The organism is Trinickia caryophylli (assembly GCF_034424545.1).
GTDB lineage: Bacteria > Pseudomonadota > Gammaproteobacteria > Burkholderiales > Burkholderiaceae > Trinickia > Trinickia caryophylli.
Window position 1 is genome coordinate 2,291,888 of record NZ_CP139970.1, and the last position, 113,573, is coordinate 2,405,460.

At 64.2% G+C, this 113,573-nt stretch carries 106 protein-coding genes, 2 tRNA genes and 2 pseudogenes (2 of these 110 running past the window's edge); 58 read left to right on the forward strand and 52 right to left on the reverse strand.

What is annotated here, in order from left to right; translation table 11 throughout:
* Positions 1-69, reverse strand: partial view of an ATP synthase F1 subunit gamma gene (atpG, locus tag U0034_RS10265; protein ID WP_085228551.1) — the 5' end (the start) only. 801 nt of this gene lie to the left of the window's left edge; 69 of the gene's 870 nt are visible here — the first part of the coding sequence; the start codon lies at positions 67-69; its stop codon lies off the left edge, out of view.
* A 344-nt stretch (positions 70-413) separates the two neighbouring features.
* On the opposite strand from atpG, the gene U0034_RS10270 reads away from it, so the two are divergent.
* From U0034_RS10270 to U0034_RS10290, 5 genes are all read left to right on the forward strand, one after another.
* Complete coding sequence (locus U0034_RS10270) at positions 414-1,907, forward strand: basic amino acid/polyamine antiporter (protein WP_085228363.1); 1,494 nt, start codon at positions 414-416, stop codon at positions 1,905-1,907.
* A gap of 65 nt (positions 1,908-1,972) precedes the next feature.
* Positions 1,973-4,309, forward strand: a complete 2,337-nt coding sequence (locus U0034_RS10275; protein ID WP_085228364.1) for an Orn/Lys/Arg family decarboxylase — start codon at positions 1,973-1,975, stop codon at positions 4,307-4,309.
* A gap of 22 nt (positions 4,310-4,331) precedes the next feature.
* Positions 4,332-5,555 carry an arginine deiminase gene (locus U0034_RS10280; protein ID WP_085228365.1) on the forward strand — a complete coding sequence of 408 codons (1,224 nt, stop codon included), beginning with the start codon at positions 4,332-4,334 and terminating at the stop codon, positions 5,553-5,555.
* Positions 5,556-5,616: 61 nt separating this feature from the next.
* Entirely contained in the window at positions 5,617-6,621 is a 1,005-nt protein-coding gene (locus tag U0034_RS10285) for an ornithine carbamoyltransferase (RefSeq protein WP_085228366.1), read from the forward strand.
* Between the two features lie 76 nt (positions 6,622-6,697).
* On the forward strand, positions 6,698-7,600 hold the full coding sequence (locus U0034_RS10290; RefSeq protein WP_085228367.1) for a carbamate kinase: 903 nt from the start codon (positions 6,698-6,700) through the stop codon (positions 7,598-7,600).
* 86 nt (positions 7,601-7,686) lie between these two features.
* Here the strand turns inward: U0034_RS10290 and U0034_RS10295 are convergent, their stop codons facing one another.
* Positions 7,687-8,412 (reverse strand): helix-turn-helix domain-containing protein, encoded by a 726-nt coding sequence (locus U0034_RS10295; protein ID WP_102623143.1) that lies wholly within the window; start codon positions 8,410-8,412, stop codon positions 7,687-7,689.
* A gap of 818 nt (positions 8,413-9,230) precedes the next feature.
* Between U0034_RS10295 and U0034_RS10300 the strand changes: the two genes are divergently transcribed.
* Genes U0034_RS10300 through U0034_RS10325 form a run of 6 tightly spaced genes read left to right on the forward strand, consistent with a single transcriptional unit; the run spans position 9,231 to position 14,356 of the window.
* The gene (locus U0034_RS10300) at positions 9,231-9,893 is read left to right on the forward strand and encodes a c-type cytochrome (protein WP_233212120.1); all 663 of its coding nucleotides are present in this window, start codon (positions 9,231-9,233) and stop codon (positions 9,891-9,893) included.
* Positions 9,890-11,179, forward strand: a complete 1,290-nt coding sequence (locus U0034_RS10305) for a c-type cytochrome (protein ID WP_085228370.1) — start codon at positions 9,890-9,892, stop codon at positions 11,177-11,179. Before U0034_RS10300 ends, U0034_RS10305 begins: the two co-directional genes overlap by 4 nt.
* A gap of 12 nt (positions 11,180-11,191) precedes the next feature.
* Positions 11,192-11,374, forward strand: a complete 183-nt coding sequence (locus U0034_RS10310; protein ID WP_085228371.1) for a cytochrome c oxidase subunit 2A — start codon at positions 11,192-11,194, stop codon at positions 11,372-11,374.
* Positions 11,375-11,383: 9 nt separating this feature from the next.
* The gene (locus U0034_RS10315; RefSeq protein WP_085228372.1) at positions 11,384-11,953 is read left to right on the forward strand and encodes a cupredoxin domain-containing protein; all 570 of its coding nucleotides are present in this window, start codon (positions 11,384-11,386) and stop codon (positions 11,951-11,953) included.
* Positions 11,943-13,568, forward strand: a complete 1,626-nt coding sequence (locus U0034_RS10320) for a b(o/a)3-type cytochrome-c oxidase subunit 1 (protein ID WP_085228373.1) — start codon at positions 11,943-11,945, stop codon at positions 13,566-13,568. The genes U0034_RS10315 and U0034_RS10320 overlap by 11 nt, the downstream gene beginning before the upstream one ends.
* Positions 13,565-14,356 (forward strand): c-type cytochrome, encoded by a 792-nt coding sequence (locus tag U0034_RS10325; protein ID WP_085228374.1) that lies wholly within the window; start codon positions 13,565-13,567, stop codon positions 14,354-14,356. The genes U0034_RS10320 and U0034_RS10325 overlap by 4 nt, the downstream gene beginning before the upstream one ends.
* Positions 14,357-14,564: 208 nt before the next feature.
* Here U0034_RS10325 and U0034_RS10330 read toward each other — a convergent pair whose 3' ends face one another.
* The 3 genes from U0034_RS10330 to U0034_RS10340 all read right to left on the reverse strand — a co-directional run bounded on the left by U0034_RS10330 (position 14,565) and on the right by U0034_RS10340 (position 15,910).
* The gene (locus U0034_RS10330; protein WP_085228375.1) at positions 14,565-15,050 is read right to left on the reverse strand and encodes an Lrp/AsnC family transcriptional regulator; all 486 of its coding nucleotides are present in this window, start codon (positions 15,048-15,050) and stop codon (positions 14,565-14,567) included.
* A 146-nt stretch (positions 15,051-15,196) separates the two neighbouring features.
* Positions 15,197-15,394 (reverse strand): DUF3562 domain-containing protein, encoded by a 198-nt coding sequence (locus U0034_RS10335; RefSeq protein ID WP_085228376.1) that lies wholly within the window; start codon positions 15,392-15,394, stop codon positions 15,197-15,199.
* An 87-nt stretch (positions 15,395-15,481) separates the two neighbouring features.
* Complete coding sequence (locus U0034_RS10340) at positions 15,482-15,910, reverse strand: hypothetical protein (protein ID WP_327196997.1); 429 nt, start codon at positions 15,908-15,910, stop codon at positions 15,482-15,484.
* Position 15,911: 1 nt separating this feature from the next.
* Here U0034_RS10340 and U0034_RS10345 point away from each other — a divergent pair, with 1 nt between their 5' ends.
* Positions 15,912-16,100 (forward strand): hypothetical protein, encoded by a 189-nt coding sequence (locus U0034_RS10345; protein WP_327196998.1) that lies wholly within the window; start codon positions 15,912-15,914, stop codon positions 16,098-16,100.
* Positions 16,101-16,109: 9 nt separating this feature from the next.
* Here the strand turns inward: U0034_RS10345 and U0034_RS10350 are convergent, their stop codons facing one another.
* Positions 16,110-16,655 (reverse strand): sigma-70 family RNA polymerase sigma factor, encoded by a 546-nt coding sequence (locus U0034_RS10350; protein WP_233212117.1) that lies wholly within the window; start codon positions 16,653-16,655, stop codon positions 16,110-16,112.
* 177 nt (positions 16,656-16,832) lie between these two features.
* Positions 16,833-17,474, reverse strand: coding sequence for a DUF1109 domain-containing protein (locus U0034_RS10355; RefSeq protein ID WP_085228378.1), 642 nt, complete (start codon positions 17,472-17,474; stop codon positions 16,833-16,835).
* A gap of 528 nt (positions 17,475-18,002) precedes the next feature.
* On the opposite strand from U0034_RS10355, the gene U0034_RS10360 reads away from it, so the two are divergent.
* A complete protein-coding gene (locus tag U0034_RS10360) occupies positions 18,003-18,329 on the forward strand; it encodes a hypothetical protein (protein WP_085228379.1) in 327 nt (108 codons plus the stop codon).
* A 225-nt stretch (positions 18,330-18,554) separates the two neighbouring features.
* Here U0034_RS10360 and U0034_RS10365 read toward each other — a convergent pair whose 3' ends face one another.
* Together U0034_RS10365 and U0034_RS10370 are read right to left on the reverse strand one after the other, a co-directional pair.
* Entirely contained in the window at positions 18,555-19,346 is a 792-nt protein-coding gene (locus U0034_RS10365) for a bestrophin-like domain (RefSeq protein WP_085228380.1), read from the reverse strand.
* 159 nt (positions 19,347-19,505) lie between these two features.
* Positions 19,506-20,993, reverse strand: coding sequence for a hypothetical protein (locus U0034_RS10370; RefSeq protein WP_085228381.1), 1,488 nt, complete (start codon positions 20,991-20,993; stop codon positions 19,506-19,508).
* A 437-nt stretch (positions 20,994-21,430) separates the two neighbouring features.
* On the opposite strand from U0034_RS10370, the gene U0034_RS10375 reads away from it, so the two are divergent.
* The 6 genes from U0034_RS10375 (at position 21,431) to U0034_RS10400 (ending at position 28,115) form a co-directional block, all read left to right on the forward strand.
* A complete protein-coding gene (locus U0034_RS10375; protein WP_085228553.1) occupies positions 21,431-24,430 on the forward strand; it encodes a type VI secretion system Vgr family protein in 3,000 nt (999 codons plus the stop codon).
* Positions 24,430-25,221 carry an ankyrin repeat domain-containing protein gene (locus U0034_RS10380; protein ID WP_102623142.1) on the forward strand — a complete coding sequence of 264 codons (792 nt, stop codon included), beginning with the start codon at positions 24,430-24,432 and terminating at the stop codon, positions 25,219-25,221. The genes U0034_RS10375 and U0034_RS10380 overlap by 1 nt, the downstream gene beginning before the upstream one ends.
* Positions 25,222-25,312: 91 nt before the next feature.
* Complete coding sequence (locus U0034_RS10385) at positions 25,313-26,131, forward strand: DcrB-related protein (protein WP_085228382.1); 819 nt, start codon at positions 25,313-25,315, stop codon at positions 26,129-26,131.
* An 85-nt stretch (positions 26,132-26,216) separates the two neighbouring features.
* The gene (locus U0034_RS10390; protein WP_244142500.1) at positions 26,217-27,377 is read left to right on the forward strand and encodes a PAAR domain-containing protein; all 1,161 of its coding nucleotides are present in this window, start codon (positions 26,217-26,219) and stop codon (positions 27,375-27,377) included.
* A complete protein-coding gene (locus U0034_RS10395; RefSeq protein WP_085228384.1) occupies positions 27,374-27,808 on the forward strand; it encodes a hypothetical protein in 435 nt (144 codons plus the stop codon). Before U0034_RS10390 ends, U0034_RS10395 begins: the two co-directional genes overlap by 4 nt.
* A 61-nt stretch (positions 27,809-27,869) precedes the next feature.
* The gene (locus tag U0034_RS10400; protein ID WP_085228385.1) at positions 27,870-28,115 is read left to right on the forward strand and encodes a hypothetical protein; all 246 of its coding nucleotides are present in this window, start codon (positions 27,870-27,872) and stop codon (positions 28,113-28,115) included.
* A gap of 27 nt (positions 28,116-28,142) precedes the next feature.
* Here the strand turns inward: U0034_RS10400 and U0034_RS10405 are convergent, their stop codons facing one another.
* Positions 28,143-28,706, reverse strand: a complete 564-nt coding sequence (locus tag U0034_RS10405) for an HD domain-containing protein (protein WP_085228386.1) — start codon at positions 28,704-28,706, stop codon at positions 28,143-28,145.
* 87 nt (positions 28,707-28,793) lie between these two features.
* On the opposite strand from U0034_RS10405, the gene U0034_RS10410 reads away from it, so the two are divergent.
* Entirely contained in the window at positions 28,794-29,231 is a 438-nt protein-coding gene (locus U0034_RS10410) for a hypothetical protein (protein ID WP_085228387.1), read from the forward strand.
* A 149-nt stretch (positions 29,232-29,380) separates the two neighbouring features.
* Complete coding sequence (locus tag U0034_RS10415; RefSeq protein WP_233212133.1) at positions 29,381-29,722, forward strand: VOC family protein; 342 nt, start codon at positions 29,381-29,383, stop codon at positions 29,720-29,722.
* Positions 29,723-29,853: 131 nt separating this feature from the next.
* On the opposite strand, the gene U0034_RS10420 is transcribed toward U0034_RS10415, so the two are convergent.
* Positions 29,854-30,864 carry a substrate-binding domain-containing protein gene (locus U0034_RS10420; RefSeq protein WP_176072621.1) on the reverse strand — a complete coding sequence of 337 codons (1,011 nt, stop codon included), beginning with the start codon at positions 30,862-30,864 and terminating at the stop codon, positions 29,854-29,856.
* 261 nt (positions 30,865-31,125) lie between these two features.
* Between U0034_RS10420 and U0034_RS10425 the strand changes: the two genes are divergently transcribed.
* From U0034_RS10425 to U0034_RS10435, 3 genes are all read left to right on the forward strand, one after another.
* Positions 31,126-32,700: a glycoside hydrolase family 68 protein gene (locus U0034_RS10425; protein ID WP_386092283.1), complete on the forward strand. Its 1,575-nt coding sequence runs from the start codon at positions 31,126-31,128 to the stop codon at positions 32,698-32,700.
* A gap of 96 nt (positions 32,701-32,796) precedes the next feature.
* Positions 32,797-33,051 carry a GntR family transcriptional regulator gene (locus U0034_RS10430; RefSeq protein ID WP_233212132.1) on the forward strand — a complete coding sequence of 85 codons (255 nt, stop codon included), beginning with the start codon at positions 32,797-32,799 and terminating at the stop codon, positions 33,049-33,051.
* A gap of 138 nt (positions 33,052-33,189) precedes the next feature.
* Positions 33,190-34,866, forward strand: coding sequence for a glycoside hydrolase family 32 protein (locus U0034_RS10435; protein WP_085228391.1), 1,677 nt, complete (start codon positions 33,190-33,192; stop codon positions 34,864-34,866).
* Here U0034_RS10435 and U0034_RS10440 read toward each other — a convergent pair.
* Positions 34,853-35,737, reverse strand: coding sequence for a LysR family transcriptional regulator (locus U0034_RS10440; RefSeq protein ID WP_085228392.1), 885 nt, complete (start codon positions 35,735-35,737; stop codon positions 34,853-34,855). The genes U0034_RS10435 and U0034_RS10440 overlap by 14 nt on opposite strands.
* Positions 35,738-35,863: 126 nt before the next feature.
* On the opposite strand from U0034_RS10440, the gene argC reads away from it, so the two are divergent.
* Positions 35,864-36,796, forward strand: a complete 933-nt coding sequence (argC, locus tag U0034_RS10445) for an N-acetyl-gamma-glutamyl-phosphate reductase (RefSeq protein WP_085228393.1) — start codon at positions 35,864-35,866, stop codon at positions 36,794-36,796.
* A gap of 26 nt (positions 36,797-36,822) precedes the next feature.
* Here the strand turns inward: argC and U0034_RS10450 are convergent, their stop codons facing one another.
* Positions 36,823-38,010, reverse strand: coding sequence for a hypothetical protein (locus U0034_RS10450; RefSeq protein WP_139831169.1), 1,188 nt, complete (start codon positions 38,008-38,010; stop codon positions 36,823-36,825).
* 341 nt (positions 38,011-38,351) lie between these two features.
* Positions 38,352-39,221 (reverse strand): SDR family oxidoreductase, encoded by an 870-nt coding sequence (locus U0034_RS10455; RefSeq protein ID WP_085228395.1) that lies wholly within the window; start codon positions 39,219-39,221, stop codon positions 38,352-38,354.
* Between the two features lie 110 nt (positions 39,222-39,331).
* Here U0034_RS10455 and U0034_RS10460 point away from each other — a divergent pair, with 110 nt between their 5' ends.
* Positions 39,332-40,228: a LysR family transcriptional regulator gene (locus tag U0034_RS10460; protein ID WP_085228396.1), complete on the forward strand. Its 897-nt coding sequence runs from the start codon at positions 39,332-39,334 to the stop codon at positions 40,226-40,228.
* 178 nt (positions 40,229-40,406) lie between these two features.
* Here the strand turns inward: U0034_RS10460 and U0034_RS10465 are convergent, their stop codons facing one another.
* The gene (locus U0034_RS10465; protein ID WP_085228397.1) at positions 40,407-40,835 is read right to left on the reverse strand and encodes a YidB family protein; all 429 of its coding nucleotides are present in this window, start codon (positions 40,833-40,835) and stop codon (positions 40,407-40,409) included.
* A gap of 315 nt (positions 40,836-41,150) precedes the next feature.
* Between U0034_RS10465 and U0034_RS10470 the strand changes: the two genes are divergently transcribed.
* The 3 genes and pseudogenes from U0034_RS10470 to U0034_RS10480 form a co-directional block, all read left to right on the forward strand.
* A complete protein-coding gene (locus tag U0034_RS10470) occupies positions 41,151-41,531 on the forward strand; it encodes a DUF3597 domain-containing protein (protein ID WP_085228398.1) in 381 nt (126 codons plus the stop codon).
* Positions 41,532-41,617: 86 nt separating this feature from the next.
* Positions 41,618-42,070 carry an outer membrane protein assembly factor BamE domain-containing protein gene (bamE, locus tag U0034_RS10475; RefSeq protein WP_327196999.1) on the forward strand — a complete coding sequence of 151 codons (453 nt, stop codon included), beginning with the start codon at positions 41,618-41,620 and terminating at the stop codon, positions 42,068-42,070.
* Between the two features lie 420 nt (positions 42,071-42,490).
* Positions 42,491-42,640, forward strand: a pseudogene (locus U0034_RS10480) (IS256 family transposase); the annotation flags it as partial.
* Between the two features lie 129 nt (positions 42,641-42,769).
* On the opposite strand, the gene U0034_RS10485 reads toward U0034_RS10480, so the two are convergent.
* Positions 42,770-43,087, reverse strand: coding sequence for a hypothetical protein (locus U0034_RS10485; RefSeq protein WP_158243593.1), 318 nt, complete (start codon positions 43,085-43,087; stop codon positions 42,770-42,772).
* Between the two features lie 89 nt (positions 43,088-43,176).
* Between U0034_RS10485 and U0034_RS10490 the strand changes: the two are divergent.
* The 3 genes and pseudogenes from U0034_RS10490 (at position 43,177) to U0034_RS10500 (ending at position 45,110) form a co-directional block, all read left to right on the forward strand.
* Positions 43,177-44,476, forward strand: a pseudogene (locus tag U0034_RS10490) (tyrosine-type recombinase/integrase).
* Positions 44,477-44,507: 31 nt separating this feature from the next.
* A complete protein-coding gene (locus tag U0034_RS10495) occupies positions 44,508-44,825 on the forward strand; it encodes a type II toxin-antitoxin system RelE/ParE family toxin (protein WP_085228402.1) in 318 nt (105 codons plus the stop codon).
* Positions 44,826-44,828: 3 nt separating this feature from the next.
* Positions 44,829-45,110, forward strand: coding sequence for a helix-turn-helix domain-containing protein (locus U0034_RS10500; RefSeq protein WP_085228403.1), 282 nt, complete (start codon positions 44,829-44,831; stop codon positions 45,108-45,110).
* 87 nt (positions 45,111-45,197) lie between these two features.
* Here the strand turns inward: U0034_RS10500 and U0034_RS10505 are convergent, their stop codons facing one another.
* From U0034_RS10505 to U0034_RS10535, 7 genes are all read right to left on the reverse strand, one after another.
* Entirely contained in the window at positions 45,198-45,962 is a 765-nt protein-coding gene (locus tag U0034_RS10505; RefSeq protein ID WP_158243592.1) for a LabA-like NYN domain-containing protein, read from the reverse strand.
* Positions 45,963-46,283: 321 nt separating this feature from the next.
* Positions 46,284-47,210, reverse strand: coding sequence for a hypothetical protein (locus U0034_RS10510; protein ID WP_085228405.1), 927 nt, complete (start codon positions 47,208-47,210; stop codon positions 46,284-46,286).
* A 99-nt stretch (positions 47,211-47,309) separates the two neighbouring features.
* The gene (locus U0034_RS10515; protein WP_085228406.1) at positions 47,310-47,609 is read right to left on the reverse strand and encodes a hypothetical protein; all 300 of its coding nucleotides are present in this window, start codon (positions 47,607-47,609) and stop codon (positions 47,310-47,312) included.
* 32 nt (positions 47,610-47,641) lie between these two features.
* Positions 47,642-48,859: a DUF3396 domain-containing protein gene (locus U0034_RS10520; RefSeq protein ID WP_085228407.1), complete on the reverse strand. Its 1,218-nt coding sequence runs from the start codon at positions 48,857-48,859 to the stop codon at positions 47,642-47,644.
* A gap of 10 nt (positions 48,860-48,869) precedes the next feature.
* On the reverse strand, positions 48,870-49,619 hold the full coding sequence (locus U0034_RS10525) for a VRR-NUC domain-containing protein (protein ID WP_085228408.1): 750 nt from the start codon (positions 49,617-49,619) through the stop codon (positions 48,870-48,872).
* The gene (locus tag U0034_RS10530) at positions 49,616-50,143 is read right to left on the reverse strand and encodes a PAAR domain-containing protein (RefSeq protein ID WP_085228409.1); all 528 of its coding nucleotides are present in this window, start codon (positions 50,141-50,143) and stop codon (positions 49,616-49,618) included. The genes U0034_RS10525 and U0034_RS10530 overlap by 4 nt, the downstream gene beginning before the upstream one ends.
* Before the next feature lie 357 nt (positions 50,144-50,500).
* Positions 50,501-50,576, reverse strand: a tRNA-Lys gene (locus tag U0034_RS10535).
* Positions 50,577-50,861: 285 nt separating this feature from the next.
* Here U0034_RS10535 and U0034_RS10540 point away from each other — a divergent pair.
* Positions 50,862-51,734 (forward strand): patatin-like phospholipase family protein, encoded by an 873-nt coding sequence (locus U0034_RS10540; RefSeq protein ID WP_085228410.1) that lies wholly within the window; start codon positions 50,862-50,864, stop codon positions 51,732-51,734.
* A gap of 119 nt (positions 51,735-51,853) precedes the next feature.
* Here U0034_RS10540 and U0034_RS10545 read toward each other — a convergent pair whose 3' ends face one another.
* Positions 51,854-52,870 (reverse strand): D-2-hydroxyacid dehydrogenase family protein, encoded by a 1,017-nt coding sequence (locus U0034_RS10545; protein ID WP_085228555.1) that lies wholly within the window; start codon positions 52,868-52,870, stop codon positions 51,854-51,856.
* 309 nt (positions 52,871-53,179) lie between these two features.
* Here U0034_RS10545 and U0034_RS10550 point away from each other — a divergent pair, with 309 nt between their 5' ends.
* Together U0034_RS10550 and U0034_RS10555 are read left to right on the forward strand one after the other, a co-directional pair.
* A complete protein-coding gene (locus U0034_RS10550) occupies positions 53,180-55,042 on the forward strand; it encodes a phosphoenolpyruvate carboxykinase (GTP) (protein ID WP_085228411.1) in 1,863 nt (620 codons plus the stop codon).
* 253 nt (positions 55,043-55,295) lie between these two features.
* On the forward strand, positions 55,296-56,384 hold the full coding sequence (locus tag U0034_RS10555; RefSeq protein WP_085228412.1) for a LysR family transcriptional regulator: 1,089 nt from the start codon (positions 55,296-55,298) through the stop codon (positions 56,382-56,384).
* Between the two features lie 206 nt (positions 56,385-56,590).
* On the opposite strand, the gene U0034_RS10560 is transcribed toward U0034_RS10555, so the two are convergent.
* From U0034_RS10560 to dprA, 3 genes are all read right to left on the reverse strand, one after another.
* The gene (locus U0034_RS10560; RefSeq protein WP_085228413.1) at positions 56,591-59,218 is read right to left on the reverse strand and encodes a DNA topoisomerase III; all 2,628 of its coding nucleotides are present in this window, start codon (positions 59,216-59,218) and stop codon (positions 56,591-56,593) included.
* Positions 59,219-59,409: 191 nt separating this feature from the next.
* Positions 59,410-59,787, reverse strand: a complete 378-nt coding sequence (locus tag U0034_RS10565; RefSeq protein ID WP_085228414.1) for a thioredoxin family protein — start codon at positions 59,785-59,787, stop codon at positions 59,410-59,412.
* A gap of 49 nt (positions 59,788-59,836) precedes the next feature.
* Positions 59,837-61,030: a DNA-processing protein DprA gene (gene dprA, locus U0034_RS10570; protein ID WP_085228556.1), complete on the reverse strand. Its 1,194-nt coding sequence runs from the start codon at positions 61,028-61,030 to the stop codon at positions 59,837-59,839.
* 255 nt (positions 61,031-61,285) lie between these two features.
* Here dprA and def point away from each other — a divergent pair, with 255 nt between their 5' ends.
* From def to U0034_RS10640, 14 genes are all read left to right on the forward strand, one after another.
* On the forward strand, positions 61,286-61,789 hold the full coding sequence (def, locus tag U0034_RS10575) for a peptide deformylase (RefSeq protein ID WP_085228416.1): 504 nt from the start codon (positions 61,286-61,288) through the stop codon (positions 61,787-61,789).
* Between the two features lie 31 nt (positions 61,790-61,820).
* Positions 61,821-62,810, forward strand: a complete 990-nt coding sequence (fmt, locus tag U0034_RS10580; RefSeq protein WP_085228417.1) for a methionyl-tRNA formyltransferase — start codon at positions 61,821-61,823, stop codon at positions 62,808-62,810.
* A 76-nt stretch (positions 62,811-62,886) separates the two neighbouring features.
* Positions 62,887-63,531 (forward strand): LysE family translocator, encoded by a 645-nt coding sequence (locus U0034_RS10585; RefSeq protein ID WP_085228418.1) that lies wholly within the window; start codon positions 62,887-62,889, stop codon positions 63,529-63,531.
* 118 nt (positions 63,532-63,649) lie between these two features.
* A complete protein-coding gene (htpX, locus tag U0034_RS10590; protein ID WP_085228557.1) occupies positions 63,650-64,507 on the forward strand; it encodes a zinc metalloprotease HtpX in 858 nt (285 codons plus the stop codon).
* A 171-nt stretch (positions 64,508-64,678) separates the two neighbouring features.
* Positions 64,679-66,139 (forward strand): 16S rRNA (cytosine(967)-C(5))-methyltransferase RsmB, encoded by a 1,461-nt coding sequence (gene rsmB / locus U0034_RS10595; RefSeq protein ID WP_085228419.1) that lies wholly within the window; start codon positions 64,679-64,681, stop codon positions 66,137-66,139.
* Positions 66,136-66,729, forward strand: coding sequence for a DUF4390 domain-containing protein (locus U0034_RS10600; RefSeq protein WP_085228420.1), 594 nt, complete (start codon positions 66,136-66,138; stop codon positions 66,727-66,729). The genes rsmB and U0034_RS10600 overlap by 4 nt, the downstream gene beginning before the upstream one ends.
* Entirely contained in the window at positions 66,719-69,130 is a 2,412-nt protein-coding gene (locus tag U0034_RS10605) for a sensor histidine kinase (RefSeq protein WP_085228421.1), read from the forward strand. The genes U0034_RS10600 and U0034_RS10605 overlap by 11 nt, the downstream gene beginning before the upstream one ends.
* Positions 69,131-69,820: a response regulator transcription factor EsaR gene (gene esaR, locus U0034_RS10610; protein WP_085228422.1), complete on the forward strand. Its 690-nt coding sequence runs from the start codon at positions 69,131-69,133 to the stop codon at positions 69,818-69,820.
* A 122-nt stretch (positions 69,821-69,942) separates the two neighbouring features.
* Positions 69,943-70,018, forward strand: a tRNA-Phe gene (locus tag U0034_RS10615).
* Between the two features lie 254 nt (positions 70,019-70,272).
* A complete protein-coding gene (queC, locus tag U0034_RS10620) occupies positions 70,273-70,998 on the forward strand; it encodes a 7-cyano-7-deazaguanine synthase QueC (RefSeq protein ID WP_085228423.1) in 726 nt (241 codons plus the stop codon).
* 51 nt (positions 70,999-71,049) lie between these two features.
* A complete protein-coding gene (queE, locus tag U0034_RS10625) occupies positions 71,050-71,682 on the forward strand; it encodes a 7-carboxy-7-deazaguanine synthase (protein WP_085228424.1) in 633 nt (210 codons plus the stop codon).
* 11 nt (positions 71,683-71,693) lie between these two features.
* On the forward strand, positions 71,694-72,140 hold the full coding sequence (gene queD / locus U0034_RS10630; protein ID WP_102623049.1) for a 6-carboxytetrahydropterin synthase QueD: 447 nt from the start codon (positions 71,694-71,696) through the stop codon (positions 72,138-72,140).
* Positions 72,141-72,336: 196 nt separating this feature from the next.
* Positions 72,337-73,119 carry an HpcH/HpaI aldolase family protein gene (locus U0034_RS10635; RefSeq protein ID WP_085228425.1) on the forward strand — a complete coding sequence of 261 codons (783 nt, stop codon included), beginning with the start codon at positions 72,337-72,339 and terminating at the stop codon, positions 73,117-73,119.
* Positions 73,116-73,850 carry a tetratricopeptide repeat protein gene (locus tag U0034_RS10640; RefSeq protein WP_085228559.1) on the forward strand — a complete coding sequence of 245 codons (735 nt, stop codon included), beginning with the start codon at positions 73,116-73,118 and terminating at the stop codon, positions 73,848-73,850. Before U0034_RS10635 ends, U0034_RS10640 begins: the two co-directional genes overlap by 4 nt.
* Before the next feature lie 32 nt (positions 73,851-73,882).
* Here U0034_RS10640 and rodA read toward each other — a convergent pair whose 3' ends face one another.
* From rodA to U0034_RS10665, 5 genes are all read right to left on the reverse strand, one after another.
* On the reverse strand, positions 73,883-75,031 hold the full coding sequence (gene rodA, locus U0034_RS10645) for a rod shape-determining protein RodA (RefSeq protein WP_085228426.1): 1,149 nt from the start codon (positions 75,029-75,031) through the stop codon (positions 73,883-73,885).
* Positions 75,032-75,042: 11 nt separating this feature from the next.
* Positions 75,043-77,421, reverse strand: coding sequence for a penicillin-binding protein 2 (gene mrdA / locus U0034_RS10650; protein ID WP_085228427.1), 2,379 nt, complete (start codon positions 77,419-77,421; stop codon positions 75,043-75,045).
* A gap of 17 nt (positions 77,422-77,438) precedes the next feature.
* On the reverse strand, positions 77,439-77,951 hold the full coding sequence (gene mreD, locus U0034_RS10655; protein WP_085228428.1) for a rod shape-determining protein MreD: 513 nt from the start codon (positions 77,949-77,951) through the stop codon (positions 77,439-77,441).
* On the reverse strand, positions 77,948-79,087 hold the full coding sequence (gene mreC / locus U0034_RS10660) for a rod shape-determining protein MreC (RefSeq protein WP_085228429.1): 1,140 nt from the start codon (positions 79,085-79,087) through the stop codon (positions 77,948-77,950). The genes mreD and mreC overlap by 4 nt, the downstream gene beginning before the upstream one ends.
* A 99-nt stretch (positions 79,088-79,186) precedes the next feature.
* Positions 79,187-80,230 carry a rod shape-determining protein gene (locus U0034_RS10665; RefSeq protein ID WP_017772379.1) on the reverse strand — a complete coding sequence of 348 codons (1,044 nt, stop codon included), beginning with the start codon at positions 80,228-80,230 and terminating at the stop codon, positions 79,187-79,189.
* Positions 80,231-80,616: 386 nt separating this feature from the next.
* Between U0034_RS10665 and gatC the strand changes: the two genes are divergently transcribed.
* From gatC to U0034_RS10690, 5 genes are all read left to right on the forward strand, one after another.
* On the forward strand, positions 80,617-80,916 hold the full coding sequence (gene gatC, locus U0034_RS10670; protein WP_085228430.1) for an Asp-tRNA(Asn)/Glu-tRNA(Gln) amidotransferase subunit GatC: 300 nt from the start codon (positions 80,617-80,619) through the stop codon (positions 80,914-80,916).
* Between the two features lie 27 nt (positions 80,917-80,943).
* Positions 80,944-82,434, forward strand: a complete 1,491-nt coding sequence (gene gatA, locus U0034_RS10675) for an Asp-tRNA(Asn)/Glu-tRNA(Gln) amidotransferase subunit GatA (protein WP_085228431.1) — start codon at positions 80,944-80,946, stop codon at positions 82,432-82,434.
* A complete protein-coding gene (gene gatB / locus U0034_RS10680; protein ID WP_085228432.1) occupies positions 82,431-83,903 on the forward strand; it encodes an Asp-tRNA(Asn)/Glu-tRNA(Gln) amidotransferase subunit GatB in 1,473 nt (490 codons plus the stop codon). Before gatA ends, gatB begins: the two co-directional genes overlap by 4 nt.
* Positions 83,904-83,978: 75 nt before the next feature.
* Positions 83,979-84,818, forward strand: coding sequence for a PPK2 family polyphosphate kinase (locus U0034_RS10685; RefSeq protein ID WP_085228433.1), 840 nt, complete (start codon positions 83,979-83,981; stop codon positions 84,816-84,818).
* Between the two features lie 87 nt (positions 84,819-84,905).
* A complete protein-coding gene (locus U0034_RS10690; RefSeq protein ID WP_085228434.1) occupies positions 84,906-85,682 on the forward strand; it encodes an exodeoxyribonuclease III in 777 nt (258 codons plus the stop codon).
* A 45-nt stretch (positions 85,683-85,727) separates the two neighbouring features.
* Here the strand turns inward: U0034_RS10690 and U0034_RS10695 are convergent, their stop codons facing one another.
* The 12 genes from U0034_RS10695 to argB all read right to left on the reverse strand — a co-directional run bounded on the left by U0034_RS10695 (position 85,728) and on the right by argB (position 102,115).
* The gene (locus U0034_RS10695; RefSeq protein ID WP_085228435.1) at positions 85,728-87,449 is read right to left on the reverse strand and encodes a carboxylesterase/lipase family protein; all 1,722 of its coding nucleotides are present in this window, start codon (positions 87,447-87,449) and stop codon (positions 85,728-85,730) included.
* 241 nt (positions 87,450-87,690) lie between these two features.
* Positions 87,691-89,379, reverse strand: a complete 1,689-nt coding sequence (locus U0034_RS10700; RefSeq protein WP_085228436.1) for a carboxylesterase/lipase family protein — start codon at positions 89,377-89,379, stop codon at positions 87,691-87,693.
* Between the two features lie 289 nt (positions 89,380-89,668).
* The gene (locus tag U0034_RS10705) at positions 89,669-91,429 is read right to left on the reverse strand and encodes a carboxylesterase/lipase family protein (RefSeq protein WP_085228437.1); all 1,761 of its coding nucleotides are present in this window, start codon (positions 91,427-91,429) and stop codon (positions 89,669-89,671) included.
* Between the two features lie 253 nt (positions 91,430-91,682).
* Entirely contained in the window at positions 91,683-93,377 is a 1,695-nt protein-coding gene (locus tag U0034_RS10710) for a carboxylesterase/lipase family protein (RefSeq protein ID WP_085228438.1), read from the reverse strand.
* Between the two features lie 21 nt (positions 93,378-93,398).
* Complete coding sequence (locus tag U0034_RS10715; protein WP_085228439.1) at positions 93,399-95,111, reverse strand: carboxylesterase/lipase family protein; 1,713 nt, start codon at positions 95,109-95,111, stop codon at positions 93,399-93,401.
* A 250-nt stretch (positions 95,112-95,361) separates the two neighbouring features.
* Entirely contained in the window at positions 95,362-96,351 is a 990-nt protein-coding gene (locus U0034_RS10720) for a M48 family metallopeptidase (RefSeq protein ID WP_244142501.1), read from the reverse strand.
* Positions 96,348-97,634 (reverse strand): AmpG family muropeptide MFS transporter, encoded by a 1,287-nt coding sequence (locus U0034_RS10725; protein ID WP_085228441.1) that lies wholly within the window; start codon positions 97,632-97,634, stop codon positions 96,348-96,350. The genes U0034_RS10720 and U0034_RS10725 overlap by 4 nt, the downstream gene beginning before the upstream one ends.
* Before the next feature lie 39 nt (positions 97,635-97,673).
* On the reverse strand, positions 97,674-98,303 hold the full coding sequence (metW, locus tag U0034_RS10730; RefSeq protein WP_085228442.1) for a methionine biosynthesis protein MetW: 630 nt from the start codon (positions 98,301-98,303) through the stop codon (positions 97,674-97,676).
* Positions 98,300-99,451 carry a homoserine O-succinyltransferase MetX gene (gene metX, locus U0034_RS10735; protein WP_085228443.1) on the reverse strand — a complete coding sequence of 384 codons (1,152 nt, stop codon included), beginning with the start codon at positions 99,449-99,451 and terminating at the stop codon, positions 98,300-98,302. Before metX ends, metW begins: the two co-directional genes overlap by 4 nt.
* A gap of 273 nt (positions 99,452-99,724) precedes the next feature.
* On the reverse strand, positions 99,725-100,315 hold the full coding sequence (slmA, locus tag U0034_RS10740; RefSeq protein WP_386092281.1) for a nucleoid occlusion factor SlmA: 591 nt from the start codon (positions 100,313-100,315) through the stop codon (positions 99,725-99,727).
* A 70-nt stretch (positions 100,316-100,385) separates the two neighbouring features.
* Positions 100,386-101,165, reverse strand: coding sequence for a pyrimidine 5'-nucleotidase (locus tag U0034_RS10745; protein ID WP_085228445.1), 780 nt, complete (start codon positions 101,163-101,165; stop codon positions 100,386-100,388).
* A gap of 50 nt (positions 101,166-101,215) precedes the next feature.
* The gene (argB, locus tag U0034_RS10750) at positions 101,216-102,115 is read right to left on the reverse strand and encodes an acetylglutamate kinase (protein WP_085228446.1); all 900 of its coding nucleotides are present in this window, start codon (positions 102,113-102,115) and stop codon (positions 101,216-101,218) included.
* A 209-nt stretch (positions 102,116-102,324) separates the two neighbouring features.
* Between argB and U0034_RS10755 the strand changes: the two genes are divergently transcribed.
* From U0034_RS10755 to U0034_RS10765, 3 genes are read left to right on the forward strand one after another with little or no spacing between them, the layout of a single operon-like run.
* On the forward strand, positions 102,325-102,543 hold the full coding sequence (locus U0034_RS10755; protein ID WP_085228561.1) for a cysteine-rich CWC family protein: 219 nt from the start codon (positions 102,325-102,327) through the stop codon (positions 102,541-102,543).
* Positions 102,544-102,551: 8 nt separating this feature from the next.
* Entirely contained in the window at positions 102,552-103,811 is a 1,260-nt protein-coding gene (locus U0034_RS10760) for an ATP-binding protein (RefSeq protein ID WP_085228560.1), read from the forward strand.
* A 2-nt stretch (positions 103,812-103,813) separates the two neighbouring features.
* On the forward strand, positions 103,814-104,356 hold the full coding sequence (locus U0034_RS10765) for a response regulator transcription factor (RefSeq protein ID WP_085228447.1): 543 nt from the start codon (positions 103,814-103,816) through the stop codon (positions 104,354-104,356).
* Between the two features lie 77 nt (positions 104,357-104,433).
* Here the strand turns inward: U0034_RS10765 and U0034_RS10770 are convergent, their stop codons facing one another.
* The 7 genes from U0034_RS10770 to dksA all read right to left on the reverse strand — a co-directional run bounded on the left by U0034_RS10770 (position 104,434) and on the right by dksA (position 112,976).
* The gene (locus U0034_RS10770) at positions 104,434-105,207 is read right to left on the reverse strand and encodes a protein-tyrosine phosphatase family protein (RefSeq protein ID WP_139831170.1); all 774 of its coding nucleotides are present in this window, start codon (positions 105,205-105,207) and stop codon (positions 104,434-104,436) included.
* A 328-nt stretch (positions 105,208-105,535) separates the two neighbouring features.
* Positions 105,536-106,594 (reverse strand): hypothetical protein, encoded by a 1,059-nt coding sequence (locus U0034_RS10775; RefSeq protein WP_085228449.1) that lies wholly within the window; start codon positions 106,592-106,594, stop codon positions 105,536-105,538.
* 365 nt (positions 106,595-106,959) lie between these two features.
* Positions 106,960-108,753 carry a carboxylesterase/lipase family protein gene (locus tag U0034_RS10780; RefSeq protein WP_233212002.1) on the reverse strand — a complete coding sequence of 598 codons (1,794 nt, stop codon included), beginning with the start codon at positions 108,751-108,753 and terminating at the stop codon, positions 106,960-106,962.
* A 275-nt stretch (positions 108,754-109,028) separates the two neighbouring features.
* Positions 109,029-110,075, reverse strand: a complete 1,047-nt coding sequence (locus U0034_RS10785) for a YopT-type cysteine protease domain-containing protein (RefSeq protein ID WP_085228451.1) — start codon at positions 110,073-110,075, stop codon at positions 109,029-109,031.
* 177 nt (positions 110,076-110,252) lie between these two features.
* The gene (hslU, locus tag U0034_RS10790) at positions 110,253-111,590 is read right to left on the reverse strand and encodes an ATP-dependent protease ATPase subunit HslU (RefSeq protein ID WP_085228452.1); all 1,338 of its coding nucleotides are present in this window, start codon (positions 111,588-111,590) and stop codon (positions 110,253-110,255) included.
* 7 nt (positions 111,591-111,597) lie between these two features.
* On the reverse strand, positions 111,598-112,134 hold the full coding sequence (hslV, locus tag U0034_RS10795) for an ATP-dependent protease subunit HslV (protein ID WP_085228453.1): 537 nt from the start codon (positions 112,132-112,134) through the stop codon (positions 111,598-111,600).
* A gap of 422 nt (positions 112,135-112,556) precedes the next feature.
* Complete coding sequence (gene dksA, locus U0034_RS10800) at positions 112,557-112,976, reverse strand: RNA polymerase-binding protein DksA (RefSeq protein WP_085228454.1); 420 nt, start codon at positions 112,974-112,976, stop codon at positions 112,557-112,559.
* A gap of 152 nt (positions 112,977-113,128) precedes the next feature.
* Between dksA and U0034_RS10805 the strand changes: the two genes are divergently transcribed.
* Positions 113,129-113,404, forward strand: a complete 276-nt coding sequence (locus U0034_RS10805; RefSeq protein WP_139831171.1) for a hypothetical protein — start codon at positions 113,129-113,131, stop codon at positions 113,402-113,404.
* 60 nt (positions 113,405-113,464) lie between these two features.
* On the opposite strand, the gene U0034_RS10810 is transcribed toward U0034_RS10805, so the two are convergent.
* Positions 113,465-113,573 carry the 3' portion of a CobW family GTP-binding protein gene (locus U0034_RS10810; protein WP_085228455.1) on the reverse strand. It continues 956 nt past the right edge of the window, so the window shows 109 of its 1,065 coding nt (coding positions 957-1,065); its start codon lies beyond the right edge, outside the window — the gene reads right to left on this strand; the stop codon is at positions 113,465-113,467.

A 113,573-nucleotide genomic window follows, 5' to 3' on the forward strand; every position in this document is an offset into this window, starting at 1 on the left:
CATCGCGCGCGTGATCTTGCGCGTCGACTCGACACTTTCCATCTTCGCGCGTATTTCTCGAATATGCATATGCAATGCCTTTTTCAAACACCTTGCATCGAATTGACGATTGCGATTGGCGGCACGTCGCATTCGGCCCATGAGGCGTTTCTCATCGGCTGTATTGAGACGTCGCTTTTGCAACGCCGCTTTTGCAACGCAATAAACCTTAGTTCACCGAGCCATCCGTTCTTTGACGAGCGTCAATGTCTTAAGCGAACGCCCCACTAGACTGCCTAACGAGCATCGACATTCGCTCATGCACGACGAAGCGCGCCGCACACGATGCGTCGCATGCATGCGGTCCGCGCAGCGGGACGTCGCACAGGTCTGCCGCGTCGATCGTCGTATCGCAGTCTCGAGGAGAGGCACTCATGGACAAACCGAAAGACATCCGCACCGACGTCGCCGCTGGCGCGACGCCGGAGGGTACGGGGCAGCCGAGCACGCGCAAGCTCGGTCTTCCGCTTCTGAGCGGCGTCGTCGTCGCATCGATGATCGGCGGCGGCGCATTCAATCTGCCGCAAAACATGGCGCAAGGCGCCGCGCTCGGCGCCGTGGTGATCGCGTGGGTCATCACGCTCGTCGGCATGTTCTTTCTGTCGAATACGTTTCGCACGCTCGCGGACAAGCGCCCCGACCTGAAAGCCGGCATCTATTCGTATGCGAGAGAAGGCTTCGGCCCCTTCGCCGGATTCGAAATGGCCTGGGGCTACTGGCTTTCGGCCGCATTCGGCAATGTGGCCTTCGCGATCCTGTTCATGCAGACGCTCGGCTATTTCTTTCCCGTCTTCAAGGGCGGCAGCAGCTGGCCTGCCATTACCGGCGCTTCGGCGCTGATATGGGTGATGAATTTCATCGTGCTGTCCGGCGTCAAGCGTGCAGCGATCCTCAACGTGATTGCGAGCGTGCTGAACATCAGTTCGATTCTCGTCGCCCTCGCCTCGATGTTCGTCGCCTTCAAGGCCGACATGTTTTCGTTCGACTTCTGGGGCCACGGGCAGCATCTCGGCAGCATCGTCGGGCAGGTCAAGAGCACCATGCTCGTCACGCTGTGGGTGTTCATCGGGATCGAGGGCGCCGTGGTGGTGTCCGATCGCGCGAGCAAGACCTCGCAGGTCGGCACGGCCACGTTCCTTGGACTCTCCGTATGCACCGTGCTCTATTTCCTGCTTTCGGCCCTGCCCTTCGGCGTCATGCATCAGAGCGAGCTGGCCGGCTTGTCGTCGCCCTCGGCGGCATACGTGCTGAAGGCCGCCGTGGGCGACTGGGGCGCGGTCTTCATCTCCGCCGCGCTGTTGATGTCGCTGCTGAGCTGCTGGCTCGCATGGACGATTCTGGTGGCCGAGCTGCCGTACGAAGGCGCGAAAGACGGCGTCTTCCCGAAGTTCCTCGCGCGCGAGAACCGCTTTCACGCGGCGGCCCCATCGCTCTGGGTGTCGAGTTCGATGATGCAGGCCGCTGTGTTCGTCGTGCTTTTCGCCCATGACGCATGGAACTGGCTCATCTCGATCACCGGGGTGATGATCCTGCCGCCTTATCTCTCGAGCGCCGCCTTTCTCTGGCTTTACGCGACGCAGTCGACCTATCGGTCATCGAAGGGCGAGACGGCGCGCGAATCGCTGCTGACCGGTGTGCTCGCGACGGTGTACTCGCTGTGGCTGCTCTACGCCGCCGGCCCGCAGTTCCTGCTCATGTCGACGGTCCTCTTCGCCCTCGGCATCCCCGTTTTCTGGTGGGCGCGCCGCGAGCACGCACCGGGTGAGCCGATCTTCGGCGGGCGCGAGACGACGGCGGCGGTCGCGCTCGTGGGCATTGCCATCGTCGCCGTCGCGCTCTTCGCGCTCGGCATCGTGAAGATCGGCTGAGCGACAACGCTGGCCGCCTTCCGTCCCCGGCGGGCGGCCGCTTTTTCCGGAAAGAGGACACGCGGATGCCTTACGAGCAGATGTTCGGCTTTCTCGTCTGCGCGGCGATGCCGACGCCCGCGACGCTGAGCTCCGCGCGGCTCGATCGGATCGTCGGCGAACTTGCGCGGCTGGGTTACGCGACGACGCGCACCGCCACGCCCGAATACGCGATGAGCGCCGTGCGCAGCGATGCGTCGATCGGCTGCGTGCTGATCGAATGGTCGAGCGCGGAGACCGAAGCCGACGTCGAGTCCTTCGTTCGCTTCGTACGCGAGCGCGGGCTGGAGATGCCCGTCTTCGTCATCGTCGAGCGGCACCTGCTCCAGGAGGTGCCGGTCTCGGTACTCGGCCTCGTGACGGGGTATGTATTCATCGAGGAAGACACGCCCGAGTTCGTCGCGCGCAATCTGGCCTCGCACCTGCGCGACTACGCCGAATCGCTGAAGACGCCGTTTTTCGGCGCGATGGTCGACTACGCCGACGAGGCCAACCAGATGTGGACCTGCCCCGGACACAACGGTGGCGTGTTCTATCAGAAGAGCCCGGTCGGCCGTGCGTTCGTCAAGCATCTCGGCGAAGCCGTCTTTCGCAACGATCTCGATAATTCGGTGACGGAGCTCGGCGATCTGCTCGTGCACGAGGGCCCCGCGCTTGCGGCTCAAAAGGCGGCGGCGCGCATCTTCGGCGCGGAGCGCACCTACTTCGTACTGAACGGCACCTCGACGTCGAACAAGATCGTGCTCTCGGCGTTGATCGCACCGGGCGATCTCGTGCTTTTCGATCGCAATAATCACAAGGCCGCCCACCATGGCGCGCTGCTGCTCGGCGGCGGCATTCCGGTCTACCTGCCCGCCTCGCGCAACGCCCAGGGCCTCATCGGGCCCATCGATGCCGACGCCCTCGACGAGACGCGCATTCGCGAAAGTATCCGGCGCCATCCGCTCGTGGCGGACCCGGAGGCGTGGCGCCGCGCGCGGCCGTTTCGGGCCGCCGTGATCGAGCAGTGCACCTACGACGGCACGATCTATAGCGCGGAGCAGATTGTCGAAAAGCTCGGCCCGCTTTGCGAATACATCGTGTTCGACGAGGCCTGGGCCGGCTTCATGAAGTTTCATCCGCTCTTCAAGGGCCGCTACGCGATGGGCGTGACGAACCTCGGGCCCGACGCGCCGGGGATCATCGCGACGCAATCGACACACAAGCAGCTCGCCGGCTTCTCGCAGGCCTCGCAGATCCACGTCAAGGATTCGCATCTCGAAGGGCAGAAGCGTCGCGTCGGACATCGGCGCTTCAACGAGATGTTCATGCAGCATTCGTCGACCTCGCCGTTCTATCCGCTCTTCGCATCGCTCGACGTGGGCGCTCAGATGATGAAGGGCCGCTCGGGCGAAGTCCTCTGGGACGACACGATCAAGCTCGGTATCGAGCTGCGCAAGAAGCTGCGCGCGCTGCGCCACGAGTTCGAGGCGTCGGCCCGCGATGCCCGCGAACGATGGTTCTTCGAGCCGTTCGTGCCCGATCTCGTCGAGGTGCGCGGGCGCAGCGAGCGCTGGGAGGACGTGCCGACCGAGCTGCTCGCATCCGACGCGCACTATTGGGCGCTCGAGCCGAACGGCGCCTGGCACGGCTTCGCTCATCTCGCGCCCGGCTATGCGATGACGGACCCGAACAAGCTCACGCTGCTCACGCCGGGCTTCGACCGGGCCACCGGCGAGTACGCGGACCACGGCATTCCAGCCTCGGTGCTTGCGCAGTATCTTCACGAGCGCCGCATCGTGCCCGAGAAGAACGACCTCAACAGCATCCTCTTTTTGCTGACGCCGGGGCTCGAATCGAGCAAGGCGGGCACGCTGCTGTCGGCGCTGGTGGGCTTCAAGCGGCTGCACGATGCGAATGCGCCGCTGGACGAGGCGATGCCCGAGTTCGTCGCAGCCCATCGGGCGCGCTATGCGGGCATCGGCCTGCGCGACCTGTGCGCGCAGATGCATCGTTTCTATCGCGAGCACGACGTGAGCCGCCTGCAGCGCGACCAATTCCGCGCGTCACATTTTCCACAGCCGGCCATGACGCCGCAGGCGGCGATGCACGCGCTCGTGCGCAACGAGGTGGAATTGCTGCCGGTCGAGGAGATCCGCGGGCGCATTGCCGCGACGCTCGCGCTCGTCTATCCGCCCGGCATCGGCGTGGTCGTGCCCGGCGAGCGCTACGACGAGCGCGCGCAGCCGATGCTCGACTACTTCCGCATGTTCGAGGAGGCCGGCAATCTGTTTCCCGGCTTCGAGAACGAGATTCAAGGGATTTACCGCAAGACGGGCGATGACGGGCGCGTGCGCCTTCACACCTACGTCGTCATTGAATGACCATCATTCCGAGGAAGCGACCATGACATTGGGAGTTCATTCCGAAGCCGGCAAGCTGCGCACCGTGATGGTGTGCCGGCCCGGTTTAGCGCACCGGCGCCTGACGCCGGCCAACTGCGACAGCCTGTTGTTCGACGACGTGATCTGGGTCGATCGTGCGATCGAAGACCACGAGACGTTCGTCCGCCTGATGCGCGAGCGCGGCGTCGAAGTACTCGAGTTCCATCATCTGCTCGCGCAGACACTGCTCGATCGAAGCGCGCGCGACTGGCTGCTGGACCGGCGCATCGTCGAGGAGGAAGTCGGCACGGGCATGCTGCGCGAACTGCGCGTGTGGCTCGAGGAGCTGCCGGCGCAGCAACTGGCGGACATGCTGATCGGCGGCATCGCCAAGGCGGAGGTGCCGTTCGATGCCAAGGGGCTTTTCGGCGGCTACCTCGAACGCTCGGAGTTCGTCATTCCCCCGCTCGCCAATCTGATTTTCCAGCGCGATCCGAGCGCATGGGTCTATGGCGGCGTGACGCTCAATCCGATGTACTGGCCCGCGCGACGCAAGGAGACGCTGCTGCTTACGGCCGTCTATCGCTTTCACCCGCGTTTTGCCGGCCAAGTGCGCGTTTGGTGGGGCGACCCCGACATCGATCATGGCGCCCAGACGCTCGAAGGCGGCGACGTGATGGCGATCGGCAATGGGGTCGTGCTGATCGGCATGGGCGAGCGGTCGAGCCCGCAAGCCGTGACGCAAGTGGCACGGCGTCTCTTCGCCGCTAACGCGGCCAGGCGCGTGATTGCCTGCCAGTTGCCGAAGGCGCGTGCCTCGATGCACCTCGATACGGTGTTCTCGTTCATCGATGTGGACTTCGTCAGCATTTATCCCGACGTGGCCGACGGCATTTTATGCACGAGCCTCTATCCGGGCGACGAACAGGGCCGCATCCGCTACGAACGCCATACGCAGGCGTTTCTCGACGTGATCGCGCAGGCGCTCGGCGTAGGCTCGCTGCGCGTGCTGACGACGGGCGGGGACGCCTACGAAATCGAACGGGAACAATGGGACGACGGCAACAACGTGTTGGCGCTCGATCGCCGCGTGGTGCTCGCGTACGACCGCAACGTCTATACGAACCGCAAGATGCGCCAGGCGGGCGTGGAGGTGATCGAGGTCCCGGGCGGCGAGCTCGGCCGCGGACGTGGAGGCAGCCATTGCCTCACCTGCCCGGTCGCACGCGACCCCATCGAGTTATGAGCCGCATGGCGTCATCCATCGCGGACACCGAAATTGACGGCATGGAAATGCCAAAGGCCAAATGATGTTTAACGTACACAATCGCAGCTATCTTTCGCTGATCGAATACACGCCGCGCCAGATTCATTACCTGCTCGATCTTTCGCGCGATCTGAAGCGCGCGAAGTACGCGGGCACCGAAACGGCGCGCCTGAAGGGCAAGAACATCGCGCTTATTTTCGAAAAAACTTCGACGCGCACGCGTTGCGCCTTCGAGGTGGCGGCGCACGATCAGGGCGCACACGTCACTTATATCGACCCTACCGGCTCGCAGATCGGCCACAAGGAATCGATGAAGGATACGGCGCGTGTGCTTGGCCGCATGTACGACGCGATCGAGTACCGCGGCTTCGGCCAGGAGATCGTCGAGGAATTGGCCAAATACGCGGGCGTCCCCGTCTACAACGGGCTGACCGACGAATTCCATCCGACGCAAATGCTCGCCGACGTCATGACGATGCGCGAGTTCAGCGACAAGCCCGTGCACGAGATCGCCTATTGCTATATCGGCGATGCGCGCAACAACACCGGCAATTCGCTGATGATCATCGGCGCGAAACTCGGCATGGACGTGCGGCTGTGCGCGCCGCGCCATCTGTGGCCGCACGACGAACTCGTCGAGCAGTGCCGCTCGATCGCCGCGACGACGGGCGCACGGCTCACGCTGACCGACGATCCGTCCGCGGCCGTGCGCGGAGCCGACTTCGTATATACGGACGTGTGGGTATCGATGGGCGAGCCGTTCGAGAAATGGGGCGAGCGGATCAAGGAGCTTTTGCCGTATCAGGTGAATGCGGCGCTGATGGCGCAAAGCGGCAACCCGCGCGTGAAGTTCATGCATTGCCTGCCCGCGTTTCACGACGCCCAGACGCATGTCGGCCAGCAGATCGCCGATCAGTACGGCCTCGCCGATGGCGTGGAAGTGACCGACGAGGTGTTCGAATCGGACGCGTCGATCGTCTTCGAGCAGGCCGAAAACCGGCTGCACACGATCAAGGCGATCCTCGTGGCCACGCTTGCGCTCTGAGGCGCGGCGCGGGGTGCCCTGGCCGTTCGAAGCGAAACCGATGGATCGACTCAACAACTCAACAGGAGCCGGAACGATGCGTATCGTCGTCGCGTTGGGAGGTAATGCGCTCTTGCGGCGCGGTGAGCCCGTGAGCGCGCAAGCGCAGTATCGCAACATCCGCATGGCCGCGGCGCAATTGGCCGCGGTGGCGGCCGAGCACGATCTCGTGATCGTACACGGCAATGGGCCGCAGGTCGGCTTGCTGGCGGTGCAGTCCGGCAGCGCGGGCGCCGCCGCGTTTCCGCTCGACGTGCTCGATGCCGAGACGGAAGGCATGATCGGCTATCAGCTCGAGCTCGAGCTGCGCAATCTCCTGCCGCCCGAGCGTGCCTGCGCGACGGTGGTGACGATGGTCGAGGTGGAGCGCGACGATCCGGCCTTCGCGCATCCCGACAAGCCGATCGGCGCGATGCTCGACGATGCGCGCGCGATCGACGCGGCACGCGCGAAAGGTTGGTCCGTCGCGCGCGACGGCAAAGGCTTTCGCCGCGTGGTGGCGAGCCCGCAGCCCAGACGCTTCGTGGAGCTGCAGCCGGTGCGATGGTTGATCGACAAGCACGCGATCGTCATTTGCGCCGGAGGAGGCGGCATTCCGGTGGTGGCCGATGCCGAAGGGCGGCGGCACGGCGTGGAGGCTGTCATCGACAAGGACCGCAGCGCGGCCGTACTGGCCGAGGCGCTGGAGGCCGACCTGTTCGTCATCGCGACCGACGTGGACGGTGTCTATCTCGACTGGGGGACCGAGCGTGCGCGGCGCGTCGGGCGCGTGACGCCGGGCGAAATCGCGGCCACGGCATTCGCCGCGGGGTCGATGGGCCCGAAGGTCGAGGCGGCTTGCGCCTTCGCTGCACATACACGGCGGCGCGCGACGATCGGGGCATTGGCGCAGATCGATGCGCTCGTGGCCGGCGCCGCCGGCACGCATATTGTGCCCTGAGCGTGCCCTGAGCGCGCCCTGAGCGCGCCCTGAGCGCGCCCTGAGCGCGCCCTGAGCGCGCCCGTGCTCATGCGAGTGCGCGGGGCTCAGCAGCGGGCGTGGCCCGCTTCGTGCAGCCGGCGCAGATCGAGAATGCGCACTTCCTTGCCGTTGACCTCGATGAGGCCGTCCTTCTGGAAGCGCGATAGCGTGCGGCTGACCGTTTCGAGCTTGATGCCGAGGAAGCTGCCCGTCTCCTCGCGCGTCATGCGCAGCACGAACTGCGTGGGCGAGTAGGCGCGCTGCTGCCAGCGCCGCGAAAGATCGAGCAGGAAGCTCGCGACGCGCTCGTCGGCGGTCATGGTGCCGAGCAGCATCATGAGGCTGCTTTCGCGCACGACTTCCGCCGACAAGAGGCGGTAGACATGATGAAGCACGGCTTTCACTTCGCGGCTCAGCAGCTCGAGCAGCTCGAACGGCATGACGCACACGCTGCTGTCTTCCAGCGCGATGGCGTCGCTCGCATAGTGGCCGTTGGAGATGCCGTCGAGGCCGAGCGGCTCGCCGGCCAGATAGAAGCCCGTCACCTGTTCGCGGCCGTCGGAGAGCAGCGTGAGCTTCTTGAACGAACCCGTCCGTACCGCATAGATGTTCTTGAACGTATCGCCGACCCGGTAAAGCGCTTCGCCTTTCTTGACATGCCGGTGGCCGAGCACGAGCTCGTCCATTTCCTTGGTGCAGGCGAGCTCGCCAGGGTTCATGGCACAGAACTGGCGCATCGCGCAGCTCTTGCACGATTCGCTGTTCGTCATCGCCGGCAATGCCCGTGCCATGACGCGCGAGGCCGGTACATGATGCCCGTAAGTCCCTGCAAGGCGCTCGCTCGCAACTAGCATGTCATTCTCCTTATCAAACTTCGATGTGGTATCCGTCCGCGCCGCCTGTCGCACGGTGAACCCGTCACGAACCCGTAGCGAATCCGGACCGGGCGCGGGCGCTTCGTTCGCTCGTTCCCCGAATCCATCGCCGACGAGTGTCCCTAAAACGGCCGGTCAAGAAAATCGGCGGCAGACGAGACGCGTGTCGGCGCTTGTACCAGCCTGTCAGTCGATTCCTACACGGCCTGCCACCGGGCAGGCGCCGGGTGCGACAACGGCTGGTGCGACAAGCTTCTCTCGTGCGCACGCCGTTGTCATCAAAAGAGCCGCGGCGAACCGTCGCACAGCAGGGGCCTGTGCGCACCCGATGCGGCGCATGGGTGCGGCGCTTTCCAGGCCTGGTGCGGCTTTCGTTCTCGCATGCGGCAAATCGGCACTGTCCATGACCTGGATCAAGGAACGGTATCTCACGCCTTGATCTAATAGCGCCGTTTTGGCGACCGCAACGATGGGGCCGAAGCGCCTGATACGTCGAAGAATGGGCACAGGCCTTGCGCACGGGGGCGAGGCAAGTGTGGGGCGAACGGTTCGGCGCGCGGATTTTTGGCCTCTTTGCGTGTCATTGACTAGAATCGTCGGCACAGCCACAAAAAGTAGCATTGCCGTTCCGGTTCCAGCGCGCTTTCGCGGTGCGCTGCGTATCGACTCGTCACCGGAGACGATGACTGATGCTGAGAAGAACTGCTGCAATTGCCTTGTCGTGCCTCGTCTGGATGGGCGCGGCCAAGGCTCAGGACGCCACCGCCGAACGCGCTCCAGACACGATGGAGGCTCGCGTTCAAGGTTGCGCCGCCTGCCATGGCGCGCATGGCGAAGGCACGAATAACGATTATTTCCCACGCCTGTCCGGTAAGCCGGCGGGTTACCTGTACAACCAGCTCGTGGCTTTTCGCGACGGTCAGCGGCAATACCCGCCGATGAACTACCTGCTCGCGTACCTGCCCGACGCCTATTTGCACAAGATCGCCGAATACTTCGCTGCTCAGCGGCCGCCCTACCCGCCTCCGGCCACGCCCACCGTCTCGCAGGCCCTGCTGAGCCGCGGCGAGCAGATCGCGAAGTCGGGCGATCCGGCGAACAAGGTGCCGGCCTGCGCGGCCTGCCATGGCGCCGCGCTGACAGGCATGGAGCCGGCGATCCCGGGCCTCCTGGGCCTGCACGCCGAGTACGTCAGCGCTCAGCTCGGTGCGTGGCGCTACGGCACGCGCAAGTCGATCGCACCCGATTGCATGCATGAGGTCGCATCGCGCCTGTCGAACGACGACATCACGGCGGTGGCCGCATGGCTTGCGGCTTCGCGGGGCGCGGCGAGTGCCGCGCCCGTCGCCAAGGGAAGTCTGAAGATGCCGCTCGCCTGCGGCAGCGAACCGCAATGACGGAGTATCCGGTGTCAGCATTGTCTCTCCTTCCCCGCAGGCTCGGCCGCGCGTGCGCGGGCCTCGCGCTTGCCGTATCGAGCACGCTCGCGCTCGCGCAGGGCCCGAGCCCGTCGGCTGCCGACGTCGTCAAGCGCGGCGAGTACCTCGCGCGCGCCGGCGATTGCGTGGCGTGCCATACCAAGCCGGGCGAGAAGCTTTTCGCCGGCGGGCGCGCGATGCCCACGCCGTTCGGCACGCTTTACTCGCCCAATATCACGCCCGACAAGGAAACGGGCATCGGCCAATGGAGCGCCGACGAGTTCTACGCGATGATGCACACGGGCCGTTCGCGCGATGGCTCGCTGCTCTACCCGGCCATGCCGTTCGGCGCGTACACGAAGGTGACGCGTGCGGATTCGGACGCGATCTTCGCGTATCTGAAGTCCGTGCCGGCCGTGCGCGAACCGAATCGCCCGCATGAACTGCGCTTCCCATACAACAATCGGCAACTGCTGATTGGCTGGCGCACGCTCTATTTCCGCGAGGGCGAATATCAGCCCGATCCGACGCGCTCGGTGGAATGGAATCGCGGCGCCTATCTCGTCGAAGGGCTGGGCCACTGCTCGATGTGCCATACGGCGATCAACGCGCTCGGCGGCAGCTCGGAATCGAAGGCGTTCGAGGGCGGACTCATTCCGATGCAGGACTGGTACGCACCCTCGCTCACGTCGAACAAGGAGGCCGGGCTCGGCGACTGGAGCATCACCGATATCGCGGACCTGCTGCAAAAGGGGGTGTCGCGGCGCGGCGCCGTGTACGGGCCCATGGCCGAAGTGGTCTACAACAGCCTGCAGTACCTGTCGGACGACGACGTGCGGGCGATGGCCGTCTATCTGAAGGCACTGCCGCAGCACGGTGGCGAGAACGGCGGCGGGAAGTCGTCGCTCTCGCGCGAAGAGCGCGGGCTGCTTTTCTCGCTCGGCGACAAGATCTATCAATCGCAATGCGCAAGCTGTCACGGCAAATCGGGCGAAGGCAAGCTGCCCGACTTCCCGCCGCTCGCGAACAATCAGTCGATCCAGATGACTTCGGCGGTCAACCCGATCCGGATGGTGCTCAACGGAGGCTATGCGCCGGGCACGTTCCGCAATCCGATGCCGTATGGCATGCCGCCGTTCGCGCAATCGCTGAGCGACGAGGAAGTCGCCGCCGTCGTGACCTATATCCGCACCGCCTGGGGCAATCGCGGCACGGCCGTATCGGCGAAAGAGGCCAATGCCCTGCGCTCGGCCCCGTTGTACTGATTCGAGGATGCCATGAACACAAGCAACGACGCCCGCCGCCCGGCCGATCCCGGCGACGAACATCGGGTCGGCGAGATTGTCCGCTCGGGACCGAAAGGCGCGCTGGCCGTGGCCGGCATCGCCACGGCGATCGTGGTCGCCCTGTGGTTCGCCTTCTATTTCCTGGTCTTTTTGCCTCGCGGCGTCATCTACTGATCGAACGTCATGTCGAACATTCCACACACCGGCGAGCCTGACGGCGAGGACGTCGCGGCGCGCGTCGAGCGCAAATGGGCCATCGTCTCGGTCGGCATCATCCTCGTGCTCGTCGCGATGGTCGTCTATACGGGCCTGCATTGGGCCATGATGCCGCCCTCGCGCGTCGAGCTCGTCGATCCGACCACGCTGCACGTGTCGGGCGAATTCATCGAGAGCAATCTCGGCAGCGCACGCGAAGCCGACGGCTCGGTGACGGTGCGCGTCGTCGCGCAGCAATATTCGTTCACGCCGCAGTGCATTCTCGTGCCGGCCAACACGCCGGTCACGTTTCGCGCGACCAGCGCCGATGTCGTGCACGGCTTCCTGATCGCCGACACCAACATCAACTCGATGGTCGAGCCCGGCTACGTATCGACCTTCAAGACGCGCTTCAACAAACCCGCGGAACATCTGATGCCGTGTCACGAGTACTGCGGCACGGGCCATGAAGGCATGTGGGCCAACGTGAAAGTCATCGATCCTGCCGAATTCGACAAGCTCGCGGCAACTGCCCGGAGGCTCAGCTGTGTTAAATAACCGACGACTCGTGCTCGCGCATTTCTGGTTCGCGTTCGCGACCTTCGGCGTTGCCCTTTTGCTCGGCGCATGGCAGATGTATGTGCGCAGCCCGTTGCACGCGTGGCTTCGTCAGCCCGAGCTCTACTATCGCTCCGTCACGGCGCACGGCTCCGTGATGGGTTACGTCCTGCCCACGCTCGTGGCGATGGGCTTCGGCTACGCCATCACCGAGCTTTCGCTCGAGCAGCGGCTCGTGGGCAAGCGCTGGGCGTGGGCCGGCTGGTGGCTGGTGGTGGTCGGCTCGCTGATGGCGATGGTGCCCGTCTCGCTCGGCCAGGCTTCGGTGCTCTACACGTTCTATCCGCCGATGATCGGCAGCCCGTTCTACTACCTTGGGGTCGTGCTCGTCGTCGTCGGTTCGTGGATCTGGGTCGCGCTGATGTCGATCAATCTGCGCGTCTGGAAGCGTGCGAATCCGGGCAAGCCGGTGCCGCTGCCGATGTTCGCGAACGTTGCGGGCTCGTACCTGTGGGGATGGACCGCGGTGGGCGCGGCGCTCGAAATTCTCTTCCAGATTCTGCCCGTGGCGCTCGGGCTGAAGACGACGATCGATTCGGGTCTTGCGCGCGTGTTTTTTTCGTGGACGTTGCACGCGATCGTCTACTTCTGGCTGATGCCGGCCTATATCGCCTACTACACGCTCGTGCCGCGCGCGGTCGGCGGGCGGCTCTACAGCGACGGCATGGCGCGCATCTCGTTCATTCTGTTCCTCGTCGTGGCCATGCCGATCGGCATTCACCACTTGTTCGCCGATCCGCAGGTGGGCTCCGGCTTCAAGTTCCTGCAGTCGGTGTTTACGGCGCTCGTTTCGGTGCCTACGCTCCTGACCATCTTTACGATCTGCGCGTCGGTCGAGATCGCGGGCCGCCTGCGCGGGGGGCGCGGTGCGTTCGGCTGGCTGCGTGCGCTGCCGTGGCACGAGCCGATGATGCTGGCCGTGGCGTTCTCGTTCGTGATGCTCGGCTTCGGCGGTGCGGGCGGGCTCATCAACATGAGCTATCAACTCGACTCCACGGTGCACAACACGCAATGGATCACGGGGCACTTCCACCTCATCTTCGGCGGCGCGATCGTCATCATGTATTTCGCGATCGCGTATGAGCTGTGGCCGCAACTGACGGGCCGCGTGCTCGGGAGCCTCACGATGATCAAGTGGCAGCTCTGGCTGTGGTTCATCGGCATGATCGTGACGACGTTCCCCTGGCATTACGCCGGTATTCTCGGCATGCCGCGGCGGATGGCGTATTTCGATTACAGCAATCCGGCGATCGCGCCCGAAGCCTTGACGGTGACGATGTCGTTGATCGGCGCGCTGATTCTCGTGGCGTCGGGTGTGCTCTTCCTGCTCGTGCTGCTGCGAGGCCATCGCGGCGAGCGTGCGACGCCGGCCAAGTTCGAGTTCGCACAGGCGGTGCACCCGCCCACCTCGCTGCCGCTCGCGCTCAACAGCTTCGGCTTGTGGATCGCGCTCATGATCGGTCTGACGGTCGTCAACTACGGTTATCCGATTGCGCAGTTGCTCGTGCTGAAAGAAACGTCGGTGCCGGCCGTGTGGATGGGAGGTCAGCGATGAGCACGGAACGCCTCTTCTCGGTACGTAACCGCTGGTTCACCGTAAGCGTCGGGCTGACGCTCGGCGTTGCGGCGGCGGCCATTCTCATCGGCTTCGTCTGGTTGCCTTCGGCGCAGAAGGATCCGCAGTTCGCCGGTATCTGGAATGCGATCTGCAGCGCCGCCGGCGTGCCGCAGAAGTGGCTGATCTCGACGCCCGAGACGTCGCGGATCAAGACGAGCGACGTGGTTCTGACACCCACGACACTGGCGAATGCCGATTCGCTTTCGATCGGGCGCGGCGCGACGCTTTCGCTTCGCTGCACGATGTGCCACGGGCCGCAGGGGTTGAGCCAGGCGAACTCGCCGAATCTGGCCGGTCAATATGCGAGCGTGATCTACAAGCAGCTCAAGGATTTCCAGAGCGGCGCGCGCACGAATGCCGTCATGGGGCCGATGGTCTCGACGTTGAGCGATCAGGATATGCGCGATCTGGCCGCTTATTACGCGTACCTGCCGCGCTTGACCGGTTATCACCCGGGAGCCCAGGCGGCGCCGGACATCGTCGCCGTGGGCGCGCCGATGCGCAACATCGCGCCTTGCGCGTCGTGTCACGGCGCGGCCGATCACAAGCTCGGCGCCCCCTGGCTCGAAGGCGAGCCGGCTACCTATATTCGCGCGCAACTGCAGGCATTCGCGAAGGGCGAGCGCCACAACGATACGAGCGCGCAAATGCGCAATATCGCCCGGCAAATGACGCCGGACGAAATCGAAGCGGCCGCGCGCTATTACTCGATGCAACAGCCGTAGGCAGTATCGATACAGGTTTAGTCGTCCGGGAGTTCGGGCTGCAAGGAAGGTTCTTGCAGCCCTTTTTGTTTTTGTTTCGCGCTTCTCCCAATCGAAAGCGGCCTGCCGCGGCACCTCGTGCCCGGAAAAACGCGCGCCACCGCGAGACGGGTGGTCGATCGGGCCGCGCAAGTGGACCTGGTGCGTTCGGAATGTCCTGCCTGCGCGGTCAAGCGCCTTTTCCCTTGCCGCCGATCGTCACATGATCGAGCGGCAAGGCCGTGGTCTGCTTCACCACTTCCATGGCGAAGCTCGCACTGACATCGAGCAATTCGGCCACCTTGATGAGCCGCTTATAGACGCTGTCGTATCCGGCGATATCGGGCACGACGACCTTGAGCAGATAATCGACGTCGCCCGTCATGCGATAGATTTCGACGATTTCGGGCACCGACGTGACGCCTTTGATGAAGCGCGCTGTCCAGGCATCGTTGTGCTGGCTTGCGCGCACGGTGACGAACGCGGTCAGGCCGAGATTGAGCTTCGCCGGCTCGCAAAGCGCAACCTGCTTGCGAATGACGCCTTCTTCCCGGAGTTTTTGAATGCGTCGCCAGCAAGGTGTAGGCGAAAGATTGACCGCGCTCGCAATCTCGTTGAGTCCGAGCGAAGCGTCTTCTTGTAAAAGTGTAAGAATCTGCGCGTCGATTCTGTCCATGTGGGCCCCGTTTGGAATAGTTTTCCAAGTATAGGGCCTATGGCCATTTGACCCCCGGAAGGCGCCGCGACGGACGAATACCGGCTCGCCGTATCCGCAGAGCCAACTGCTTCGGCGAATAGAAGGCCGCTGTGCAGAAATGCGGCTTAATGCGCGTTTCCGGATTTGTCCTGCAGATTTTCGCGAACCCGTTTCGCAACGAGCACGGCGAGATAGTCTCTGATGCGGGCGCCGTCGCTGTATTCGGCCCACGTCTGCTCGTACATCTTTTCGACGACCTCGGTCGGCGTACGCGTCTCGCTGGCAATGGCCTTGACGATCTCGTGGACGTTGGGCTGACGCATGAAGCAACTCCTCGAATGACGGCTGGGCGGGCGTAACCCACTCATTACACGCCGCCGACAGGTTCCCCGCAAGTCCCGCCACTTTCGTTAAGGGTAAACGCGTACTTTTGTCGCGCCGGTGCGTGTCGATGAAAACGGTATATACTGTTTATATCGTTTAACACCGGGGAATATGATGAGCACAACGAACGCATCGAACACAATGAACGCAACGAGTACGACGACCGAGCAAGCCGCTCCGGCAAAGGCCGCAAAGGCCACAAAGTCCGCAAAGGCCGTAAAAACGGTAAAGGCCGCCAAGACGGGTAGGCGAGCCAGGAAAGAAACGAACGGTGCGACGGCGCCCGAGGTCCAGCCGGCGGAATCGAAATTGGCGGAATCGAAACCGGCGAAACGCCGCACGACGAAACCCGATGGCGCGGCGCAAGCCCTCTCTGAATCGGCACCGGTCCTGTCGTCGCCCGCCGAAAAGCCGAAGCGCGCCAAAAAAGAAAAGGTGGTGCGCGACAGCTTCACGATGCCCAAATCGGATTACGAACGCATTGCGAAGCTGAAGCAAAAGTGTCTCGATGCGGGTGTCGCCGTGAAAAAAGGCGAGTTGCTGAGAGCGGGCCTGCAGGCGCTCGATGCAATTCCGATCAAGCGGCTTCTGGCCGCCGTCTCGTCTGTCGAAACGGTCAAGACGGGCCGGCCGGCGAAGTCCTGAGGCGGGGGGTCACGCGGGCGCGCGCAGCTTCGCCGCGAGCGCCTTCAGCCCGCGATGAACGCCGACCTTGACGGCCGATTCGGACAAGCCCGTGAGCCTGGCGGTTTCCGCCACCGACAACCCCTCGAGTTTGACGTGCATGATCGGCAGGCGCTGCTTGTCGGGCAACTGGTCGAGCAGGCGGCCGACATCGCGACGCGCCTGCGCGGGCTCATCGTCGGATACGGCGAAGATATCGATGTGATCGTCGATCGGGTCGTTCAGTGACTCGCGGCGCGCGCGTGCCCGAAAGAAATCCATCAGCTTGTAGCGCGCAATCGCATGGATCCAAGCGGTCAGCGGCTCCGAGGGGCGATAGGTATGGCGTCCGTTGTGCACGGCGAGCAGGATTTCCTGCACGAGATCTTCCACGTCTTCGCTGAGCTGAGGAATCCGCTTGCGCAAAAAGCCGCGCAAATGCCGCGTGAGTTCGGTAAGGAACGTTTGGTAGGCAACGGCATCGCCGTCCATGGCGGCAATCAGCAATGCCCTCAACCGGTTTTCTACCGAATGCACAGGGCGTCCTCGATTGTTCTGATCTTGGCGAGCATGGCTGGAACACTTGTTCGAATTGTAGGTCGCGGGCAGGCGAGCGGCGATATCTTTCGCGCGGCTCGATAAAGATACGGCCCGGTTGGCGAGATGGATGCAGCGGATGTGCGGAGGGTGTGCGCGGCGCGCCAGGCCGGTGGCTTACCAGCGCAGCCACCGGGGTCCTGCGAGCGCGCCGAGAGCGGCCGGAATCAGCATGCCGAGTATGTACCAGACGGCCCAGAACGGCACGGCCATCTCCGGACAATGCAAGCAGTAGGCAACGGTTGCCGTGGCACCGGCGGTGAGGCCGGCGGCGGCGCCGGCCACGCGCAGCCGCGTCGGCGCAAGGCCGGCGACCGCGCGAAAGAGCGCGATGAAGCCGGGGATGGAAAGAAACGCGATGTTGAGCGGGCAGGAGCGCCATGTCTGACCCAGCACGAGCGCGCTTCGCTCGCCGGCCGGCGCAAGCGCCAGGACGAGGCCTGCGGCGATCCAAACCGCTGCGAGCGGCACGACGATGCCACCCAGGGCGCGTCCGACGGCCGCGCCGGGGCGCGCGAGACGCGCGGTGACGGCGAGCGCCCCTGCCGCGAGCAGCACGGGCAGCGCCACCTTGGCCCAGAAAAGCGGTGTCACGAGCATGTCGCGCAAATCGGGCCGCACGCCATAGAACAGCACGACGAGCAGCGTCGAGCCGATCGCACCAGCGATCAAGGCCCAGCTGAAGCGCCGCGCCGCCACGCGCGGATCGACGGCGGTGACGCCGGTCGCGAGCAGCGAGATCAGGCGATCGGTTTCCATATGGTTTACCTCGGTTCCTCAGTCTAGTTCGCTGCCTCGAGCCATCCGGTTACAGCTGCGCGTACACGCGGCCATGTTGCCGCGATTATCGTCCGAAATAGCGCGCACCGGCCGCCATGGTTGGCGCCGGCACCGATCGCCGCGTCACCGGCTGCAGGCTCGGCGCGCCCCGGGCGGCGGCAGGCACCGTTCATGCAACCGATTCGAACGCGTACGGCCGTCGGGCATCGGCAGTATGAATACCGGCGCCCGGCACCTCGTGCGCTCCCGGCGGCGCGGATGCCGCGTACTTTGCCGGGCAAGGGTTCGTCGTGATATCGCGAGCGGGGTCGGACGGCGGAATACGTTCCGTGCGTGCGTCGGGCGTCGCCTACACTAGGAATGCCATTCGTGGGCCGAGCGTGATCGGTGCCGACGAATCGGGCGCCGTTGCCGACCGATCGACGCCAAGCGAATGACGACGAGGGGCCGCGATGTGCCTGTCGCTGCCCGGGCTCATCTGGAACAACGTTAAGAAGGGGTTTCATCATGCTGCAAACCAGCGAGATCCAGAAGCGCTTCAGTCATCTTCAGCAAACCATCAGCGAGGCGACAAACACCTGTCACTCCGCGAACTCCGTACCGCAGGATCTGATGAAATGTGTCGACGAACTGGACCGCCAATGTCAGACGGCGCAGTCAGCCATATCGTCGCAAGATCAAAGCCGTATTCAGCAGTGTATCGATCAGATGGAAGCGACGGGCGACCGCGCAGAAAAAGCATGTAGAAGCGCGAGCGGAGTCGATTCGAAAGTAAAGCAATGCGTCGATTCGCTTCATTCGGAATTGTCGGAATTCAAACATAAGCTGCATTGACTTGACGACACTTGCGGCGCGGCGCTGGGCGTTTCGCCGCGCCGCGGCGTGGCGCGGCAGCCGGGCCTTCGCTGTGGTGGGGCGCGAAATTGCGTTGCGCGGAGCGCCCGGCCGTTCAGGGCGGCTCAGGAGCCGCTTAAAGGGCCGCTTGAGGGGCCGCTTAAAGGGGCGCTTGATGGGCCGCTCGTCGCCGGAGCCGAGGGCCGGATATTCGGGGAGCGCGAGTCAGCGGCTCAAGTGAGCGAGCGCATCGCGCATCGGCTCGCCGGAAATGCTGAACGAGCCGGATAGCGGCGTTTCGAGGTCGACGATGACGTAGATCGCCGATGCGATCGACAGTGCGCCGAGCGTAATCGTGACCAATGCCAATGCATTGCGTGGAGCGATTAGCCCGAAGCTCAAAAAAATGGCCATCAGCCAAAACGTGAGCATGGCGAAAAACGGCTTCGAGATCGAACTGCGCGCCTCCTCGATCAATTTCCAGCGTTCATGATCGAGCTGTATCAACGAGGCGAGTGCCTCGTCGGCCAGCTTGCGGTGATAGGTGTCGCGCGGTTCGAGCCGCCGTACTTCGCGCCCGGCGGCGCGCAGCGTTTGTCCGAGGCGCGCATCCTCGAGCTGTTGCCCCGGCAACTCGTTGTGGCCGTCATTTTCTGCCCGGCCGTTTTTTTCCTGCCAAGTCGAGGCCACGATTGCCGCTGTGTAGTCGCGCAATAGCCGGCGCGCAACGTCGGTATCCGGACCATAGTCGCGCAATTGCGCGTCGAGCTGAATCAATTGTGCGGCATGTTGCCGGAAGTCGGCGGCTACCGTATCGAAGCTGTCCTTCGCCGCAGCGGTCAGCAGCCCCAGCACGAGTGCCGCAAAGGTAACCAGCATGCCGATGACGAGCTGAATCAATTGCACCGTTTCGTCCGCCTTGTGCTCCTCGGGCAGCCGTGGGCGCAGCACCACACCGACCGTCGTGGCGGCCAGAACGAGCAAAAATACCAATAACGCAGATTCGATTTCGGACACTATCGCTCCGGAGTAAGAAGCCCACGGCCTTTGCGCCGGCAAACCACGAGGAGGCTAACAGAGTCGGGCCAGGTTCGCGCAGCGCAGCGCGAGTGCGCGTTTGCGTTGTCACGAAGGCGGGCCATGCGGGCTCGCACCCGCGGCAGACCAGCGATGTCGTCAGGTACGGGGTGGATGTGCCAGCGGAAGGCTTCTCAGATGCGCATTGAAGGCCTGCAACTGCTCGATCGGAGCGTTTGCCAGAACGTAGCGCATTTCGCCGGAATGATGTCCCGTCCAATGCGCGAGGGCGTCGATCAGCGTCGCTTCGAATGCCGCGCGTTGCGCCGCTGTCCAGTATTCCGCCTGCGGCGCCTGTGCCGCGTATTGCTTGATGCGAATGGTGACATCGTCGGGGATGACGACGCCCCGTGCGAGGCAGGCGACGGTGAGGGTAGCCAGGTCATGCAGGTGGCGTACCTCGATTTCCTTAAGGCGTCCGCCCTTGCTCGATCCGCTTAACGGGTGGTTTTCGCTCTGATAAGAATAGTCCTTCCTACCTTTCGGCGGCTTGTAACGAATCGTATGAGACTGCAGCTCGAAAACTTTCTCGAACCCGAACACAATCGGCACCACGCGTCCCTCGTTGATCATGGCAAGAAGCGGCGCCTTGCCGCTTTCCAGGTTCTGCTTGAGCTGCGCCGCTGCGCGCGCATAGAGGTCCCATAGCTGCGGTCCCTCCACAAAAGTCGTGTGCGCATGACCGACCGTGAATGTCAGTGAGGACGGCAGCCGTATCGCCTCGAACATTTCATGCAGCGATGCATGTTCGAACTCTGGCTTTTCGAACGAACCGGTTTTGTGAAGAGCTTGCGCCAGATAATCGACCACGCCCGGCTCTATTTCGCTCCAGTCGTCCACCTGGATCATTTCAGGCTCGCCGCTCATATTAAGGGGGGCTTGCCGGTGTATGCCGTCCAGCATGGCCTGGGCCATCCGATACTGAAATCCGCGGCTCGTCGCGGTGGTGGATTTCCATCCATAGCCGTTGGAATACAAGCGGGCATTCTTGCGTAAATCGGTGCGAATGGTTATCTCGAGCGGCGAACCGGGTGTTCGATCCGAGAAAAACACCTTGCCTTCCAGAGATTGCGTGCCGCCCTTTGCGTCGTTTGCCCCGCTTCGCAGTTCACCGGACATCAAGATTTCGAAGCCCCATGGGCTTCCGTGGAATGCTTCGGGCTTGACATATCGCTGCGGCGCCGACGGATTTTGCGATCCCAACAGCGCGCTACGGAGCGTGCGTCTCGACGCGGCATCAATCGGCATGGCATCGAGTACGTCGAGCGGTGTCCGCCGCTCTTCGTCCAGATAGACGGGCTTTAGCCCGGATGCGACGAGCATCCGTACGGCACGTGCGTCCGTATTGAGCACGGCCGTATGTAGCCGCAAATCGCGCGGCGTGCTCGAAGAGGCCTGCTCGACCGGTGCGTTCGACTGGCTACGACGCCGGCGCATCTGCAACAGGCGGCGCAGCGCGCCGGACGCCTGCGTGCCCGCAGGCGCACCGGACGACTCGGCGGCGGGGGCGGCAGCATGTTCCCTCTCCGAATACGACGAAGCGTCGGTAGTAGGCGAATGACTGCGTGAAGTTCCTCGGATGGTCATGGATCTAATGGCTCCGTCTGCCGGGCGGCAAAACGCGTGTCGCTGATCGGGCGTCGACGATTCGCAAAGTCGACAAGGAAGATAGATCCCGGCAGTTTCCTCGGGCCAACTGCCGAGATGCGGCATAGCCCGCGAATATTCGCCTCGCCTGGCGAAAGAGCCTTGAGCGCCGCAGTAATAGATGCCCCATCTCACGCAAGAAGGCCGGTCGATATTGCCGAATGCTGAAGCGGTCAGGTAATTATTTCTTGCTATTTGCGGTCGCCGCATTGGGGGCGTTGTAATACAAAGAGCGCAACATCTAATAGTTGTGTGACTGTTAGCGTTTACGCGAAATTTTGATACATTACCGAAACTTTCAAGAAGCCGACCGATAAGCGTCGATCAACAGCCGTCACCGCATGGGCCAAAGCCCGGCGTTCCCTACGGGGTTCAACATGAGCTTTACTTCCAACGAAGCCGCCAATGGCGGCAGTCCGGTTGCGCCGGGCGGTATCCATGCGCCATCAGGCCAGCTCGGAACGATGGTGGGGTTGGCGGGGCAGATCGGCGCAATGGCCGGCATGCCTGGCGCGGGACTCCTCGGGGAAACCGCGCGTGCCGTGCAATTGGCTCAGACCGGATTGTCGTTATTGGGCAAAACGCCGGCTTCGATTGCCGATGCGCTCAACAGCGTGTCGGGTGCGGCGCAGCCGCGCCTCACGCAAGCCAACCGGTTCGTGACGCTGGAGTCGCCGCTCGGCGCCGACGTGCTGCTCGTCAACACCGCTGTAATCGACGAGTACGTCAGCCGGCTGCCCGAGATCCATCTCGATCTCCTCTCGCATAAGCGCGATGTCGCGCCCGAGTCGATCGTCGGACAACGCGTCAAGCTGACGCTGCATCCCGAGCGCGCCAATGCGACGCTGGCGATGATCGTCGCCGCGCCCGAAGAGGGAAATCGCTATTTCGACGGCTACGTGGCCTCGTTCGCGCGCGTGGGGCATTCGGGCACCGTCACGCGCTACGAGATGACGGTCGTGCCATGGTTCTGGTTTCTCACGCGCTCCACCGATTGCCGCATCTTCCAGAACAAGACCGCACAGGCGATCCTGACCGAGATCTTCCAGGAGCTCGGTTTTTCGGATTTTGCCTTCGACATCCGGACGTCACGCAAGCCGCTCGAATACGTCGTCATGTACCAGGAGTCCTATTACAACTTCTGCGCCCGGCTGATGGAGCAGGAGGGGATGTGGTGGACGTTCCGGTACGAGAAGGACAAGCACGTGCTGCTGATCGGCGACACGAATGCGACCTTCGACAAGATCGCGCGCCTCGAAACGATTCCGTTTTATGCCGACAGTGCGGCGAGCGAAAAAAGCGGCATCGACCGTTGGGACGAAGCGTTTGAATTCCGGGTCGGCAAGATCGCCTTTCGCGATTTCAACTACAACCGGCCGACTTCGTCGTTGATGTATGTGGAAGCGCCGACGAGCCGGCTCGCGCATCCGAACATCGGCACGACGGAACGCTACGAGTACCGGTCGCTTTACGACTATCACGACGACGGCAAGCGTTACGCCCGCTACGCGATGGAGGCCGAGGAGGCCCAGGCGCGGCGTTTCAACGGCAGCGGATATGCCTGCGGGCTGACGACGGCCGGGCGGTTCACGCTCGTGAATCATCCGAACACGGCGTACAACCAAAAGGAATACGTTACGCTGCACGTCCGCCACGAGGCCGTGAACGACTACACGCGCCAAAACGCGGGCACGCCCTATCGCAACACCTTCACCTGCCTGCCGGAAACCGTGCCGTACCGCGCCGAGCGCCACACGCCGAAGCCCTATATGCAGGGCACGCAGGCCGCGATCGTCGTGGGGCCGAAGGGCGAGGAGATCTACACCGACGGCAGCCGCGTGAAGGTGCACTTCTTCTGGGATCGGCGCGGCAAGCTCGACGGCAACGATTCGATGTGGGTGCGCGTGTCGCAGCCGTGGGCCGGCAACGGCTGGGGCGGCTCGGCGATCCCGCGTATCGGGCAGGAGGTCATCGTCGCCTTCAACGAAGGGGACCCCGATAACCCGGTGATCGTCGGCCGCGTCTTCAACGGCGCGGCAGGCAACCCGTATCACGGCACGAATGGCCAGACGATGGGCATCCGAAGCCAGACGCACAAGGGCAAAGGGTTCAACGAGCTGCGGTTTTCCGATGTGGCGGGCGCCGAAGAGGTGTTCGTGCATGCGCAAAAGGATTTGAACGCCGTCATCAAGGACAACGAAGTCCGCTCGGTGGAAGCGGGCAATCGCTCGATCACCGTTCATAAGGGTGACGAAGCGAAAAACATCGGGCAGGGCAGCCTGACGGAAAAAATTGCGAAGGCGCGTTTCACGACGGCCAACTCCGTGGGCGTGCAAGCCGTCTCGGGCGATGCCGGCCCGGGTACGCAAAGCTACCAGGCGACCGACGAAATCGAGCACCGCGTGGGTGCGAGCGTCGTCACCTTGAAACCCGACAGCATCAAGCTGTCGCATGGCGCCTCGAGCATCATCATCAATCAGAGCGGGATCTTCATCGACGGGCCCGTGATTCATTTGAATCAGGGCCTTTTCGTCACGCCCGAGCAGGCGATGGCCATTCAATGGGCGAACCAGCAGGCCATCATCGCGGCGGGGCTCGCGAGCGCGGATCCCAAGATCCAGGCGGAGGCGCGGCATTTGCGCGAAACCGTGAAAGCGCAGCAGATGGCCGCGCTCGCGAATGCGGTTTATACGCCGGGTACGGCGCCGCCCGGTTGGAAGAACATTTCCGACGATCCGGCCGCCTTGAAGAAGTTCGGGCTCAAGCCGGGCGACTTCAAGATCCCCGGCAGCAACTTCGGCGCTCAGGCGTACGCGCCCGATCCCGCTGTATTCGGCGACAGCATGAAGCCGGCCGTCGCTTTCAAGGGCACGCAACAACTGCTCGGCGAGGACATGGAGAACAATCTCGCCCAGGGCATCGGCATGGACTCGCCGTATTACGGACAGGCCGTCAGCATCGGCAAGAAGATTCGCGATTCGGGCGGTGCCGAGGGGCTCGATATCACCGGACATTCGTTGGGCGGCGGGCTTGCCGCCGCTGCCGCTCAATCGAGTGGCGCCTCGGCCACGACCTTCAATGCCGCGGGGCTCGATTCGGGCACGCTCGGCATGTACGGCGCGACGCCGCAGGCCGCCGCGATCAAGAACTACCGTGTGGACGGCGACATTCTCACCGGCATGCAGGAAGGACAGTTCGGTGGAGCGACGCTCGTGACGGGAGCATTGATGCCGAATGCCGTAGGCCAGCAGATCGACATTCCCGGCAGCAGCCTCACCCCGGTCGGGCGGCATATGATGGGCGACGTCACGAACGGCATGAACGCGGCAGTCGCCGAACAGCAATCTTCGTTGCTTTCTCAACTATCCGGACAGTGATGCGATACAAAACCGTGGCGGTCGCGGGTGCGTTCGTCGCGGCGATAGGCGCCGCTTCGTCGATCTGGACGCCCGCCGAGGCCCAGGGAACCCATATGGCTCGATTCGAACGCTTTCCACCCGAGGCTTTTTTTACGGGTACTCAACTGGCGCTGGCGCAGGCGATTCGCGATGGCGATCTTGCGCGCGTCAAGGCGCTTGCGCCGAAGACCGACCTGGCGGCGCCTGGCGCCAGGCGCATGACGCTGCTCGCGTTTGCGCTGCAGGAGGCCGTGCCGGTGAAAGCGCAGGCGGACAGCCCCCGGTTGCAGATCCTCGGCGAACTCGTGAAGGACGGTGCCAAGCCGGAGCAGGTATTCGGCAACGACGGCAACGTGGCCTACATGGCCGTACGCGCGGATACGCCGAACTTCCTGCGCGCGCTGCTCGCTGGAGGTATGAATCCGAATTTGCGCTATGACGGCGATACGCCGCTCCTGTTCGCCGCATGCCAGGACAATCTGTTGCCGATGCTGCGCCTGCTCGTCGAGCACAAGGCCGACGTCAACATCAAGGATTCGCTGCACGAGACGGCGCTTTTCGGCGCTACGCGCCTTCGCCAGTGGGATGTCGTCGATTATCTGCTGGCGCACGGTGCCAATCCGGCCGTGGCCAACGAGAACGGATTGAAGTACGCCAAGACGCTCTACAACGAGCTCGCGAGCACGCCGAAGGATTCTCCCCAGGTGGAGCGGATCGAGGCGATACGAAAGCGCGTGATCGCAGCGGGCGTGCAATGGCCGCCGGCCTGAGGGCGTTTGCGGCAAGCAGACAAGAAGAACGAAGCATGCGCGTGCAGCTGGTTGCGGTGCCGGCCGCGCGCGCCGATAGCGAGTAAGAGCCATGCCTGAGTATCAGATGAACGACGCGTCGATCGAATTGCCCGCGCGTTTCCAAGACAAGACGCTGCATTTGTTCACCGTGGACGAGGCCGGAAAAAGCCCATTCACGTTTGTCGTTTCCCGGGCGCAGACAGAGCCTGACGATACGGTCGATACGTTCGTTACGCGCCTCGTTGCCGAAATGCGCAAGTCGTTTTTGCGTTTTCAGTTGAAGCAATTGAGCAACCGCGAAATCGATGGCGAGACGGCGCGCGAGATCGACTACCAGTGGGTATCGGACGGCACGCTTTTGCATCAACGTCAGACCGTCGTTTTCCAGCCGCTCGACGGCGGTGAGACGCGGCAGGCGGTGAGCTTCATCGGCACCTGCCAGAGGGGATTCACGCCCGAGTGGACGCAGGAATACGACGACCTCGTTCGCAGCGTGAAGCTGAAGAAAGCCGAGCGCGCCTTCACGCCGACTGCACTCGATCCATCCACGCCGGGCGTCGTGTTCGTTTTGCACGAAAACAGCAAGACGCTCTACTCGGTGGGCAGCATGGCCGAGCTTTTTCGGCACGACATCAAGGAGATGTTCGAGGGCGTGACGTTTTACGACGCGAAGGGGGCGGAATTGGCGCTGCGGCCCGCCCCGGAAGGGCGCGAAGGATGGGGCGCGGGCGAGGGGGCCAAGCAGTTTCTGCTATGGACCGTCGACCCGAAGGCGATGCAGCCATTGCAGGCGCGTCTTTCGGATCTCGCGCACGTGAAGGGGCCGGGCGCCTTGTCGACGGTGCAATCGGTGCGCGCCTATCTGGCCAGCGCGGCCGAATCGGCATGAGCGCTCTGCGGCGAAGCCTATGAGCGAGTTGCTGGCAGCGGCGCGATTCGGCGATCCGGTCGCGCATACCGCATCGAAGGGCTGGATGATTGCCGGCATGATCGCGGGCGCGGTGATCGGCGCCGCCGCGGTGGTGCTGACCGGTGGCGCGGCACTGACGGTGGTCGCCGCGGTTGCGGCCGGTGCGGCGGCGGGCGGCGGATTGGGCGAGCTGCTCGGCACGATGTCATGGGCACCGCGGCATGTGACGGGGAGTTTGACGGAAGGATCGCCAAACGTCTTCATCAACAGTCGATCCGCGATGCGTGCGCATTTGAGCAAGGGCACGTGCAAGGACCATTCGGGCCCGCAGGTCGTTGCGCAGGGATCGGCGTCGGTGTTCATCAACAGCCAGCCGGCCAGCCGCAAGACAGACAAGCTCACCTGTAGCGCGGAGATCAGCGACGGCTCGCCGAACGTGTTCATCGGCGGCACGACAGCGACGACGGACGATATCAGTCCCGAAGTGCCGGCGTGGGTCAACTGGACGATGCTCGCGGTGGGGTTCGCGGCGACGGCGGTGCTGGCGGGGCCACTGGTGGCGGCGCTTGGCACGGTGGGCGGCGTGGCCGGCGGCGAGCTGGGCGCGTGGGCTGGCGGCAAGGTCTTCGGCGAGGGCTCGGACGGGCAGAAGTGGTCGATGCTCGGGGGGAGCTTGCTGGGTGGTGCGGCGGGGGCGAAGGGGGCGGCGCGCCTTTCAACGGTCGGCAAAACCGGGACTACTTCGTTGCCGGCGACATCGCGCTTCGACTACTCAATCAAGCAAGTACCGGCTGACCTGGAGGCAAATCCCTCAGGCGTTTACGGCTATATGCCCAAAGAGGGCACGGAGTTCCACCAGGCGAAGTGGGGTGTCGATTGGACGGATGCTGATGCCACGGCGGCTGCGCGAGGCAAACGGTTGGAATACCATGAAGGGCTGGAGCACAAGCGTTCCTGGATCGAGGAGCAGCGGGCTGGCGGGGTGTCGGACGAAGACATTGCAAGGCAGATTGTCATCGACCGCAATCAATCGCGGCTCTCGTTCTACTCGGAAGACGAACTCCCGACGGTATATGAACGGAATCTGGCCAAGTACGGCGACAAAACCGGGCCGAGCTACGACTACCTGATTGAGCAAGGCAAGAGCCCGCAAGACATCATCGGTAGCGCTACGAGGTCGAATCCGAGCATGGACGTACTCACTGGTATTGCGAAGGTGCAATGAACGAGCCCAAAATTCTGCTGAACAATCTTCTGCCGTCGATGCCTCGGTTTGTCCTTGATAAGGCGACAGGCGTGTTGACGCCCGCTCGCGACGAAAGCCTGCCGCGGCGCGGGAACATCAATCCGGTAGAAGGCCGAGTCCTGTGCGTGTACGCCGAGGACGATAAGCTGTATCTCCAAATGGAGGCCCGTCGGTGGGAAATCGGCGGTGTCACGCCGGTTGTCTATCAACACAATTTCGATCGAAAGACGACCACGTTCGGGATCGACGATTTTGAAGTCGAATACGAGGCTTGGTGGGCGCACGACCCGACGTTCAATAAGTTCGCTCCAGAGCGTGACGAAGACGAGGACCGCTTCGCCTTCATATATAAGTTGAGTCGCGATCACGACGCGCGGATCCGCTACATAGAGCGATTAATGAAGGCATGAGGTACCAGGAGCAGGCCGTCGCTCGCATATCGGCGGCTTGTTCAACCTGGCGAGAAAGGTTATGGGCATCAACAAAGGGGAGCGCTTCGGCCGTGAAGACCTCTACGTCGACTATCCGTTCGAAGATGTGATGTTTCGATGGGATTACCTCGAACAAAAGGTTTATCGGAAGTTCTACGGCGAAAAGGAGACCGGCCCGATTCCGCACGACAATCGTCTTTATAACGATGCGTTGCTGTACGGCGACGAAATTACGAGGGAGGTCTATGCCGCCGGCAAGGAACGGGGAGGTATGCGCAGTCGGTGAGCGCGGGCAACCGGGTGTCTCGTGCGCTCAAGCGCTCGGCGGGTAGTGCTCGATTTTTTGCTCGAGCCGAGCCGCGAGGACGGGATGCGCATCGCGGAGCGCATCGAGGATCGTTCGAGCCTCGTTGCGGTATGCCGCGGTTTTTTCTGGTGACCAGTGTGCGGGTGGCGGTGCAAGGTTCGTGATTCGGTCGGCCATTTTTACGCACCATATTGCTTTCGGTTCTTTGCGAATCCGCTCCAGGCTGTCGGCCATCGCATGATGTTTCGCGAGCGATGGGTTCTTGCTCAGCGCTTGCACGCCGGCCGCCACGGCCGGGCCGAATTTGTCGCACAATGTCGCGGCGGAAACGCCTTGGTCCTCGATACAGTCGTGCAAGGCCGCACAGACGACGGCGAGGTGGATGTCATCGATCGGGGCTGCGGCATGAGCGGCCAGCAACTCGATCACGACGGCACCGATGTGGCAAAGATAGGGACGCTCGCAACCGGGGACCGTTTGCCCGTGGTGCGCGTCCGTTGCGAATTTCCATGCCTCGATCCAGGCGTCGGTGAGTATGACGGGCGTGGCGGCGACGTTGATCGGTTCCATTGAATGCGAGCGCAGTAGCGAGATCGATTTGAGCAGAGTGATTGTAGCGTCGGGGGAGTGGCGGAGCGCTGCGGATAGGTAACGCGTATGAAATTGCTGACGATCCGAGGCTTCGATCAGGCAGGGCACGTGCTCGAATACCATGCCGAGCGAGGCGTACAAAGGGTTTCGGAGAGGGCTCCTGGCGGCACCGTCGATCGGGGATTCTTTATCGAGCTTCGCGGCCATTACTACGGCCTGTTCGCCACACAAGTCGGGCCAGTGGCGTTTATGGATGATCGGCAATGGCTGCTCGTCGAGTCAGCGGTGTCGTCGGATCTTACTGCGCTGCCTGATGGACGGAAGCGATTCGTGCTGGTAGTGGAGGGCAACGTTGCATATGAGGTGACTTACTGGCCGCCAATGGTGGTGGTCGATAACTGGTCCGACGACGAGTGCATGATCGATTTCTTTTCGTGGCTGCACGAGGGCGTAACGATAGATCCGAAGGGCAAGCTTTTCTCGTATCACCGGTTGCCGGCCTGATTGGAACTGCGGACCTGCCGGCGAAACCAGGTCGCGCTGCAGTGGTGGAGAGACACGATGGCCGAACCCAAGATTCGTGCGACCGGCGTTGGCAGTCCAAGTCTTGGAAAACATACGAGGAACGAATGGGACCGTCGTTGAACAGAATCATGCTGTATGCGCGGGACGTGCAGAAAACATGTGCCTTTTACGAACGGCATTTCGGATTCATGAGCGAGTCGAAGCCTGATGACCGAATCACCGAGTTGACGCCTTCCAACGGCGGCGCGATTCTGATGGTTCATCAGGCGGCCAAAGGCGCCAAAACAGGGCAGGCGGCAGTCAAGCTTGTATTCGATGTCGAGGACGTGGAGGGCTTCAAGCAGCAGTGCTCGTTGCAGGGCCTGCAGTTCGGTCCCACTCATCAGGCGGACGGCTATTGCTTCGCCAATGCGAAGGATCCGGACGGAAACTCGGTTTCAGTGTCGAGTCGGGCTTTTGCCGGCAACTGAAGCCAGACGCGCCAAGCCGCCGAACCGGCAAAAAGTTGCAACGGGCCGCGCGGTGTACGGCGCTGCGCAAGAATGTCGATCGGGCCGCAAGACGCGATTCGCAACCTGCAGCCAGCCCGGCCAGTCGCCGCTTACACCGGCCCGTCACTATCCCCCGTTTCGATCCGAGGCGCCGCCAACTCATGCGCATCGCGCGTCCCGCCGTTTATCGTTTTGACGATCAGGTCGGCGAGCACGCGGCCCGATTCCTGCCCCGTCGGCTGCACGACGGCGGTGACGGTGAGCGGCGCGGCTACATCGGCCGGCACGCCGTCATAAACGATCAACGAAATATCTTTCCCCGGCCGCAGTCCGCTATCGACGATCGCCCGAAAGGCCCCCGACCCGGCGATATTGTTGTCGACGAGCAAAGCCGAAGGCCGCTCTTCGCGGCTCAACAGTGCCTGAGCCGCCCGATATCCGCCCTCGCGGTCGAACGTCGTCTCGACCATGAGCGCGCCATCGGGTGCCAGCCCCGCCTCCCGTAACGCCCCGACGAACCCCTCCCGACGCTGCGCGGCAAAGCTCAACCGAAGCGGCGCACTGATCATCGCGATACGCCGATGGCCGAAGCCGATCAGCCGCTCGGCAGCCGCGCGTGCGCCCGCCTCGTTATCGAAGTCGAACCAGCTATACGGCTGCGCGCTATCGGTGCGGCCGTATGCGACGAACGGAAACCCACGTTCCTGAAGCAGACGGATGCGCGGATCGTCCACGAGCGTGCGCGCCACGATCAGCCCGTCCACGAGGCGGCTATCGAGGAGCCGCCGATACGTGTCCAACTCGGCATTGGGCCGTGCCGACACGATGATGAAATCGAGGTTGGATTGCGCGAGGCGCTCGGTGATCCCCGCCACGACTTCGCCGAAACGCGGATCGCCCAGATCGTCGGCGCCGAACGGATAGACGATGCCTACCGCCTCCGCCCGGCCGGTGGCAAGCCGGCGCGCGGTGGGATCGGCCTGATAGCCGAGCTCGCGCGCGGCCTTCATCACGCGCTCGCGCGTGGCCTCGCTTACGTCGTCGTAACCGTTGAGCGCCCGGCTGACGGTGGTGCGCGACAGGCCAAGCGAACTGGATAACGCCTTGAGATTGATCTTCACATCGTTCCTCGAGAAGTCGTCATTGTTCCGGGCTCGTTCGCCCGCGGCAATCCCCCGACTGCCGCCGCTTCGCTTCGCACGCTCGTTCGCGGAATCGTCGTTGATATCCAAACCGGTTTGAATTAACATCCAAACCGGTTTGGATAGTTGCCTTCGACGTTTCTTTCAACCCCCTTCAACGCCAAGATGACCCCTCCCCCTTTCCCCCTCCTTGCGCTTCGCCCTTGCGTGAGCAAACGTTTGCTGACGGGCCTTGCCGTCATGTCCGCGGTCGCAGCCTCGTTGGCTCATGCGCAGACGTCCGGGTCCTGGTCCGGCTCCGGTGGAACCGGCTCCCATCCGAGCGTGCCTGCGTCGGGCTTCCCCGCGCCGACGCGGCACACGCAACAGGCCTATGACCCTGAGAGCAACTTCACGATGCGGTGGACGCGCGCCGACATTCGTCAGATCCTCGCTCAGTCCCACACCGCCACGGCGGTGGACAAGAACTCGTTGCCGCTTGCGCTGACGATGCCGGACATCCCGCAGAATTTCCCGCTGATGAATTCGAACGTGTGGGTGTGGGACACGTGGCCGCTCGCGGACATGCGCGCGAATCAGTTGAGCTTCAAGGGCTGGGAAGTCATTTTTTCGCTGACGGCCGATCCGCACGCGGGTTACACGTTCGACGATCGCCACGTGCACGCGCGCATCGGGTTTTTCTATCGGCGTGCGGGCATACCGGCTTGGCAGCGGCCCGCCAACGGCGGCTGGATCTGGGGTGGTCATCTCTTCCCGGCGGGGGCCAGCGCGAAAGTATTCGGCAGTGCGCCGACGACCGATAACGCCGAATGGTCGGGCTCCGCACGCCTCGTGAGCGGCAGCACCGTGAGCCTCTACTACACGGCATTGTCGTTCAACCGCTCTGCGCCGGGCGGCTCGGACATCACGCCGCCGATCGCCGTCATCACGCGGGCCGATGGCCACATTCACGCGGATGCGAAGCACGTCTGGTTCACCGGCTTTGACGACCACAAGCCGCTGCTGCAACCGGACGGCGAGATGTACCAGACAGGGCAGCAGAACACGTACTACTCGTTCCGCGACCCGTTCGTGTTCACCGATCCGGCGCACCCGGGCAAGACGTATATGGTGTTCGAGGGCAACACCGGCGGCCCGCGTGGCGCGCGCACCTGCACCGAGGCGGATCTCGGCTATGCGCCCAACGATCCGTACGGCGAGAACCTGAACGCGGTGATGGATTCGGGGGCGATCTACCAGAAGGCGAACGTGGGCCTCGCCGTTGCCACGAACGCGCGATTGACCGAGTGGAAGTTCCTGCCGCCGATTCTCTCGGCGAACTGCGTGAACGACCAGACCGAGCGTCCGCAGATCTACATGAAGGACGGCAAGTACTACCTCTTCACGATCAGCCACCGGCCGACGATGGCTGCAGGCGTCGACGGCCCGGACGGCGTCTATGGCTTCGTCGGCAACGGCATTCGCAGCGACTTCGAGCCGCTCAACAAGGGCGGCGGCCTCGTGCTCGGCAACCCGACCGACTTCGCTGCGCCGATCGGCGCGCCTTATGCCCAGGACCCGAATCAGAATCCGCGCGAATTCCAGTCGTATTCGCATTACATGATGCCGGGCGGTCTGGTCGAATCGTTCATCGATGCGATCGGGCCGCGCCGTGGCGGCACGCTTGCACCGACGGTGAAGATCAACATCAACGGCACGTCGACGGCTGTCGATCGCACGTATGGCAAAGGCGGGCTCGGCGGGTATGGCGATATTCCGGCCAACATGCCCGCGCTCGGTGCGAGCCATGCCGATAGCGCCAACGCGAGCGACTGAGTTGCTGCAAGGCGGTAATCCGGCAGCAACCGGGCGGCAAGCGGGCGGCGAGGCACGCCGCTGCCTGACCGCGCGGCTATCCGCATCGGCGAAGTCATGATGTACGAGTGGATCGCGGCGCTGCCCGCGCGGACGAGACCGGCGTATCTCGCGCTGGCGGACGGCATCGAAAACGCCGTGCACGCCGGCGTAATCAAGGCGGGGAGCCGCTTGCCGCCACAGCAGCTGCTCGCCGACTTTCTGGGGCTGCACGTGAACACGGTCAACCGTGCACTGCGCGAGACGGCGCGCCGCGGGTTGACCGCGGGCCGCACGCGCCGGGGCACGGTCGTTCTCGAGCAAGCGGGCTGAGCCGCTTTCGAGTGCTTCGAGACGCTTCGAGGTGCTCCCGGCTCGAGGCCTGCGCAGGCCCCACCCGCCCCACCCGCTTTGCCCGTGCGTCTTGTCGTGCAAAGCAATGTTCAGCGCAGGAGACCAGCAGGATCATCTATGACTACGAAGCACCCATCATCGGCATTCGCTCGAGAATTGAGCGCACTGTGCACGTCCTCGGTGGCGGCGTTGGCCGTGTCGGCCGTCGCGTGCCTTGCGCCGCCTGCCACGGCATCGGCTGCCGACGGCGTGGATACACCGCAGTGGCGCCCGGCACTGCATTATTCGCCGCAGCGCAATTGGATGAACGATCCCAACGGACTGGTGTACGAGAACGGGCGTTATCACCTCTTCTACCAGCACAATCCCAACGACAACTTCTGGGGCGACATGTCGTGGGGGCATGCGACGAGCTGCGACCTCGTGCATTGGGAAGAACAGCCAGTCGCGATTCGCGCGAACGAGAAAGAGGAGGTCTTTTCGGGCTCGGTCGTCGTGGATGCACACAATACGTCCGGACTCGGGCCGGCCGGCTCGTCGCCGCTCGTAGCGCTTTACACGAGCGTCTACAAGCCCGGCTCGGGGCATGAGCCGGGGGTACAGGCGCAGTCGCTGGCCTACAGCATGGACCACGGGCAGACGTGGCACCGCTACGCTCACAATCCGGTGCTGACGCTCGAGCCGGAATCGCGCCAGTTCCGCGACCCGAAGGTGACGTGGTATGCCCCCGGCGGGTACTGGCTGATGACGGCAGTGGTGGCGGACGCGCAGGTCGTCAAGCTCTATCGCTCGAGCGATTTGATCCATTGGTCGTTTCTCAGCGATTTCACGCTGCCCGACGTGCCGCATCGCGGAGCGCTCTGGGAGATGCCGGAGTTGCTGGCGCTGCCGCTCGACGGCAATCCCCACGACGTGCGCTGGGTGATGATCGTCAACGTCAATCCGTGGTCGATAGCGGGCGGCTCGGGGGCGATGTATTTCGTTGGCCGCTTCGACGGCAAGACATTTAAGCCGGACGACGTTCCGCCTGCGGGGGCCGACCCGGCGCGCTATCGATGGCTCGATCACGGGGCCGATTTCTATGCGGCGGGGACTTTCGCCAATACCCCGGGGCACGCACCTGTCGCAATCGCGTGGATGAGCAACTGGGACTACGCCGCACGCGTTCCCACCGCGCCGTGGAAGGGCGCCATGACCGTGCCGCGCACGTTGGCGCTGAGGACGATCGATGGCATGCCGCGACTCGTATCCACGATTGCCGAGCCGTTCGCGGCAAGTGCGCGCGATCGGCCGTCCATTCATCTGGCGCCGCTCGGCGTGTCGTCGGGCGTTCGCGAGCTTCCGGCCGCCACGCATGCGACGGTGCAGATGCTTTCGCTGTCGATCGAGCCGCGAGACGCGCGGCGCGCGGGCCTGATCGTTCGACGCTCGGCAGACGGCCGTGTCGGCACGCGGATTTTCTACGATACGGCGAATAAAACGCTGACCGTCGATCGTTCGGCTTCGGGGCTGACCGCTTTTGCCCCAACGTTCAGCCTCGAGCACATCGTCCACTTGCCGCTCGAGCAGGGCAAGCTGCGGCTCGATATCGTTGTCGACAAAGGCTCGATCGAGGTATTCGCCGGTCACGGGCGCGTGAGCGTCACCGACCTGATCTTCCCGACCGATCGCGATGACCGCGTGGCGATATTCACGGAAGGCGGCAGCGCGGTATTCGCCGACATCGCGGTGACGAACCTGGAACGCGATGCGCGCGGTCTTCGCAAGCTGGCGCGGGCACCTACCGCACCGTAAGCTCGTGCAGCGCGTCGAGCACGTGCTGGGTCGCGCGTTCGACGAGTCCCGCCCGGTGCGCGATGCCGAGCTTTCGCCACATGGCCGGGCGCAGCGGCCGCATCGCGACGCGCGCATCGGACGGCGGAGCGCCTGCTTCATGCGGCAGGAGCGTGGCGCCGTAGCCGGCGGCGACGAGACTCTTGATGGCGTCGTTGTAATTGAGTTCGATGCGCGGCGCCGGCCGATAACCGCCTGCCGCGAACCACTCCGACGTGAGGCGCGAGAGGCGGGTGGTGGCGTCGTTGAGAATGAGCGGCCGCGTCGCGAGCCAGGCTGGACTGACGCGTGCCGGCGGCTGCCAGTCGGCGGGCACGAAGGCCATGACGGGGTCGCGCCGCCACGGCCGGATGACGAGCCCTGCGACGGCGGACTGCGGCAACGCGACGAGCCCCACGTCGAGTGTTCCTTGCGCGAGGCGGGCGAGCGTGTCCTGCGACGTGAGCACGGCAATCTGCACGTCGATCTCCGGACGAAGCACGCGCAGCTGGGCAATCGCGCGCGGCAACAGATGAGCGATGGCACCCGTCGAGGCGCCGAGCCTTACCCGGCCCGCCAGCCCTTGCACTTGCCGGCTGACGTCATCGAGCGTCGATTCGATTTCGGCCAGCAACCTGCGCGCGCGTTCCACCAGCACTTCGCCGACCGCGGACGGCCGCACGTTTCCCCGCTTGCGGGAAAGCAAGGGCGCTCCCACGCGGTTTTCCAATTCGGCGATATGCAGGCTGACGGTGGGCGGCGCGAGATGCAGCAGCTGCGCGGCAGCCGCGAACGATCCATGATCCGCAATGGCGACGAGCGTGCGCAGGCGGTCGAGGCTGATCTCTCTCATCGGCAGATATCCAGTTCAGAAAAGTTGAATCAAGCGGTCAGTAAATTCAACTTTTCGTATTGTATGCATCCGGAGACGATAGGGGCTTTCCCGGCGCATCGCGCTGAATCGAGGAGCACGGCCATCATGACTCTCCCCACTGTATTTATCGACGGCGACCAAGGCACCACGGGCCTGCAGATCCATGAACGCCTGCGCGAGCGTACGGACCTTCAACTGCTCACGCTGCCGGAATCCGAGCGCAAGGATGCGAAGCGGCGCGCCGAGGCCGTCAACGCATGCGACGTTGCGATTTTGTGCCTGCCCGATGCGGCGGCGCGCGAGGCGGTGGGTTTCATCCGGAATCCCGAAGTCCGCGTGATCGATGCGAGTTCCGCGCATCGTACGCAGCCGGATTGGACGTATGGATTCCCCGAGATGGCGCCCGGTCATGAACAGCGCATTCGCGAAGCGCGGCGCGTCACCAATCCGGGCTGCTATCCGACGGGCGCCATCGCGTTGCTGCGGCCGCTCATCGAGGCGGGCCTCGTTCCGCACGATTATCCGTTCGCCATTCATGCGGTGTCGGGCTACTCGGGCGGCGGCCGGACGATGGTCGATGCCTTCGAGTCGGGCGGCGCCTCGCATCCCGCACCGTTTCAGGTCTACGGTTTGGCGCTCGAGCACAAGCACACGCCGGAGATTGCACTACACGCGGGACTCGCGCATCGGCCGTTTTTCGTGCCGGCGTACGGCGCATACCGGCAAGGCATCGTGCTGACCGTGCCGATCGAGCTGCGTCAGCTGCCCGCAGGCGTCGACGGCGAACGACTGCACGCGTGCCTCGTGCATCGCTACACCGCCGCGCGGCACGTCCACGTCATGCCGCTTGCCGCGGCGCGGGCGGCAAGCCATCTCGACCCACAGGCACTCAACGGGACCAACGACCTCGGCCTGGGCGTGTTCGACAATGCAAGACATGGACAGGTCCTGCTGTCCGCCGTTTTCGACAACCTGGGCAAAGGCGCATCGGGTGCGGCGGTGCAGAACCTGGATCTGATGCTGAGCGCGCGGGCATAGCGAGGCCGAGCGCCGAGACAGCCGCGTTATTTCAGGTGGATGGTGAAGTAAGACCTCGATGGCAGTTCGGGATCGACCTCCCAGCCCCATGTCGTCTTTGCTCCGTTATCGGGCGTTCCGTCGATGGTGATGAGGCCCCGGTGAATCATGGCGGAGAAGTCGAAGGCGCTGCCGATGTCGAGGAACTTGAATTTGCCCTTGTTGGCGCCGTCCGCGGTGACGAAATTGAACAGACCTTTGGGGTATTCCCTGGCCATATCGGTGAATTTGAACGGCGCGGGCCCGCCGCTCGCGCTTGTGAACGATATGACGGCCGATCCCTGGCCGACGGCAAAGATCGTTCCGGTCTCGAAAACGACGGGGCGGTCTGTTTTCACGGACTCGTCGAACGCGATCGAATTGCATCCGATGGTGAGGGAAGCGGTGTCCTCGGCTTTGATGTGAGTAGCCGTGAACGCCATGGATATGGCCTGGAGGCGGCTCGAGGAGGCCGACGTGCACGAAATGCGCAGGTTGTCGCTCAGGAGTGCGCCATCGGCATCGCTCACGGGTACGTCGCCCGGCGATGCCGTGGCGGGCTGCGCGATCAATTCGACGGAGCAGGGGCCTGCTGCGGCACGATCGCCTATCGTGTAGGTTCCGCTGGTCAAATCGAGGGTGTGGGCGGTAACACTCATCGTACCGCCGTCGTGCACGTTGATATCGAACCCTCCCGCGAAGCCCGTCACCCGCGTAGCGTTTTCCTTGCCGACGAGGAACCTTCCATTCGGGTAGATGTTGATCGTCGAGGCCGGCACCGGCCCGTCGTCGACGGGGCGGCCGGATCCTTCGACATTGACGTCTTGAACGGTGAAGGTGCCGGTGATATCGAGTTGCACGACGGCATCCTCGACGCCGAGCCCCAGTACCGCTACCGCGGTGCTGGTGGGCACTCCGGCTACCATTTTCAGCGTTCCGCTATTGATCGCTATCCGCGTAAGCGGGGGATTGTCAATCCAGGATTCGGCCGGTTCGCCCCATTCCATGAAGACGTCGATGTCCTCGGGCACGGGCGCAAGCGTCAACGAATGACTGCCGCCATTCATGGTGAAACTTTTGCCGGCAATCTTGCGAAACGCGCTACAGGGAACATCGCCCAGTAAGGTGTCCTTGAACACATTGCCGTCGTAGACATCGTCTCGGTCCGGATGCCAGCGAAAGGTTTCCTCGGTCACGGGTCGCTCCTTGGTTTCGGTGCAATGAGGCCGCGCGCGACGCTCCTTCATGCGTGCCGCACGCAGGTGTTTATCGATCGCTTTTATGGAAAATAGTATGAGCGAGATTTTCAGATTAAATACTGAATTTTTTTAAAGAAAATGGTGGCGTTATATATCGGATTGATGAGTGTCTTCGATTGTGAGATTTTAAGGCGTTTAGCTGGTTTGTATTTTAAGAAGTGCGCCATACTGTGCTGTCTGGAAATGCGAACTGCGCTGCCGATGTCGGGGTGACCGGACTCGGCCGTTTCGATCGTGCCTGCGCGGACGCGCAATGCCGCGCAGGCGATGATGGGGCATCAGGCTCCGCGTGCCAGTTCGATGGCGAAGTCGCGGTACGTGTGCAGCGGGCGGCCCAGAATCGCGGTCAGTCGCTCGACGTCCCCCGCTTGCGGCACCATGCCGTCGCTGACATAGCGCTCGGCCATCAGGCGCATCTCATAGGCCATCCATTTCGGCACCCGATCCGCGAGGTTCTTTTCGAACGCGGCGGGATCGTCGCCGCCGTAGGCAACAGGGCGGCCGAGGACCTGCGACCAGATGGAGGCGAGTGCCGAGCCGGTGAGCGTGTCGGGCCCGACGAGGTCGAGCGTGTCGATCGGCAACTTGCCTGGCGCTTCGTCTCGACGGACCAGTTCGATAGCCGCGACTTCCGCGATATCGCGGGTGTGAACCATGGCCACGCCCTTGCTGCCGATCGGCATCGGGTAGAGGCCATGATTGAGGATGACGTCCTTCACCATGAACTCGTTATCCATGAAGTAGGCCGGGCGCAGGATGGTGGCGCTGAACCCCATCCGTTCGATCATCCGTTCGGCGCCGGATTTCACCGCAAAATGCGGCACGTTTACAAAGCGATCGGCGTGCATGACCGACAGATAGACCAGTCGCTCGACGCCCGATTCGCGCGCGATATTGAGGGCGATGAGTGCCTGGGTGAATTCGTCGCCGGCCACGGCGTTGAGCAGGAACAACGTGCGGATTCCGGCGAAGGCGGTGCGAAGCGAGTCGATGTCGAGCATATCGCCCTTTGCGACAGTCACGCCGGCCGGAAAATCGGCTTTCGAGGAATCGCGAACGAGCGCGCGCACGTGAGCGCCGCGGCCGGCGAGTTGATTGACGACTTGGCGGCCGACGCGGCCGGTGGCGCCGGTAACGAGGATGGTCATGATGTTCGCTCCTTGATGAGGATGAGGGTTGACTTCCCCTTCAAGTTAAGTGATCCATTGTTGGTTCGGAAGATGCTATAAATAGACGCGGTGTCTCATTGGCGGAACACATGGACCTGCTTGCGCTCACGGATTTCAATCTCGTTGCTCGTCACGGAAGTTTTGGGGAGGCGGCTCGTGCGGCGGGGCGCCCGAAGGCGACGCTGTCCCGGCGGGTCGCGGAGCTCGAGAACAGTCTCGATCTCCGGTTGTTCGAGCGAGGGTCGCGCGGCGTGAAGCTCACGCAGGAGGGGCGTGCCCTTTACGAGCGGACAGGCGTTTTGCTGGCCGAGCTTGCCGAGAGCGCCGCTGCGATTGCATCGGGAAACGAGCGGCCGCGCGGCCGCTTGCGTATCAGTGCGCCGGTGCTGTTTTCGCAGGTTGCGATGGGCAAGCTGGTTGCCACGTTTGCGCTGAAATATCCCGACGTGCTGCTGGAGGTGACGACCGAAGATCGGCCTGTCGACATGGTCGAGGAGGGGTATGACGTCGTGATTCGAGTCAACCCCGATCGGGACGAAAGCCTGATCGGGCGCGTGTTCCTGCGCGATCGGCTGGTGGTGGTGGCGGCGCCGGATTTGCCGCGGCCGACCGAGGGGGCGGCTACTCCGGCGATATTGCGTGGGGCCGAGGATCGGAGAGTGTATTGGGACGTCACAGGTGCGGGCGGCAAATCGCGAATATCGATCAAGCCGGTTGCTCATCTGTCGTCGCTGATCATGGTCCGCGATACGGTTCGTCTTGGCGTGGGGGCGGCCTGCCTGCCGGTGTCGCTCGTGAGTCGTGATCTGGCTGCCGGGACGCTGGCGTATTGGGGCGACGTGGAGGGCCCCGAAATCGCGCTATGGGCGCTCTATCCTTCCAGGCGGTTGCTGAGCGTTCGCGTTTCGGCTTTTCTCGATCATCTCAAGGAGGCATTTCCTTTGGGAAGGGCGGAAGAATTGGCGGGCTATGTCGGGGCGGGTTAGGGGAGCATTGCCCAGGCGGACACGAAGTATGTGGCAATCGCCGCGTTCTATCGCAACCCGGGAGACGGCGATGGCTGGAAGTACATGGACGCAAAAAGACCCTCGACGCGAACAAGCCATTGACGCTTGAACTCGTCGATCAGATATCCGCGGGCACGCCACGGCGTGACCCGCGAGACTAGCTCCGGCTGCCGAACAGGCTCGCCAATTCGGCGATCGCGCCGCCGGCACCAGGCATGCTGAGCTGGCCGGAACTCGGCGCCTGGCCATCCGGCGTCGCGGCGTTGACAAGCGCGGGCAGAACCTTTGTGAGTGCGCTCAGCGCTTCGCCCGGTTGCATACCCACTTGCTGTGCGAGCGAGGAGACTGTGTCCGCTCCGAGCGCGCCGTGAAGTTGCTCCTCGGAAACGGGCAGGTTGTCGCCATTCGCTATCCACGATTGAACGAGCCCGCCTAGCCCGCTGCGCTCGAAGTTTTGCACCACGCCGCTCAGCCCGCCGGGTTGAGTGTTGATGTAATTGAGCGCTACAGCGATCAACTGAGCGGACGGCGTGTTGCCGGATGGGGCGCTTCCGGCAAGCGCTCCAAGGGTATCGAGTAAGCTCATGGCGGTCTCTCGGCGAAATGGGTGACGGGCAACTGGCGGCGTGGGTCATGTGCTGCGCCTGCTTCGGCAGCATATCAACGTCAACGACCGATATGGCTATTCGCTGACATTCTTTAACAATTGCCGCCAAGGTATCCCGATACCCCTCCACGTACGACGGTGAACCGCAAGCATCGGATGGCCAATACCTTATTGGGAAGGGGTCATCGACGGTTTCTTCAAGAGTTGACGATATTTGACAGTCATGAAGGCGCGATGCGGATATTGTTCGAACCATCGTTGTCGTTCGCTTACTCAAGTGAGAGGGAGAAAACCATGAGCATTTTCGGCGATATCGTGAATAAGCTGTTCGGCAAGGCGAAGCCTGAGGAGGCACCGCCTGCGGACGTGCAGCCGGCTCCGGAGGCGGCTGCCGCGGCGGCCCTACCGCTTGCCGATGTGGACGTGGCAGCGCTGATGGATCAATTGGTATCCGACAGCGGCCAGAACCTTAATTGGCGCATGTCGATCGTCGATACGATGAAGGCGCTCGGCATGGACAGCAGCCTCGATCACCGCAAGGCGCTTGCGCGTGAGCTTGCCTACACTGGCAGCATGGACGATTCGGCGGCTATGAATATTTGGCTGCACGGGCAAGTCATGCGCGCACTGGCGGCAAACGGCGGCAAATTGCCGCCGGAGCTGACCCAGGGATGAACTCGAAAACCGTTTTCGTATGGTTGCTCGCAGGTGCGCTCGGGGGCGCGCTTGCCGGGTGCGACGATCAAAAGGTTTCCGACGTCGTGAGCCTGATCAAGCCCGACGAGTTACTGTTCAAGGATTTGACGCCGGGCGTGTCCGGCTTGAGCGACGTGCGCCGGCAAGCGGGCAAGCCGGATTTCGTTTGGCAGAACGAGGACGGATCGCAACAACTCGAATATCCGCGGGGGCCGAACGGGACGGAGACGTATCGGGTCGATATCGATGCGCAAGGCAAATTCGTTGGCGTCACGCAGATTCTGACCGCCGGGAATTTCGCTCGTGTACACGTTGGCATGACGAAGGACGAGGTCCGCCGACTGCTCGGCCGGCCGGGCATCGTGGCAGCGTATGCGCTTAAGCACGAGGAGGTGTGGAGTTGGCGGTGGGCGTCCGGTGGCTACCCGGACGAAGAGATGTTCGACGTTCACTTCTCTCGGGACGGAACGGTCGTGGGCACATCGCGCTCCGATGTGCCGAATAGAGAGCACCGATAGGGAGAAAACGAAATCGGGCGCTCTGATGGCGAGCGGCAAAAGTGCCTTTTTATGGTGATTCGGAAAAGCGGAATGAGTTGAAGATGGTAAGGACTGTCAGCCGTTCGATGTTGGTATTGAGTTTGTTGATGTTCGAGACATTGCGGCCCGCGCATGCCGCGTACAAGGAGGAATGGATCGTTACGCCGCCGTCGGCGCATCGGTCTCCGCACGCGTCCGCTGGAGCCGCCCCCGCCCCTATCGACAATGGGAAGTCGAAAGTCAGGAAGCGGATCAACCGCCCGTCCGACCGGATGCGAACACCGGCCACGCGCGGGAAAGTGCGGACCACGCAAAAGAATGCGGCACCTCGGGATCAAGTGAAATCGCCGGGTGTCGCTCGAAACCGACACGCCTGATTTTTTCGATCTGTTCGAAACGTTCCCGAATGACGAGGCAGCCACCAAGCTGCTCTGGCTGGCGCTACGCAATGTCCTGGCAAAATCCGTGCGCGCCGCCTTCGACTGGAAGTCGGCCATGAACCAGTTTGCTATGCTGTTTGGCGACCGCTTCACTCAGGCGCGTGGGTAACGATTCCTTTAACCGCCTCGCACACAAAAATGCGGACAGGTTCAGTCGAGTCATTCTTTCTCTTGCTTGTCGTCGCTCATGACGTCCCCGAAACGCACATACCCCTGCATTGCTGACCACCGTCTTGAATCACCGAGCCTTCGCTTCTGAAATGCGCTGCAGGCCCCAGGCTATCGCGCAAGCGATAAGGGCGGGGATAAGCCATATTTCCCACCACAGCTCATAGCCCGCAGCGTCGTACGCATATTCACCGTCGAGCCCGAAAAGGGGCGCTATGACTCCAGGAATCATCCTGTCGAGGATCGCCGACGGCAGCACGCGTGTAACCACTTGCGTGAGGACATTGATGATTGCGCCAGCCACGACCGCAGTCAAAAGCGTGCGCCTCCGCTCGGGGGCAAACTTGACGGCGAGCCACGCCGCATGCGAAGACCTTCGCGAATTCATCGATCGCCGCCATGTAGCGGTTGTAGCAGTCAACGAGAGCGGCGCGTAGGGCTTCGTGTAGCTGCCCCGCTGGCAAGTCTCAATCGTTCATTTGGGATAGTGGCGCATCCGGCCTGGGACTGTGTGGCACGGCGGCGGGTGGACTGTCTTACATTTTCCAGGGCAAGCTGGCGGGCGATACAGTGCACGTTACCATTGGCGCGCCGAAGGATTGGAAGATTGACGACACCCGCGACGAAGCGCGCCGCCTGCAACGGCTGATTGATGCTGGCAAAGACCCGCGTGAGGAAGCCGCAGAGCAGCGCGCCGCCCGTGAGTCCCGCAAGGCTGAAGCGCGCCGCCAAGACGCTACCTTTGGAGAGGCGTGGGAGGTCTATCTTGAAGTCCGTAAGGCTCCGCTGGAGCGAGCGCCACTGTCAGGACCATGTGCAGCACGCCGACGAAGGCGGGAAGGAGGGGAAGCGCGGCGACGGACTGACACTGGCTGGCCCGCTCGCTTCACTGCGTCCGCTCAAGCTGTCCGAGCTTACCGGCGAACGCATCGCTGAATGGCTCAAATCGCAAACCGCCGAGCGGCCGACCATGGCGGCGCTCTCGTATCGCTTGTTACGCGCGTTCATCCGGTGGGCGTCGGACACTCCCGCGTACCTCGGCGTTATTCCGGCTGATGCCTACAAGTCTCGCAGTGTGAAGGACGCCGTGCCACGCGTGGGCGCGAAGGAGGGGGATTGCCTGCAACGCGAGCAATTGGTCGTATGGTTCGCCGCCGTGCGCAAGATTCAGAACCCCGTTATCTCTACCTACCTACAAGCGCTATTGCTGACCGGCGCACGCCGCGAGGAAATGGCCGCGCTCAGGTGGGATGACGTTGATTTTAAGTGGCGCAGCCTTTCCATTGCCGACAAGGTAGAGGAGTCGGGGCGCGTCATACCCCTGCCGCCCTACCTGGCAAGTCTGCTGCTCGAGCTCAAGCGCATCAACGATACGCCGCCGAACGTCCGCCTACTGGCACGCATGGAGGCTCGAGGCGAGAAGTGGGAGCCTTCGCAATGGGTGTTCGCCAGAAAGACCGCTGCCGACGGCAAGATTGCAGAGCCACGCATCGCCCATACGAAGGCGCTAGGTGTGGCCGGACTGCCTCACGTGAGCCTGCACGGTCTGCGCCGTTCGTTCGGTACGCTGGCGGAGTGGTGCGAGGTGCCGGTGGGTAGTGTGGCGCAAATTCAGGGACATAAGCCGAGTGCCATTGCCGAGAAGCATTACCGCCGCCGCCCGCTCGACTTATTGCGCCAGTGGCATACCCGTATCGAGGCGTGGATGCTGGAGCGGGCCGGCGTCGACTTCGAGCCGCAGCAGGCCCAACAAGGATTACGAGCGGTAAACCAGTGACCTGCAAATATAGCAAAAAAGAGATAAACTAATGACGTGGCATGTTGAGCTGATACCCGAGGCCGAAGCCGAATTGTTGGCGCTACCGCCCGATATGCGCGCCCGTTTCCTGCACGTCGCGGAGATGCTGGCGGAGTTCGGCCCGCAGCGCGTCGGGATGCCCCATGTGCGCCCGCTGGAGGGGAAGCTGTGGGAAATCCGCATGACGGGCCGGGATGGCATTGCGCGGGCGATATACGTTACGAGGACTGGTCAGCGGCTGGTTGTGCTGCATGTGTTTGTGAAGAAGACGCAGAAGACCCCGCGCCGTGCCATCGAAACGGCTTACGCCCGGATGAAGGAGGATTGAACGATGACTGATCTTGCAACCCTGAAGAAGCGTCTGCTGGCGGACCCGGCCACCCAGGCCGAGTATGAGGCGCAGGCGCCGGAATTTGCCGTCGCGCGTGAACTCATTGCTGCGCGTGTGCGTGCCGGACTGACTCAAGAACAGGTGGCCGAGAAGATGCAGACGACCCAATCGACCGTCGCGCGCATGGAGAGTGGCCGCACGATGCCGTCGCTGCGCACGCTGTCCCGCTACGCCGAAGCAACGGGAAGCCGCGCCGTGGTGCGCCTGGAGGCCACCAAGTAGTTTGACCGCCGCCTGACGGTATCAAGCAGAAGCGGCGGGAACAGGTGCGCCAACAGCCGGCCGCGACGAGCGAATCCCCGATGTCAATTACGCACCGGAGATGACTTCTATTCGCTTTGCTTCGGGAGCCCCTCCGGGCTTGGACGGGTCTGACAAATCGAATTCAAGTACCACGGTGCGGGAGGGCAGCTTATTGGCCACGGCCGGGTCAACAAGCGAAGCGCTTTTGAAGTAAGCCGCCTCAGTTTCGCTCGAAATCAGTATCGAGCTATCCGGCATCGATCGCCAATAGCCGATAAAGCCATATCCTTCCCCGAACCAGCGATTGCATAGCCCCCGCACGCGGCTGCCCAAGTCACCCCATCGCGCTTGCGGGTTCGTTGCATCACGCGTCGGCAGCAAACCTGGGATCAGGTAGCCGTTGATGAACTGGTCTGCGGAACCCCGAAGTTCTTGCGATACGTTATCGAAGCCCAGCACTTCCACGCGGCAGCCCTTGCTTTGGAGGGCGCGTACCACCTGTACGAAATCTCCATCGCCGGTCACGAGCAGAACCGTGTCCAGGCGCTCGGACTCCGTTAGCGCATCTACGGCCATATCGAGGTCGGCGTTGGACTTGGATGCTTCGTTGCCGTCTTCGTCCGTGAAATGCTTGACGTTCTTTACCGTCACCCGGAAGCCTTGATCGCGCAGCACCGACTGATAGCCTTTGGACTTCGACGCGTAATCTCGCGAACTGTCGGCCCGACGTTGATCGAATGCGAGGTACACGTTCAAGCGTTGCGCTTCTCCTCCAGCTCGGCATGCGAGTTTTCGCAGCACGTCGAAGCGCATACCGTGACCGCCATTCATGCTAATGTTGCTCGCGTCTACATAAACCCCGACTCGCCTCATTTCTCGTCTTCTTTTCTTGATTTCACTGCATCGCTCTAAAGCAAGCGCAACGGCCCATTACTGCAACACTTTCTATCATAGCGCGTCCGCGGGCGAGGCGACCTCGGCCTCTCAGTGGCACGCGACTTCGCGACGGGGGGCATCGTTTATCCCAATCGCAGCCGACGCATGCGCAGGTGCCGATCGACGAAGACGGGCGGATGCGCGATCGATTGCGACACGGTCATTTGATTGCTGACCTGCGAGGTTGGAGGGTCGCGTGCGATCTCGGCACTGCCATCAGATGCCGTCGTCGGCCGATGGTGATGCGGCATCCGTTTTTCGAATGATCCGAGTAGGGCGAGCACCCTCACCACGACGCAGAACATATTCGGTGGCGTCGCGCATGTCGTTATCGTTTTCAAATTCCAGTCGTTTTTTCCGCAACACAAGAGGCGTCCACGTCACCAGGATTAACATCCAGCGGTTCGCCATCAGAGCGTACAGCAGGACGCTAGGCAACAGCCCGTAGCGTCTGCCAGAGAGTACGTCCCTGAATAGGTCCTTGCTGCTGAACCCCAGTAAGCCATATCGACCGCAGAAACGATGCGCCCAGTAGAACTTCAGGTCTAGAATCGAATCTTCGAGAGCCTTGACGTTATACAGCTTCTCCCCCCAACGTTGCCACCCCGGGTTGAGGTGGTCAACGAGCGTAGGATAAGAGCGCAGCGCCGTAGGCGCGAATTCTTCGATCCGCCCGTCTCGGGCCAAGCGTACTGGGAAGATTTCCGTAGATTCGTAGCTGGAAAATATGCCGCGCTCCGTGGCCCAAACCGTTTGGATCGGAAAGCTACGCAGAGTCACTTTAAATACGTCTCCCGGCTCGAGTCGGAAAAGACGAATCGATTCCTGAAATTTCATGCTTCCGTTTTGTGCCTCGGCACAAAGCAGCAACTCATCGATCACTGACTCGCTCGAGTTCCGGATCAACAAATATGAAACGTCGCGATAGTCGCGGGTATAGGGCGATGCTGCTAGTAACTGCGTATCAATGCCACGGGTTAGCTCGACCCACCGTCGCTGCCAGCGCCTCAAGTCCAAGTGATAGCGATGTGCCTGCTCCAGCACTGGCTGAATGACTATCGCGCCTAGTGCTCGAGCCAGCCATCGAAGCACAGTCCAGATGGCTTTGAGCGGCCACTTGAGAAAGAGCAACAGATGCTCCATGCGGACATCTTCCTATCGGAATTTCATCGATCAATGCTGTTTGCAGCACTCTAAACGCTCATCAAGGGATCCGTTTGCGGAGGCAAGCTCACTTGTCACCTATGACAGGATACAGCGAATGATTGTTGATGTAGATTGCCCCATGCCGAAACGACTGGCCAGGAAGACGGGAATGGCCACGAAGGGCGAGTGCCATTCGTGATGGAAAGTCCGCAAGAAATAGGTCATGCCGAGTTCGGACACATCATAGGCACGTCGCCGGATCATCGCCTCAAAGATCTCGGGGACGATGCGCACGCTGTGGAAGGACGCTTCCACACCTTCGATTCTGACCGTCCCTTCTGTAAGCAAGCGCGTGACGTCGTAATTCCAGAAAGCGACGTTCAGCTTCCCCGGCATGGCTATCTCCGTAATCGTCCGATGTAAACCCTCTATATTGTCGAGGTATCACCGTCGTATCCGAACGTATTCGATGGAACGGGCTCGGGCAGTCCCATGGCCTTCCGAAACCGCGCGAGAGTGGCCGCGACCGCAGCTTTGCTGCTACCGACCGTCGGTGTTTTGTGCAACTCGCGCCATTGTTCGGTCATCTGATCGGGCGGCACGTCGAAGCGCTTCAGCCAGGCTTCGGTCGCGATGGTCGTGTTGAGCAGCGGTGCGGTGCTGTCGAGCGTACCGCTCTGCAAGATGTCCATCTTCTCGGCGATGATGGGACGTAGCGCCGCGTCGAGCAGCACGTACGCCGGCGGGGGCAGCAGAGGCTTCTCCGGCCCGGCGGACACACTGGCTTGCGGTGCAACGCCTGCTTGGACGATCAAGCCACCGTCGCTCAACGGCTGACGCACGTACCAGTCCGGCGGCAGTGTGAGCGAGTCGGCTCCCCCGGCGGCGCGCACGAGGTCCGCGTCCAGCGCGACGATCCAGTCTACCGTTTTGATCGCCCCTTCCAGCATCACGGTGCTGTAACCCATGGGGTCGCCGACGTCGATGCCCGGCCCGTAGCGACGGGCGTAAAAGTATTCGCTCGCCTCATTAGCGTTAAGTTCCATTGGCGGAAGATTCACGCCGTAGCCGGCGTGCCCATGAACGATGGGCAGTGCTTCGCACATCGCTACGAACAATGCCTGGAACTTGCCCGGGCGCTGTTCCAGGAACGCTCGAGGAACGGTGAAAACGAGGGTATCGAGTCCGCGGTTATGCGTCGCCTTCCATTCTCCGAGCGCAAACACGGAAAACTCGTAAAACCCGGTTGCAAGTTTGTGGTCGGCGCTGGTCATCGTCGCGACAAGCGATGTATCTCCAGGTGTTGATGTCGCTAGACGCTCGAACGCCGGGGCCTTCTCGTATGCCATCGGCTGCTTGCCTTCCGTGTAAAACCACCGGAGGGGACCTTCTTTCGAGGGCTTTTGACCCGCCGCGACTTCAAGGGCATGGTGATACTCGTCCACCATCGCGGCGTACTGTTGAAAGCATTGCACCAACGCTTTTCGGACCGTCGGCGTGTACCCGTTCCGGAAATACAGGACCCCGCGCACGACGAGCGCGGCGCCCGTGATGCCCTTTCTGTACGCAGGCTCAAACAGCCCGAAAGGGAGTGTGTCCGCGCGGCGAGGATCTTTCGCCCATGCTGCGATTTCTTCATCCGTCATGACAACGTGCTCACGGGAAAACGGGAAGGGGAGGCATCGGCGGAAGCGGCGGCGGTCCGCTGCCCATCGACGTACTGCTGCCACCGCCAAAGAGATCTTCGAGATCGGATTGTTTGGAGGCTTTCGGCTGAGAGGATTTCGAGGTCTCCGTGTCCTCTTTTTCCTCCCCGCACTTGCATTCCGCCGGACCGATCCGCTCAAACTTGTTCGGCCCGCCTGCGATCCGAATGTAGTCCGTCCGTTGCTCACGACTAAAATCGTCGGGTGGAAACTTCATTTCCACGCACATTTTAATGTTCGACTGCACCGGTGGCTGATCGGGGTCGTTGACGACGATAACGTCTGGCCGACGAATCAAGCCTTGCCCCGCCAATTTCGTGTACTCGGCGTAGCCGCCGGGCCAATACTTGTTGAGCCAGTTGGGAAGGAATGGATGCGGCTGGAGCGGGTCTTGGGAACTCATGATCGGCGTTGGCACGCCGGGACGCATGTCGTAGGCGACTTCTGGACGGTATACCGTTCGCTGGCCGGTGGTGACCTGCGAAACCATGTCTTGGTAGTTCAGCCGTTGCATGACGCATCGTTGGCGCTGGATCTTGCCGTCGACCGAGGCCACGCCGATCCTTTTGCAGTTGCAAACGGCATCGCACAAGACTGCTCGGTCTTTTGGCGACAACCCGCTTTGCAGACCGACTTGCGTGGTCCGACCGTCACCGGAGGCGGTGCCGCCCGTCGAGTAGCCGGCGCCGTAACCGCTCATTCTGCGCTCTCGCTTCCCGGGTGGCTGAACACCAGCGAGGAACCCTCGTCCCCCTCGAGCCATTCGGTGAACCCGTTAGCGTCCGTCTTCCCCTGCACCGTTCGTCCGTCCGACGATTTGATGGTGTAGGGGTGACCGGCGACCGGCCGGCGGGTGACGTCGTCGAGCACCTGGAATCTGCCCCGATGGGGCGTTTGCGAGTTGGTATCCGACACAACGCTCTTGCCACCTCCGACAGCGCCACCGGGACCGGACGTCGGCTCGGCGGTCGTGTTGTTCTGCGATGCGATGAGCGTGGCGCCGCACGCGGTTGTGTCCCCTTCGGACGCGACGGGACGACCGTCGAACGTCACGCCGAGATTTTTGACGCCGACGATCGGGTAAATCCCGCCGCACTTGGGGCATGACACCTTGTCGCCCAGGAGAGCGAGGGGGACGCCGTCCGACTTGTTCTCTGGCGAACAGGCCAGCACGCGACCGCCGTGCGAAGTCGTATCGCCTTCGCGGATGAATGCAAAACCCATAATCTGTGCCCTCTCTTTTTTTGTCGGAGGAATTTAGCACAGCGGGGTTTTCCGGGGACTACCTTGTCGACGTTGACAGAGCTTTCGCGCGTCACATCCGCACGCAGCGCTTTGCCTTAGCGGATTCGCCGTGGATCTGTGCTTCCGCTGGTTTGCGCGGCGCATACGACGCTAACGCCGGAGGCCTGCGTATTCGGCGCTGACCTACTCGAGGCATGCGTATCGCAGCGAAGAGGAGGCTGGTCGATATGTATCGGCATGGATTGATGTAGACCCAAAATGCCTACACCGTGCCTACACGAAACCCAGAAAGCAAAAAGCCCAGCCGTGTAGACTGGGCTAAGTGCTTGAATTTCTTGGTGGGGCGTGAGTGACTCGAACACTCGACCTACGGATTAAGAGTCCGCTGCTCTACCAACTGAGCTAACGCCCCAACAGACTGCAGATTATGCAGGACTTTTTCGGGCTTGCCAAGCCCCCATCGTGATTTTTTCGAATTCCCGTTCGCCACGGCCCCGACATCGTCCGTGCGGGGCCCCAACCCAGCGGGTGCCCAAGTTTTTGGACGCCGGACTCTTTGATCGAACCACGCGTCCCCCGGTATGATTCGCGCCTGAATGCGCACGAGCATGGAGCGAAGCCCATACCGGGTACGCCGAGCCGCTTGCATTGCGCCAAACGAAACCCCCTTCGAAACGACAGAAAAGGACCGGCAACCGTGTTCGACCAAGTGGTGTTCGCTGGCGGCGGCAACCGCTGCTGGTGGCAGGCCGGCTTCTGGGACGTCGTCCAGCCCGAAGCGGGCCTCGCGCCGCGCGTAATCGCCGGAATCTCCGCCGGCGCGGCCACGGCCTGCATGCTCTACACGCGCGACTCCCGCTGGGTCATGCGTTACTACGAAGAAGCGCTGCGGGAAAACCGCAGGAACGCCTACTGGGGCAACCTGTGGCGCCGCGGCGCGACCGTCTTCCCGCATTACCGCATCTACCGTCAGGCGCTGCTCGACATCTACGGCGAATCGTTCGCGAAACTTGCCGGCGCCCCAGAGATCCGCGTCGGCGTCTCGCACATCCCGCGCTGGCTCGGCGCGCGCACGTCGGTCGCGGCGGGCCTCATCGCCTACAACATCGAAAAACACGTACGGAAGACGCTGCACCCTACGCTCGGCCAAAAGCTCGGCTTTCGGCCTGAATACGTACGCGTGCAAGACTGCGCCGACGTCGAGCAACTGGCCGACCTCATTCTTCAGTCGTCATGCACGCCGCCCTTCACACCGGTCCTGCGCCGCGACGGCCGGCCGGTACTCGACGGCGGCATGGTCGACAACGTACCGGTAGGCGCCCTGGACGACGCCCCCGGCCGCGTGCTCGTCATGGTCACCCGGCTCTATCCGCGCGAGCAGACGTTCGTGATCGCACGCGGCGCGCAGCAGCGCATCTACGTGCAGCCGTCGCGCAAAGTTCCGATCTCGAGTTGGGACTACACGCAGCCGGCGCTGATGCAGCCGGCCTACGAGCTTGGCCGCGCGGACGGCGAAGCATTCCTGCGTCGCTTGCCCGCGCTCGTCGAGATGACGCCGGCGCACGCATAAGCACGCCTAAGCACGCATAAGCGCCGATACAGCCGGATAGCACGGATAAGCCCGCGCGCTGCGCATCGGCAAACGGGCGCCGCCATATGCAGCGCGAGGCCCGTCCGGCAACCGGCTGCCTACGCACGCCGCCGCACGACGGACAACGCCTCCGGATTGGCGACGTTCGACGTATCCCCTTCGTTGAAGGCGAGGATGTTCTTGAACGCGGCGCTGAAATAAAGCTCGTAGCTTTCGTGCTCGACGTAGCCGATATGCGGCGTGCAGATCACGTTTTCCATCCGCAACAGCCCGTAGCCTTGCAGAATCGGCTCGTTCTCGTAGACGTCCACGGCCGCCATGCCGGGCCGGTAGTGCGCCAGCGCGTTCATGAGCGCGTTCTCCTCGAGCAGCTCGGCCCGGCTCGTATTGACGAAAAGCGCCGTGGGCTTCATCCGCATGAGGTCGTCCTGCTTCACGATCCCCCGCGTGCCGTCGCTGAGCCGCAGATGCAGCGTCAGCACATCGCTCTGCTCGAAGAGCGCTTCGCGGCTTTCCGCGGTTTCGTAGCCGTCCGCTTTCGCCGCTTCGATCGAATGCTCGCGCCCCCAGATCAGCACGCGCATGCCGAAGGCTTTGCCATAGCCGGCCACGAGCCGTCCGATCTTCCCATAGCCCCACACGCCCAGCGTCTGCCCGTGCAGCACCTGCCCGAGCCCGAAGTTCGGCGGCAGCGCCGAGGTCTTCAGCCCCGATTGTTGCCAGGCACCTTGCTTCAGATTCGCGACGTACTGGGGGATGCGCCGCTGCGCCGACATGATCAGCGCCCACGTCAATTCGGCCGGCGCGGTGGGCGAGCCGGTCCCCTCGAGCACCGCGATGCCGCGTTCGGTACAAGCCGGCAAGTCGATATGGCTCGAAATTTTTCCGGTCTGGCTGATCATGCGCAGGTGCGGACACTTGTCCAGCAACTGCGACGTCACGCGTGTGCGCTCGCGAATCAGCACGAGCGCATCGACTTCGGCCAGGCGGCTCGCCAACTGGCCGAGGCCCCGCACGGTGTTGTTGAACACCTTGACTTCATGGCTGGCAAGCATTTGAAAACAATCGAGTTTGCGGACAGCGTCCTGATAGTCGTCGAGGATTGCGATTTTCATATAGGGATGGTTTTGCAGTGCACGTTGAACGCAATAGACGCGGTGATATGCTGTCGGTTCCAACCTGTCGAAGACATCCGAGCTGGCACGATGAATGCAGCAGCTCACGCACGATGCTCATTGCCGCTTTCGTTTGGCAGGATCGCTTCTTTTTAACAGCTTGTTGCGATCGCGCGCAAGCTGCGAGGCTCCTGACGCCACGCTTTTCATGCGCACCCGCAGCGTACGGGTACGCGTGTGCCTCTCGTTCGCAGCGTCAGCGGGCGCCCACCGTTTCCCCTTCAACGAACATAAAACGGAGACTGCTCGATGAACCATCCAGTCGCTTTTGGAGGCGAGCCCGCTGTTGACGCGCCCGCATTCGTCAGACATCGCGGGCTGCTCGAATGGGTGCAGCGCGTCGCCGCGCTGACGAAACCCGATCGCATCGTCTGGTGCGACGGCTCGCAGGAAGAATACGATCGCCTCTGCGCGCAGATGGTCGAGGCCGGGACGCTCAAGCGGCTCAACCCGGAAAAACGTCCCAACTCCTATCTCGCGTGGTCGGATCCGTCCGACGTTGCGCGCGTGGAAGACCGCACCTTCATCTGCTCGAGCCGTCGTGAGGACGCCGGGCCGACCAACAACTGGGTCGATCCGCGGGAAATGCGCGCCACGCTCGATGGGCTTTTCGACGGCTCGATGCGCGGCCGCACGATGTACGTAGTGCCGTTCTCCATGGGCCCGATCGGTTCGCCGATCGCCCATATCGGTATCGAACTCACCGACAGCCCCTATGTCGTCGTCAACATGAAGATCATGACGCGCATGGGCCGCCAGGTGTACGAGGTGCTCGGCGCCGATGGCCCGTTCGTGCCGTGCGTGCACTCGGTGGGCGCGCCGCTCGCGGCGGGCGCGCGCGATGTGTCGTGGCCTTGCAACGACACGAAGTACATCGTTCACTTTCCCGAATCGCGCGAGATCTGGAGTTTCGGCTCGGGCTACGGCGGCAACGCGCTGCTCGGCAAGAAGTGCTTCGCGCTGCGCATCGCTTCGGCGATGGGGCGTGCCGAAGGCTGGCTCGCCGAGCACATGTTGATTCTGACCGTGACGTCGCGCGAGAACCGCAAATACCGCGTCGCGGCGGCGTTCCCCTCGGCGTGCGGCAAGACCAATTTCGCGATGCTGATTCCTCCGCCCAGCATGAGCGGCTGGTCGATTTCGACGATCGGCGACGATATCGCGTGGATCAAGCCCGGCAAGGACGGGCGCCTGTACGCCATCAATCCCGAAGCCGGCTATTTCGGCGTCGCGCCGGGCACGAGCGAGAAGACGAACTACAACGCCATGGCAACGCTCAAGGCCAACGTCATCTTCACGAACGTCGCGCTGACCGATGACGGCGATGTCTGGTGGGAGGGCATGACCGACACGCCGCCCGCCCACCTGACCGACTGGCAAGGGCAGGACTGGACGCCTGAAATCGCGAAGGAGACGGGGCGCAAGGCCGCGCACCCGAACGCGCGCTTCACGGCGCCCGCGTCGCAGTGTCCGTCGATCGATCCAGACTGGGAGAACCCCGACGGCGTGCCGCTCGATGCCTTCATCTTCGGCGGGCGCCGCTCGGGCACGGTGCCGCTCGTCACGGAGGCGCGCAACTGGGTCGAGGGCGTCTACATGGCGGCGACGATGGGTTCGGAGACCACGGCCGCCGCGGCCGGCAGGCAGGGGGTGGTGCGGCGCGACCCGTTCGCAATGCTGCCGTTTTGCGGCTACAACATGGCCGATTACTTCGATCATTGGCTCAAGGTCGGCGAGCGCATCGATGCGCTCGGCGGAAATCTGCCGAAAATCTTTTGCGTCAACTGGTTCCGCAAGGGGGCCGACGGCAAGTTCGTCTGGCCCGGCTTCGGCGAGAACATGCGCGTGCTGCACTGGATGGTCGGTCGGATCGAGGGCCGCGCGGCCGGCGTCGATCACGCTTTCGGGATTTCGCCGCGCTATGAAGATCTGGAATGGACGGGGCTCGATTTCACCCGCGAGCAGTTCGATCAGGTGATCTCGGTCGACGATGCGGCATGGCGCGAAGAGCTTGCGCTGCATGCCGAACTCTTCGACAAGCTGCGCCACCGGCTGCCCGAAGCGCTCACGCATGCCAAGGCCGGCATCGAGGAGCGTCTGGCCACCACCTGAAGCCGCGTGCAGCGGCTTTCGCGGTCGTTGCACCGAACTTGCGCCATCCCTTCAGACCGCCATCAGGCGGTCTTTTTTTGTCGGCTGCAAGCGGCAGATCCGGGGCGCAGCCTGCTTTTGCGGCCTGTCACCGCTTATTTGACGGAATTTCCTCTTCATGGAGGCAACTCTGCGGTGATTTGCTAGTCGTAGGACAATTGCGAATTGGCTCGGGAATTTTTTTCGGGCAGTCAAAAAGCGGCAGGAGTCCTCAATGGATCATTTGCAGTCGATGCGCGTTTTCGTGAAAGTGGCCGATCTCGGCAGTTTTGCGCGAGCGGCGAGCGCGATGGACATCTCCAACGCGGTTGCTACCCGCCATGTGGCCGATCTCGAGGCACGGCTCGGCACGCGCTTGCTGAACCGCACTACCCGCAGCCTCTCGTTGACCGAATCGGGGCAGGTCTATCTCGAACGCGCGCGGCAGATTCTCGATGAGCTCGAAGACGTGGAGCAGATGGTCGTCGCGCGCAATCACGAGCCTGTCGGCACGCTACGAATTGTCGCACCCGTCGTTTTCGGTCTGCACAATCTCGCGCCGGTTCTGCAGACCTATGTCGATCGCTATCCGAAGGTCGTGCCCGATCTGACACTCGTCGACCGCGGTGTCGATCTCGTCGAGGAAGGTTTCGATGTCGGCATCGTCATTGCGCAAAAGATGCGCAGCGCCAGCATCGTTACTCGCCGGCTTACCGCGGGCTGCCTGATCGTCTGCGCCACGCCGGCGTATTTGGAGAAGCACGGTACGCCCACGCGGCCCGAGCAGCTCGTCGATCACAAGTGTCTGAGCCTGCCGTCCGAATACTGGGGCGACGAGCGCGTTTTCACCGGCCCCGAGGGTGAAATCCGCGTGCGTCCGTCGAATGTCATCGTGGCCAACAATACGGAGATGCTGCGCCAGTTCGCACTGCTCGGCATGGGCATCGCCATTTTGCCGAGCTACCTGATCGGCAGCGATGCCACGCGCGGCAACCTCGTGCGGGTGTTGTCGGACTACCGGTTGCCGCAGGTGGAGGTGAGCATCGGCTATCCGAGCCGGCGCCATCTGCCGGCGAAGGTGCGCACGTTCATCGATCACCTCGTCGAGCATTTCAGCCAGACGCCCAACGGCACTATCGGCGAGCTGTGGCTCAACGACGGCAAGCCCGTTCCTGTCGAACCCCAGGCGCCGCGCGCGAGCGCGTCCGAAGAGCCGGCGGAGCGCGAGGTGGCCGCAAAGCCCCACGCCGCGCACCCGAGCGGTTCGCTGGCGAAAGTGCCGCGTGCGGCGCGCCCGCGTGTGACCACGCCTTCGCCGCTGTGAACCGGCCCCGCCGAGTCAGCCGTTGGCACCCGGCGGCGCTGGGCGCGTAACCGCACTCATCACCAGGCGCGAAGACGCGAAGGCGCGGCGGCGCGCGCGAATGCAAAATGGGCCGGCGTCCGCAAAGGACGCCGGCCCATTTTTTCTTCCGACGGACCGGGCGCCGAGGTGTGCCGCGGCGGCGCCCGTTCTTCACGCATCGGCCCTCAGGCGTCGACCTTTCTCGCGGCCGCCTTTTTGGCGGCCGTAGTCTTCGCAGCCGGCTTGCCCGCGGTCTTCTTGGCGGCCGCCGGTGCCGCTTCGTCGCCCGGTGTCCCGCCGTTGCCCGCCGCCGTTGCGCGGGCTGCCGCCGTTTTCGCCGCCGACTTGGCGGAGGGCTCCTTCTTCTCGAACTCGAAGCCGATCTTCCCGTCGCTTTGCTTGACGAGGTAGGCCTTGAAGTTACGGCCCGTGCGCGACGATTTGAAGCCCGTCAGCAGATCCGTGCGCCCTTCTCCGAGCAACTTCGCCATTTGCTCGCGCGCGATCTCCTGCTGCAGGATCACCTTCCCGGAGCGGAAATCGCAGGTCTTCGGCGACGCGACGGAGTTCTCGCAAACGTAGCTCATGCCGTGCTCGAACACGCGCGCATGGCATTTCGGGCAGGCGCCCACCGGCTCTTGATCGGAGAAGTCGGGCGCTTCGCCTTCCTCGCCGCCCTGGTCCTGGCCGAAATCGAACTCGAGCTTGTAGTTCTTGATCTCGTCATCGAACGAGAGCTTGAGGATCGCGGAGAATGGCCGGCCCATCTTGCTGCGAAAACCCGAGAGAGGTCCGATCTCTTTCTTTGCGAGCAGCGTTTCCACTTCGTCGATCTCGAACTGGCGGCTCCCTGGAATCTTCGAGATCGAAAATTCGCATTGCGTGCAGGCGAAGCGCCGATAGTTCTCCTTCACTTGCCCACCGCAGTTCGGGCACGGCGTGGAAAGCGTGGCGTAGTCGCCCGGAATCGTGTCGGAGTCGTACTCCTTCGCACGCTTCACGATCGTTTGCGTCATGCGCGCGATTTCCTGCATGAATGCATCGCGTGCAAGTTTTCCGCGCTCCATCTGCGCGAGCTTATGCTCCCATTCGCCGGTCAGCTCGGGAGCCGTCAGTTCCTTCACGCCGAGTCCGCGCAGCAGCGTCATGAGCTGGAACGCCTTCGCGGTCGGGATCAGGTCGCGGCCTTCCCGCACGAGGTATTTTTCGCCGAGCAGCCCTTCGATGATGGCCGCGCGCGTGGCCGGCGTGCCGAGCCCCTTGGCCGCCATGGCGGCGCGCAGGTCGTCGTCTTCGACGAGCTTGCCCGCCCCTTCCATCGCGGAGAGCAGCGTCGCTTCGTTGTAGCGCGCAGGCGGCTTCGTCGTGAGGCCGTGTGCCTCGATCTTGTCGGTCTTGACCTTCTCGTCTTTCTGGACCGGGACGAGGTTGGCGTCGTCGCCGCTCGACTCGCGTCCATAGATTTGCAGCCAGCCCGGCTCGACGAGCACCTTGCCTTCCGTCTTGAAGTGATGCCCGGCCACTTCGGTGATGCGGGTGGTCACGCGGTACTCGGCGGCGGGGAAGAATACGGCCAGGAACCGCTTGACGACGAGGTCGTACAGCTTCTGCTCGGGCTCCGAGAGTGCCTTCGGTGCCTGCAGCGTCGGAATAATGGCGAAGTGGTCGCTGATCTTCGAATTGTCGAAGATGCGCTTGTTCGGCTTCACCCAGCCCTTGTCGAGCGCCTGCTTGGCGAACGGGAGATAGTTGTTGCTCTCCTTGAGCATCTCGAGCGTGCTCTTCACCGTGCCGAGATAGTCCTCGGGCAGCGCGCGCGCGTCGGTACGCGGGTAGGTGAGCACCTTGTGCTTTTCATAGAGCGCCTGGGCGAGACCCAGCGTGTTCTTCGCCGAAAAGCCGAAGCGCGAGTTCGCCTCCCGCTGCAGGCTCGTCAGATCGAACAGCAGCGGCGAGAGCTGGCTCGACGGCTTGGATTCCTCGCTGACCGTGCCGATCTGCTCGCGGCAGGCGGCAACGACGGTTTCCGCCGCCGCCACGCTCCAGAGCCGCGAGTCGCGCTTCTCGGGGTCGAACTCGTCGCGCTTGAACTTGGGATCGAACCAGCGCCCTTCATAGAAGCCGCCCGCGCAGACAAATTCGGCGCGCACTTCCCAATAATCGCGGGGCACGAAATGCCGGATCTTTTCCTCGCGCTCGACGACGATCGACAGCGTAGGCGTCTGGACGCGCCCGACCGTGGTCAGGAAAAAGCCGCCTCCCTTGCTGTTGAACGCGGTCATCGCGCGCGTGCCGTTGATGCCGACGAGCCAGTCGGCCTCGGAGCGGCACCGCGCGGCGTCGGCGAGCGGCTGCATGTCGGCGTCGCCGCGCAAGTGCGCAAAGCCGTCGCGGATGGCGGCCGGCGTCATCGACTGGAGCCAAAGCCGCTGCACCGGCTGCTTGGCTTTCGCATGCTGAGCGATCAGGCGGAAGATGAGTTCGCCTTCGCGCCCCGCGTCGCAGGCGTTGATGAGCCGGTCGACGTCCTTGCGCTTGATCAGCTTGGTGAGCGCCTTGAGCCGCGATTCGCTTTTCGCGATCGGGTTCAGGTCGAAATGTGGCGGGATGACGGGCAGATGCGCGAAACTCCACTTGCCGCGCTTGACCTCGTACTCTTCGGGCGCGGCGATCTCGAGCAGGTGGCCGACAGCCGACGAAAGAACGTACTCGTCGCTCTCGTAGTACTCGTCATGTTTGGTGAAGCCGCCGAGCGCACGCGCGATGTCGTTCGCGACAGATGGCTTCTCCGCAATGATCAGTGCCTTGGACATGACTGTATGGTGTAGTAGGCCGGGGTCGTAACCCGTATCGTGTTTCCTTTAACGACCGCTTTATAGCACACGGCGGGAGTGTGGCGGCGCTCCATCGGAAATGAGCGGGGTCCCCACGGCACGCGCGAGCACATGCATCGAACGTGCCGCGCGGGCTGCGGCGGGCGGAATACAAGCCCCCGGGGCGGGCGTCAAGCAAGCGCCAGCGCCGGGCGCAGCTTGGGCGCGCCCACCGCGCCGGGCAGCGCGTTCAGATCGGACAGCAGCCGCTCGGCAATGGCGATATGCGGTAGCACGGTGCCGAAAAAGCGCGTGGTGACGCCATCTTCGATCAGCAGAGTCGGAAAGTTCTCCACGTCGAGATCGTCGAAACGGTCCGCATGGGTTTCGATATCGATCCAGACGAAGCAGACGTCCGGGTGGGCATCGGCCAGCCGGTCGAATTGGGGGCGGTACTCGCGGCAGGTCCCGCACCATTGCGCGCACAGGCAAGCGACGAGGAGCGTTTGGCTGTCGTTGACGCGCTCGGCGATCCGGTCGGAATCGGTATCGAGATTCAGCGCGGGCATCGTGTTTCCTTGCGTGTGTCGGTTTCGTTTTCAGGAGAATGTAGCACGGCTATGCATGGCGGCTTGGCGGCCCGGCGCGCGCTGCACGGACGAAACGGCCACCCGGCAACGCGTGCGCGCATGCCCTCAGCTCGAGCTCGAGCAGCGCCGCCTGCAAGGCGGCACCCGGCAGATCGGTCCGCGCGGCCAGGATTTCAAGCGTGGCGGGCGCATGGCCGAGCGCGGCCAGCACGCGTTCGGCTTTCGGGCTGAGACTCGGTGCGTCGGGCGGCTCGTCGGGGGTGCCGCCCGACGCACCGTCGGTACCGGCATCCGCCCGTTGCGGCCGGCGCGGCGCCGATGGGAGGGAGAGGCCGAGCTCGTCGAGGATTTCCTCAGGCGTTTCCGTGAGCCTCGCGCCTTCCTTGATGAGCGCGTGACAGCCGCGTGCGAGCGGCGCGTGGATCGAGCCGGGCAGCGCGAACACGTCGCGCCCCATTTCGTTGGCAAGCCGGGCCGTGATGAGCGAGCCGGAGCGCACGGCCGCTTCCACGACGAGCACGCCCTTCACGAGCCCTGCGATCAGCCGGTTGCGCTGCGGGAAATGGGCGGGGCGGGCGGGCGTGCCGAGGGGCCACTCGGACACGATCGCGCCCTGTGCGGCGATGGCATGCGCGAGCGCATGGTGGCGGGCGGGGTAGACGAGATCGATGCCGGTGCCCACCACCGCCACCGTGCCGCCGCGCTCGGCGCGCAGCGCGCCGTGGTGCGCCGCGCCGTCGATCCCGAGTGCGAGGCCGGAGACCACCGCGAGGCCGGCGCGGGCGAGCGCTTCGGCAAAGCGCCCGGCGTCTTCGAGCCCTTGCGGCGTGGCGTCACGGCTGCCGACGATCGCGATCGCCGCCGTGTGCAACAGATCCAGGCGGCCTTTGACATAAAGCAGCGGCGGCGGGTCGTGCATTGCGAGCAAGCCCGGCGGATAGGCTGGGTCAGTGAGCGCGAGCAGGTGATTGTCCGGCTGCGCGCACCAGGCCGTCACAGCGGGCAGATGCGCGCAGATGGTGGCTGGCGGCGGCGCGAGCACCGCGCGCGCCGCCGCCTCGCCAGCCACGGCCGCCAGCGCACCGAACGGTTGGGCGCGCAGCGCCATCGGCGAGCCGAACGCCGCCAGCAACGCGCGCAACGCGACCGGGCCGAGCCCGCGCGCGCCGGTCAGCGCGAGCCATGCGCCGAGCTCGGCTTCGTTTATCGGGTGCGCTCGCATGGCTTTGCACCCCACGTCCTGCGCATTCGCAGGCGCCATGCTAAAATTTTCACCATCCGAAATCTCCCGGCGTCGTGCGCCCCGGCACTTTCTTCGTGCTGAAAAAAGAGCGCGGGGCCGATGTCCATTGCTCGATATCTTCGGCAGACGGCTCTTGCCGTACAAGCTGGCCGAATGGGTTATCGACGATCGCGGAGAGCTTATGAATCGCCCGGCGCGAAGCACCGCGCCGCACGGCAGCAACGATTTTCAACCATGGCCTTACTGACCATCCTGCATTACCCGGACAAGCGGTTGCACAAGATCGCGAAACCCGTGACGGTCGTAGACGACCGCATCCGCAAGCTCGTTGCCGACATGGCCGAGACGATGTACGCGGCGCCCGGCGTCGGCCTTGCCGCCACGCAGGTGGACGTGCACGAGCGCGTCATCGTCATCGACGTGTCGGAGGCGCACGATCAGCTTCTCGCCTTCATCAACCCCGAGATCGTGTGGTCGAGCAACGAACACAAGGTTTCCGAAGAGGGCTGCCTCTCGGTGCCCGGCATCTATGACGCCGTCGAGCGCGCCGAGCGTGTGCGCGTGCGCGCGCTCAACGAGCGCGGCGAGACGTTCGAGCTCGACTGCGAAGGGCTGCTCGCCGTGTGCGTCCAGCATGAAATGGATCATCTGATGGGGCGCGTTTTCGTCGAATATCTGTCGCCGCTCAAGCAGTCGCGCATCAAGACGAAGATGAAAAAGCTCGCGCACGCGATGTGATGCGCGCCCCGATCGATCACGCCTATTGCCCATGAGTCATACGCTGCGCGTCATTTTCGCGGGTACGCCCGAGTTCGCGGCGGCCGCGTTGGCCGCCATCGAGGCGGCGGGGTTTCCCATCCCGCTCGTGCTGACGCAACCCGACCGGCCGGCCGGGCGCGGCATGAAGCTGCAGCCGAGCCCGGTCAAGCGCCACGCGCTCGAGCACGGGCTAGCGCTCGCCCAGCCGCCGTCGCTGCGCCGCAATGGCAAGTATCCGCAGGAAGCGGCCGCGGCCATCGACCAACTGCGCGCAACGCCGTACGACGTCATGGTGGTGGCGGCTTACGGGTTGCTGCTGCCGCAGGAAGTGCTCGATATCCCCCGGTACGGCTGCATCAACATCCATGCGTCGCTGCTGCCGCGCTGGCGCGGCGCGGCGCCGATCCATCGCGCGATCGAGGCGGGCGACACCGAAACGGGTATCACCCTCATGCAGATGGACGCCGGCCTCGATACCGGCGCCATGCTCAGCGTCGGGCGCGTGCCGATCGACGCGCACGAAACCACGGCGACGCTGCACGACAAGTTGGCCGCCGAGGGGGCGCGGCTCGTCGTCGAGGCGCTGGCGGAGCTCGAGCGCGCGGGCACGCTTGCCGCCACGCCGCAGCCCGAGGCGGGCGCCACCTACGCGGAGAAAATCGCCAAGCACGAGGCGGCGCTCGATTGGCGGCGCTCCGCCGAGGTGCTTGCCCGCCAGATCCGTGCGTTCGACCCGTTTCCGGGTGGGGCGGCGACGCTCGAGGACGGCGCCCCGCTGAAGATCTGGGCGGCCGAGCCTGCCGACGCACGGGCGGCCGGCGGCCAGCCGGGTACGATAGTCGATGTTTCGCCCGAGGGCGTCGTCGTGGCCTGCGGTGAGGGGGCGCTACGCCTCACGCAACTGCAAAAGCCGGGCGGCAGGCGGCTGCCCGTACGCGATTTCCTGGCCGGGGCATCGTTCGCCGTCGGCCAGCGGTTCACGCTGCCGGAGCAGTCCTGACGGTAGCTGCCGCAGGGGCCGGCGCGAAGACTCGTCGGCCGCGACGCGAGCTGGTTTCAAAGGGAGCAATCGAGCAATGTTCGGCATCGTCCATTTCCCGTTTTTCGTTGCCGCGGTATTTCTGTTGAATATCACGCCGGGCCCGGACACGGCGTATATCGTCGGCCGCAGCGTCGCCCAGGGGCGCGCGGCGGGGCTCATGTCGGCGCTCGGCATATCGGCCGGCTGCTGCGTGCATTCGCTCGCCTGTGCCTTCGGTCTTACCGCGGTGCTGGCGGCGTCGGCCACGGCTTTCACCGTGATCAAGTTCGCGGGTGCGATCTATCTCGTCTATCTCGGGGTCCGTCTGCTGCTGTCGTCGCCCGCCAAGGCGGCCGCAAACCCGGATGCCGCGGCGCGCGGCACGGCGCCGCAAGGCACACGGCAGCTGTTTCTGCAGGGCTTTTGGACAAACGTGCTGAACCCGAAGGTGGTACTGTTTTTCGTCTCGTTCTTTCCGCAGTTCGTCGTGGCGGGCAGCGACCGCAAGGTGCTGGCATTTCTGACACTCGGTGTCGTGTTCGTTGCGATGAGCATGCTCTGGAACTGCTTCGTGGCGTGGGTCGCGGGCAGCATGACGCGGCGCCTGGGCGGCAAGCCGGGGCTCAAGCGCTGGCTCGACCGTGTGGTGGGCAGTGCGTTCGTCGGCCTGGGGCTCCGGCTCGCGACGGCTCAACGTTGAGCCGACGCATATTGAATTTTTTGCTCGCGCCGCAACCTAACGAATGCCTTACAATTGTTCGCGGCGCCCCTTCGGTGCCGTAGATTTTCTGGTGAGACGGAACGAGAAAGGAGTCTACATGTTCAACTGGGTCAAAACCGCGATGCTGATGGCGGCGATCACGGCCCTTTTCGTCGTGATTGGCGGGATGATCGGCGGCTCGCGCGGCATGATGTTCGCCCTCGTCATCGCCCTGGCGATGAATTTCTTTTCGTATTGGTTCTCGGACAAGATGGTCCTGCGCATGTACAACGCGCAGGAAGTCGACGAAACCAGTGCGCCGCAGTTCTACCGCATGGTGCGCGAACTGGCGACGCGCGCCGAGTTGCCGATGCCGCGCGTCTATCTGATCAACGAAGATGCGCCGAACGCGTTCGCGACGGGGCGCAACCCCGAGCACGCGGCCGTGGCCGCTACCACAGGCATCCTTCGTGTCCTGTCCGAGCGGGAAATGCGCGGCGTGATGGCGCACGAGCTCGCGCACGTGAAGCATCGGGACATCCTGATTTCGACGATTTCGGCGACGATGGCCGGCGCCATTTCCGCGCTCGCCAACTTTGCGATGTTCTTCGGCGGGCGCGACGAGGAAGGGCGGCCGACAAACCCGATCGCGGGCATCGCCGTGGCGCTGCTTGCACCGATCGCGGCCGCGATGATCCAGATGGCGATCTCGCGGGCGCGCGAGTTCGAGGCCGACCGCGGCGGGGCGCGGATTTCGGGCGATCCGCAGGCGCTTGCCTCGGCGCTCGACAAGATCCATCGCTATGCATCCGGGATCCCGTTCGCCACGGCGGAAGCGCATCCGACCACGGCGCAGATGATGATTCTGAATCCGCTCTCCGGCGGCACGATTGCCAATCTGTTCTCGACGCACCCCGCGACCGAGGAGCGGATCGCACGCCTCATGGACATGGCGCGTACCGGTCGTTTCGACTGACGGGCCGCGCCTCGCGCGCGAAGCCGTGAGCGAGGCGGGCGAAAGCCCGCCTTTTTTCTTTGCGCCGCCGCGCCCGCGCATTGCCCGCCGAGCGGGCGGTGCGCGCGCCGCGCTACAATGCTGCGTTCGTCTTGAAGCGCGCCGCAGGGCGCGCCCGGTGGTTTCCTTCCCATGACTCGTTCTTCTGTTGCGCGCCGCCATTCGGCGAAGCCTGCGTCTGCGCGCGAGGTTCCGCGCGAATTCCCGCGCGAATTCCATTTCGCGGCGTTGCGGCTTGCGCCCGACTCGCTCGGCTTCGCACTCGACGTTGCAGCCCACGCGGTGGCCGCCGTGCGGGCCGGTACCGCGTTGCCGGCGGCGCTCGCGGCCCTCCGTGCGGCGTTGCCGCCCGAGCGGGCGGCGCTCGCCCGCGGTGCGGTGCAGGACATCGCCTATCGCGCGCTGCGCCGGCTCGGCACCGCCGAGTGGCTCGTTGCGCGGCTCGTGCGCAAGGCGCCCGCCCCGCATGTGGCAACGCTGCTCGCGTGCGCCTTCGCCCTCTTGGTCGACGACCCCGAGCGTGCCGCATATGCACCTCATACGGTAGTGGATCAGGCCGTCGAGGCAATCGGCGCCCGGCGCGAATGTGCGTTCGCGCGCGGCCTCGTCAACGCCGTCTTGCGCAACTTTCTGCGCGAGCGCGATGCGCTGCTGAGCGAGGCCAAGGCCGATCCCGTCGCGCGCTGGAACTATCCGCGCTGGTGGATCGACGCAGTGGCACGCGCGTGGCCCGAGCGCTGGGAGGCTGTCCTCGCCGCCGGCAATGTGCCCGGCCCGCTGACGCTGCGGGTGAACGCGCGGCGCACGAGCGTGAATGACTATCTCGCCACGCTCGGCGCAGCCGGGATCGATGCCGCGCAGATCGGCACGTATGCGGTGCGGCTTGCTTCGCCGCTGCCCGTCGACCGTATTCCGGGCTTCGCGCAGGGCGTGGTCTCCGTGCAGGATGCGGGCGCGCAGCTCGCGGCGCAGTGGCTCGGCGCACGCGATGGCATGCGCGTGCTGGACGCGTGCGCGGCGCCCGGCGGCAAGACGGGCCACGTGCTCGAGCTGGCGGACGTCGAACTCGTCGCGCTCGAAAGCGACAGCGCGCGCGCGGCCCGTATCGACGAGAATCTCACTCGCCTGGGGCGGCGGGCGGCAGTTCGCATCGGCGACGCCGGGACGCCCGAGGGCTGGCACGACGGCAAGGCGTTCGATCGCGTGCTGGCCGACGTCCCCTGCTCGGCCTCAGGCATCGTGCGGCGCCATCCGGACATTCGATGGCTGCGGCGAGCGAGCGACATCGCCGCGCTCGCGGCCGAGCAGCAGCGGATCGTCGATGCATTGTGGCCACTCGTCGCACCGGGCGGCGAACTGCTCTACGTGACCTGTTCGATCTTTCCCGAGGAGGGCGAAGCACAGGCGGCGCGGTTTGAACGCGTGCATGAAGATGCGGTACGATTGGACGCCCCCGGGCAACTGTTGCCGGAATCCGCCGGCAGCGTCAGCGTGCCTGCGGCTTTGGCATCGTCCGGAATGCGCGCCGATGGGCGCACCGGGTCAAACATCGACCACGACGGTTTTTACTACGCGCGCTTTCAGAGACGGTGACGATCAGCCAACGTTTTTCCCCGCTTCGGCTCGCGGCCCTGATCTGGATCGGGCTGGCCTTTTGCCTCGCCGCAGCGGGGCCGGCACGCGCCGACTCGATCGCTGTGCAGCGCGCCTCGCTGCAGGCCGACAACAGCGGCTGGAGCCTTGACGCGCGCTTCGATTTCGAGCTGAACAGCAGCCTCGAGGATGCCGTGAACAAGGGCATTCCGCTTTACTTCACGACCGAGTTCGAACTCACGCGCCCGCGCTGGTACTGGTTCGACGCACAGCCGGTCTCGATCGCGCAGACGCTGCGCCTGTCTTTTCAGCCGCTCATGCGCGAATATCGCGTCTCCAGTGGCGGCCTGCAGTTCGGGTTCGCCTCGCTGGCGGACGCTCTCGCCGTCATCAAGCATATTACGTCCTGGCACGTGATCGACCGCAATCAGGTGCAGCCGGGCGAAAGCTATACCGCATCGGTCCGCATGCAGCTCGACACGGCGCTCATGCCCAAGCCGTTCCAGGTGGACGCGGTCAACAACCGCGACTGGGCGCTCGCTTCCGACTGGAAGCGTTTTACTTTCACGGTGACCGAACATGCTAAGTAGCGTGCGCCGCGTCGCAAACGTGAAGAGCCTCGTGCTGCGAGTGCTCGTCTCGACGGTCGCCATCACCGCGTTGTTGCTGCTCGTGCTGCTTGCGGCCGCAAGCGCCAACACCGAGTTCTTCGATCGCTACTACTCGTGGCTCTATGCGGCCAATATCGCCGTCGCGCTCGTGTTCCTGCTGCTCGTCGCGATGCTCGTGGCGATGATTGTCGTGCGCCTGCGCAAAGGCAAGTTCGGCACGCGGCTGCTCGCCAAACTCGCCGTGTTTTTTGCGCTCGTGGGCGTCTTGCCGGGCGCGATCATCTACGTCGTCTCGTATCAGTTCGTCTCGCGCAGCATCGAGTCGTGGTTCGACGTCAACATCGAAACCGCGTTGACGTCGGGGCTCAACCTGGGCCGGGGCATGCTCGACGCGTCGCTGTCCGATCTGCAGACGAAGGCCCGCCTGATGTCGGAGCAGCTTGCGAGCACGAATCCCGCAAACACGACGATCACGCTGCTGCGCCTGCGCGATCAGTTCGGCGTGCAAGAGGCGATGCTCGTCGAATCTACGCGTGGCGTCGGCGCGGCGCCCGATCTGCACGTCGTGGCGCAGGCGTCGAGCAACATCTCCTCGCTCGTACCCGAGGACATGCCGCGCCCGCTCATGATCGAGCAGGCGCGCGGGCGCGGCTTCGCGGCGCTGGAAGGCGAAGTCGACGGCGAGTCCGGCGTCGCGGGCAGCAAGGGCGCGCTGCGCATGCGCGTGGTCGAGCGCATACCCGATGTCAACACCTCCTTGCTGCAGCCGACCGAACGGTTCCTGCAGCTCGTGCAACCTGTGTCCTCCACGCTGGCGCGCAACGCCGATGCGGTACAGCGCGCGTATCGCGAGTACCAGGAGAAGTCGCTCGGGCGCACGGGGCTGCGCAAGATGTATATCGGCACGCTGACGCTCGCGCTTTTTCTCGCGACCTTCATCGCGATGATGCTCGCGCTCGCACTCGGCAATCAGCTCGCCCGGCCGCTCTTTCTGCTCGCGCAGGGCACGAAGGAGGTGGCCGAGGGCGACTACACGCCGAAACGCGAGATCAAGACGCGCGACGAACTCGGCTTTCTCACCCAGTCGTTCAATGCCATGACGCGGCAGCTCTCGGAGGCCCGCGCGGCGGTCGAGCGCAACCGCGTGGCGCTCGAGCATTCGAAGGCCTACCTCGAGAGCATCCTGGCCAATCTGACGGCCGGCGTGTTCGTGCTCGACAGGCAGTTTCGCCTGACGACGGCCAATCGCGGTGCGGAGCGCATCTTCCGCCAGCCGTTCCAGCCGATGGTCGGCGAGGTGCTCGAGCACGTGGGCGTGGTGGCCGAGTTCGCAGCGATGGTCCGCAAGGCGTTCGCGGACCGGGAGGCCGCGAATTCGGGCGGGCCCGACGACGGTCACTGGCAGCAGCAGTTCGCGGTTTCGGTTCCGGGCGAGACCGACCCGATCACGCTGCTCGTGCGCGGCTCGCGCTTGATGTCGGCGGAGCAGGCGGACGGGTCCGCCGAGGCGCGCACGGCGGGCTACGTTGTCGTCTTCGACGACATCTCCGACGTCATATCGGCACAGCGCTCGGCGGCCTGGGGCGAGGTGGCGCGGCGGCTCGCGCACGAGATCAAGAACCCGCTCACGCCGATTCAGCTCTCGGCCGAGCGCTTGCAGATGAAGCTTGCCGACAAGCTGTCGCCTCCCGACGCCGACGTGCTCAAGCGCGGCGCGACGACGATCGTCAACCAGGTGGCGGCAATGAAGCGGATGGTCGACGACTTCCGCGAATACGCGCGCACGCCGCCCGCGGTGCTGGCGAACCTGCAGCTCAACGATCTCGTGGCGGAAGTGCTGGCACTTTACGGGATCGAGGAGGGCAAGAGCCCGATCGTCGTGGAGCTGCACGAGCTGCCGGTGATCAAGGGCGATGCGACGCAGTTGCGGCAGGTCATACACAACCTGCTGCAAAACGCGCAGGATGCGGTGGCCGACGTCGCAAATCCGCGTGTCGTGCTCGAAACCAAGACAGTAGAATATGGCGATCCCGACGCTCACGGCAAAGTGCGCGTTGCGGTTCGCCTGACCGTGTCGGACAACGGACCGGGCTTCCCCGCGCGCATCCTGACGCGTGCGTTCGAACCTTACGTGACGACGAAGGCCAAAGGGACGGGGCTCGGGCTCGCCACGGTCAAGAAGATCGTAGACGAGCACGGGGCACGCATCGATATTCGTAACCGCGTCAAGACGGGCGAAGCGATCGAAGGTGCGCAGATCTCGATTTTGTTCCTGCAAATGGCAGACGACAGCGCGCCGCTCGCGGCGGGGCACGCGGCAACGCGCGGGGGCGCCTCGCCGGGAACCACAAAAGCAATAGCGCAGATAAGGGCAGCATAAATGGCAACCATCCTGGTGGTAGACGACGAAATGGGTATTCGAGAGTTGCTCTCGGAGATCCTGAGCGACGAGGGACATGCCGTAGAAGCCGCGGAAAACGCGCAGCAGGCGCGCGATTTTCGCTTGCGTCAGGCGCCCGATCTGGTGCTGCTCGACATATGGATGCCCGATACCGACGGCGTAACGCTGCTCAAGGAGTGGGCAGCCCAGGGGCTTCTGACGATGCCCGTCATCATGATGTCGGGCCATGCCACGATCGATACGGCCGTCGAGGCGACGAAGATCGGCGCGCTGAATTTCCTCGAAAAGCCGATCGCGCTGCAAAAGCTCCTGAAGGCTGTGGAGCAGGGGCTGACGCGCGGGACCCCTTTGCCGCCGGTCGGCGGCACGGCCGGCAAGACCTCGCCTGCCGTGGGCATGGCGAGTGTCGCGGCGGCGGTGGCCGTGCCGATGCTCGCGGCGGAAAACGGCGCGGTCGGGCTCGCGACCGCGCAAACGGCCTCGATCTCGTTCGACATTCCATTGCGCGATGCGCGCGACGCGTTCGAGCGCGCGTACTTCGAGTATCACCTTGCACGCGAAAACGGCAGCATGACGCGCGTAGCCGAAAAGACGGGGCTCGAACGCACGCACCTTTATCGCAAGCTCAAGCAGCTCGGCGTCGATCTGGGCAAAAACAAGGGCGAGTGAGCGGGGCCGCGGCGCGTCGGAGCGAATGAGCGAGCCGCGGCAGGCGGACATGCATGCCGCGCCCGGCGCGCACAAAGCACTTGAGCATCGAAAAAGTCCTTGCTATACTCTCGCTTCTTCGTGGCCCGGTAGCTCAGTTGGTAGAGCAGCGGATTGAAAATCCGCGTGTCGGTGGTTCGATTCCGCCCCAGGCCACCAGCAGTATCCAACCCCAAGAATCGCAAGGTTCTTGGGGTTTTTCTCATGGTTCCGAACCCGTTCGGCGCCGGCGGTTTCCCGTTGCCGCGGCGCCCGCCTGCCGCCGCTGGTCTTCGGTATAAGCGGCGCGTCGCCTCCGTTGGTGGGGCCGGAGCTTATACTGCGGCTGCACCTCGCGGCGCCGCAAGCTGCGGGCGGACGCCGGCAGCGGCGCCGCGTTTCATCGTTCATCACCGCTTCACGGAGTCTTCACGGTGAGTCAAAGAGACGCTAAGAACGGCGCGCTCGTCCTGTTTTCGGGCGGCCAGGACTCGGCCACGTGCCTCGCATGGGCGCTCGAGCGCTACGATACCGTCGAGACGCTCGGCTTCGACTACGGCCAGCGTCATCGCGTCGAACTCGAATGCCGCGAGGGCGTGCGGACCCAGCTGGCGAGCGCCTTTCCTCGATGGGCCGGCCGGCTCGGCGACGATCACGTCGTCGATCTGTCGGTACTCGGTGCCATCAGCGAAACGGCGATGACGCGCGAGATCGAGATCGAGACGGCGGCCGGCGGTTTGCCGAACACGTTCGTGCCGGGGCGCAATCTGATGTTCATGACGATTGCGGCAGCCATCGCCTATCGCCGCGGTTTGCGCGCGCTCGTGGGCGGCATGTGCGAAACCGATTTTTCGGGCTACCCCGATTGCCGCGACGACACGATGAAGGCGCTGCAGGTCACGCTGAACCTCGGCATGGCGAGCCGTTTCGTTGTGGCTACGCCGCTGATGTGGCTCGATAAGGCCGACACCTGGCGGCTCGCCGAACAACTCGGCGGCGAGGCGCTGGTTGAGCTGATCCGGGTGGAGACGCACACCTGCTACGTGGGCGAGCGCTCCGAGTTGCACGAATGGGGCTTCGGCTGTGGCGAATGCCCGGCCTGCCGCTTGCGCAAGCGTGGATACGAAGCTTATCGCGCCGGCGGCAACGTGGCGGTTTGAGCGGGGCGCGCGGGCCGTTCCCCGCGCTGAAATAGACGGAACGATGTGGTTATGACGTACGCGGTCAAGGAAATCTTCTACACGCTGCAGGGCGAAGGGGCCAATGCTGGCCGCCCGGCCGTGTTTTGCCGGTTCGCCGGCTGCAATCTCTGGTCTGGGCGCGAGGAGGACCGCGAGAGCGCCGTCTGCCGTTTCTGCGATACCGATTTCGTCGGCACGAATGGCGAAAACGGCGGAAAATATCGAGATGCCGGCGCGCTCGTCGAAAAGATCGCGTCGCTGTGGCCGGCTGGCGAGCGGCATCGCTTCGTGGTCTGCACGGGCGGCGAGCCGATGCTGCAAATGGACGAGCCGCTCGTCCGCGCGCTGCACGAGGCCGGCTTCGAGGTGGCGATCGAAACGAACGGTTCGCTGCCCGTGCTCGAATCGATCGACTGGGTGTGCGTGAGCCCGAAGGCCGATGCGCCGCTCGTCGTGACGAAGGGCAACGAGCTGAAGGTCGTCGTTCCACAGGAGAACCAGCGGCTGGCCGAGTATGCGGCGCTCGATTTCGAGTATTTCCTGGTCCAGCCGATGGACGGCCCCGCGCGCGAGCTCAACACGCGTCTTGCAATCGATTGGTGCAAGCGCCATCCGAAGTGGCGGCTGTCGATGCAGACCCACAAGTATCTGAATATTCCTTGATTCCTGCCGTGCTGACGATTACCCGAAAACTCGAATTCGACGCGGGCCACCGCATTCCCGATCACCGCAGCCAGTGCCGTAATCTGCATGGGCACCGCTACGTGCTCGAAATCACGCTGCAGGGCGACGTCGTGGAAACGGAAGGCGCACCCGATCGTGGCATGGTCATGGATTTCGCCGATGTGAAGTCGCTCGCGATGGAGCATCTCGTGAGCCGTTGGGATCACGCGTTTCTCGTCTACAGCGGCGATACCCAGGTGCGTGGTTTTCTCGAGTCGATGCCGGACCACAAGACGGTCGTGCTCGATCGCGTGCCCACCGTCGAAAATCTCGCGGCTATAGCATTCGAGACGCTTGCCGAGGTGTACGACGCTCACTACGGCGTCAACCTGCGCCTCGAGCGCGTGAGGCTCTACGAAACGCCGAACTGCTGGGCCGACTTCGTCCGGGCCGCCTGACGGCCGTTCGTTGGTACCGTTGCGCCGCCGCGCGGCAGCGCACCCCTCCCGCGTTGTCACGGTATGATCGTGGCATGCTGTCGCGCCCCGCGAGCGAGCAGGCGCGCAGCTTCTCTTGTCGAGCGGGCCCCCGGCGCCGTGCCGAGTTCAGGTCCGCGCGATCGCCAGGTGCGACGGTCCGTACGAGGAGAAGGCGATGGGCGCATTGACGAATGCCCTCAAGGCGCGGCTTGCCGAAAACGAGCCGCTTTATGGCATGTGGCTGTCGCTTGGCAGCGCCGATGCCGCCGAGGCGCTTGCGCATGCCGGGTTCGACTGGCTGTGCATCGATATGGAGCACGCGCCGAACGATACGTCGGACGTGACGGCGCAGTTGCGCGCGATCGCGGCCGCGCATCTGCCGACCGAACCCGTTGTGCGCGTGCCCGCTTGCGAGCCATGGCTCGTCAAGCGCGTGCTCGATGCCGGCGCCCGTACCATCATGTTCCCCAATATCGAATCGGCCGAAGGGGCCGCCCGCGCCGTCCGGCTGACCCGCTATCCGCAAGCCGGGGCACCCGACGGGCTGCGCGGCGTGGCCGGCATCGTGCGCGCATCGTCGTTCGGCGCGCGGCGCGACTATCTTCAGACGGCGAACGCGCAGGTCGCGACGATCCTCCAGATCGAATCCGCGCAGGCGCTCGAGGAGATCGACGCAATCGCCGCGACACCGGGCGTCGATTGCCTTTTCGTCGGGCCGACCGATCTCGCCGCAAGCCTCGGCCATCTCGGCGATACGAGGCAGCCGGCAGTCCAGGGCGCGATTGCGCGCGTGGCCGAGGCGGCGCGGCGGGCCGGCCGCGCGGCGGGCATTTTTGCGCTCGATGCGGCAAGCGCCCGGCAGTATCGCGAAGCGGGCTTCGGCTTCATTGCGCTGTCCATCGACGTGGTGTGGCTCGTACGGGCTGCGCGCAGCGCGTTGCAGGAGGCGAGATCATGAGCAAACCTCGGGCGATACGCGCTTCGACATTGGCCGCCATCGCGGTAGGCGTGGCCGGCTGGGCCTTCGCAAGCGGTGCGGCATTCGGTGAGGCACCGGTGCAAAAACCGGCGGATGCCGGCGACGAGGAAACGCAGACAGCGGTTGCCGACTACAACGCCGGCAACTTCGAAACGGCGTTGAAGGAGTTTCGCCACGCCGCCGAGCGCGGCAGCCGGCTCGCGCAATTCAACTACGCAATGATGCTGCTCAACGGCGAGGGCACGACAACCGACGTTGGCGAGGGACGCAAGTGGCTGCGCAAGGCAGCCGACGCGAACATGTCGCACGCGCAATACGTGTACGGAAGAATGTTCGACGACGGCGAGTTCGTCTCGCGCGATGCGGGCGAGGCACACCGGTGGTTTCTTCGCGCGGCGCAACAGGGCCATGTCCAGGCCGAGCTTGCGCTCGCCAACCAGTTTCTCGACGGTCGCGGCACGCCGCGCAACAACCGGCAGGCGTTCTACTGGTACCGGAAAGCGGCCGAGGGCGGCGACATGACGGCGCAATACGTGACGGGCTCGTTCTACGAGCGCGGCGGCGACGGCGTCACGCGCAACATCAACGTCGCACGCGCCTACTATGCGGCAGCCGCGGCGCAAGGCGATCCTGCGGCACGACTGAAATACCGGGAGCTCAGCAGCGAGTTGCAGCGCGAAGCGACAACGCCGCCCAAGCAGACGAAATGACGGCGCGCCGGCCGATGCGCCGGCGTGGCGCGTCAGCTTTTCATCAGGCGCTTGTGGCGGCTGACGCTCATGATGAGTCCCATCGCGATGCCGAGCGTCGTGAGCGCCGTGCCGCCGTAGCTCATGAACGGCAGCGGCACGCCGACCACGGGCAGAATGCCGCTCACCATGCCCACGTTGACGAAGGCGTAGGTGAAGAAAGCCATCGTGAGCGAGCCGGCGAGCAGGCGGCCGAAGAAGTTCGCACCGTTGGCCGCGATGAAAAGCCCTCGTGCGATGAGCGCCATATAGAGTACGAGCAGCACGAGTTCGCCGACGAGGCCGAATTCCTCCGAAAAAACCGCGAAGATGAAGTCCGTGTGCTTCTCGGGGATGAAATCGAGGTGGGCCTGCGTACCCTTGAGCCAGCCCTTGCCGATCACACCGCCGGAGCCGATCGCGATGACGGCCTGGATCGTATGGAAGCCCTTGCCGAGCGGATCGGACGTGGGATCGAGCAGCGTGCAGATGCGGTGCTTCTGGTAGTCGTGCATCAGCGGCCATTGCACCTCGGGCTGGCAGATCTTGTCCTGAAACGCTGCCACGGAGCCGGCGGCGATCACGACTGCGACGAGCACCGGCACGATCAGCTTGAACGAGAGCCCGGCGAAATAGATGACGAAGAGCCCGGCGGCGAACACGAGCATGGCGGTGCCGAGGTCGGGCTGTTTCGCGATGAGTCCGACCGGTACGAGCAGCAGCACGAACCCTACGATAAAGTCGTACCACCGCAGGCTCGATTCGCGCTTCTGGTAGTACCAGGCGAGCATCAGCGGCGTCGCGATCTTGAGGATCTCCGAGGGCTGGATGACGACACCCACGTTGATCCAGCGCTTCGCGCCTTTTTTCGTGATGCCGAAGAGCGCCACGCCGATCAGCAGCGCGATGCCGAACCCGTACAGAGGCACGGCGAAGCGCATCAAGGTGTTGGGCGGTACGTTAGCGAGTGCCCACATCAGTACGAAGGTGAGCACGATGTTGCGCATCTGGTCTTCAACGCGGCCAGGCACGTCGATGCTCGCACTGTAGAGCGTGACGAGGCCGACGCAAAGCAGCAGGAAGACGATCAGCGCAAGCGGTACGTCGAAGCCCACGAACATCTTCTTGATGCGCTCGAGCCAGATTCGTTTATCGGAGTTCATCGTCTCCTCCGTTATTCGTCCGCGCCGGGCGAGGCCGGCGTGGGCGGGGTAGCCGGCGCGGCACCCGCGCTGGGGCGTTCGCGTTCGCCGCGCGCGGGTGCGGGGCCCAGCTCGCCGGCTGGCGTATCGTTCGGCCCAGACGGCGCGGGCGCGCGCTTGCGCGCGTTCTCCCCGGCCGATGCCGGCATGGCGGCAGCCGCGCGCGGCTTGCGCGGTTCGGGCGCCGCGGCCGCTGCGCTGGCTTGCAGGGCGGCGGCTGGCCCTGACGCGGCCGAAGGCACAGCAGAGGCGGAAAGAGCCGCTGGCTCCGAGGCCGCAGCCGCGGAGGCGGCGACCGCTGTCGCGGGCAGCGGCAGCGCCTTGAAGCCCGGCGCGACCTTGACCGGCAGTGCGGTGCGGCTGTCCGTGTTGTTGATCTGACCGATGACGGGCCCCGACGCCGCTTGCGTTGCGGACGCCGCGGCGGCCACTTCCGCCGCCAGGACGCCGGGCTTGTTGCGTTGCAGCAGGTAGTAATCCATGACGCGGCGCGCGATCGGACCGGCGACGGCTGCACCCCAACCGCCGTTTTCGACCACGAGCGCAATGGCGATCTGTGGATGTTCGGCCGGTGCGAAGGCAATGAAGAGCGAATGGTCGCGCAGATGCTCGGCGATTGCGCTGCCGTGGTACTTCTGGCCCTGCAGCGAGTACACCTGCGCCGTGCCGGTCTTGCCGGCGGCCAGGTAGGGCGAGTCGCGGAAGACCTGATACGCGGTTCCCGACGGGTTGCTCGTCACGTTGATCATCCCGCGCTTGACGACGTCGATCTCGGACTGCGTCACTCCCGGTATGCGGCCGCTTTCGTGCGGCACCGTGAGCCGCGACTGATGCGATATCGGGTTCTCGATCTCCTTGACGAGGTGCGGCCGCATGACGATGCCGTTGTCGGCGAGTGTGGCTGTTGCGTGCGCGAGCTGCAGCATCGTGAACGCGTTGTAGCCCTGCCCGATGCCGAGGCTGATCGTCTCGCCCTCGTACCAACGCTGCTGCTCGGGCTTGCGGTACGCCTTGCGCTTCCATTCGGTCGAAGGCAGGATGCCGCGCGCTTCGCCCGCGATGTCGATGCCCGTAATCTGCCCGAAGCCCCACGGTTTCATGAAATTCGCGATCGCATTGACGCCGAGATCGTGCGCGAGCATGTAGAAATAGGTGTCGTTCGACACCATGATCGCGCGGTTCATGTCGATCCAGCCCTGCCCCTGCGGGACGTCGTTGCGGAACGTGTGGCCGCCGAACGTATAGGAGCCGGGATCGTGAAAGCCCCATTCGGGCGTGCGCTTGCCGAGCGCGAGCGCGGCAAGCGCCATGAACGGCTTGTAGGTCGAGCCCGGCGGATAGGCGCCGTGCAGCGGCCGGTTCAGGAGCGGGTGATCGGGCGAGTTGTTGAGCGCGTCCCACGTCTGCTGATCGATGCCGTCGACGAACGCATTCGGGTCGAAGCTCGGCGCGGAGACGAACGCGAGGACATCGCCTGTTTGCGGCTCGATCGCCACGAGCGCGCCGCGCCGGCCCGCGAATGCCTGCTCCGCCACCTGCTGCAGGCCGATGTCGATGGACAGTACGAGGTTGTTGCCCGGCGTGGCCTGCGTGCGCGAGAGCGTACGCACGGGCCGGCCGCCGGCCGTCACCTCGACTTCCTCGAACCCGGTCAGGCCGTGCAGCTCCGTTTCGTAGCTCTGTTCGACTCCGATCTTGCCGATGTAGTCGGTGCCCTTGTAGTTGTTCGCATCGAGGCGCGCATCGTAGTGGTCCGGATCGCTGTCGTTCTGCTCGCTTTGCGCATCGATGCGCTCCTGATCGCGCTGCGAGATACGGCCGATGTAGCCGATCACGTGCGCGGCGGTCGCGCCGAGCGGGTACTGGCGAAAGAGACGTGCGCGCACCTCCACGCCCGGAAAGCGGAAGCGCTGCGCCGTGAAGCGGGCCACTTCCTCGTCGGTAAGGCGGGTTCGGATGGGCAGGCTTTCGAAGTGCTTCGAGTCTTCGAGCAGCTTCTTGAAGCGGCGGCGGTCGAGGGCGTCGATCTTGACGACGCTCGAGAGCTTGTCGATGGTGTTCTCGAGCGTGTCGTCGAGCTTCGATGGCGTAATTTCGAGCGTGTAGGCCGAGTAGTTACGCGCGAGCACGACCCCGTTGCGGTCGGTGATGATGCCGCGATTCGGCACGATCGGCGCGACCGAGATGCGGTTCTCGTTGGCCTGCAGCGAGTACTTGCTGTAATGCCAGACCTGTAGGTAAAGGAAGCGGAAGATGAGCAGGCCGAAGCACACGAGCACGAAAAAGGCCGTTGCGGCCACGCGCAAGCGGAATTGCGACAGTTGCTGCTGAGTGTTCTTGAATTCGGTCATGCGTCGGCCGCGCGCGCTCAGATCGGCCGCGTGTCGTCAGGGTCGGCGGGGCGGCGCTGCGGCATGAGCAGCAGCGTGCAGGCGAGCGGCCAGAGCGCCGCCTCGACGAAGCCGTGCACGAGATAGCCCCAGCCCGGGAACGCGGCGCCCGTGAGCAACCGGATGACGAACGGCACCAGCTGTGCCACGACGAGCAGCGGCGCGACCGCGAACACCTGCACGCCGCGCGGCATCCAGAGCACGCGCCGATGGATCGTGATCGCGCCGTACGAGAGCAGCGTGTAAGCGAGTGCGTGCTCGCCAAGGAGGCTCGCGTCGTGCACGTCCATCAGCAGACCGAGAAAGAACGCGATGCCCATGCCGACCTTGCGCGGCTGATGCACGTTCCAGAACAGCAAGACGAGCGCGACGAAGTCGGGCACGCCGACGAGCCGGCCCCAGGGCATGAGGTTCAGCAGGAACGCGGCGGCGAGGCTGAACGCGATGAAATAGGGATTGACCGGCAGCAGAATGTATTGCGGGCGGTTCATCGCGGTGCTCCTTGTGAGGCCGCGCCCGCCGTCGCAGTGGTCCGAGCGGGCGTCTTCGGGTGTTCGGCCGGCTTGGTGCCGGTCGTGCCCGAGGCGGCCGGCGAGGGCGTTTCCGCCGACGGCTTGCCGGCCGGGAGCTTCTCTCCCGACTTGGCGGAAGCACCCGCGGCTGCGTTCGCGGCAGCCTTGTCGGCGTTCTCGCCCTTGCTCTCAGCCTTTGCCGCGCCTTTCTCGGCCTTGCTCCCTTTTTTCCCGGCGCCCTTGCCCGTTGTTTCGGGCTGGGTCTCGGGCCGCGGGGGCAGCTCGCTTCGGTAGTGGATCACGAGGACGTCGCGCGCCCCGCGCACGGCGGCGATGGGCACGCAGGTAACGTGCGCGAACGCCGTGTCGCCCTGCTTGTCCACGCGCACGACCTTGGCAACGGGCAGCCCTGCAGGATAGACGCCGTCGAGCCCGCTCGTCACGAGCTCGTCGCCGGCGACGATATCGGCGCTGATCGGCACAAAGCGCAGTTCGAGCCCGTTGCCGGCGGGCGTGCCGTACACGACGCCACGCAGCCCCGTGCGCACGATCTGCACGGGCACGGCCTGGTCTTTGTCGGTGAGCAGCGTCACTTCCGCCTGCATCGGAAATACGCGCGTGACCTGCCCGATCATGCCGTCTTCGGTCACGACGGGCGAGCCGTTCTGAATATCCTGCTGCGAGCCGCGCCCGATCACCACTTTCTGCGTGAAAGGATCGCGCGTGTCGTACTGGATCTCGGCTGGGGTGGCCGGCGTGCCGACAGCCTTCGAGAGGTCGAGCAGCGCGCGCAGGTGTGCGTTCTCGGCGGCGAGCGAGGCATTGCGGTTGGCCTCGACCGAAAGCTGGAGATTTCTGGCGGATAGCTTCGCGTTGTCGCTGCGCAGCGTGGACGTACCCACGACGAAGCTGGTCGCTCCGAGCACGAGGTCGCGCGGCACGAGCGCCGCGCGCTGCAACGGATACAGGCCCACGTCGAGGACGCCGCGCACGATTTCGAGCGTCCGGAAGCGTGCGTCCGAGATCAGCAGGACGAGCGCGAGTGCAACGAAAAAAACAAGCCTGGCAAGCGCGGACGGACCTTGCTTGAACAGAGGCGGCGGACTGTATTCCATGGTCGGCGCCGAGGGCGCGATCCTACGCGGCGGCCTGCCTGCGCCCCCGGCGCGGAGCGCGCACCGGGGAGACTGCGCAGGTCGCGCCCGCGAATCTCATTACTCGTAAGAAAAGATACTACCGAGCTTGTCCATCCGCTCGAGCGCCATGCCGGAGCCGCGCACGACGCAGGTGAGAGGATCTTCGGCGACGAGCACGGGCAGCCCCGTTTCTTCTGCGAGCAGGCGGTCGAGGTCGCGCAGCAGCGCGCCGCCGCCCGTGAGCATCATGCCGCGCTCGGCGATGTCGGCGCCGAGTTCGGGCGGCGTTTGCTCGAGTGCGATCTTCACGGACGAGACGATCTGGTTGAGCGGATCGGTCAGCGCTTCGAGGATTTCGTTGCTCGAAATCGTGAAGCTGCGCGGGATGCCCTCGGAAAGATTGCGCCCCTTCACTTCCATCTCCTTCACTTCGGAGCCGGGGAACGCCGAGCCGATTTCCTTCTTGATGGCCTCGGCCGTTTGCTCGCCGATCAGCATGCCGTAGTTGCGGCGGATATAGTTGACGATCGCTTCGTCGAATTTATCGCCGCCCACGCGCACCGACCCTTTGTAGACGATGCCGCCGAGCGAGATCACGCCCACCTCGGTCGTGCCGCCGCCGATGTCGACGACCATCGAGCCCGTGGCTTCCGACACGGGCAGGCCCGCGCCGATCGCGGCCGCCATCGGCTCCTCGATCAGGTAGACCTGCGAGGCGCCGGCGCCGTGCGCCGCTTCCTTGATGGCGCGCCGCTCGACCTGGGTCGAGCCGCACGGCACGCAGATGATGATGCGCGGCGACGGCGAGAACATGCGCGATTCATGCGCAGTCTTGATGAACTGCTTGATCATCTGCTCGGTGACGGTGAAATCGGCGATGACGCCGTCTTTCATCGGCCGGATGGCTTCGATGTTGCCGGGTACCTTGCCGAGCATCTGCTTGGCTTCGCGGCCGACGGCCTGGATCGTCTTCTTCCCGTTGGGGCCGCCTTCCTGGCGGATCGAGACGACGGAGGGTTCGTCGAGGACGATACCTTTGCCGCGCATGTAGATGAGAGTGTTGGCGGTGCCTAGATCGATCGCCAGATCGTTGGAAAAGTAGCTGCGCAAAAAGCCGAACATGAAATCCTGTCTCGCCTTCAGAGGCCGGGCCTCGCCAGAACGGCGCCGCCGCGGCAGCGGAAAATCAAAAAGCTTCGGGATCGGGGTGCGGCGGCCCAGCCGGCGCGCCGCCACCGCGAGCACGAAGCTGCGATGAATTCGACCGGAGGCCGCAACAAGACGCGTGGCGGCGGCTTCATCAGCGCCGAATGGCCAGGGCAGGGGGCGGTCCGGGTTTGGTTCGAACGCGTAATGATACCTTATAATTTCGACCTATTTGTAGTAAACGGGCGGTCCTTTTTGCCGTTGCCGGCCCCCGGTCCGAAGGTTTGGTCCGGCACTCTAAATCCCTGGCGCAGCACTGTTTTTCCCGTGTTGCGCCGAGCCCTTTTTTCTCCGGTGAAACGATGGCTTTGACCCTGACCGATGTGAAACGCATCGCCCACCTCGCACGGCTCGAACTGGCCGACGCCGACGCCGAATCGACGCTGGCCCAGCTCAACGAGTTTTTCGGGCTGGTCGAGCGGATGCAGGCCGTCGACACGACCGGCGTGGCGCCGCTCGCGCACCCGATCGAGCAGATCGAGGATGTCGCGCTGCGGCTGCGCGAAGACGCCGTGACCGAAACGGTCGATCGCGAGGCGAACCAGCGCCCCGCGCCGGCCGTGCAGGACGGCCTTTATCTGGTGCCGAAGGTGATCGAGTAACGGTCTTACGACAGGAACGATTGAGACATGCATGACAAAAGTCTGACGGAACTCTCGAGCGCGCTTGCGGCCAAGCAGGTGTCGGCCGTCGAGCTCGCCGAGCAGTTCCTCGAACGCATCGGCGCGGCGCGGCAATTGAACGCGTTCATCGAAGTCGAGCCCGAGCGCACGCTCGCCGAAGCGCGCGCGGCCGATGCGCGCATCGCCGCCGGCAACGCCGGCCCCCTCACGGGCGTACCCGTCGCGCACAAGGACGTATTCGTCACGCGCGGCTGGCATTCCACTGCCGGCTCGAAGATGCTGGCCGGCTATGAAAGCCCCTTCGATGCCACCGTCGTCGAGCGCCTGGCGCGCGCCGGCATGGTCACGCTCGGCAAGACGAACATGGACGAGTTCGCCATGGGTTCGTCGAACGAGAATTCCGCCTTCGGCCCCGTGCGCAATCCGTGGGACACGAACGCCGTACCGGGCGGCTCGTCCGGCGGTTCGGCCGCGGCGGTCGCCGCGCGGCTCGCGCCGGCCGCGACCGCGACCGACACCGGCGGCTCGATCCGGCAGCCGGCCTCGTTTTCGGGCGTGACGGGCATCAAGCCCACCTACGGCCGCGTGTCGCGTTACGGAATGATCGCGTTTGCCTCCTCGCTCGACCAGGGTGGCCCGATCGCGCAAAGCGCGGCCGACTGCGCGCTGCTGCTCAATGCGATGGCGGGCTTCGACGAACGCGATTCGACGAGCCTCGAGCGTGCGGACGAGGACTTCACGCGCCATCTCGGTCGGCCCTGGGCCCCCGATACCGCCGCAGGCAAGCCTCTCGCGGGCCTGCGCATCGGCTTGCCGGCCGAGTACTTCGGTGCCGGCCTGGCCGGCGACGTGCGCGCGGCCGTGGATGCGGCGCTTGCCCAGTACGAGGCGCTCGGCGCCACGCTCGTGCCCGTCTCGCTGCCGAAGACGGAGTTGTCGATCCCTGTGTATTACGTGATCGCGCCGGCCGAGGCCTCGTCGAACCTGTCTCGCTTCGACGGCGTGCGCTACGGTCATCGCGCGGCCGAATACCGCGATCTGCTCGACATGTACAAGAAGTCGCGCGCACAGGGGTTCGGCCCCGAGGTGAAGCGGCGGATTCTCGTCGGCACTTACGTGCTTTCGCACGGCTATTACGACGCCTACTACCTGCAGGCGCAGAAGATCCGCCGCATCATCGCCCGGGATTTCCAGGAGGCGTTCGAGCACTGCGACGTGATCATGGGACCCGTGGCGCCGACGGTGGCGTGGGACATCGGTGCGAAGGGCGACGACCCGGTGCAGATGTATCTGGCCGACATATACACGTTGTCGGTGAGCCTCGCCGGCCTGCCCGGCATGAGCGTGCCGTGCGGCTTCGGCGGCGGTAAGCGCCCGGTCGGACTGCAGATCATCGGCAATTATTTCGACGAAGCGCGGATGCTGCAGGTCGCCGATGCGTTCCAGCGCGCAACGGACTGGCACCGCCAAGCCCCGGCAGGAGAGGCACGAGCATGACGCAATGGGAAGTGGTGATCGGCCTCGAGACGCACGCTCAGCTCTCGACGGTCTCCAAGATTTTTTCGGGCGCTTCGACGCGTTTCGGCGCCGAGCCCAACACGCAGGCCTGCCCGGTCGATCTCGCGTTGCCGGGCGTGCTGCCGGTCATGAACAGGGGCGCAGTGGAGCGGGCCATCCGCTTCGGGCTCGCGATCGGCGCCACGGTGGCGCCGCGCAGCATCTTCGCGCGCAAGAACTACTTCTACCCCGATCTGCCGAAGGGCTATCAGATCAGCCAGTACGAGATCCCGGTCGTGCAGGGCGGCACCATCACGATACAGGTGCCGGCCAACGAAAAGGCCGGCACGGCGGCCTACGAGAAGACGATCCAGCTCACGCGCGCGCATCTTGAAGAGGATGCCGGCAAGTCGTTGCACGAGGACTTTGCCGGCATGACCGGCATCGACCTGAACCGGGCCGGCACGCCGCTGCTCGAGATCGTGACGGAGCCCGAGATGCGCAGCGCCGCCGAGGCGGTCGCCTATGCGAAGGCGCTGCATGCACTCGTCGTGTGGCTCGGAATCTGTGACGGCAACATGCAGGAAGGTTCGTTTCGCTGCGATGCGAACGTATCGGTGCGTCCGATGGGGCAAGAGGAATTCGGCACACGCGCCGAAATCAAGAACCTGAATTCGTTCCGCTTTCTCGAAGAGGCGATCCAGTACGAAGTGCGCCGGCAGATCGAACTGATCGAAGACGGCGGCACGGTCGTGCAGGAAACGCGCCTTTACGACCCGGACAAGCGCGAAACGCGTTCGATGCGCAGCAAGGAAGATGCGCACGACTACCGCTATTTCCCGGATCCGGATTTGATGCCGCTCGTGATCGATTCGGCCTGGATCGAGCGCGTGCGCGCCGCCATGCCGGAGCTGCCCGCCGCGATGCAGCAGCGCTTCGCGGCGCAATACGGCGTAACGCCGTACGATGCGGCGGTGCTGACCTCTGGCAAGACCATGGCGGCCTACTTCGAGGCCGTCGTCGCCAAGGCTGGGGCCGCGCAGGCGAAGGCGGCTGCGAACTGGCTGATGGGCGAGGTATCGTCGCAGCTCAATCGCGACGGTCTCGATATCGCCGAATGTCCGGTGTCGGCGGCCCAGCTCGCGCTGGTGCTGCAGCGCATTGCCGACGGCACGATCTCCAACAAGATCGCCAAGGAGATCTTCCTGGCGATGTGGGACGAGAAGGCGGAAGACGACGGTGCTGCCGACCGGATCATCGAGGCCAAGGGCCTGAAGCAGATCTCCGACACGGGCGCGCTCGAGGCCATCATCGACGAAGTACTCGCCGCGAACCAGAAATCGGTCGACGAGTACCGCGCCGGCAAGGAAAAGGCGTTCAACGCGCTGATCGGCCAGGCAATGAAAGCGACCAAGGGCAAGGCGAACCCGCAGCAGGTCAACGAACTGCTGAAGAAGAAGCTGTCCTGAACATGACGTCGCCGTCCGATGCCCGATGCGCCGCGCGCGGCGCGACGGGCATCGCGCGACGGCACAGGAAAAGGCATGGCAAAAAACGCGCATCTCGACGACTTCCAGGTCCCGTTCTTCGATAGCGGAAAAAAGGCGGAAAGCTTCGCGCTGACCGATTTCAACGCAGGTGCCAAGCCTTTCTCGGCCGGCTCGAAGCAGGCCGACCGCGAGCGGCTCGCCGAGTACGCCGTGCGCCTCGACGAGATGCAGGAGCGCCTGCACGCGCAGCGGCACGAGCGCGTGCTGCTGCTCTTGCAGGGCATGGATACGAGCGGCAAGGACGGCACGATCCGCGCCGTATTCCACGAAGTCGATCCGCTCGGCTTGCGCATCGCCTCGTTCAGGGCGCCGACGCCCGAGGAAACGGCGCATGATTTCCTTTGGCGTGTGCACCGGCAGGCGCCCGCTGCCGGCGAACTCACGATCTTCAACCGCAGCCACTACGAAGACGTGCTCGTGCCGCGCGTGCTCGGACAGCTGAGCGACGACGAGCGTGTTGCGCGCTATCGGCACATTCGAAACTTCGAACTATTGCTGGCGGAGTCGGGTACGGCGATTCTGAAGTGCTTTCTGCACATCTCGAACGAGGAGCAGCGGCGGCGGCTGCAGGCGCGTGTTGACGACCCGACCAAGCATTGGAAGTTCGAGCTTGCGGATCTGGAGGCCCGGCAGCAGTGGGATGCCTATCAGGGTGCCTATCGCGACGCCCTCGCGGCAACATCGACGAGCTACGCCCCCTGGTACGTGGTGCCGGCCGATTCGAAGTCGCATCGCAACCTGATGGTGGCGGCGCTGCTGCTGCGCGTGTTCGAAGGGCTGAAGCTCGAATATCCGCCGGCGAAGGAATCGCTGACGGGCATTACCATCGCGTAAGCGCCGGACCGCGCGTGTATGCCGGTGCCGGCATTGGCCGGCCGGGCAACGATCAAACGGACGACACACAAGGGAAAAGGAAAACCAATGCTGCGCGTCATCACCGCCAATCTCAACGGCATTCGCTCGGCCGCAAAGAAAGGCTTTTTCGAATGGTTCGGTCAGCAGAATGCCGACGTGGTCTGCGTGCAGGAGGTCAAGTGCTCGCAGGAAGACATGACGCCCGAATTCCTCGCCCCGCACGGCTTCACCGGCTATTTTCAGCATGCGGTGAAAAAGGGCTACAGCGGCGCGGGCCTCTATACGCGCCGCGAGCCGGATGAGGTCGTCATCGGCTTCGGCAGCAAGGAATTCGATCCCGAGGGGCGCTATGTGGAGGCTCGCTTCGGCAACTTGTCGATTGTGTCCGTCTACGTGCCTTCCGGTTCGAGCGGCGAGGAGCGGCAGCAGGCGAAATACCGGTTCATGGACGAGTTCATGCCGCATCTGGCGGCTTTGCGCAAAGAGCGCGAGGTGATCGTCTGCGGCGACGTGAACATCGTCCACAAGGAAATCGACATCAAGAACTGGAAGAGCAACCAGAAGAACTCCGGCTGCCTGCCTGAAGAGCGGGCATGGCTCACGAAGCTCTTCGACGAAGTCGGCTATGTCGACGTTTTTCGCACGCTCGACACGCGGCCCGAGCAATACACATGGTGGAGCAACCGTGGGCAGGCGTATGCGAAGAACGTGGGGTGGCGCATCGATTATCAGATCGCCACGCCCGACATTGCCGCAGCAGCCCAAAGCACGTCCATCTTCCGCGAGATCAAGTTCAGCGACCACGCACCGCTGACTATCGACTACGCGCACCAAGTGGCGTGAGCGGCGCTGCTGCGCTTGTGCGCAGGCGGCGCAAGCGCAGCGGATTCACGGCTCCCCGGCCGGTGCAGGCCGGGAGCCGGTGAAATATCGTTGCAAAAACGCATGACGCGGCGCGCTCCGATCCGCGAACCCCTGCGTCGTGCCGCCGATCGCCTGCCGGGTAATGCCGCCCCCGATGTCTTCGGCCGCGGCTCCCCAATGCGGCAGCGTCAGATGTTCAACGTTCGCCTGAGCGGTCTTGGTGTCGTTCGAGCGGCCTCCGTTCGGATCGCCTGTCTTCGCGAAGCGTTCGACGTAGGTGGAGAAGGTCTTCGCGACTTCATGATCCCGCGCAGTCCAACGGTATCGCGGCTGCTTGTCGAGCGTGTCGAGGGCATATTCGACTTCGGCGCTATGGACCGCCCCGCCCTGGCCCGAGGGCCGCTTCTCGGCCGAAGCGCGGAGCGAGGCGACTTCCGGAGGCCGGGCATGCGTGTAGAGGTAATAGTAGACGGCGGTGCCGTTCCTGCTGCGATGGGCGTCCATCCAGCGCCAGACGGCGTGGCTGATGAAGAGATCCGACGCCAGGGCGGCGCCGGATTGCATCACTTGGTCGCGAGTGCCTCCCGGATACAGCGCGAGCGCATTGTCCGCTTCGCTCTGAAACATCAGCCGCAGCGCATGCGCCCAGTTATCGGGCGTCGGCTCGGCGCCGCCCAGGACCGTGCCGGCGCCCGCTTCTTCGGCGTTTGCGCCAAGCAGCAGCGGCACCGCCGCTTGCCCACCGTTGGCGAAAACGGTCTCCGGCCGTTCGGGCAGGAAGTGGCCGTCGACGTGCGGCCAGAACAGGGATGTCCCGAAGCGGCTCGCGCTGCTGACCGTGCGGATCAGCGCATCGGCGGACATCGCTCGCAGCTCGTCTGTCGAGCCCGCGCCGGCGAGCGACATGAAGCGGCGCGCGGCCCGCTCGGCTTGCGCGCGCGTCCATAGGCCAGCCGGCGGGAATGCTGCCCCGCCGAAGCCGATGGCGCGTGCGAAAAGGCCGCGCGACAGCGGCGAGGCCATGTGTGCGTTCACCGATATCGCGCCCGCCGAATTGCCCGCGATCGTGACTTGTTCACGATCGCCGCCGAACTGTGCGATGTTGTCGCGGACCCAGCGCAGCGCCGCGAGTTGATCGAACAAGCCGTAATTGCCGGCCGCACCCTTCGGCGCTCCGCCTGCCGCCTCCGGTTGTACGAAGAAGCCGAACACGCCGAGGCGGTAGTTCACCGTCACGACCACGAGGCCTCGCGCGGCGAGGTTGGCGCCGTCGTATCGACCCTCGGAACTGTCGCCAGAGACGAACCCGCCGCCATGAAAATACACGAGAACGGGCAGGCGTTTGCCGGATGCGCCGGCGGGCGCCCATACGTTCAGGTACAGGCAATCCTCGCTCATTCGCTCGGCACGTGACGCCGGTCGGTCCTCCGCCTGCATGCAGCGGGGCCCGAAAGTCTTCGCTTCCCTTACGCCGGCCCATCGAGCGACGGGGCGAGGCTCGACCCAGCGCAGCTCACCCGTGGGCGGTGCGGCGTATGGAATGCCGCGGTAGACGTCGATTTCGGCGACGCCCGCCCGTTCTTGCATGCCGGATATCGTGCCGGTGGTCAGCGTGACCTGGGGGGATGCGGTTGCCGATTCTACGGGCGGGGCCAGGAGCGCGACGAACGAAGCAGTGAATGTTGCCGCGAACCAGGTGCGCAAGGCACGTCTCGTTATCGCTTTTGCCGCTGGGCGTCGCGTCATGCTTGTCTCCGTTGCAAGGTCTGCTGAGTGGATAGATCGGGCGGCCGACGGGTATCGATCGGCCGGGAGGATGAACGGGGGCTGGATGTGGCGTGCACCATTCATCGGGGGGGGCGGCAAAGAAGCGCTCGATGATCCTGCAACTCGATTTCGAGAGGGTTTCCCGAACGAAAACAGGACTGTTGCACCCGGGCGTACCCCCCATTCCTCTCGAGTCGCACGGACAGCCGCAGCGCCGGAGTCACTCGTCGAGGCGCTCAGCGAAGAACCGTTGCATGAACGCGTGGCGAGCAGTCAGATTTGCCCGGTCGGTGGACGTTTGCGTACCGATCGTCTGCCTTGGGATTCCGTCTCGCCGACTATCGACGGCGGGCCAGGAGGGCAGGGCGGCAGGCGCTTGCCGATCGTCGTCCACGATTTGAGCGCTGAAGTTCGGGCGCTCGCCGTGGTTCGGGTCGCCGCTCTTGATGAAGCGTTCGAGGTAGCCCGAAAATGTCTTCGAGACTTCATGGTCGGCCGGCTGCCAATCGCCGCCGACGAGTGCAAGATTGCCTAGCAGGTATTCGATCTCTGCGCCGTGCGCGGCCCCGGCGGCCGCTTCCTCCTGGGCCGCGGCATTGCCGGCGCCGTGCGCCGGGGAACGCGGATGCGCATAGCGATAAAAGTAGACGGCGGCGTTACCCGTCAGGCGATGCAGTTCCATCCAGCGCCACGTGCTGTGCCCCACGAAGAGGTCGCCCGCGAGTTCGGTGGCCGAGCGCATGACCTCAGCGGCGTGCGTGCCCGGATAGTAGGTCAGTGCTTCGTCGGCATGCTCGCCGAACAGAACGCGCAGCGTGGTCCGCCAGCTTTCCGGCGAGGGGGACGGTGTATCGAGTACGAGCCGATAGCTCTGCTCTTGGCCATTGGTTCCGAGCAAGAGCGGGACCTTGGCCTGCGCGCCGGTGCGAAAAGCGGATTCCGGCGTATGGGTCAAAAAGGATCCGTCTACGTGCGGCCAGAACGGATACGCGGGGTGGTCAGCCGGGCCAGTGGCTTCGAGCAGTCGTTCGGCGCCGATTGCGCGCAGCGCCTGCAAGGAGCCTGCTTGCATCGTTTCGGCATACTGGCCGGCGGCTTGCTCAGCGTCGGCACGGGACCAGAGTTTGGTTGGCAAGAATGCGCCTCCGCTCTCGCCGAATGCGCGCGCAAAAAGCCCTCGCGAAAGCGGGGATGCCATGTGTGCGCTGACCGAAATGGCGCCCGCCGCGGCGCCGCCAATCGTGACTTGACCCGGATCGCCGCCGAAGCGTGCGATGTTGTCCCGCACCCATCGCAGCGCCGCCAATTGATCGAGCAGACCGTAATTGCCGGCCGTGCCGCTGGCCGATTCGCTGGCGGCATCGGGATGGGCCAGGAAACCGAACACGCCGAGCCGGTAGTTGACGGTGACGGTCACGATCCCGCGAGAGGCCAACTGCGCGCCATCGTAGCGGGGCTCGGATCCGTCGCCCGCGTCGAACCCGCCGCCATGGAAGTAAACGAGGACGGGCCGCTTCTCGCGCTCGCTCGCGGCAGGCGTCCAAACGTTCAGATAAAGGCAGTCTTCACTCATGCCGGTCGAGCGGAAAGTCGACCGATAACGAGGCAACTGCATGCAGCGCGGTGCGAAACGCGCGGTGTCCCGCACGCTCGCCCATCGCGCGACGGGCTGGGGCGCCTGCCACCGGTAGGCGCCTACCGGCGGCGCAGCGTACGGGACGCCGAGAAACACGCGCAATTGCGCCGAGCCGGCCTGCGCACGCAGACCCTCGATTTCTCCTTGATGCAGTTGCACGCGCGGCGCAGCGGGCGTTGGGGAGGCGCAGGCATTCGTGGGCAAAGCTTGCATGAGCACCAGCGCGAGCGCCGCAGCCGAGGCGCCGAGCTTTGATCGGTCGAGCGGTTTCATTGACTAGCCTCCTTCGCGCCCGCTTGTTCGGGAGCAATGCATTGACGGAAGGCCCATCATCGTGACGGCCTGTTTCGGGACGACCTTCACGGAAGAAATCGGACGATTGCACCCCGCAGCTGCCGTCCGCCCATGCTGCGCGCGCGAAATGCCCGGACATTTTCGAGAGCCCGCAGTCCTTCAATGATTCGAGGGCTGGCCGCGCAGGTATGGGCGACGAACGGCACGGTGCATCAAGCGTTGACCGAATCGGTGTGGCGCGCCAGCGCGCGCCGCCTTGCATGGCGCATCAGGGATTCATGCCGGCGATTGAGGGGAACCGAGCGAGATACTCGCGCAGAAACGATTGGCGGCTTGCGTTGCTGTCGCGAATGGAGAAGGTAGTCGCTCCGATCGACTGACGGGACACGTCCTCCCCCACTCCTGCCGCGGGCCACTGCGGCAACGGCGTACGGGGCAAGGGTGCATGCGCGCCGTGCGGCGATTCGTCGGTTCGGGCGATCTGATCGTTGGGGGCGCCGGTCTTGACGAACTGCGTCATATAGCCTGAGAAAACCTGGGATATCGCGCGGTCTTCTTCTGTCCATGCGTACCCAGGTTCTTCGTTCAGATTGCCGAACACGTACTCGATTTCCGCCGTGTGCACGGGGCCCATCGTAGGCTGCGGCGGCTGTTCCTCGGCCGTGGCCGGGGAACCCGCTCGCGCGGCGGGGCGGGGGTGTGTGTACAGGTAATAGTAGACGGGGGCCTGGCCGGTCTTGCGATGCGCGTCCATCCACCGCCAAGTGCTGTGCCCGGTGAACAGATCACTGGCGAGCGCTGTGGCCGAGCGCATCACCTCGTCCTCGTCGCGGCCCGGATATAGCGCGAGAAAGCGATCGACCTGCGAATAGAACGTGTCGTCGATAATCTTGCTCCAATTCGCGGGCGTCGGTTTTTCGTGATCGAGCAGCGAGCTGAAATGGCTTTCCTGCGAGTTCGAACCGAGCAGCAGCGGCACGCGGGCCTGCTGGCCTTCCAGAAAGATCGACTCGGGCGTGGCGGGCAGGAAATGCCCGTCGATGCTCGGCCAAAACGCGATCGTCTGCGCGGCGTTGGGATCCGTCTGCTTCATCAGTTCGGCGGCGGGCACCGCGCGCAACTCCGCGAGCGATGATGCGCCGAGGCGCTTCGCCAGATCGAGCGATGTCTTCTTTGCGTGCTCCTTTGGCCAGAACTCGATCGGCTTGAACGCGCCGCCGCTTTCGCCGATGGCGCGTGCGAAAAGCCCGCGGGAGAGCGGCGAGGCCATATGCGCGCTGACGGCCACTGCCCCCGCGCCTTGGCCGGCCAGCGTGATTGCGCTTGCGTCGCCGCCGAAGCGCCCGATGTTCTCGCGTACCCAACGCAATGCGGCGTGCTGATCGAGCAGGCCATAGTTTCCGGCGCCGCCGTGCGAGGATTCCCGCGCCAGTTCCGGATGCGAGAGAAAGCCGAATACGCCGAGCCGGTAGTTGAGCGTCACGACGACGATGCCGCGCGCCGCGAGCTGTGCGCCATCGTACCGAGGTTGTGCGCCGTCCCCTGCGCTGAAGCCGCCGCCTGTCGTCGCGCCGTCGCCGTGAAGATAGACGAGTACCGGCAGCTTATCGGTCTCGTGTGCCATGGGCGCCCAGACATTCAGGTAGAGACAGTCTTCGCTCATGTCCGAAGCGCGCGACGCCCCGGGCAGGGTGGCCTGCATGCAGGCCGCGCCGAACCGGGTCGCCTTGCGTACGCCCGCCCATCGGGCGACGGGCTGCGGCTCGCGCCAGCGATAATCACCGACGGGCGGCGCCGCATAGGGAACGCCGCGAAAGACGCGCACCGAGGTCGAACCGACGGCTTGCCGCACGCCGGCGAGCGTGCCTTCAGGCAGTTCAACCGAAATGGCGGAAGATGACGGCGCCGCATTCGCGCCCATGGGAGAAAGACATACGGCTGCGGATAGTGCGAGCGCCGCGGCCAGTTGGCCTGCGGTCGTGGTCGCGCTCGACGCACGTGCCGTCGTTGTGGCGGATATCGATTTCATTCGTGAGCAACCTTACGGTGGGCAAGCGTACGGCTCGGCCGTTCGCCTGCGGGGGGACGCGATCATGGGGTCCACGCGGTCTGTAAGTGCGTTATGGGGCGCAAATCGGACGCAGTCCGAGAGTTCCGACATGGCTGCTGCGGCGTTCGGCACGGCATGGACCTCGCCTTGTCCGGGCAGGTGTGCGTTGCGGGACGACCGCAACGCACACTGTGCAATGTCTCTCGTCAGGCCCGCCCGAAGGGCCGCGCTGTTATTGCGGGTGGGCCCGGTTCGACGGAGCCTGCGTGACACGATCGATGAAGGCGTGCCGGGTGCCGTCGACGTCGGTGATCGTCTGGGTATCCACATCGATGAGTTGGCGCAAGAGCCCGTCGCGTTCCGCCCGGGCCGCTGGCCAGGTCGGCAGCGACTGTGTTGGCTCTCCTTGTGGGGATGGCCCGTTGCCGGGGGTGTTCGGCGGCTCGTTAGGGTCGCCTGTCTTGACGAATTGCGCGAGGTAGCCTGAGAACACGCGCGATACGGCGATATCCTGATACGTCCACCCGTGGCTGCGCTCGTGAGCGAGGGTGTCCAGGACATAGGGAATTTGTGCGCGATGCGCGGCACCGACCGTCGGCCGGGTTTCGTCGGGCAGGCCGTCGGTGGGGAGCGGCAGGCGTCGCGCAAAGAGGTAGTAGTAAACAGGCGCGGTACCCGTCTGCCTGTGCAGATCGACCCAGCGCCGCGTCGTATGAGCAGCGTGAAGATCCGAGGCGAGAGCGGTTGCGGATTTCATCACTTCCCACTCGTTGCTCGCCGGATAAAGCGAGAGTGCTTCGGCTTCGTTGTCGGGAAAGAGGCGACGGATTGCCAATTTCCATCGGTTCGGCAGGGGTGGCCCCTCTCCGAGCACGTCCACGTAATGCGCCTCCTGCGAATTCGATCCCGCGAGCAGCGGCACACGCGCTTGCGCCCCCGTGGCGAATACCGATTCGGGCGAGTCGGTCAGAAAGTGACCATCGACGTTTGGCCAGAACGCGAACTTCGGGCGCCCCTTGGGTTCGGCCGTGGCGAGGAGTTTGTCTGCCGATATCGAACGCAATGCACGCAGCGAGCCAGCGCCGACATGCTCGGCGAATGCATGCGACACCGCTTCGGCTTTGTCCCGGTTCCAGAACGACGAGAGACCGAATGCGCCCGCGCTGAAACCGGCGGCGCGGGCGAACAGGCCGCGCGACGATGGCGAGGCCATGTGGGCACTGACGGATATCGATCCTGCCGCATCGCCGGCGATAGTCACGCGTGCCGGATCGCCGCCGAACCGGGCGACGTTCTCTTGCACCCAGCGCAGTGCCGCTTGCTGGTCGAGCAGGCCGTAGTTGCCGGAGCTGCCGTGCGGCGACTCACGCGCCGCTTCCTGATGGGCGAGGAAGCCGAACACGCCCAGGCGGTAATTGACCGTGACCACCACCATGCCACGCGCGGCTAGATTGCCGCCGTCATAACGGGGCTCCGTGCCGTCACCCCACCGGAACTCGCCGCCGTGAAAGTACACGAGCACGGGAAGCGGCTGAGCCGCCGTGCCCGTTGCCGGTGCCCAGACGTTGAGATAGAGGCAGTCCTCGCTCATTCGCCCGGAGCGAAACGTGCCTTTGTGCACGGACGACTGCATGCAACGCGGCGCGAACTTCGTGGCCAGCCAGATGCCGGGCCAACGCGCGGTCGGCTGGGGTTCGCGCCAGCGCAATGCGCCGGTCGGCGGCGCAGCATAGGGAATGCCCCGGAAAACGTGCAGCGATTGCGTGCCGACCGTCTCGCGGGCGCCCTGGATGGCGCCTTGCGGCAACTGAACCTGCGCAGGCGGTCGCTCCGCCGCGCGCGCAACGCCCGGCAGCAGCGCCGGGATCGAAATCGCGAGCGTGGCGAGCGCTGTTCGCATCGATCGCGTCGTGACGAATGGGTGCATCGTTGACCTCCATTTTTCGGGTTATTGGGGCGGACGGCGGTTCGCAATTCGATGTGCGACAAACCGTTGCAGGAAGAGCTGGCGCGCGTCGATCAGGCGGTCGCGAAGCGTATAGGGCGAGGTCCCGATGACCTGACAAGCGGTGCCGTTAGCCTGTTCGTGCGCGACGGGCCAGTCGGGAAGCATCGACTTCGCGGCGCTGGCCGTCGGATTCGATATCAGTGACGGTAGACCCGGCCGCCAGTTCGGTTTGCCGCTGCGGATGAACTGCACGAGGTAACGCGAGAAGATGCTCGACACCCGGTGGTCGTCCTGCCCCCAGCCTTCTTCGGGCACCCGATCGAGATTGTTGAGCGCATATTCGATCTCGGCGGCGTGAGCGGCCCCGTTTGCTGGCCGGCGCTGCGGTTCGCCGCCTGGTGGCGCGTCGGGACGCGGCTGCACGTAGTAATAGCAGTAGACGGGCATCTGCCCGGTCTTACGATGCAGGTCCATCCATCGCCAGGTGCTGTGCGTCACGAAAAGATCGCTGGCGAGCGCGGTGCCCGAGCGCATGACTTGTTGCGGGTCGTTGCCGGGGTAATGGAGCAGCGCTTCGTCGGCCCAATCGCCGAACAGCGTTTTGACGGCATTGCGCCAGTTTTCAGGAGTGGGCGAAGCGCTTTGCAGTACTTCCGGGAAGTCGCTTTCCTGCGAGTTCGTACCGAGCAGCAGCGGTACCCGCGCTTGCGCGCCGTCGCGGAAAATCGATTCGGGCGACGCCCGCAGGAAATGGCCGTCGATACTCGGCCAGAATGGGAAGGCCGGATCTTCGTCTTCCGCGTTTTGTGTGACGGTCGCGAGCAGCAGTTTCTCGGCGTCGAGCGTGCGCAGCGCCTCGAGCGAAGGCGCGCCGACGCGTCGCGCGAACGCGCCGGCAAAGTGCTCGGCCCGCCCGCGCGACCAGAAGTGCAGCGGGGCGAACGCACCGCCGCTTTGGCCGATCGCGCGCGTGAACAAATCGCGCGAAAGCGGTGATGCCATATGGGCGCTGACGGAAACGGCACCCGCTGATTCGCCCGCGATCGTGATTCGCGTTGGGTCGCCGCCAAAGCGCGCGATGTTCTCGCGTACCCAACGCAACGCGGCGTGCTGGTCGAGCAGGCCGTAATTGCCGGACCCGCCAGACGACGATTCGCTTCGCGCGTCGGGATGCGCCATGAACCCGAATACGCCGAGCCGATAGTTCACCGTGACGGTGACGACGCGCCTCGCGGCAAAGTTTGCGCCGTCGTATCGCGGCTCCGAGCCGTCGCCGGCCACGAAGCCACCGCCGTGGAAATAGATGAGCACGGGCACCCTTTCTTCAGCGTCGGTCGCCGGTGCCCAAACGTTCAGATAGAGACAGTCTTCGCTCATTTCCTTCGAGCGGAACGTCATGCGGCCCAGGGGCCGCTGCATGCAGCGGGGGCCGAAATTCTTCGCGTCGCGCACGCCGGCCCATCGCGCGAGCGGCTGCGGTTCACGCCAGCGCATGTCGCCTATGGGTGGTGCCGCGTAAGGGATGCCGAGAAAGGCGTGCACGGCCTTGCCGCCGGCATTGGTCCGGGCGCCTTCGATGACGCCTTGCGGCAGCACGACGCGCGGCGCGAGCGGCGACGGCGGCGCCGCCGTGCACGTCAACGCGGGCGAAAGCGACATGCAACATGCGGCAACGGCCTGGGCCGTTGCCCGCTTGGGGCGGAGCGGTCTCATCAATCGCCTCCTGGTGATCGGATACCCGGTCGAAAGAAACACCCACGGTGGGGTGGCTTTCGATGATCCGGCGAGGCGCTTTCGAGACGAACTGGATTTCGAAAATCGGACGCGATGAAGTTGCGTGTCGGCCTACAAAGGAGGCACGCAATTATTTTCGATAGACGGCGTTTTTAAAATCGACGCGCACTCGCGCAGCGCACGGACGGCGGGCTGGGGGCGGTGTGCCGCGCGGGAGCCGGTGCGGCGGCTAGCGATTGCGCGTGGGCCGCGCGGTGGACGGCTTGACGCCGGGGTAGGCTGGCAGGCTCTCGACGGCGACGCCGCGGGCCTTGGCATAGAGCGCGAGCATGTCGGGCAGGCGCTTGAGGATATCGAGCCTGCGCGACTCGGAGTATGGGTGCGCGCGGATGAGCCCGGTGCCGCGCTCGCTCCGCGTTGCGGCGGCGAGCTTGTCCCACAGCGAGACCGCCGCGCGCGGGTCGAATCCGGCGCGCGCGGCGATGTCGCTGCCGATGACATCGGCCTCGGTTTCGTCTGTCGCGTCGTACCGCATCGAGAGAATCGGCGCGCCTAGTTCCGACGCGGGCGCGGGCGGCGCGCCGTCGAATTCGGTCACGCCGAAAAGCTGAGGCAGCGGACTCGTGCCGAACGGTGTTTGCTGCGCGCTCAGCCGCTCGCGAACCTGCTCGCGCAGCGCGTGCGCGATCATATGCCCGAACAGCACGCCGAGTTCGTCGTCTTTCAGGCTGATGCGGTCGAGCAGCCCCCCGTAGACGACGAGCTTGCCGCCCGGCAGGCAGAACACGCCGATTTCGCGCGAGCGCACGACGTTGACCTCCCAGCGCCATTCCTTCACGCGGTCGCTCCACTTGCCCGCGAACGGGGCGATGCGCATCGCGATCGAGCGCACGCGTTCGACGCGTGCATCCTCCGCAGGCATCAGGCGGCCCTCGCTGCGCGCACGCTCGATCAGCTGCGTGTATTCGGCGGCGGACTGGGCTTCGACGAGCGGCGACGGCAGCAGGTTGCGAAACATCGGCCCGTTGCCAAACCGCACGACAGGCTCGGAGGAATAGGCCGCCGAGCCGGCTGCCGATTGGCTCGCTCCCACGCCGGGGCTGCCGCCGGTCGGGCGGGTGGGTTGCGAAGCCGCGAACCCGGATGCGGAGCAGGCGAGAATCGAGGCCGATACGGCGAGCGTTGCGCGACGGCGCAGGGCTGCTGCGGCCCGCTTCATGGACGCGAGCGCCATGGCGCGATTTTCGGCAGCAGCAGCATGCCGGGTACGGCGAGAACCGCGCACACGAGGAAATAATCGAACCACCCGATCTTCGTGACGATGAAGCCGCTGGCGGCGGACGCGACGGTGCGCGGCACCGAGGCGAGGCTCGTGAAGAGCGCGAACTGCGTGGCCGTATAGCGCGAGTCGGTCGTACTTGCAATGTAGGCCGTGAACGCGGCGAGCGTGAGCCCGGTGGCGAACGTCTCGAAGCCGTAGATCAGCGCGAGCGCGGCGGGCGACGGGCCGATTTTCGCGAGCCAGGCGAAGCCGAGGGTGGAGACGATCTGCACCACGCCGAAGATCCACAGCCCGCGCGCGATGCCGATCTTGACGAGCCACGCGCCGCCGATGATGCCGCCGGCCAGGCTCGCCCAGAACGCCGTGGTTTTCGCAATCACGCCGATCTCGGTCTTGTTGAAGCCGATATCGAGGAAGAACGACGTCGAAAGCGTCGTCGCCATCGTATCGCCCAGCTTGTAGAGGAAGATGAACGCGAGCACGAGCAACGCGGCCGCCAGGCCGTCGCGCGAAACGAATTCGGCGAAGGGCTGCACGATCGCTTCGCGCAGATTTTTCGGCGGCGCGCCGTGTACTTGCGGCTCCTTGACGACGAGCGTGAGCACGATGCCGGGCAGCATGAACGCTGCCGTGGCCGCGAATACGGCGGTCCACGGCAGATGATCGGAGAGAATCAGCGAAAGCGAGCCGGGAATCAGCGCGGCGACCTTGTACGCGTTGACGTGCACGGCATTGCCGAGCCCCAGTTCGGTATCGGCGAGAAGCTCGCGGCGATAGGCGTCGATGACGATGTCCTGGCTTGCGCCGAAGAAGGCCACGAGCGCCGTCAGGGCTGCGACGGTCCAGATCGCGTCGCGCGGAGAAACGAAACCGAGCGACGCGATAGCGCCGGCCACGAGCAACTGCGTGACGAACATCCATCCGCGCCGGCGCCCGGGGCGCCACCCGGGCAGCCGCGGCACGTAGCGGTCCATGAGCGGCGCCCAGATGAACTTCCACGTGTACGGGAACTGGATCAGCGCGAACAGGCCGATCTCCTTGAGATTGACGCCTTCGCTGCGCAGCCAGGCCTGTACGAGATAGACGAGCGTGAAAAGCGGCAACCCCGACGTGAAGCCGAGAAACACGCAGATCAGCATGTGCCGGTTGAGGAACGCCCGCCAGCCGGGATGGTCGTCGTGCGCGGTCAGTGCACCGGGCTCGTGCGGCGGGTTAGGCATATCTCGTTTGATGGTCGGCCTCTTCGAAGCGGCGTGGCATCAGCCGGACGACAGGCTCGGCTGACTGCTTCTTACGCGGTAGACCGCAAGACTACCACGCCAGTTCGCGCCCCAGCGCACCGTGCGGCCTTCATGGAGCACGATGCGATCGAGGATCTCGATGCCGACTTCGGGGGCCAGAGCCTCGAAATCCTTGATCGTCAGCACGCGTACGTTCGGCGTGTTGTGCCACTGATAGGGCAGCGACTTTGATACCGGCATACGCCCCCGAAGCACTGAAAGCCGGTGCGGCCAGTAGCCGAAGTTCGGGAAGGACACGATGCATTCCTTGCCCACGCGCGCCGTTTCGCGCAGGATCGCGGCAGTCTGGTGGATCGTTTGCAGCGTTTGCGACAGGATGGCGAAGTCGAAGCTGCCGTCCTCGAAGAGCCGCAGGCCGTCCTCGAGATTTTGCTGGATCACGTTCACGCCATGCTTGACGCAGGCGAGCACGCCCGCATCGTTGATCTCGATGCCGTAGCCGCGCACCTCCAGTTCTTCGCCGAGCAGCGCCAGCAGGGCACCGTCGCCGCAGCCGAGGTCGAGCACTGTCGATCTCGGCTCGACCCAGCGCGCGATCGCACGGAAGTCGGCTCGTGTGGAGAGCGAATCGATGACGGTCTGATTCATGCGCCGACCTCCTCGGCAATGCGTTCGTAATAGGCACGCATCACGTTGTGATAACGCGCGTCGTCGAGCAGGAAGGCATCGTGGCCGTGAGGCGCGTCGATCTCCGCATAGGTGACGCGGCGCTTGTTGTCGAGCAGCGATTTGACGATCTCGCGCGAGCGCGCCGGCGCGAACCGCCAGTCGGTCGTGAAGCTGACGACGAGGTACTGCGCGCGAGTGTGCGCGAGCGAGGCCGTCAGATCGCCGCCGCAGGCGCGGGCAGGGTCGAAATAGTCGAGCGCGCGCGTGATGAGCAGGTAGGTGTTCGCGTCGAAATAATCGGCGAATTTGTCTCCCTGGTAGCGCAGGTACGACTCGACCTCGAACTCGACGTCGAAATTGAAGTTGTACGCGGCGGCGGCGGCCGAGCCGTTCTCGCGGCGCAGCGCACGGCCGAACTTGGTGGCCATGTCGTCGTCGGACAGGTAGGTGATGTGCCCGATCATGCGGGCGACACGCAAGCCGCGCCGGGGTTTCACGCCGTGGGCGTAATAGTCGCCGCCATGAAAGTCGGGATCGGAAAGAATCGCCGAGCGTGCCACTTCGTTGAAGGCGATGTTCTGCGCCGAGAGCTTTGGTGTCGAGGCGATGTCGATGCAGTGGGCGACGCGCTCCGGGTACATCATGCTCCAGGCCAGCGCCTGCATGCCGCCGAGGCTGCCGCCCATGACGGCGGCGAAGCGCTCGATGCCGAAGGCGTCGGCCACGCGAGCCTGGGCGTTCACCCAATCCTCGACGGTCACCACGGGAAAGCTGGCGCCGTACGGCCGGCCGGTCCCGGGGTTCACGCTCATCGGGCCGGTCGAGCCGAAACACGAGCCGAGGTTGTTCACGCCGATGACGAAAAAGCGATTGGTGTCGAGCGGCTTGCCGGGCCCGACCATGTTGTCCCACCAGCCGACGTTCTTGGGCTCGCCGGCATAGACGCCGGCGACGTGATGCGATGCGTTGAGCGCGTGACAGACGAGCACCGCGTTCGAGCGCGCGGCATTGAGGGTGCCGTACGTTTCGACGACGAGCTCGTACCCGGCGAGCGCACTGCCGTTTTGCAGCGCGAGCGGCTCGCTGAACTGCATGCGTTGTGGAGCGACGATACCGATCGATTCCATTCATTCCGCCTTCTGACTGGGCGGCTAAATGGTGTCGGCGGGCGCGGGCGGTGAGGTGCGCGGCTGACGACCTCTTTAGCCGCATTTGTAATGAATCCTTCCCTTGGAAGAATTCGCGCGCCCGCAATCGAGTCGACAAATCGGCGCGCAACCGTGCCCCGGTGCCCCGGTGCTTTTGGGCGATCCCGGGCAACCCCTGGCACGGACATGGCTTCGAGGCATGCCGCACCGGAACGGTAGACGGCAAAGGATAGCGGAAAACCCGGTCGGGCGCTATTGGAGAATCAGGTGCAGCTGTGCGTCGGCTTGCTCCGACGGCGCACGCGTAAAACCGCTTCGTGCAAAGCGGTGCCAGCGGCCAACCACGTAGCTGACGAGCAGGCTGGCTCGCACGCCCGGATCGTAATCGGCCGGCAGCGGCGTGGCGGCGCCGCCGGCATTGGCTTCGAGCAGGGCGAGCCGCAGGCACTGCTTTATCGATGCCTCGATGCGCTCGAGCATCTGGGTGACGCGCTCGGTAAGGCGCTCGTGCTCGCCGACGAGTGCTTCGCCGGTCAGCACGCGTGTCATGCCGGGGTTGCGGGCGGCGAAATTGAGCAGCATCATCCCGATCGCCCGCGCCTGCAGGACGCCATCCGGCTCCTTGGCGGCGATCTGGTTGACGAGGCTGAAGAAAGTCGTCTCGATGAACTCGATGAGCGCCTCGAACATCTGCGCCTTGCTCGCGAATTGGCGATAAAGTGCCGCTTCCGAGACGCCCAGGCGCGCAGCCAGCGCGGCCGTCGTGATCTTTTCGCCTTTGGGCGCCTCGAGCATCGAGGCGAGCGTCTGCAGGATATGGACGCGCCGCTCGCCCGGTTTCATGCGGGTGGGGCGAGTGCCCGCACCGGCTGCCGCTGCCGCTGCGGCACCGTCTGCGATCGCTTCCGGCCGCTCAGTCGACTCCATATCCGCTCCGCGAGGTGACCCGTCGGAGCGATTTTAACGAACGAATGCGTCGATCGACATAGTGCGGGCGGCCGGTACCCGGCACACGGGCCGGGCCGCCCGATTTGGCGGCCGGCGCGAGCAGGTGCCCCACGATCCAGACCGTGCCGATTCCGAGCCGGCGATAGCGCTTCAGGTGCCCACGCGTGTCTTCCACGAGCACCGCCCGGGCAAGATCGACGCGTGCGCCGCGCAGCACGTGCCGCAACATTGGCAGATCGGGCTTCGCGTGCCAGCGCCCGCGCCGGCGCATGTGCTCGATCGCGATCACGCGCTCGAACAGGCGGGTGAGGCCGAGCTCGTCCAGCACCGCCGTGGCGTAGGCCTCGGGGGCATTCGTCAGCACGATCTTGCGCCCGGGCAGTGCCGCGACGAGCCGGGCCACGCCGCGCTCGGCCCGCAACATCGTGCCGAGCTCGGGCAGCGTATGGGCAACGCGCAGGAATTCGTGCGGATCGATCGGGTGATGGCGTGCAAGGCCGAGCAGTGTCGCGCCGTAGCGTCTGACATAGCCGAGCCGCAGGCGGTCGGCCTCGGGGCGCTCGACGCCGAGCGCTTCGATGATGTAGCGCGTCATCGCCTCGTTGATCGCGGGAAAGATCGCGTGCGAGGCGCGGTGCAGCGTGTTGTCGAGGTCGAAGAGCCAGACCGGGGCCGGGCGGGAGCCGGGAGCGGGGCCGGGGCGGCGCGCGGCCGGGCGGTGTCGGCGCGAATGCAGGCGGGGCATGGGCGTGGAGCGCGCGCCGGAGTGCTGGCCGGCGCGCTTTGGCTTTGTGCTCAGTGCGAGCGGATCATCGTGCCGAAAGGCTGCTCGGTCAGGATTTCGAGCAGTACCGAGTGCTCGATGCGGCCGTCGATGATGTGCACGGAGCGCACCCCGCTCTTGGCCGCGTCGAGCGCCGAGGCGATTTTCGGCAGCATGCCGCCCGAGATCGTGCCGTCGGCGAAAAGGGCGTCGATCTCGCGCGCTGACAGGTCGGTCAGCAAGGTCCCGGCCTTGTCCATCACGCCGGGGATGTTCGTCATCATGACGAGCTTCTCGGCGTTGAGCACGACCGCCAGCTTGCCGGCCACGAGGTCGGCGTTGATGTTGTACGACAGGCCGTCTTCGCCGAAGCCGATGGGCGAGATGACGGGAATGAAGGCATCGTCCTGCAGCGCCCGGACGACGGCCGGGTTGATGGCCTCCACTTCGCCGACTTGGCCGATATCGACATATTGGCCGGGATTGTCACGGTCCGGCATCATGAGCTTGCGCGCGTGGATGAGGCCGCCATCCTTGCCGGTCAGGCCGACGGCATGGCCGCCGAAGTGGTTGATGAGCGTGACGATGTCCTGCTGCACCTCGCCGCCGAGCACCCATTCGACGACTTCCATGGTTTCTTCGTCGGTGACGCGCATGCCCTGGATGAAGGTGCCCTGCTTTCCGATCTTCTTGAGCGCCTGGTCGATTTGCGGCCCGCCGCCGTGCACGATCACGGGATTGATGCCAACAAGTTTGAGCAAGATCACATCGCGCGCGAATCCTTGCTTTAACCTCTCCTCAGTCATTGCATTGCCGCCGTATTTGATCACGACGGTTTTGCCGTGGTACTGACGGATATAGGGCAATGCCTCAGCCAGAATTTCGGCTTTCAGAGTGGGGGCGATCTGGGAGAGGTCGAGAGGCTCGGACATGGCGGCAAGCTCGGCGGGCAACAGGGTTGAAACGGTCCAGACGTGGGCAAAACAGGGCGAATTGTACAGTAGTGGCGCGATATGCCGCGGTTTTTGGTCGCAGGCCGAACGACCGCACGCGGCTTGGCGGGCAGGTGCGCATGCACCGTGCCTCGAAGGCTGGCATGATGCATTCATCGTCCATGTTTCCGACCTGTCGGCCGACCGGCATGTGCCCTCCGAACCGCGATCACCTCGAATGCCGCCCGGCGCACTGCCCCGGATGTGGCGCGAAATTCGATTGCGCATGCGACGCGAAGCCGCACGTGTGCTGGTGCGCCGCGATGCCGAAGGTGAGCGCGGAGCGGCTCGTGCCCGGCCAATCCTGCCTGTGTCCTCAGTGCCTCGCCGCCGCTCTTGCGCGTTCGCCCTTACCACCGAACGGTTGAATTTTCCGATGCATCGTATCACCAACACCGGCCGCGTGAACCTCGGCCATCTGTTCTGGCTGCGCTGTCTGGCGATCATCGGCCAGCTTGCGACGATCGCCGTCGTCGAGCAGTTTTTCGGCGTGCATCTGCCGCTGCCGGCCATGCTGACGATCATCGCGCTCGAGGTCGTGTTCAATGCGCTGACGTGGCTGCGCGTGGCCAGCGCGCGGCCCGAGACGAATCTCGAGCTGCTGGGCCAGCTCTGGGTCGATCTTGCCGCGCTTTCGGGGCTGCTCTTCCTTTCCGGCGGAACGACGAATCCGTTCGTCTCCCTCTATTTGCCCTCGCTTGCCATCGCGGCCGCCGTGCTGCCCTGGCGGCACATGATTTGGCTCGCCATTTTCGCGATGTGCTGTTACGTAGCGCTCGGCTTCGATTCCGTGCCGCTCAACATGGATAATCCGGCGAATCTTTTCGATTACTTCCGCGCCGGCATGTGGGTCAACTTCATGGTGAGCGTGGGGCTCATCGCCTGGTTCGTCGCGCGTATGTCGACGGCGCTGCGCCTGCGCGACGCCGCGCTCGGCGACGCTCAGCAGCGGCTCCTGCGCGACGAGCGGGCCGTGGCTCTCGGCGTGCAGGCGGCCACGGTCGCCCACGAGATGGGCACGCCGCTTTCGACGATCGCGATGCTGACCGAGGAGCTGCGCGACGCCGCGCGCACCGATGACGGCCTTGCGCCTTATGCCCCCGATCTCGAGCTGCTCGAGCAGCAGATGTCGCTTTGCACCTCGGCGCTGGCGCGGCTGCGTACGCGTGCGTCCACGTCATCGCATCGCGAGAAGCTCGACGAGTGGCTTGCCGGCTTTGCCGAGCAGTGGCGCTTGCGGCATCCGCACGTGAAATTCGAGCGTGTCGCGGCGCCCAGCCCCGATGCATGGCTCGAGGACACGACGGCCGTGGGGCAGATCCTCACGATTCTGCTCGACAACGCGGCGCGCGCGAGCCGCGACGATGTGACGCTCACGGCCGCCGCGCGCGATGGCGATATCGAGTTCGAGGTGCGCGACAGCGGGCCCGGCATTGCGCCGGCTCTGCGCGCGCAGCTCGGCGCGGCACCGGTGGACAGTACGCAAGGCGGCCACGGCGTCGGGTTGTATCTCGCTTTCGCGGCCGCGGCGCGACTGGGGGGCTCGCTCGAGCTCACCGACGGCGAGCCGCGCGGCACACGCGTCGTGCTTCGAGTGCCGGCCGCACCTTCTTCATCCGACTCCAGGGAGACCTAACGATGAGCGATACCAATTTTCTCGTCATCGACGACGACGAAGTCTTCGCGGGCATACTGGCCCGTGGGCTGACGCGCCGCGGCTACAACGTGCTTCAGGCGCACAACGCGCAGGATGCGATCAAGCTCGCGAACGAGCACAAGTTCGAACTGATGACGGTCGATCTGCATCTCGGCGGCGATTCGGGCCTGAACCTCGTTGCGCCGCTGCGCGAGCTGCAGCCCGATGCGCGCATGCTCGTGCTGACGGGCTATGCGAGCATTGCCACGGCGGTGCAGGCGGTCAAGGATGGCGCCGACAACTATCTGGCCAAGCCGGCCAACGTCGAGTCGATCCTGGTCGCACTGAAAGCCGAGGCGAGCGCAGAGCAGGCCGAGGCCGCGATCGAGAACCCGACGCTGCTCTCGGTGGCGCGGCTCGAGTGGGAACATATCCAGCGCGCGCTGGCCGAGAACGGCGGCAATATTTCGGCGACGGCGCGTGCGCTGAACATGCATCGGCGCACGTTGCAGCGCAAGCTGGCGAAGCGGCCGGTGAAGCAGTAGATCGCCGCGGGGCGCATTCGGCGTCATGCGCCGCATCGCATGGGTGAGCGAAGCCGGACGACGCTGGCTTCGCTTGCCTACACGGTATGGCCGCGAGTGCGGGATGCACGATCAGCGGCAACAGCGCGACGCGTAGGAACGAATAAGAGCGCTTTTTTTTGTGCGACTTGCTCCGCGGTCGTGTCGGCGATTGCCTGGGCCGTGGACTTCCTTCCGGAATATATTTCCCACGCGGATATCAGTATGCCGGTTCTCCCCTCTCCAAACCCGCAGTAACTGAGTGTGGCGCCAGGATTACGCTCGATGAATTCGCTGCCTTCGATGAGTTGTTGGACGGATGGAGCGCGATGATCCTTGACCGGGAGCCACAAGTATTCGATGCCTTCATTTTTTAGCGATTCAATTTCTTCGGGAGTCAATTCGAAGTAGTTGAGGCTCACGACGGCAGTGATTTTTTCGTTTTTCAGGACGTCGATGGCATCGGGCGACATACGTTGCGAGCTATCGCTCAGCCCATAGTTCGGTGCGGACGCACGGGCAGCCTTTCCTTCTTCGATCCACATCCAGTTGCGGAAAGGCAGCTTTGCCCGCACCGCTCCCTTCAAAGATGGTGCCGTGACGCGTTGCTCGTGGGGAAGCGCGATTGTTTTCGAATTGCCGTATCCGGGTGAGCCAGACGCAGGATTCGCAGCTTCTTCCGGGATGTTCACATAGCCGTGCTTGACGGGCGGGTGAGCCTCTTCGGAAAGGAGGATATCCGAAAGCTGCTCGTAAAGTGTGGCGGCATGGGGATACCCCTGCGCGCTGTCATTCATGGGCCGGGTAGGCGCGGCGTTGTCAGCAGCGGGCATGGGCGCCGCCCGACCCGCGTCGCCTTCACTGTGCCTGCGCGTTCTCGCAAATGCGGGCCTCGGTCTTGCGAGCATGGGGAAGCCCCTTTGTAGTCCGACCGGACGCGAACAGTTGGCGCAAGTGGCCCGTGAGGCCGTAGCGCACGCTGCTTTTGGCGGTGACCTCGGCAAGAGTAAGTGCTTTGGGCACTCACGCTCCGGTCACCGTCGAGCGGCGGCAGCCGTTGCTGACCAATTTCACGCGGGCACATCGAATAGAGGAGGCCGCCGATGGTCTATTGGTCGGCCCCGATCGAGGCGGCTGCGCTCCGCTCATGCAGCCGGTTTCTCAAGGCGTGTCGAATATCGCGATATCGATGCACGGGTGGGGGATGAGGGTAGTTTTCGGCGGTGAGATCGTTCCCCTGGGAGACACCGCATAGGTGTTCAGCCTTGCCGAATCGCGGCCGCATGCGACGAGGTATGAGCTACCCGAGGTCCCGAGCAGCTCGAGCCGAAAATCTTCCGATCGCGAAACCTGCTGCGCGCTGATGGGGCGCGGGCGCATCGGGTCTTCGAGGGAGTAGGAGGTGACTTCGCCGAGCGACCCGACATACAGGTACTTGCCGTCACTGGACGATGTGACTTCGAGGCTACCTCGCTCGGGGTAGCTGCGATCGAGCGGAATCGGTTCGCTGCTGGGCGATAGTGTCGGCGTGGTCGACCATTGGAACGGCAATATGCTGATGTTGTTTTTGTCGTCGGTTGCAAGCACGTAACAGACTCGGGCGCCGGTCGATACGACGGTGAAACTACGGAAAATGTATCCGTCGTCATTCGTTTGCTGCTGCCGATATTGCTCGGAGATGGTGGGAAAGACCGATCCCTGCCATAGAGCCAGTGCGCTTTCCGAGCCATTCGTCGATATTGCAAATACGAAGTTCAAGGCAGAGCGTAGTTGCACGAACGAAACATCATACAAGTCGGATGGCGGCGACGATTCGGTCGTCGCAAGCTCGCTGTTGTTGTAAGCGAACGGTATGACGTTGACGGGCGTTCCGCCCGCTACGTACAGAATCGATTGGCTGTTTGCGTAGGCTGCCGCGGAGAGCGAGCGACTCGGCATGGGTTTGCTCTTCGAATCGGCAGAGCCCCCCGCGTATGTGATGCCATCGGTAGGAGGTTGTATGTCGCCGCTGCTCGCGCCGACCTTGTATGTATGGAACCGGCCGGTGGGGCTTTCATCGCCTACCGCATAAAGAATGGGGGATCGCGGGTTGGCGATATTCAATGCCAGTCGCTTTGCGCCGTTAGCCTGAAGCGGCTTGCCTTTTTGTTTGAGCGTTCCGTCAGGGTACAAGTCGTAGGCTGTTACATATTCATAATCAAGCACATAAATTGTCGACATCGTTTTCTCCGGGGCACGTGTAAAGCAATTCGCGCAACGAGCGGTAGAGCGTTGCGGCTATTTGAACAATGCGCGGCTGGCTGAATACGAACCGTATTGTAGGCACGCGATCGATACGCGGGCCTGTTAACACTGATAGGGGAAACTGCGCGCGGAGTCTCAGGTCCGGCTGCCGTTCGACCACGGCGGCGACGGCGCGCAAGTGCAAGGCAGGCCCCAACCGCCACTTTTTATTTATTGGGCAATCGGGAAGTCGAGGCCATTGGAGCGCGGCGTATTCCGACAGAACGGGTGCCGCCACCCCTGATCTCGTGTGCCAGCCGTCATCGGATGACGGCTGGCGCGTATGGCGCTCAGGTTGCTACTTATTGGGCAATCGGGAAATTGAGACCGTTCGGAATCGGCCCGTTCTCGACGATCCGCTCGATGAGGCCGTGGCGTGGCCCGCTGCGGTCCCAAACCATGTGCGTCTTTTCTCCAATAATGAGTTGCTGGATGCCGCGGTCACGGCTATCGGGCTTCACGGCAGGCCATGCAGGCAGCGAGCCGGGGCTTGCGGCCGCCGTTTCGCTCGCCGTCAGCGCATCGATGGCGGCTGTCGTACCGTTCGGGCTGCCCGTCTTCACGAATTGCTCGATGTAGCCGGAAAACACGCGTGAGACATCGTAGTCCGCGGCCGTCCATGCATAGCGTCGGATGTTCTTCAGGTTGCCGAGCGCGTACTCGACTTGCGCGTTGTGTTCGGCACCGGGCACGGGCAGCGCCGGGTTTGCCGCGTCGGCGGGCGCTGTAAGCCCGAGCGCGTGCGTGGCCGGCTGCTGCGGCTCCCCGTCGGCGCTCAGGACAATCGGGCGCGGCTGCGTATACCGGTAGTAGTAGACCGGCGCCTGCCCGGTCTGCCGATGCAGGTTCATCCACCGCCATGCGCTGTGGCCGATGAAGAAGTCGCCGGCTAGCGCCGTGGCCGCGTGCATCACCTCGTTGGCGTCGTTGCCAGGATAGTGCGCGAGCACCTCCTCCGCCTTCTCCTGGAACATCGTCTGGATGGTTGCGCGCCAGTTCTCGGGCGAGGGCGCCTTGTCGTTCAGTACGGCGGTGAACGGCTGCTCCTGCGAATTCGAGCCGACGAGCAGTGGAACCTGCGCCTGCTGGCCGTTGGCGAAGACTTTTTCGGGCGAGTCGGTCAGGAAATGGCCGTCGACGTGCGGCCGGTAGGTCATCAGCCGTGGCGGAAGTTTCGGCAGTGTGGCCGCGTTGAGCAGCGTACGGGCCGGCAGCGAGCGCAACTGTTGCAGCGAGCGCGCACCGACGCGTGCGGCGAAGCGGTTCGCTGCTTCTTCGGCTTCCTCGCGGCGCCACATACCGTTCGGTGCGAACGCCCCGCCGCTTTCGCCGATCGCGCGTGCAAAGAGCCCGCGTGAAAGCGGTGACGCCATATGGGCGCTTACCGATACCGAACCCGCGGAATTGCCGGCGATCGTGACTTTCGACGGATCTCCCCCGAATTGCGCGATGTTGTCGCGCACCCAGCGCAGTGCCGCGACCTGGTCGAGCAGCCCGTAGTTGCCGGCCGTGCCGTGTGGCGACTCGCTCGCGGCGTCCGGCGGCGCCAGAAATCCGAATACTCCCAGCCGGTAGTTCAGCGTAACGGCGACGACCCCGCGCGCGGCAAGGCTTGCGCCGTCATAGCGCGGCTCGGATCCGTCTCCCGAGACGAAGCCGCCTCCGTGGAAGTAGACCAGCACCGGACGCTTTTCGTCGGAGCCGCGCGCCGAGGTCCATACGTTCAGATAGAGGCAGTCTTCGCTCATCTCTTTCGAGCGAAAGTCGAGCTTGTTGGGGGCGACGCCTTGCATGCAACGCGGCCCGAACTGACGCGCATTCAGGACGCCGGCCCAGCGCGCGACCGGTTGCGGCTCGCGAAAGCGGAACTCGTTCACGGGCGGCGCAGCGTACGGGATGCCGCGGAATACGCGCACGTGCTTGTGCTCGCCGCGCATTTGCACGCCTTCGACGATACCGTCGGCGAGACGAACTTGCGGTGCGAGCGGCGCACGCGCGGCGTTGGCCATACCGGGGGCCAGACACGACAGCGACGCTGCTGTCGCGATGGCCGTCAGGAAATAATGCCTCGCTGCACGATTCAGTGATGTCCTCACGTTGCCTCCTTTCTGATTGAACAGGGGTCGATGACCCACCGTCGCGGTGGGAGGCTAGATCATTGGCGTCGAACAAATATGCAATCGTCTCGCTTTTTCGAATCGGACAGAATTACGGCTACGCGTTTTCACGCAAACGAAATCCGGACCGCCCTGGTGCACCGGCCCTGGAGCGGCCCTGGACCGGCCGGGCCGCGCGTTGCGACCCGTACGTGCCCGACTCCGCCCGCGCCGCGCCCGCGGCCGTTGCGCTCGTCCGCCCGTCAGGCGAGCGTTCAGGTCGGATTTCCCGACGGTGTCGTCCCGTCATAGAGGTCGAAAACGATGTAGCGCTGGCTCAGCCCGAACGTGCCCCAGTGGTACCCCGAGCGTATCCAGAACGCCTTCTCGAACCATTCCGCGAACGCGTTTCTGTCCGAAAAGTCGAACTCGCCGAAATTCGGATCGAAGAAGACGATGCCTCCGTCTCTCGTCACCTCGGCGGCAAATGTGTGCGCAAAGAGCGGCCCCTCGATGGGGACGAGCTTGTAGCAGCGGGCCTTGGCACCGGTATCCAGGATGGCGCCGATCAACTCCGTTGGCTGCCGGGCAATCATCGATTGAGACGCTTTCAAATTCCATTTCATGCTGTGCTTCGACAGCCAGCCCAGGTTCCGGATATTTTGTTCGTCGCCATCGTCGTCCCGGCCGTTTATCGTCAACTGCTTGATCGAATGCAGTTCGTCGATTCTCAACTGCCGTTTTTGCCGATCGGTATAGAGCCGTTCGAAGAGATCTCCGTTTTGAGCGCGGGCGCGGATCCAGTGTGCCGCCAAGGCAGCGCATGTGCCACCCGAGGTGTCACGATGCTTCATGATCTGACGATGGAATCCGCCTTTGGTTTGAGAGAATTTGAAAGTGACCTGGCCATAGTCCCTCACCGACCGGCGCACACGTCCGATGAGGGGGCGTACAAATACATGGCTCAAGCTGTCGAATACCATGCGGGGGGTGAACGGGCTCTCCTGATTCGGCAAACCCTCGCTCGTCAAAGGACGGTCCAATGCAGGGCGAGTGGGAAGGCAACCCTGCTCCGACGGATCGTCGCGACGTCCCTCTAATGCCGATGGCCCGGGCTGCGAAGAAGGCCCCGCCGCCTCCATGGTCTCGTCCGAGCGCAGGGCTAGGTGCGGGGGATACGCGCGGGGCGTGTTGCCCCGCAAGCTCCTCAGCGAGTCGAGCGAGGTGTCGGACGCGTACTCCGGAAGCGCCAGCGGCGCATGATCGAATTCGGCCGTACGTATCGTACCGGCCGGTCTTCTCTGCGGTGGGACATGACCCATCGCTGCCTCCGGATGCCGTGACGCCGCAACGCAGTATAGGTGAACGCCGCTCACCTGCGAAGCGCGTTCACCGCGATGACCGGATCGCCCGGATTGCCCGGATTGCCCGGATTGCCCGGATTCTTCGAATCAGACCTGACGGCCGAACGACGAAGCGCCGAGCCGGGCCGATGCGGTCTAGAGCACGTACCGGGACAGATCCTCGCTTTGCGCGACTTCGCCGAGCGCGTTGTCGACATAGGCCGCGTCGATTTTCACTTTCGAGCCGGCGTGATTGCCGGCCGCGAACGATACGTCTTCGAGCAGTTTCTCGATAACGGTATAAAGCCTGCGTGCGCCGATATTCTCGGTGCGCTCGTTGACCGAATACGCGATCTCGGCCATGCGGCGGATGCCGTCTTCGGCAAATTCGAGCTCGACGTCTTCCGTGGCGAGCAACGCCTGATATTGCTTCACGAGGCTTGCATCGGTCGCGACGAGAATCGATTCGAAGTCCTGAACGGAGAGCGAATCGAGTTCGACCCGGATCGGAAAGCGCCCTTGCAGTTCGGGAATCAGATCGCTCGGCTTCGACAGATGAAACGCGCCGCTCGCGATGAAGAGGATGTGGTCGGTCTTCACCATTCCGTAGCGCGTGTTGATCGTCGTGCCCTCGACGAGCGGCAGCAGGTCGCGTTGGACGCCCTGGCGCGAGACTTCCCCGCCGCCCACTTCGCTGCGCGACGCGATCTTGTCGATCTCATCGAGAAAGACGATGCCGTTCTGCTCGACGTTTTGCACGGCCTTCGTTTTCACTTCCTCGTCGTTGAGCATCTTCGAGGCTTCTTCGTCGGTCAGCACTTTGAGCGCTTCCTTGACCTTCATCTTGCGGCGTGTCTTCTTGCCGCCGCCCAGGTTCGCGAACATCGAGCGGATCTGCTCGGTCATGTCCTCCATGCCGGGAGGGCCCATGATGTCCATGCTTGCCTGCGGCAGCTCGACGTCGAGTTCGATTTCCTTGTCGTCGAGCTGGCCTTCGCGCAGGCGCTTGCGAAACGTCTGGCGCGTCGCGCTGTTTTCGGACGATTCGCTGGCCTGCGCGCCGAAACCCACCGGTCGCGCGCTCGGCAGCAGAATGTCGAGGATGCGGTCCTCGGCCTGGTCCTGCGCCTGCGAGCGGACCTTGCGCATTTCCGTCTCGCGCGTCTGCTTGAGCGAGATTTCGATGAGATCGCGTACGATGCTGTCCACGTCGCGGCCCACGTAGCCGACCTCGGTGAACTTCGTGGCCTCGATCTTGATGAACGGTGCATCCGCAAGCTTCGCCAGCCGGCGCGCGATCTCGGTCTTGCCCACTCCGGTCGGGCCGATCATCAGGATGTTCTTCGGCGTGATTTCCTGGCGCAGCGGCTCGCCCACCTGCTGACGGCGCCAGCGGTTGCGCAGCGCCACGGCCACGGCCTTCTTGGCCTTTTGCTGGCCGATGATGTGCTTGTCGAGTTCCGAGACGATCTCGGCAGGGGTCATGGTGCTCATCGTGTCCTCATTCGATCGTCTCGATGACGCGGTTGTGGTTCGTGTAGATGCACATGTCGCCCGCGATGGCGAGCGACTTTTCGACGATTTCGCGCGGCGAAAGGTTCGTGTTGTCGATCAGCGCGCGGGCTGCCGCCTGTGCGTAGGCGCCGCCCGAGCCGATTGCGCAGATGCCGCCCTCGGGGTCGAGCACGTCGCCGTTGCCCGTGATGACGAGCGTCGTTTGCGCGTCGGCGGTGATCAGCATCGCCTCGAGGCGCCTCAGCATGCGGTCGGTGCGCCAGTCCTTCGCCAATTCCACCGCGGCGCGCGTGAGATTGCCCTGATGCTTCTCGAGCTTCGCCTCGAAGCGGTCGAGCAGCGAGAACGCATCGGCCGTGCCGCCCGCGAAGCCGACGAGCACCTTGTCGTTGTAGATGCGCCGGACTTTTTTGGCGCCGCCTTTCATGACGATGTTGCCCAACGTCACCTGGCCGTCGCCGCCGAGCGCGACTTGCCCGCCGCGCCGCACGGAAACGATCGTCGTGCCGTGAAATTGCTCCATTCTCGTTCCTTGGAAAACGTCAAAAGCGCCACCGGCATCCGGTGCCGGGACGGAGGAATCGGGTGGCCGACGAACGGCGCCGGCAGGCCCGTCGCGGCCGTGCGTGCGGCGCGTGGCAGCAGCGAGGGAGGGCGCACCGGCGCCGATTCCGATCGATGCTCCATGCACGGCGCGCAAGCAGGCGGTCGAGCTTTGGCTTGCGCCCGCCTTGCACGCGCACGTCGGAACCATTTTAGGGCGCGCGCCGCTTTATCAAGAGGGGCCGCGCAAACCGGCGCGAAGTGCTCGCCGTCAGCAAAATTTGCCGGAAGAGGGGGCGGATCGGAAGGGGCCGGAAAACAAAAAGCGCGCGGAATACCGCGCGCCTCGTGGGAAGCAGCGAAAAGACGCGCGGCCGCTAACGCCGCGCGACATGCAGCCGTTCAGTCGCCGAACAGCTTCTGGCGCAGCTCGCGGCGTTCCTGTGCTTCGAGCGACAGCGTGGCCGTGGGGCGCGCGAGCAACCGCGGAATGCCGATCGGTTCGCCCGTTTCCTCGCACCAGCCATACTCGCCCGATTCGATGCGGGCCAGCGACTGCTGCACCTTCTTCAGCAGCTTGCGCTCGCGGTCGCGCGTGCGCAGCTCGAGTGCGTGCTCTTCTTCGATCGTCGCGCGATCGGCCGGGTCCGGCACGATGACCGTTTCGCGCAGGTTCTCGGTCGTCTGACCTGCATTGCGGAGAATTTCCGCCTGCAGCTGTTCGAGCCGGTTCTTGAAGAAGGCGAGCTGATCTTCGTTCATGTAATCCTTGTCGCTCATCTTCAGGATTTCGGCTTCGGTCAAGAGTCGTTTCGTCGTCATCTGCGTGCTTCTTCAATGTCAGGCAAAACCCATACATATTGCCTGCACTTTCGTGTTGCCCGCAAGCGGCGCCGGTAAGCGCCTCGGCGGCACGGCCATGGGATGCCGGATGCCGAATGCGGGGCCGAACTCCTCTGGAAACCGATCCTCGGATGCTCCTTCCCGTTTCGATCGGCCGGATCGACGCGGGCAGCCCGTCGTTCGCGAAGCCGGCACGCCCAGCCGTGGCTTCGCTCGATGTCTCCATGCTCGTTTATCGTTGCGGCCGCCGGATAAGGTTTTCCGGCACCGCTTGCCGCGAAACCCGCTCGGGCAGGCTTTGCGACGCGCTGGCCATGGTCCAGCGGGCACGTATTGTAACTGAATCGCCCTTTCGCGCTGCAACAGAGGAAACCCTGTCGCACAGCCCTATTAGCACGAAAATATAACGCGCTAATTTACAAAAAGCGAACGCCCGCCGCACCTGCGGCGGGCGCTAACGCACGCAATCAGGCGAGACAGGCGTCGAGTCCGTCCGTAATCAGATCCTGCGGCAGGTCGATACCGATGAACACCATCTTGTTCGTCTTCTTTTCGGCCGGCAGCCATTTCGACGCC

Coding starts and splice junctions, on each gene's coding strand:
- U0034_RS10270 (WP_085228363.1), top strand. CDS start 414: ATGGACAAACCGAAAGACATCCGCACCGACGTCGCCGCTGGCGCGACG.
- U0034_RS10605 (WP_085228421.1), top strand. CDS start 66,719: ATGCTAAGTAGCGTGCGCCGCGTCGCAAACGTGAAGAGCCTCGTGCTG.
- U0034_RS10325 (WP_085228374.1), top strand. CDS start 13,565: ATGAGCACGGAACGCCTCTTCTCGGTACGTAACCGCTGGTTCACCGTA.
- U0034_RS10385 (WP_085228382.1), top strand. CDS start 25,313: ATGCCTGAGTATCAGATGAACGACGCGTCGATCGAATTGCCCGCGCGT.
- U0034_RS10745 (WP_085228445.1), bottom strand. CDS start 101,165: ATGCCCCGCCTGCATTCGCGCCGACACCGCCCGGCCGCGCGCCGCCCC.
- U0034_RS10410 (WP_085228387.1), top strand. CDS start 28,794: ATGAAATTGCTGACGATCCGAGGCTTCGATCAGGCAGGGCACGTGCTC.
- U0034_RS10310 (WP_085228371.1), top strand. CDS start 11,192: ATGAACACAAGCAACGACGCCCGCCGCCCGGCCGATCCCGGCGACGAA.
- U0034_RS10290 (WP_085228367.1), top strand. CDS start 6,698: ATGCGTATCGTCGTCGCGTTGGGAGGTAATGCGCTCTTGCGGCGCGGT.
- U0034_RS10515 (WP_085228406.1), bottom strand. CDS start 47,609: ATGCCGGGGAAGCTGAACGTCGCTTTCTGGAATTACGACGTCACGCGC.
- U0034_RS10275 (WP_085228364.1), top strand. CDS start 1,973: ATGCCTTACGAGCAGATGTTCGGCTTTCTCGTCTGCGCGGCGATGCCG.
- U0034_RS10415 (WP_233212133.1), top strand. CDS start 29,381: ATGCTGTATGCGCGGGACGTGCAGAAAACATGTGCCTTTTACGAACGG.
- U0034_RS10395 (WP_085228384.1), top strand. CDS start 27,374: ATGAACGAGCCCAAAATTCTGCTGAACAATCTTCTGCCGTCGATGCCT.
- gatB (WP_085228432.1), top strand. CDS start 82,431: ATGACGCAATGGGAAGTGGTGATCGGCCTCGAGACGCACGCTCAGCTC.
- U0034_RS10465 (WP_085228397.1), bottom strand. CDS start 40,835: ATGAGCTTACTCGATACCCTTGGAGCGCTTGCCGGAAGCGCCCCATCC.
- U0034_RS10355 (WP_085228378.1), bottom strand. CDS start 17,474: ATGGAAACCGATCGCCTGATCTCGCTGCTCGCGACCGGCGTCACCGCC.
- hslV (WP_085228453.1), bottom strand. CDS start 112,134: ATGGAGCAATTTCACGGCACGACGATCGTTTCCGTGCGGCGCGGCGGG.
- U0034_RS10685 (WP_085228433.1), top strand. CDS start 83,979: ATGGCAAAAAACGCGCATCTCGACGACTTCCAGGTCCCGTTCTTCGAT.
- U0034_RS10510 (WP_085228405.1), bottom strand. CDS start 47,210: ATGGAGCATCTGTTGCTCTTTCTCAAGTGGCCGCTCAAAGCCATCTGG.
- U0034_RS10455 (WP_085228395.1), bottom strand. CDS start 39,221: ATGACCATCCTCGTTACCGGCGCCACCGGCCGCGTCGGCCGCCAAGTC.
- U0034_RS10785 (WP_085228451.1), bottom strand. CDS start 110,075: ATGGGTCATGTCCCACCGCAGAGAAGACCGGCCGGTACGATACGTACG.
- U0034_RS10440 (WP_085228392.1), bottom strand. CDS start 35,737: ATGAGAGAGATCAGCCTCGACCGCCTGCGCACGCTCGTCGCCATTGCG.
- U0034_RS10665 (WP_017772379.1), bottom strand. CDS start 80,230: ATGTTCGGCTTTTTGCGCAGCTACTTTTCCAACGATCTGGCGATCGAT.
- U0034_RS10460 (WP_085228396.1), top strand. CDS start 39,332: ATGGACCTGCTTGCGCTCACGGATTTCAATCTCGTTGCTCGTCACGGA.
- U0034_RS10720 (WP_244142501.1), bottom strand. CDS start 96,351: ATGAAGCGGGCCGCAGCAGCCCTGCGCCGTCGCGCAACGCTCGCCGTA.
- U0034_RS10470 (WP_085228398.1), top strand. CDS start 41,151: ATGAGCATTTTCGGCGATATCGTGAATAAGCTGTTCGGCAAGGCGAAG.
- U0034_RS10715 (WP_085228439.1), bottom strand. CDS start 95,111: ATGAGACCGCTCCGCCCCAAGCGGGCAACGGCCCAGGCCGTTGCCGCA.
- argC (WP_085228393.1), top strand. CDS start 35,864: ATGACTCTCCCCACTGTATTTATCGACGGCGACCAAGGCACCACGGGC.
- slmA (WP_386092281.1), bottom strand. CDS start 100,315: ATGAAACCGGGCGAGCGGCGCGTCCATATCCTGCAGACGCTCGCCTCG.
- U0034_RS10550 (WP_085228411.1), top strand. CDS start 53,180: ATGAACCATCCAGTCGCTTTTGGAGGCGAGCCCGCTGTTGACGCGCCC.
- U0034_RS10640 (WP_085228559.1), top strand. CDS start 73,116: ATGAGCAAACCTCGGGCGATACGCGCTTCGACATTGGCCGCCATCGCG.
- U0034_RS10370 (WP_085228381.1), bottom strand. CDS start 20,993: ATGACCATCCGAGGAACTTCACGCAGTCATTCGCCTACTACCGACGCT.
- U0034_RS10380 (WP_102623142.1), top strand. CDS start 24,430: ATGCGATACAAAACCGTGGCGGTCGCGGGTGCGTTCGTCGCGGCGATA.
- U0034_RS10430 (WP_233212132.1), top strand. CDS start 32,797: ATGATGTACGAGTGGATCGCGGCGCTGCCCGCGCGGACGAGACCGGCG.
- U0034_RS10765 (WP_085228447.1), top strand. CDS start 103,814: ATGAGCGATACCAATTTTCTCGTCATCGACGACGACGAAGTCTTCGCG.
- hslU (WP_085228452.1), bottom strand. CDS start 111,590: ATGAGCACCATGACCCCTGCCGAGATCGTCTCGGAACTCGACAAGCAC.
- U0034_RS10280 (WP_085228365.1), top strand. CDS start 4,332: ATGACATTGGGAGTTCATTCCGAAGCCGGCAAGCTGCGCACCGTGATG.
- U0034_RS10425 (WP_386092283.1), top strand. CDS start 31,126: ATGTCCGCGGTCGCAGCCTCGTTGGCTCATGCGCAGACGTCCGGGTCC.
- U0034_RS10770 (WP_139831170.1), bottom strand. CDS start 105,207: ATGCCCGCTGCTGACAACGCCGCGCCTACCCGGCCCATGAATGACAGC.
- U0034_RS10375 (WP_085228553.1), top strand. CDS start 21,431: ATGAGCTTTACTTCCAACGAAGCCGCCAATGGCGGCAGTCCGGTTGCG.
- dksA (WP_085228454.1), bottom strand. CDS start 112,976: ATGACGACGAAACGACTCTTGACCGAAGCCGAAATCCTGAAGATGAGC.
- htpX (WP_085228557.1), top strand. CDS start 63,650: ATGTTCAACTGGGTCAAAACCGCGATGCTGATGGCGGCGATCACGGCC.
- U0034_RS10705 (WP_085228437.1), bottom strand. CDS start 91,429: ATGAAATCGATATCCGCCACAACGACGGCACGTGCGTCGAGCGCGACC.
- U0034_RS10505 (WP_158243592.1), bottom strand. CDS start 45,962: ATGAATGGCGGTCACGGTATGCGCTTCGACGTGCTGCGAAAACTCGCA.
- argB (WP_085228446.1), bottom strand. CDS start 102,115: ATGTCCGAGCCTCTCGACCTCTCCCAGATCGCCCCCACTCTGAAAGCC.
- U0034_RS10435 (WP_085228391.1), top strand. CDS start 33,190: ATGACTACGAAGCACCCATCATCGGCATTCGCTCGAGAATTGAGCGCA.
- gatA (WP_085228431.1), top strand. CDS start 80,944: ATGCATGACAAAAGTCTGACGGAACTCTCGAGCGCGCTTGCGGCCAAG.
- U0034_RS10305 (WP_085228370.1), top strand. CDS start 9,890: ATGACGGAGTATCCGGTGTCAGCATTGTCTCTCCTTCCCCGCAGGCTC.
- U0034_RS10315 (WP_085228372.1), top strand. CDS start 11,384: ATGTCGAACATTCCACACACCGGCGAGCCTGACGGCGAGGACGTCGCG.
- U0034_RS10760 (WP_085228560.1), top strand. CDS start 102,552: ATGCATCGTATCACCAACACCGGCCGCGTGAACCTCGGCCATCTGTTC.
- rsmB (WP_085228419.1), top strand. CDS start 64,679: ATGACTCGTTCTTCTGTTGCGCGCCGCCATTCGGCGAAGCCTGCGTCT.
- rodA (WP_085228426.1), bottom strand. CDS start 75,031: ATGAACTCCGATAAACGAATCTGGCTCGAGCGCATCAAGAAGATGTTC.
- U0034_RS10700 (WP_085228436.1), bottom strand. CDS start 89,379: ATGAAACCGCTCGACCGATCAAAGCTCGGCGCCTCGGCTGCGGCGCTC.
- U0034_RS10545 (WP_085228555.1), bottom strand. CDS start 52,870: ATGAAAATCGCAATCCTCGACGACTATCAGGACGCTGTCCGCAAACTC.
- dprA (WP_085228556.1), bottom strand. CDS start 61,030: ATGCGAGCGCACCCGATAAACGAAGCCGAGCTCGGCGCATGGCTCGCG.
- metX (WP_085228443.1), bottom strand. CDS start 99,451: ATGGAATCGATCGGTATCGTCGCTCCACAACGCATGCAGTTCAGCGAG.
- esaR (WP_085228422.1), top strand. CDS start 69,131: ATGGCAACCATCCTGGTGGTAGACGACGAAATGGGTATTCGAGAGTTG.
- U0034_RS10285 (WP_085228366.1), top strand. CDS start 5,617: ATGATGTTTAACGTACACAATCGCAGCTATCTTTCGCTGATCGAATAC.
- U0034_RS10295 (WP_102623143.1), bottom strand. CDS start 8,412: ATGGCACGGGCATTGCCGGCGATGACGAACAGCGAATCGTGCAAGAGC.
- U0034_RS10805 (WP_139831171.1), top strand. CDS start 113,129: ATGCTCCTTCCCGTTTCGATCGGCCGGATCGACGCGGGCAGCCCGTCG.
- mreD (WP_085228428.1), bottom strand. CDS start 77,951: ATGAACCGCCCGCAATACATTCTGCTGCCGGTCAATCCCTATTTCATC.
- U0034_RS10345 (WP_327196998.1), top strand. CDS start 15,912: ATGCCCAAATCGGATTACGAACGCATTGCGAAGCTGAAGCAAAAGTGT.
- U0034_RS10485 (WP_158243593.1), bottom strand. CDS start 43,087: ATGAATTCGCGAAGGTCTTCGCATGCGGCGTGGCTCGCCGTCAAGTTT.
- U0034_RS10405 (WP_085228386.1), bottom strand. CDS start 28,706: ATGGAACCGATCAACGTCGCCGCCACGCCCGTCATACTCACCGACGCC.
- U0034_RS10635 (WP_085228425.1), top strand. CDS start 72,337: ATGGGCGCATTGACGAATGCCCTCAAGGCGCGGCTTGCCGAAAACGAG.
- mreC (WP_085228429.1), bottom strand. CDS start 79,087: ATGGAATACAGTCCGCCGCCTCTGTTCAAGCAAGGTCCGTCCGCGCTT.
- U0034_RS10690 (WP_085228434.1), top strand. CDS start 84,906: ATGCTGCGCGTCATCACCGCCAATCTCAACGGCATTCGCTCGGCCGCA.
- U0034_RS10520 (WP_085228407.1), bottom strand. CDS start 48,859: ATGACGGATGAAGAAATCGCAGCATGGGCGAAAGATCCTCGCCGCGCG.
- U0034_RS10565 (WP_085228414.1), bottom strand. CDS start 59,787: ATGCCCGCGCTGAATCTCGATACCGATTCCGACCGGATCGCCGAGCGC.
- U0034_RS10495 (WP_085228402.1), top strand. CDS start 44,508: ATGACGTGGCATGTTGAGCTGATACCCGAGGCCGAAGCCGAATTGTTG.
- gatC (WP_085228430.1), top strand. CDS start 80,617: ATGGCTTTGACCCTGACCGATGTGAAACGCATCGCCCACCTCGCACGG.
- U0034_RS10710 (WP_085228438.1), bottom strand. CDS start 93,377: ATGCACCCATTCGTCACGACGCGATCGATGCGAACAGCGCTCGCCACG.
- U0034_RS10755 (WP_085228561.1), top strand. CDS start 102,325: ATGTGCCCTCCGAACCGCGATCACCTCGAATGCCGCCCGGCGCACTGC.
- U0034_RS10775 (WP_085228449.1), bottom strand. CDS start 106,594: ATGTCGACAATTTATGTGCTTGATTATGAATATGTAACAGCCTACGAC.
- queE (WP_085228424.1), top strand. CDS start 71,050: ATGACGTACGCGGTCAAGGAAATCTTCTACACGCTGCAGGGCGAAGGG.
- U0034_RS10360 (WP_085228379.1), top strand. CDS start 18,003: ATGCTGCAAACCAGCGAGATCCAGAAGCGCTTCAGTCATCTTCAGCAA.
- U0034_RS10525 (WP_085228408.1), bottom strand. CDS start 49,619: ATGAGCGGTTACGGCGCCGGCTACTCGACGGGCGGCACCGCCTCCGGT.
- U0034_RS10725 (WP_085228441.1), bottom strand. CDS start 97,634: ATGCCTAACCCGCCGCACGAGCCCGGTGCACTGACCGCGCACGACGAC.
- U0034_RS10330 (WP_085228375.1), bottom strand. CDS start 15,050: ATGGACAGAATCGACGCGCAGATTCTTACACTTTTACAAGAAGACGCT.
- U0034_RS10500 (WP_085228403.1), top strand. CDS start 44,829: ATGACTGATCTTGCAACCCTGAAGAAGCGTCTGCTGGCGGACCCGGCC.
- U0034_RS10300 (WP_233212120.1), top strand. CDS start 9,231: ATGGGCGCGGCCAAGGCTCAGGACGCCACCGCCGAACGCGCTCCAGAC.
- U0034_RS10400 (WP_085228385.1), top strand. CDS start 27,870: ATGGGCATCAACAAAGGGGAGCGCTTCGGCCGTGAAGACCTCTACGTC.
- U0034_RS10335 (WP_085228376.1), bottom strand. CDS start 15,394: ATGCGTCAGCCCAACGTCCACGAGATCGTCAAGGCCATTGCCAGCGAG.
- mrdA (WP_085228427.1), bottom strand. CDS start 77,421: ATGACCGAATTCAAGAACACTCAGCAGCAACTGTCGCAATTCCGCTTG.
- U0034_RS10555 (WP_085228412.1), top strand. CDS start 55,296: ATGGATCATTTGCAGTCGATGCGCGTTTTCGTGAAAGTGGCCGATCTC.
- U0034_RS10390 (WP_244142500.1), top strand. CDS start 26,217: ATGATTGCCGGCATGATCGCGGGCGCGGTGATCGGCGCCGCCGCGGTG.
- fmt (WP_085228417.1), top strand. CDS start 61,821: ATGAGTCATACGCTGCGCGTCATTTTCGCGGGTACGCCCGAGTTCGCG.
- U0034_RS10530 (WP_085228409.1), bottom strand. CDS start 50,143: ATGGGTTTTGCATTCATCCGCGAAGGCGATACGACTTCGCACGGCGGT.
- def (WP_085228416.1), top strand. CDS start 61,286: ATGGCCTTACTGACCATCCTGCATTACCCGGACAAGCGGTTGCACAAG.
- metW (WP_085228442.1), bottom strand. CDS start 98,303: ATGAATCAGACCGTCATCGATTCGCTCTCCACACGAGCCGACTTCCGT.
- U0034_RS10585 (WP_085228418.1), top strand. CDS start 62,887: ATGTTCGGCATCGTCCATTTCCCGTTTTTCGTTGCCGCGGTATTTCTG.
- U0034_RS10695 (WP_085228435.1), bottom strand. CDS start 87,449: ATGACGCGACGCCCAGCGGCAAAAGCGATAACGAGACGTGCCTTGCGC.
- U0034_RS10560 (WP_085228413.1), bottom strand. CDS start 59,218: ATGTCCAAGGCACTGATCATTGCGGAGAAGCCATCTGTCGCGAACGAC.